The organism is Clostridium sp. E02 (assembly GCF_003833015.1).
Taxonomy (GTDB): Bacteria; Bacillota; Clostridia; order Lachnospirales; family Lachnospiraceae; genus Lacrimispora.
Genome location: NZ_RJLQ01000006.1, coordinates 1 through 115343, shown reverse-complemented (window position 1 = coordinate 115343; position 115343 = coordinate 1). Strand labels below are relative to the sequence as shown.

Sequence of the window (115343 nt, the reverse complement as noted above, 5' to 3'; positions counted from 1 at the left end):
CAATTCAGACCTTCATATGTGGGGGCTGGTATCGAATGGTGGGGTACACAGTCACAATGAACACATTTATGGACTTCTTAAATTGGCTAAGATGAATGGACTTAAGAATGTCTATGTTCACTGCTTCTTAGATGGACGTGATACTCCTCCCGCATCGGGAAAAGGGTTTGTAGAGAAACTGGAAGCGAAGATGAAAGAGATCGGAGTCGGAAAGGTGGCTTCTGTTTCCGGACGTTACTATGCCATGGACCGGGATAACCGTTGGGATCGTGTGGAACGTGCATATCATGTTCTGACTAAGGGAGAAGGCAATCATGCAGATTCAGCTTCCGCTGGAATTCAGGCATCCTACGATCAGAAAAAATTTGATGAATTTGTAGAGCCATTTGCAGTTATGGAAGGTGGAAAACCAGTAGCAACTGTAAAAGATGAAGATTCTGTTATATTCTTTAACTTCCGACCAGATCGGGCAAGAGAGATGACAAGAGCCTTCTGTGATGATGATTTTTCTGGGTTTGAGAGAGAAAAACGCCTGAGCCTTACTTTTGTTTGCTTTACCAATTATGATGAAACCATTGAAAATAAACTGGTTGCATTTAAAAAACAGACAATTACCAATACCTTTGGTGAATTTCTTGGAAAGAACAAGAAAACACAGGCAAGAATTGCAGAAACAGAAAAATATGCTCATGTCACATTTTTTTTCAATGGTGGTGTGGAAGAACCAAATCAGGGAGAAGAGCGGATTCTGGTTTCCTCTCCGAAAGTTGCAACTTATGATCTGCAGCCAGAGATGAGTGCCCCCGCTGTTTGTGAGAAGTTGGTGGCGGCAATTAAGTCTGACAAATTTGATGTAATTATTATCAACTTTGCAAATGCAGATATGGTGGGACACACTGGAATTGAAGAGGCGGCTATCAAGGCGATTGAAACCGTAGATTCCTGTGTAGGTGAAACAGTGGATGCGATAAAGGAAGTGAATGGTACGTTATTTATCTGTGCGGATCATGGAAATGCAGAACAGCTCCTGGATTATAAGACGGGAGAACCATTTACTGCCCATACTACGAATCCGGTTCCTTTTGTTTTAGTCAATGCAGATCCTTCCTATAAATTGAGAGAGGGTGGCAATCTTGCTGACATTGCGCCTACCTTAATCGAGCTGTTGGGAATGGAACAACCAAAAGAAATGACAGGTAAATCATTGCTTATAAAGTAATTGATTGCATAAAAGAGGGCTTTCCATAGATATCATGGAGGAGTCCTCTTTTTAATTGTATGGCAGTCTTTTAATAAACCACCTGCTATGCAGGTGTGACCACAGCAGCTTTAGCTTCAGGTAAAAAACCTCCAGTGATATAATAGTGTTGGTTCGCAGCCACACAAGCACATCAAAGGAGGTTATCCAAATGGATATAAGTAGTTTATCACATTCAAAATGGAATTGTAAGTATCACATAGTTTTTGCGCCAAAATATCGCAGAAAGGTAGCGTACGGAGAATTAAAGCAGGATATAGCAAATGTTCTAAGCATGTTATGTAAACGAAAAGGTGTGGAAATAGTAGAAGCAGAAATATGTCCAGATCATGTTCATATGTTAGTGAGAATACCACCAAATATCAGCGTATCAAGTTTTATGGGATATTTAAAAGGGAAGAGTACGCTTATGATATTTGAGAGACATGCAAATTTGAAATACAAATATGGAAACAGACATTTTTGGTGTCGTGGATATTATGTAGATACAGTGGGAAAGAATGCAAAGAAGATACAAGAATATATTCTAAATCAATTAAAAGAAGATTTAGAATATGATCAAATGACGTTAAAAGAATACATAGACCCGTTCACGGGTGAGCCGGTAAAACAAAGCAAATAAAATGAGCCCTGTTGGGCTCAGTAGATAAATGTTTGTGCGGCTGTGGATTTTTTTCAAAGAGCCTTTAGGCTCCAACGTCGGTAATAACCCCTTATAGGGGTAGAGCAAACCACCCGTTCAACGGGTGGTTATGATTTGGAGAAAATTTGTTCGTCCTAATTCGTTTTCTGCTTCCATTTCTAACAGAAATACGATAGAATAGAGAAAGATATGTTAGGAAGGGTTTCAGATGAGTATAAGAATCAGGTTTTCTTTGGAGCCAAAGAAAAAAATGTTTTCCAAAATCACATGGAATTTACAGTCGGCAGAACAAATGATTAAAAGTCTTGCCAAGCATTTGGGATATCACTGTTTTAGGATTGAAGGCTTTTTTCTGGTTCAGTTATGCCCAGAAGGTTATGTCTGGTTTAACTGGAACAAACGAAAATTACATGGGGAGAGTCAGACCAACATTGCAGGTCCTGGATTTCATGCAGCAGTCATAGACTTCCTTGAAAAACTTGCCATAAATGAAAAATTAAAACTAAAGGTTGAGGATAGAACCGGCTATTTTATAAAACGGGATTTTTTAGTGATGCGGCAAAAGTATTTTTACCAGTGGTTTGTAAACCTGATTGATCTGGTATCTGGTTGGGGGGAGAGCGGGGAATACATGTTTTGTTGGCCTGCGGTCTTTTATATACCGGCTCAGCAGGAAGGAAAACTGATCACTCATATCCGTTCTTATTCATGGAAAGAATTAAACGGTATGATTCATTCAGGATTGACAGTAGCATTTGCTAAGGACTTTTTTGTGTGGAACGAGCAGGAAACCGATGCATGGTTTTATCGAAATAGCGCTTTGGTTCTTCTAAACCAGTCCTGTTATTTTATGCCCTCCAAACGAAGCATGCAGGATCTATATATCAATCGTAGGATCATTGAACTACTTGAGACGGCTTATACGATGGACGCTAAGATGCCTTTTCCCCAAAAAGCTTATTTAGAGTTATGCTTTCTCCATGAACATGCGCCTATGGTTATGGAAGAGGTAGTTGCCTTACAGGGAGAAGAGAACATTGGTTGCAGAAAGCATATGGTTTACCGTAAGATTGGTAACATGAGCTTTGGGATACCTGGTAATTTCCTCTATGATGAAACAGATCGTACCATGGATCATTATTATGACGGGATTCATTATGGAGGTCATGATTATTATATATATGCAGCAGTTTTCGAAGGACGCGAGGCAGAATTTAAGGAGCGTTGGTTTGAACAGGGGAAGGTAGAAGAGATTTTTGATTTTGATATAGAAAAAGCCAAGGCAAGGTTGGCATTTTATGAACCGGAAGAGAAGAATGGCGAGATGCATTATGGGGTGTCAGCTCAGGTTCTTTATAAAGACCAGCGTATGAATATTAATATTACATGCAGAAAGCCTGGAGAGAAAAATTGGGCTTTAAGTCTGGTTAAGAGCATAAAAATCACAGAGTAGAGGACGTATAAAGGAGAAAAAGATGAAAACAGGTACATTGTTAAAGCGGTTTGTGCCTTATTATAGGAAATACACGAAGGTTATGATGATGGATTTATTTTGCGCATCATTAACTACGGTTTGCGAGATGGCACTTCCCCTAATTTTAAGATATATCACCAATCAGGGTTTAAAAGATTTGTCTCAGCTTACGGTAAAGACGATCGTTACGATTGGTATGCTTTATTTTGGATTTCGTATCATAGACGGAGTTGCTAGTTTTTATATGGCTTATACTGGGCATGTAATGGGAGCTGCGATTGAAACAGACATGCGGGAAGATGCATTTGCACATTTGCAGAAGCTGTCTGATAATTATTTTAACAATACAAAGGTCGGGCAGATTATGTCCCGTATCACCAGTGATTTATTTGATGTGACGGAGTTTGCACACCATTGTCCAGAGGAGTTTTTCATCGCTTTTTTAAAAACAGTGGTATCTTTTATTATTTTGCTGGGAATCAATGTTCCCTTGACTCTGCTAATCTTTTTTCTCATACCGGTCATGGCTGCTTCTTGCACCTATTTTAATATACAGGTCAAAAAAGCATTTAAGCAGCAGAGAAATCACATTGGTGAATTGAATTCCAGGATCGAAGACAGTCTTTTGGGGAACCGGGTGGTTCGGGCATTCGCCAATGAGAAGATTGAGATTGAAAAATTCAACCGGGATAATGTAGCGTTTCTTGAGATTAAGAGAAAGACATACAAATACATGGCAGCTTTCCAGAATACCATTCGCATGTTTGATGGTTTGATGTACGTTGTAGTTATTGTTGCAGGTGGTATTTTTATGGTGAAAGGGTTGATTAAGCCAGGGGATCTGGTTGCCTATACCTTATATGTCTCCACATTATTGACCACCATCCGCCGTATCATTGAATTTGCAGAACAGTTTCAAAGAGGAATGACTGGAATTGAGCGTTTCACAGAACTTATGGATGCCAATATAGATATTTTTGATACTGAAGGGGCAAAGCCCATTGAGAATGTAAAGGGGCAAATCGATTTTGAGAATGTTTCCTTTGAATACCCAGATGATCATAATTCAGTTCTTCGTAAGATTAATCTCTCTGTCAGACCAGGAGAAAAGCTGGCGTTGGTGGGCCCTTCTGGAGGTGGAAAGACCACGCTCTGCAACCTGATTCCTCGTTTTTATGATCCTACGAAAGGGAATATCCGGATCGATGGATACGATATTAAAGAAATTACTCTGGAGAGTTTAAGGAGTACAGTTGGAGTGGTTCAGCAGGATGTATATCTATTTTCTGGAACTGTTATGGATAACATTGAATATGGACATCCAGGTGCTTCTAAAGAGGATGTAATAGAGGCAGCTAAGATGGCAGGAGCCCATGAATTTATTATGGGACTCAAGGATGGATATGATACATATGTGGGAGAGCGTGGCGTAAAACTGTCTGGAGGACAGAAGCAGCGGATTAGTATTGCCCGGGTATTTTTAAAAAATCCACCAGTATTGCTTCTTGATGAGGCGACCTCAGCCCTGGATAATGAAAGCGAGCAGCTGGTTTCCCAGTCACTGGAACGGCTTTCTAAGGGACGGACTACGGTCACCATTGCCCATCGTCTCACGACCATCCAGAATGCGGACCGGATTCTGGTGTTGTCTGATAGTAGAATTATGGAAGAAGGGAATCATGAGGAACTGCTCTTAAAGAAGGGAATGTATTATCAGCTTTATACCTCTGCAGGAGAGGCAGAGCAGAAAACTCAGATTGAGGATAAGGAGAACCGAGATGAAAGTAGCAATTGTAACAGACAGTAACAGTGGAATCACCCAAAAAGAGGGGAAAGAAGCTGGAATATATGTAGTTCCGATGCCATTTATGATGGGAGGAGAGACTTTTTATGAAGATATCAGTCTTTCCCAAGATGATTTTTATCAAAAATTGGCAGATGGAGTTGATATATCCACGTCACAGCCTTCTCCTGGTGATATTATGGATCTCTGGAACCGTTTGTTAGAAGAGCATGAGGCTGTGATACATATTCCAATGTCAAGTGGACTCAGCAGTTCTTGCCAGACGGCTATGGTGCTGGCAGAAGAGTATGATAACAAGGTTTTTGTTGTAAATAATCAGAGGATTTCAATTACGCAGAGACAATCGGTTCTAGATGCCAAAGAGATGGCAAAAGCCGGGTTAAGTGCCATGGAGATCAGGGATAGACTTGAGGAGACAAAGATGGAGGCCTCAATCTATATCACTCTGGATACATTGGAGTTTTTAAAAAAGGGTGGAAGAATTACACCTGCTGCAGCCATGTTAGGAAGCTTTCTACGGATTAAACCGGTTCTTACCATACAAGGTGAAAAACTGGATGCCTTTGCGAAAGCGAGAACCATGAAGCAGGCGAAAACCATGATGATAGCTGCAGTGAAAAAGGATATAGAAGCAAGATTTCATGATTCTGAAGGAGCAAACACTTCTATTTCAGTTGCACATACCAATAACGAGGGTGCTGCCTTGGAATTTAAAAAGGAACTGGAAGAAATATTTCCCAAAACAGCAGAAATTTTTGTGGGTCCACTTTCTTTAAGTGTATCTTGTCATATAGGTCCAGGTTCTCTTGCCATAACCTGTACTAAGAAGTTGGATTTAGAATCGTGAGAAATTTGAAGGGGTGTAATTATGTTTCAGGGAAGAATATATGTTAAAAAACACACCGTCAGCCTTCAGGCGATACTGATTATTTGCTTTTTCCTGTTGGGGATTATACCGGTTATGATCCAAAGTTCGGTGCTGCTAGGGGCCTATCGGCAGAATCTCATTGATTCTAGAGTCAAGGAGATACAAAATCAGTGTTGGATATTAAGCAATAAGATGACAAGAGTCGGGTATCTGACCATGGAACCCAGAGAGTCTTTGTTAGACAATGAAATGTCTGTAAAGGCAGATATCTTTAATTGCAGAATCGTAGTGGTAAACCGAAGCTTTCGGATCGTTAATGATACCTTTAATCTGTCTATGGGAAAAATCAATGTTTCGGAAGAAGTGATCCGTTGCTTTAATGGAGAGAACAGCAGTAAATACAACTCAGAAAAACGCTATTCCTCTCAGACCATTCCTATTTATTCCAATAGTCAGGAAAAAGAAATCGATGGAGTTATGATCGTAACGGCTTCTACAGAAGATCTATTGAATCGGATCGTTACAGTTTCCGATAAGGGGACATTCCTTCACTTTATGATTCTTTCTCTTTTGGGGATTTTTGTGGTTTTATTGAGTAAGCTGTTAATGAAACCATTTAAAGAATTGCAGCGTATGTTAAACCGTGCGGCAGAAGGGAATCTGGAGGAAACCATTAGTTCTCATGCATATAAAGAGACCGAGCAGATCACAGAATCGATCAATGCTACATTAAAGAAACTTAAGGCAGTGGATCAGTCACGGGAGGAGTTCGTATCAAACGTATCCCATGAACTGAAAACTCCCATTACCTCCATTCGGGTTCTAGCCGATTCTTTAATTGGGATGGAGGATGCTCCCATGGAATTATACCGTGAGTTTTTAAGCGATATTTCGGATGAAATTGAGCGGGAGAGTAAAATTATTGACGATCTTCTTGCCCTAGTCCGGATGGACAAGATGGCAGGAGCGAATTTAAATATAGCCCAAGTAAAAATCAATGGTCTTTTGGAACTGATTTTAAAAAGGCTGCGCCCAATTGCAGGCAGAAGAGATATCGAGCTGACATTTGAAAGCATCCGGGAAGTGACCGCCGATGTGGATGAGATGAAGCTGTCTCTGGCACTAAGTAATCTGGTAGAGAATGCCATTAAATATAATGTGGAAGGCGGCTGGGTGCGGGTTACGCTAGATGCAGATCATAAGTTCTTTTATGTGAAGGTTTCTGATTCCGGAATCGGAATACCAGAAGAATATCAAGAGCAGGTCTTTGAACGATTTTACCGGGTGGACAAGGCTCGGTCAAGAGAAACCGGAGGAACTGGTTTGGGACTTTCTATTACGAAAAAAATCATTCTTATGCATCAGGCAGCGATTAAACTTCAAAGCAAAGAAGGGGAGGGAACCACATTTACGGTTCGCATACCTCTCACATATATTTCTTAGGAACCGGAGGACTTTGATATGAGACAATTAAAGGGCATTCTGATCCTTCTGGTATGCGTTGCTATCCTTGCAGGCTGTGAACGAAAACCAGAAACTGAAACAAAGGGAAGCAGGGAAGAATTTCAGATTTATTATCTGAATTCTGCGATGACAACGATGGAACCTGTTGCGTATACCATACCGGAACAATCACAAGAATCGCAAAAAGACCAGATAGACTGGGAGATTGATCACTTGATGCATCAGCTTAAGACCGTGCCGAAAGATTTAGACCGTCAGGCAGCGGTTCCGGATAAGGTGGGATTTGATTATTATAAATTAGAAGATTCCTTTCTTTATTTGTATTTCGATAATAATTATACGATGATGAATTCCACAAGAGAAATTTTATGCCGGGCATCTTTGGTCAGAACCCTGACACAAATTAACGGGGTGGATCATATAGTGATTTACACGGCAGAACAGCCGTTGATGGATAGTATGGGTAGTCTGGTAGGACCAATGGCAGGCGCAGATTTTATTGATAACATTAGCAATGTCAATTCCTATGAGAAAACAGACCTTACTCTCTATTTTGCAGATGTATCTGGTGACAAACTGGAGAAAGAGACGAGAGAAGTAGTGCATAATGTTAATTCATCCCTGGAAAAACTGGTAATCGAACAGTTGATTGCAGGACCTGGAAAGCCAGGGATAAATCCGACACTTCCAAGAGATACTCAATTATTGAATGTCTCGGTGAACGAAAATGTCTGTTATATAAATTTTGATTCCTCATTTTTAAACAACACATTGGAGGTCAAGGAATATATTCCAATCTATTCGATTGTTAATTCACTGGCTGCCATGTCTTCCATTAATAAGGTGCAGATAACAATCAATGGATCCCAGGAAGTAATGTTTCGTGATTCCATCTCTTTGAATCAGTTGTTTGAGCGAAATTTGGATTATAACCTGGAGAGTGAGGATCCAACAAATAAGGAGGAAAAGAATAATTAAACGTCCGCTATGTCTAATTGCAGTGGGATTTGTACTTGGAGAGACTGCCGTACTGCTTACTCAGACATCATGGATGATGATTCCGGCTGCATTGGCAGTGGGGATGGTTTTGTATGGAATTTTGAGAGGCAGAAACCTTTTGTGGGTTCTTTTGCCTCTTGTTTTTTTCTGTTTGGGAGGGATTCGAGCGAATGAGGAGAATAAGCGCTGGGAACATAGAGATCAGATCGTAGAGGAATATTCCGGTTCCTACGTGGAGGTTTTGGGAACAATCGCATCTTTGGAGGAAAAGAACGGAGCCTTACAATTAATCTTAAAAAAGAACCAGATATGGAAACGAAGAAAAGGAAAGAGAGTGGAGGAAACGGATCAGGTAACTCTCCCCAAATTGCAAGTTATTATGGATTCCTCTGGTTCTCATTTAAAAGATAATATACGTCTTGGTCAGACTGTTACTGTATTGGGAGAGATTCATGAAATCCCACCTGCTAAAAATCCGGGGGAATTTGATTCCGTAACTTATTCAAAGAGTCGGGGAATATGCGCTCGAATCTTTGGAGAAGAGATTCGTGTGGTGAACTTCAAATACAACAAGATTACCGAGACCCTAAGAAGAGGAAAAGAATGGGGGAATCGGCATCTAATTCGTGATGCAGGAGAGGAGGATGGAGCAATATTTTCCGCTGCTTTGTTAGGAGAAAAAAGTGGAGTTCCAAAGGAAGTCAAATCATTATATCAGAAAAATGGAATCGCTCATCTTTTGGCAATCAGTGGACTTCATCTATCTTTTGCTGGACTACTTTTATACCGAGTCCTGCGAAGGTGCGGTTTAAGTTATGGACTCTGTGGTTTGTGTGGAACCGTTGCGATTCTACTGTATGGCATCTTGACTGGTGGATCTCCGTCGGTAATTCGATCGGTAATTATGATGAGCGCCGGTTTTTTGGCAGCTTATTTGGGAAGAACCTACGATTTGTTATCAGCGGCCTCCCTTTCGTTATTTGCATTGTCATTTCATTCTCCATTCTTGTTGACGCAGGGCGGAGTTCAGTTATCCTTCGGAGCCATATTTGCAATTGGTACCGGTATGCCACGAATTCATGACTGGCTGGGAAGACAGAAACCCCTTGCAGGAGCTCTTTCCGCATCTTTTTCCATTCAAATGGCGACTCTGCCAATTATTCTTACTCATTACTATCAAACGCCTCTTTATGGCATCTTGTTAAATGCAATTGTCGTTCCACTAATGGGAGGTGTCTTATGTTCTGGTCTTGGGATACTTTTACTAGGAAGTATATCTTCGTTTGGTGGTAGGGCTGCCTCTGGAACCGGTCACTATATTTTGAAGTTCTATCATTTCCTTTGTACGAATATCAGCAGTCTCCCATATGCGTCTCTCACATTGGGAAGACCAGAGGCAGGGACTCTTGCGATCTATGGATTTTATCTAGCAATTTTGTTTTTTTGTTTCTGGTTGGGAGGCAGGGGAGAAAAGAGGAAATTAGACAGAGAAGTTACAACGGAAACGGAAAGAATGATCCGAACTATCAAAAAGCTGATTATACTAGCCTTGATCTATGGAATGGGGCTCTTTCTCGTACTGCCAAAACCGGTAAAAGGATTGGAAGTTTTATTTTTAGATGTGGGACAGGGGGATGGAATTTTATTAAGAACAAAAAAGAATGTCGTATTGGTTGATGGAGGGAGTTCTTCGAAATCTTCCTTGGGAGAATTTACCTTAGCCCCTTGTCTGAAATATTATGGGATTAAAAAGGTGAACTATGCATTTGTCAGCCATGGAGATAAAGATCATTTAAGTGGGATTCGTTATCTGCTTGAGTATGAAAAGGACATTACAATAGAGACATTAGTGCTTCCAGATCTGGGAAGAGAGGATGAAGCTCTTATAACATTAGCGAAACTGGCAGAAGAAAGAGATATGAAGGTTCATTATCTGACGGAAGGAGATCAGGTGTCCTTGGGGTCACTTAAATTCACCTGTCTTTATCCAGGTCAGACTGACTCTGCGGAAAATCCCAATGAGGAATCTGAAGTTTTGAAAGCGGATTATGGAGACCTCCATATCTTGTTTACTGGAGACATTGGCAATAAAGAAGAAAAACTGCTGCTGGAACGAAAACAGTCAATGGACCAGCTAAAGGAGATTAATCTGTTGAAAACAGCTCATCATGGTTCTAAATTTTCTTCGGATGAAACTTTTCTTGATGCAGTAAAGCCTAGATGGGCAGTTATTTCCTATGGAGATAAAAATTCCTATGGTCATCCTCATAAAGAAGTTTTGGATCGTTTTCGGAAAAGAAAGATTCCAGTATTTAAAACAGCAAAACAAGGAGCCATTATGTTCTCGACAGATGGGAAAAGAGTGAGGGTAAGAACTTTCGTTGACGGAGACGAAACTTCCCGTTATAATAAGTAGAAGGAAGAAGAGAGGACGGGCTGTATGCAGACGCTGAATCAGGATATTAAAAATCATAGCTTTAAACAGATTTATCTCCTATATGGTGAGGAATCTTATTTGAAAAATAATTACAAAAATCAGCTGAAGACAGCGATCACACAAGGGGATACCATGAATTTCAATCTATTTTCTGGCAAGGGAATTGATGTGAAAGAAGTGATCAGTCTTGCAGATACGATTCCTTTTTTCGGAGACAGACGACTGATTCTAATAGAGGATAGTGGTTTTTTCAAACGTGCGGTGGATGAGCTGGTAACTTATCTCTCTGGTCTGCCAGATACGACTTATCTGGTATTTGTAGAATCAGAAGTGGACAAAAGAAGCAAGATGTTTAAGAAAGTGAAAGAACTAGGGTATGCAGCCGAAATGGGGCGCCAGGACTTTAGCCAGCTTGCCAGATGGTCTGGGACCATTCTTACGAGAGAAGGGAAAAAAATCACAGGTCATACCATGGAACGACTCCTTGGTATGGTAGGGGATGATATGGAGAATATCCGTATGGAACTTGAAAAACTGATCAGTTATACTCTGGGGAGAGAAATTATAACGGATGAAGATGTGGATGCAGTCTGTACGGTTCGTATCACCAATAAAATATTTGATATGGTAACAGCGATTGTTAATCGCCAAACCAAAAAAGCTATGGATTTATACGAAGATCTTCTTGCGCTGAAGGAGCCTCCCATGAGAATCTTGTTTTTAATCGGAAGGCAATTTAATCAGATTCTACAGGTGAAGGAACTGATGGGGAAAGGGATGGAAAAAAGTGGAATTGCATCAAAACTAAAAATCCCTCCTTTTGCAGCAGGTAAGTTGATGCCACAAGCCAGGTCATTTCAAAGAGATCAGATTATATCCTATGTAAATCTGTGCGTTGATATGGAAGAATCGGTCAAAACAGGGAGGCTGGGAGATCGTTTGGCGGTGGAACTTTTGCTTACCTTGAATTATTCTTCGTAATGTCCTAAAGTGGCTTGTCTGAATCTAAAAATGAGAGAAAAAGGAGTAAATGTCCTTTATTCTCTCATTTTTTCTTTTAATGGTAGTGTTTTTTTCTTAGTTACGGAAAAGATTGATTTCCTCGTCGCCGTCATTGCAGCAAATTGCATCAAAAGCGGCTATTGTTGCAAGCGTATCTCCTAGTTGATTAAAAACACTGCTTAGGAGAGCGATTTCATCCGCAGAACGGTCTTGAGCAATGCAACAAGCGATGGAAGACACAATAGCCACAAGTTCACAGGATTGCATGTGACATCACCTCTGAATAATATATGTGTAGTCTAACTATTATACCATAAGAATTCTCAATCCACTAATTGATAGATATTAAAAGGGTCAAAAAGAATCAGATAATTCTCCTTTTGAAATCCTTTTCCATATTTGGTTTGATAGCAATGCAGCGCTTCTAAAAGAAATTCTTCCGTAACACTTAGGTATTCAGCAATCTCAAAGCTGTTTCGGCATCCGGATTTTTTGGCAGCGATCAGCTTGTCCAGTGTAATCATCTTGTGATAAGCCCATAGCCTGGCTGTCCGTTCCTGCTTTCGGTTGGAGACAAGAGTTTGGTCTAGAATGTCACCTGTGGTCGTATAATAATGCCCAAGTTCTTCCGCTAATACGCATGCTTTTTGACTAAGGGGCATGTTCTGGCGGATCAGAATCTGAGTTCCTTTGATTCTTCCGTCATTGGCCATTAACGGTTTTTCCTTAATTTGGATTCCGTTAGAGTCTGCTTCTTCTAATAATGAATCATAGTTCAAATACATCACCTCAATGAGTTGTTTTATTCATCGAAAAAGGCATCATCAAACGCTATCATCTCATCCGTCACTTCAATATCCGTCCGTTCATGCGCTGCCACTGGCTCCAAACCGGAAGAAATGATGTTATTTAGAAGCTTCATTGGTTTCTGAGCTTTCATGTATACCGGTATGTGTACCATTTCTTTGATCCGCTTTAATGCTTCGGTCTGTCCTTTTTCATTTAGTTGTTCAATGTTATCAAGAATCTCTCCTGCTTTTTGCCCATAGCAATTGTTAATGAATTCTCTGGCCGATGAGATGTCTTGCTCCCATCCAAGCAAAAGGGCAGGTGTTGTCTGCAATGCTTTAGCAATTGCAAGTATCTTTGACTGAGGAAGTCCTCTTCCGTCAACTTCTATCTTATTAATAGAAGAACGGGACTTGTATCCGGCTTTTAATGCCAGCTCTTCTTGGGACATGCCAAGTTCTTCCCGTCTTTTTTTAATGATCTGTCCTATTTCCACAGAATCACCTCCATGAACCTATGGTACCATATTGTAGAAAATAATTCAACAAAATTTTGGAATACTGTTGACAACAAGGAAACAACCGTGTATGATAGTGAATGTAGACAAAACGACTACAAAAAGGAGGCAGGTATGACAGACACGGTACGCTTAGAAGAGTCAATTCAAAGCTGGAGAAATCAAAATGTTATGCTACCTGCTAAAGATTACGTCATTGGAGAAAATGAAACATATTTTTTTTATGATGATGTAGACAAAAAGACTACAACAGGAAAGAGAAGGAGGAAAAGACAAGTGATTAAAAGTTAGAAAGGAGGAAAGCAATGTATCAGACAGTGGTGGATGGAGTTATAAAAAAGTTAAACGAACAGTTCCCCAAGATCCAGACTGTGATTGCCCCCTGTAAATATGAATTAGAAACTCCATATTTTGAAGTAGGTATCTCTGAGGCAATCGAGAAGCCTGTGAATGGACCGCGTTACCTAAGGATCATGAATGTGTTTGTAAACTATCACTTAAATACAGGACAGTCCTCTCTCAGTTATTACCAGGTATTAAGTGATCTTATGAATCATCTAGAACTCCTATCCCTTGATGATGGAACCTTACTTAAGGGGAGCAGTAGGATGGGAACCTTGGAGAAAGAGTGTTTTAAGTTTCTAGTTGTTTACCAGAAGTATTTCATAAAAGATCAAAAGAAAGAGGATCTTATGGAAGAAATAAAATTTTAGTGAAAGAGGTGTAGATATGGCAAGAAGTGGATCAAAAAATACAGGAACAAAAGCGGCAGCACGTTTTACGAAACAACAGCTCTTGCTTTCAGAAATGTATTGCAGCCAAAGTGACTTGTTGTGTGCCCTGCTAGAAGATGAAAAAAAATATACACTGGCAGAAGCAGAAGAATTAATGAATCAATTTAAGAAAGGAAAGGTGAACGTATGTTAGGCGGAGGTAATTTTACGATTCAGAACAAGGTGTTTCCAGGAACCTATATTAACTTTGTTAACCGTACAGCAGCAGGAGCTTCCATGGGAAGCCGTGGAGTAGCAGCAATCCCTATGATTTTAAAATGGGGGCCAGAAAATGAAACTTTTGAGGTCACAGCTGAGGAATTCCAGAAGAAAAGTAGAGAAATTTTTGGATATTCCTTTGATGATGACGAAATGCTCCCAGTCAGAGAATTGTTCTGTAATTTAAAGAAAGGTATTTTTTACCGTTTAAATGCGGGTGTTCAGGCATCTTGTGAATATGGCACGGCCAGACACTCTGGGGAATGCGGTAATAAAATAAAGCTGGTAATCTCGAAAAATGTTGACAGTGAGACGAAATTTGATGTAACCACACTGTTTGATGGGAATGAAGTAAATGTTCAGACCGTGACTCATGCGGCGGAACTTAAGGACAATCAATACGTAATATTTAAAAAGGATGCAACACTGGCAGAAACAGCTGGACTTAATTTGGAAAATGGAACCAGTGAGCGTGAAGCAACCGGGGAAGATTATACAAAGTTTCTTGAAAAAATGGAAGGTTGTTCATTTCAGATTTTATGTTGCCCTTCTACAGACGATAAAGTCAAGGCACTCTTTTCTGCATATACAAAACGTATGCGCGACGAATCAGGCGTAAAATTTCAGACGGTTGTTCATCAGTATGCAAAGGCGGATTATGAAGGGGTAATTTCTGTTGAGAATGAAGCAGAAGAATCCGTACCAGGCCTCGTCTACTGGGTTGCTGGCGCAGAAGCTGCCTGTGAAATCAATCGAACCAATGAGAACAAAATTTACAATGGGGAATATACGGTAAAAGTCCCTTATACACAGTTACAGCTTGCAAGTGCCATGGAAGCAGGTAAATTATTGTTACATAAAGTGGGGAAAGACATCCGGATTCTAACCGATATTAATACACTGGTAACGGTTACTGAAGAAAAAGGAAAAGATATTTCCAATAACCAGACCGTACGTGTCCTGGATCAGATTGGAAACGACATCGCCTCTCTTTTTAACTCTCGCTATCTTGGGAAAATTTCCAATGATGCGGCTGGACGTGTCAGTCTTTGGAATGACATTGTTACCTATGGAAAGCAGTTAGCGGTTTTAAGAGCAATTGAAACGTTGGATGCAAAAGAAATCACGGTGGATCAAGGAGAGGGAAAACGATCGGTAGTGGTAAATTTCCCTGTTCAGCCGATCAATTGCATGAGTATTTTATACATGACAATAGTTGTATCATAAGAAAGGAGTAATGAATAATGAGTAATATTACAATGAATGCGTGGGATGCGATCAGCGCAACAAAAGCAGAGTGTTATATCACCATCGAAAACGAACGGTATCAATTTATGCAGGCGTTAAATCTGGAAGCAAAAATTGAAAAGGTGAAATCAGAGATTCCGATCCTTGGACGAACCATGAAGGGAAATAAGACAGTCGGGATGAAGGGGAGCGGATCTGCAACCTTCCATTATAACACCAGTATCTTTCGGGATATTTTATACCGCTATCAGCAGACCGGTAAGGATGTGTATTTTGATATTCAGGTAACAAATGAAGATCCGACATCCGAAGTAGGAAGACAGACTGTAATTTTAAAAGATTGTAACTTAAACGGTGGGATTCTTACGAAATTCGATGCATCTGGTGAATATTTAGAAGATGAATTTGAATTCACATTTGAAAGCTTTGAGATGCCGGAACGATTTACAAATCCAACCGGAATGCAGTCATAGAAGAAGAGGAGAATTAGAATGGGAGATTTAAGCTGTTTTTTAAGTCAAAATGCTGTTAAATCAGGAAATGAAACCTATGTGGTATCCAAGCGGTATATCGGGCAGGATAAAAAGCCGGTTCAGTGGGAAATTAAGGCAATTACATCAAAAGAAGATGAAGCTTTGAGAAAAGAAAGCACAAAAAGAGTGCAGACTCCTGGGAAAAAAGGACAGTATACTCAGGAAACGGATTACAATCTTTATCTTGGAAAGCTGGCAGCAGAATGCACCGTTTATCCGAATTTAAATGATAAAGGTCTTCAGGATTCCTATCATGTCATGGGTGCTGATACCTTGTTAAAGGCGATGTTGACTGCAGGGGAATACGCAGGATATTTAGAGCGGATTCAACAGGTCAATGGATTTGATACGACCTTAGAAGAACAGGTTGAAGAAGCAAAAAACTAATAGAGGGAGGCGATATGGAGGCAAACATAGCCTACTATTGTCTCCACAAGCTTCACAAATGGCCTCATGAGTTTTTAAATCTGGATCGATATGAACGTGCATTTATTATGGCAGCCGTTCAAATCAAGCTGGAACATGATAAGAAACAGGCGCAAAAGGCAAAAACGGCCAGGTAGAAATAAATGGGAAGAACGCAAATTGGCGTCTTCCCAAATAAAAAAGAAAGGAGGAAAACGTATGGCAACAGTAGAAAACGCCTTGCAGATTGTACAACAAATGCCTCCCACACTCAGTATTTTGGATCGTTCCATTCAGCAAACGACTAGCCGAATCAATCAGCTGCAGGCATTAGCAGGAAATTCGCTTGCATTTCCAGGAATTCAAATGTGGCAATCATCCCTTAACAGGACGGCAACTCGTTATGAAGAAGTAGTTGATGTAATTGAAGTAACAAATGAGCAACAGGAAAGATTAGAAGACAGCACTGAGAATAACACAAAAAAAGTGGCAAAACTAAAAGACCTATGGGAAAAAGTATCCTCGGTTATGGGTTCGATTGGAATTGCAACCAGTCCAATGGAAATTTTTCAGAATGCAAATAGTATCAAAGCGGCAGGGAATGTCATTCAAGCACAGACGGGAATGCAAGGAGCAGATTTAGAAGCGGCCAAAGATAGTTCCAAAAATTTATATGTGGGTAACATAAGCTCCAGTCCAGAGGAAGCCGCTAAGAGTTTAGCTATGGTAAACCAATTAACGGGGCAGACAGGGAATAAACTGGAACAGGTAACAAGAGCCAGTTTGCTTTTACAGGACTCCTTTGGCTATGAATTACCACAAAGCATCAAATCCGCATCTATGTTGCAGCAGCAGTTTGGGGTCACTGGAGCAGAAGCCTTTGACTTAATTGTCCAGGGGACACAGGCGGGGCTTAATAAGAATGGGGAACTGCTTGACAGCATCAATCAATACTCGTCCAATTTCAAAAGTCTGGGGCTTGGTGGAGAAGAGATGTTTCAGGCATTTGTAAATGGAGCACAAAATAGTGGCATATCGGTCGATTCTCTTGGTGAAGCAGTGAATGAATTTTCAAAACGGGCCGTTAGTGGATCTCAAGAAGCCAATCAGGGATTTACTTCCCTGGGACTTGATGCGGGGAAGATGACAGAGTCGTTTCAAGCAGGAGGAGATACCGCCAAACAGGCGTTTTCCCAGACCATTGCAGCTTTGAGTGGTATGGAAGACCCCGTTGCTAGAAATATGGCAGGGGTGCAATTATTTGGAGATGCATGGGGAGAAATTGGAGGCAATGGCATAAAGGCACTCTCGGAGTTAGATGGTTCCGTGGAATTAACGTCTGATAACTTAGAAAAACTGAATCAGTTGAAATATAACGATGCGTCCAGTGCTCTTGATTCTCTTGCAAAAACTATAAATATGGGATTGGCCGGGCCAATGAGCAGTCTGGTTGACAATGTCACAAATATACTGAATGCATTCACTGCTGGACTACAAGGAAATGTAGGAGAGATCAATGGATTGTTTGGTATGCTAGGCTATGGAGCGGGTGTAGTAGGAGGTTTTATTTCGGACAACTGGTCCATCATTGAACCCATTCTCTTTGGAATCATAGCAGCGCTCAATGTAAAAAAAGCCTGTGAAGTGGCTGGGGCAGCAGCAACTATGATTCTGAAACAAGCGCAGAACAGTTTTAATTTGTCTTTAAAAGCATGTCCTGCTATGTGGATCGTTATGATAATCATGGTATTGATTGGTGTGTTTTATGCCTGTGTTGCAGCAATCAATAAATTCTCTGGAACGTCTTATAGTGCCACTGGTATCATATGTGGAGCGTTTGCAACCGTTTTGGCTTTTGTAAAAAATACATTGATGGCACTTGTTGAAGTGCTTTTTGGAATAGTGGAATATCTTGTTAGCCCCTGGATTGCATTTGCTAATTTCTTTGGAAATTTGTTCAATGATCCCATTGGTTCAGTGGTTCATCTGTTTGCGGACTTAGGAGATTCTGTACTTAAAATTATACAGAAAATTGCAAAGGGATTTGACATGATCGCAGGTACCAAATTTGAAGATAAGGTCAAGGATATGAGAGATGGACTGTCTAAGGTTGCAGATGATTTTGCAAAAGAACATGGGAATGGTACCTACGAGGTAAAAGTAGATGATCTGGATCTGGATGAGATTGCAGCCAAATTTGGATACGATCCAAAACGCTCAGGCTATAAGGATACGTTTGAAAGTACATACGATGATACAAAGAATCTAACAAGTGGTTTTGGGGATATGTTTAATGGTACGGATGATCTTTTTAATCCCCAAGATGATCCTTTTAATTCTAAAAATGATCCATTACTAAATGGAGATTCAGACATTACAAAATATACTGGGGATACAGCAATGAATACAGCAGCGATGTCAGATAGTATGGATGGATTTGATGAAGAATTAAAATATATGAGAGATGCGGCGGAACAGGAGATTATCAACCGGTTCACTCTAGCGGAATTAAAGATAGATGTTAACAATCAAAATACCCTAAAAAATGTAACGGATATTGATGAAATGAACCGGAGACTAGGGGATGTCACAGGCGAGGTGCTTGCATCTTATGCGGAAGGGGTGATTTAAATTGGCTTATGAAATTTACATTGATGATATGCTGCTTCCTCTTCCACCGGAGAAAATCCCAGTAAAATATGGGGGACAAAATAAAACCATTCATTTAATCAGTGGCGAAGAAATCAACTTAATTAAGCCAGGAAGCTTAGCGGAAATCAGTCTGGATGTGATCATTCCTCAGATGGATTATCCAGGTGCTGTGTGGGATGGAAGTGTGGACGATGCAGAAGTGTTTCTAAACCGGCTAAGTGAATTAAAGAAACGAAACGGTCCATTTGAGTTTATTGTGATTCGACAGAAGCCAAATGGGAAAAGCCTGTTTGATACCAATTTAGATGTGACTCTAGAGGATTATAAAGTGTCTGATGATGTCAGTGAGGGATTTGATCTTTGTGTCACGTTATCTTTGAAGGAATATAAAAAGTATGGAACAAAGATTATGAATTTCACCATTATTGACAAGGAAACAACGGTAGAAGACACACAAACAGACAATCAAAGACAGGGAGCACCTACCGCAGAAAAGAATTATACAGTAGGAAAAGGAGATTGCCTTTGGTCGATTGCGAAAAAGCAATTAGGAAATGGCAGCCGCTATCGGGAAATCTATGATTTAAATCAAGACAAGGTAAAAAATCCGAATCTTATTTATCCAGGACAGGTACTAGTCATGCCTTAGGGGAGGGAAGAATGGAAGTACATTTATACATACAAAATGATCAGACGGTCTATGAACCAGTGGTAAAAGGAAACATTACGTGGGAAAACAATCAAAGAGGTCAGCCTGGAAAGTGCACATTTACGCTAATCCCAGATCGGACGCTAAAGATTGAGGAGGGCAATGCTCTCCGTCTGGATGTGGAAGGAAAATCAGTTTTTTTTGGATTTATTTTTGAAAGAAACTGGAACAGTGATGGTCAGGTGAAAATTACGGCTTATGATCAGCTGCGGTATTTGAAAAATAAAGATACTTATAATTATACAGACTTAACTGCAGGGGAATTGATTCAGATGATTGCGAGTGATTATCATCTGGAAGTAGGAGAACTAGAGGATACGAAAGAAAAGCTATCTAGAAATGAGAAGGATAAGACGTTATTTGATATCATTCAAAATAATTTAGATCTTACCATGATCCACAAAAAAGAGAAATATATTTTCTACGATGAAGTAGGAAAACTGACTTTAAAAAACATGGGAAATATGAAGTTAGATCTTTTGATTGACCCGACTACGGCACAGGATTATGACTATAAGGTTAGTATTGACAGCAATACTTACAATCAGATTAAGCTGTACTATGACGATACCAATACCAAGAAAAGGGAACTATATATAACAAAAAATTCGGAAAACATCAATCGATGGGGCGTCTTGCAAAAGGATGAGACCATAGACCAGGGGGCGGATGGGCAGGCAATTGCTGAAATGAAATTGGAACAATATAACAAGCCAACCAGAACGTTAACTATTAAAGATGCATTTGGTGATGTTTATGTTCGTTCTGGGTGCTTGATTCCAGTTTCGTTAGGCACCGGGGATAGAAACTTAAAAAATTATCTGATCATCGATTCCGTTACCCATAAGATTAATGAGGGAATTCATACCATGGACTTAATTCTGAAAGGGGAAATGATCAATGGCTGATACGGCTTGGATTGAGAATATAAAACGAATTGTCTATCAAGCAGTGGAGGCATCGGATCCCTGTGATGTGCTCTCAGGAACGGTAGTAAAAGAGGCGCCTTTGGAAATTCAGGTAGGGCAGAAACTAGTCCTTTATGATCGGCAGATTATACGAACAGAGCAGTTTACCGATCATGAAGAGACCATGAACATCCCGGGAATTGGAGCGGTATCGGTCATTGTTAAAGGTGCCTTAAAAATGGGAGAAAAGGTCCTATTAATACAAAAAAGAGGTGGACAGCAGTTTGTTGTCATTGGTAGATGGTAAGAAAGGAGTGATGAGGTGCTTCCAAAAACAGGCGAGTTATTGGTACAGGAGTTTAAGGTACGAAAACAACAATCAAAGACATATCGAATGGATTTTGACCGAAATTGCATTACAGGTATGACAGATGGTTTGGATGCGGTGAAGCAGGCAGTGATCTGTATTCTCAATACGGAACGGTTTGAGTGGTTGATTTACAGTTGGAATTATGGAACCGAGCTTACCAATTTGTTTGGAAAACCCATGGGGCTTATAAAAGCAAAAGTAAAAAAGAGAATAAAAGAGGCGTTGTTACAAGACGACAGAATAAAAGATGTTACTCATTTTACGTTTGAAGAAAACGGGCGGACATTGAATGTGAAGTTTACAGTTCAAACTTTAATAGGGAAAATAGAGGCAGAAAAGGAGGTGAGTATTTAATGTATGAAGAGATGACATATGAAGTAATATTAAAACGGATGTTGGACCGGGTGCCTGTGGAGCTCGATAAAAGGGAAGGTTCCCTTATTTTTACGGCGTTGACAGCCGCAGCAGCAGAGATGCAAATCATGTACATCGAGTTTGATACGATATTAAAGGAAACGTTTGCAGAAACCGCATCCAGAGAAAATTTAATTCAAAGGGCAGCAGAACGTGGACTGGAGCCTTCAAAAGCCACAAGAGCTGTTCTTAAGGCGATGGCTTCTCCGGATACTGTTCGAATAGAACTGGGGAGTCGGTTTCGATTGGGTTCACACTATTATGTTGTAACAGGAGAAATGGATGATGGGAGCTATCAGGTAAGCTGTGAGACATCTGGATCAGTTGGGAATGCACAGTTTGGCCGGTTGATTCCAATCTCAACTATTTCAGGTCTTCAATCAATGGAACTCATTGAGTTATTGATTCCAGGAGAGGATGAAGTTGAGACAGAAGTGTTTCGAAGGGAATATTTTAATTCCTTTCATGAAAAATCATTTGGAGGAAATCGTCAGGATTACATAAATAAAGTCAACGGTATTTCTGGAGTGGGTGCGACTAAAGTTACAAGAGCGTGGAACGGGGGGTCTACAGTCAAACTAACCATTTTAGACTCTGACTTTAATCGAGCCTCGGATTTGTTAATTCGTACCGTCCAAACGATCATTGATCCGCTGAAAAGTGGGGAGGGAGATGGTCTTGCCCCGATTGATCATATGGTCACCGTTGATACGGCGATTGAATGTAAGATAGAACTATTAAGCAAGATAGAATATGACGATAGTTATACCGCGGAAGCGGTCAAAGAAAAAATTACGAAAACGGTAAAAGACTATCTTAGACAGCTTCGCAGCTCTTGGCAAAGTCTAGGGGAACAGGGGTGTATCATAAGAATTTCACAACTGGAATCAAAAATATTGTCCATTGACGGGGTCTATGATATAGGGGAAACAGAAATCAATGGACAGAGAGAGAATCTAATTCTAACGAAATACCAGATACCAGTTTATGGAGGGATTGAAATTGATTCGTAATGTTGATTTATTAAACTATATTCCCTATTTTTTAAGAGAGTTTAGAGAAATGAAAATGATTCAAAATGTGATTCAGCCAGAGATACAACAGATGGAAGATGAGACAGAGGTACTTTTTAAGAATCAATTTATACAGAGTTCGGATATTCAGAATATCAAACGGTATGAAAAAATGTTGGATATGTATCCTCTTCCCAATGACACATTAAAAGATAGACAATTTAAGGTGTTGTCAAAGTGGAATCGAATGATTCCTTATACGAAAGTAACATTAAATCAGAAACTGGCTGTTTTATGCGGTCAGGATGGTTACACCCTAGATCTTGATCCCGATAAAGTGGTTACGGTGCGAGTTGCTCTAAAAAGCAAAAAGAATTTTAATGAAGTAAAAAGACTTTTGGAAGAGTTTGTTCCATGTAACATGGGGATTGATTTGGATTTATTGTATAACCAGCATGGTTTGCTGAAACAGTTTACCCACAAACAATTAAGTGCCTGGACGTATGGGCAAATAAGAAATGAGGTGCTTCCATATGGAGAATGAAACGACAAAATATAAACTCCCGAAGCCGGGAGAAGAAGATTTTTATGATATAAACCAGTTTAATAAGGCGATGGATCTTGTGGATGGTGCATTAAGTGATTTGGATGAAAAAAAGCTGGACCAAAACGGGGATGCATCGAATGCGGTAACTGAATTTAAACAGGAGATTCTGAGAGAAAATTTAGAATCAGGAGAAAAAATAGCTAAGACCCATGGAAAAATAAAAAAATGGTTTTCTGAAATGAAGGAGGTTGCCTTCTCCGGTCGTGCATCGGATATCGAACAGGATGGTGTAAATCGCTTTGTAACGGATTTAGAAAAGAAGAGCTGGAACACCAAGGTTTCGGCATCTGGTGGTGATATATCGGAAACAAAGATTGAATCACTTGATGGGACCGATACTACGTTTCCAGTTCCGGTAAAAGGCGAAACTTCAAAGGTGTTCTTTGGAAAGGTAAAGAAGTTTATTGAGGATTTCAATGATTTCAAATCTGGAATTATAACGGTTGGTAAATTGGTCAATCACGGTAAGACGACTGACGAAGGGTATGCGTTAGATGCAAGATTTGGGAAAACACTGTTTGATTTGTATGGTAAGTTAGATAGTGATTTACAAAAACAGAGCTTGCATTCAAATGTAACTTATTACGTTGCCACCACTGGAAGTGATACTACGGGGAATGGCAGCGAGTTAAACCCATTTAGAACAATTCAACATGCGATTGATGTATTGCCTAAAGATTTGGGAGGATATGATGCAAATATTACAGTTTTTAATGGGACATATGATGAAGATGTAGTAATTAATGGATATTGTAATGGCTATATTAGTTTAAAAAGTACTAAAATTAATGAGATATCGTCGGTGTGTTCTGTTTCAAGTTTTCTTATTGTCTATTGTTCTTCACTTGTAGTAATAAATGGTTTCGATATTACAACGATAACAAGACATGGAATAGAAGCAAAAATAAGTAAGTTTGTTATTATTTATTTTTGCAGATGTGTAGGTTCTAATAATAAATTAATGGGAATGTATTTTGATCAGACTAGATTCGAAGTTAAAGGAAATTTAGTTGCAAACAAAAATGCAGCACTAAATGCACATGGTAGTGATGGACAATCGATGTTTTGGGATAATAAATCTATAAATAATTATATAGGTTTGTATATAGAATATGGCAGTATTATAAAAAAGATTGGTACACAACCCATAGGGGAATTAAACGAAATGCAAAGTTATGGTGGCCTATTTATTCATCAAAATGGAACACAGATTTCTGATCTGATTTCCTCTGGACTAACTTGTACTTGGGCTAAATTACAAGGTGGTTATATTAGGCATGGAAATATGACAGGTACTGCAATGGTAACTGTACAAATAACTATAGTTACTAAAACAAGTCTTACAACTGGAGAATCATACTCAATAAAAGGATTTCCATTGCAAGGAATAGAAATTATGCCTATTGCAGTAAGTTGCCATTATCCAAGCCTAATAGATTACTGTCAAATATATAATGGAGAATTGGTTTTAAAACCTCGCATCCCAATTGGATCTGGGACTATATTATGTTTAAATTGTACTTATTTAACGACATAAACAAGGAGCCATGAATACAAAACAATAAGTATCCTTGATGAGATGAAAGCTGATAGTGAAATCATCATTTGAAAAAGAATTATTTAAAATGAAAAGGATATAACAGCCTAACTCCACATATAATTTAATATAGGAAACCACATTAAACCATACAGAATAAACCTTTGTTTGGAGGTGATAAATTGAAACAAATGTTATGTACCATAGCGGGTATAACCGGCAGCATTATAACAACCTTATTTGGCGGTTGGGATACAGGAATTGGAACCTTGGTTCTTTTCATGATTATTGATTTTATATCAGGGCTAGCCGTAGCCGGTGTCTTCCATAATAGCAAAAAGACCAATACCGGAACGTTGGAATCCAATGCTGGTTGGAAGGGATTGTGTCGAAAATCAATGACGTTGCTGTTTGTCTTAATCGCACATAGACTTGATTTGTCCATTGGGACAAGCTACATAAGAGATACCGTAACTATTGGATTTATGGCAAATGAATTACTCTCTATTGTGGAGAATGCCGGGCTTATGGGAATTCCCCTGCCAAGTGTACTTTTAAAATCAATTGATATATTAAATCAGAAATCAGAACAAACCAACAAATCTACCAGTTAATATTGTAATCATTCATAGGAAGAGAAAAATCAACTGGCAGGCGGTACACACCCGGTCATCCATTCATATGATATAGAAAAGGACAAGGGGACTAGTATGGTAAAAAGCGAAGCAACCCACCACTTAACCAATGTCGAATTGATGGAAATACAGGAAAATCTTAATAAATCCGATGAGGTGGAACTCAGGCGGTTCCGGTTATCATTTGATCCAGATGAAATGGGATTTTACGGAGAAAGGGAGGGGATATAGATGGAGATACACAAGCGATTAACCCCGTATAATTATAGCGATGGGAAATCAGACCGGATTCAGTACCTTGTCATTCATTATGTAGGGGCACTGGGAGGCGCAGAAGCGAATTGCAAGTATTATGCCTCTAAGTATATAGGTGCCAGTGCTCACTACTTCGTAGGATTTGAGGGGGAAATCTGGCAATCAGTTGAAGATAATGACATTGCATGGCACTGTGGAGCCAAAGCCTACAAGCACCCAGAATGCCGCAATCGTAATAGTCTTGGGATCGAACTTTGTGTTAGAAATAAAGGAAGCCAGTCTGATACCAGTAGAGATTGGTACTTTGAAGATGCGACGGTGAAGTCAGCCGTTGAATTGACCAAAAAACTCATGAAGCAGTATCATGTACCAAAAGATCATGTCATTCGGCACTATGACGTAACCGGCAAGATCTGCCCCAACCCATATGTTTATAATCACTCAAACCATACTTGGGAAAACTTTAAAAACTCCTTAGAAAAAACAAATAACCTTTCTGGTTGGATAAAAGATGAGGAGGGATGGAGATTTTACTTAGGAAACACAGGAGATTATGTCAAAAATGACTGGTATCAGGATGATGGTCACTGGTATTGGTTTGATGGTTCGGGGGATAGGGTGGAAAACACCTGGAAGCGGGGAGAAGATGGAACTTGGTATTTCTTGAATCATAATGGCATTATGGCACAAGATCAGTGGATCATTTGGAAAGGGAAATTATACCGCGCCGGTGAGGACGGAGGTATGTTTCGGGGAGAGATGCACTTAAAGACGGACGATCAGGGCGCTTTCATGTAATACGAATATTAGGCGGGAATCGAATAAGATTTAGAACAATAAAAATCCCATTCAGCGGGTTGGACTGAATGGGATAAAAGTTATTCTATAAATTAAGCCATAGCGTTAACAGCTTTTGTGATTCGGGATACTTTTCTGGAAGCGGTATTCTTATGATATACGCCTTTTGTAGTAGCCTTGTCAATATCTGTTATAGCGCTGATTAATGTTGTCTGAGCAGCAGCCTTGTCACCAGCAACAATAGCAGCGTCCAATTTCTTAACGGTTGTTTTTACTTTGGATCTGATCGCTTTGTTTCTAGCAGCCTTTGTTTCGTTTACTAAGATTCTTTTTTTTGCAGATTTAATGTTAGCCAATCTGTACACCTCCAATAAGTTGATATATGATTATTTTTCTTTGTTTTGCATCAAAGCCTGGACACGGACAGTTCAATGTAAACATACTTTTATATTCTAACTAATTTATCCCTATATGTCAATACATAATTCCTGCTTTTTTGCAGAAAATAGATAGGAAATGGTGGAAAGGAGGAAGATATGGATAACACATTTGAAGTGCGTACAGACCTTGCGGTAGAAGAGAAGGAAAGTTTTCCAGGTGATGGTGGTGAAATAGCAGGAGTGTCCTTGCGGGAATGGCAACGAGCAAGCAGCCGAATAAAGATGACAGAGGTGAAAATACTGGATAAAAAAGGAGAAAAGGCAATGGGAAAACCCATTGGAACCTATATAACCTTAGAAGCAGATCAGCTCTCTTTAAAAGACGAAGACTATCACAGAGAAGTCTCCCAAGAATTGTCAGGACAGATTATTAAACTGTTAAAAGGGAAAGCATTCCGCAAATCAGATTTTCACGTTCTAGTAGTAGGACTCGGGAATTCTTCTGTAACGCCAGATTCCTTAGGTCCTAGAGTGTTAAATAACTTACAAGTGACAAGACACTTGAAAGTTCAATATGGGGACGAATTTTTCAAGGGAAAGAGTATGCCTGTAATCAGCGGCATTATTCCCGGGGTAATGGCACAGACCGGAATGGAAAGTGCTGAAATTTTAAAAGGGATCATAAACGAGACAAAACCAGATCTGGTTATTGCCATTGATGCACTTGCAGCAAGAAGTGTAAAAAGACTTGGTACCACCATACAGCTAACCGATACAGGAATTCATCCGGGATCTGGTGTTGGAAATCATAGACATAGTCTCACGGAAGAAAGTCTTGGCGTACCCGTGATGGCGATTGGAGTTCCAACCGTTGTAGGGGCAGCCGCTATCGTCCATGATACGGTCTCAGCCATGATCGGTACCCTAAAAAACAGCATGGAAACAAAAGGAATGGGAGAGTTTATGGGAAATTTAAGTTCCGATGAACAGTATGATCTCATTCGTGAACTTTTGGAGCCAGAATTTGGACCTTTGTATGTGACACCACCAGATATTGATGAAACTGTAAAGGAACTAAGTTTTACAATATCAGAAGGGATTCATCTGACCTTTTTGGGACAGGAAGAATCGTAGTAAAAAACACGTCTTCTGCATAGAATGTTGGAGGGACCGGAAATGGTTCCAAAACATACCCTCTATAAGAACGGAAGGCGGTTATGAGACAGCAGAACGGTTTGAACCAGATAATAAAAAAAACAATGATTGTAATGAGCCTGATCCTGGCCGTTTTTTTAAGTGTAAAAGAGGCTGGAAAAACAGCTGGGAGGGTGGAGCTAAAACATGTGAAAGAGTGGGCAAGGCAAGGGGCAGGAACCGGCCTTGCTTACATCTGGAGCCGGCAGTATCCGGCAGCAGTATGGGAAGAAGAAGGAAGAGAGAAAGAGGTGGATCATTCCCTTGGAAGTCTCTTGTGCAGCTTGCTTTTTACCAATGTAGCCCTAGACAGGTTTCAGAATGAAACTTCATCCCCGATTACCGATGAGGAACTAGATCCTGCATACCAAGGTTATTTGGAGAGTGGAAAATTCTATGAAGAACACAGCTTTCTTTTATACGATGGGGGAGAAGAAACAGGAGAAGAAGTGCAAGCACCTGTGACCATAGAGAATCAAAAGCAGCCGGAAGAGGTTCCCCCCACAAAACAAAAAACAGAATCCATGACCTGTGCTTCAAGCAATGTGTGGCCGATTATCGGGAACACGTATCGGATAGAACAATTGGCTGATTATGATTACATGATCAAGCATTTTTATAGCATCCACACATCAACGACAGTCGGGAGGGATTTAATGAATGCGGATAAATTTCTCTCAGAAGATTTCACCTTGAAAGGCGGAAATGAGAAACCACAGATTCTTATTTACCACACCCATTCCCAAGAGGAATTCTCAGATTTTGGCCCTGCCAACAAAGATGCCACGGTTGTGGGGATCGGCAGCCATCTAACAGAATTATTACAAGCAAAGGGATATCATGTCATCCATGATACATCTGTATACGATTTAAAGAATGGGAAGTTAGATAGAAACAAAGCATATACCTATGCATTAGAAGGGGTAACCCGAAATCTACAGGAAAATCCTTCCATTGAAGTGGTTCTTGATATTCATCGGGACGGAGTGAGTGAGAAATTACATATGGTAAATAAGATCAATGGAAAGATGACAGCCCCTATTATGTTTTTTAACGGGGTCAGTCAGACCCCAGAGGGCCCGATAGAATATCTGCCAAATCCATACAAAGAAAAAAATTTGGCTTTCAGCTTTCAGATGCAGCTTGATTGTGCCGCATATTTCCCTGGGCTTACCCGCAAAATATACATAAAAGGTCTTCGGTATAATCAACACTTAAGGCCGCGCTCTACCTTAATTGAGGTGGGAGCACAGACCAACACCTATGAGGAAGCATTAAATGCCATGGAACCGCTTTCCGAGGTTCTTGATATGGTACTGCAGGGAAATTAAATGTTTTAAACGGATTTACTAGGAAATTCAACGCTTTCACGGTGGACAATCGGTAAGTTTAATGGTATATTTTTAGGGATATCATAGGATTCTAGAAGATTGAAGAAACATTAGAAAAGAGGAATAAACTATATGGCAGCTGCCCAGCAGAATAAGATACGTAATTTTTGTATTATCGCTCATATTGATCACGGGAAGTCGACCCTGGCGGATCGAATTATAGAAAAGACAGGGCTGTTAACCAGCAGGGAAATGCAGTCACAAGTGCTTGACAATATGGATTTGGAACGGGAACGGGGAATTACCATTAAGGCACAGACTGTCCGTACCGTCTATAAGGCAAAAGACGGTGAGGAATATGTTTTTAATATGATCGATACCCCAGGTCATGTGGATTTTAATTATGAAGTATCCCGAAGTCTGGCTGCCTGTGATGGAGCCTTATTGGTGGTAGATGCATCTCAGGGAATCGAGGCACAGACACTTGCTAATGTTTATTTGGCATTGGACCATAATCTTGATGTGTTTCCCGTTTTAAATAAAATTGATTTACCAAGTGCAGAACCCGATCGTGTTGTAGAAGAGATTGAAGATGTGATTGGAATTGAAGCACAGGATGCACCAAGAATCTCTGCGAAGACTGGAGTAAATATAGAAGCAGTTTTAGAAGCCATCGTGGAAAAAATACCGGCTCCCGAAGGAGATCCAGATGCACCTTTTCAGGCTCTTATATTTGACTCACTCTATGATTCCTATAAGGGAGTGATTGTATTCTTCCGCGTGAAAGAAGGAAGAGTAAAAAAAGGAGATAAGATTCTTATGATGGCCACCAAATCAGTAGAAGAGGTGGTGGAAGTAGGATATTTTGGTGCGGGCAAGTTTTTGCCTTGTGATGAGCTGAGTGCAGGTATGGTAGGGTATTTGACCGCTGCCATTAAGAATGTCAAAGACACGGCAGTAGGAGATACCATTACCCATGTGGACAGGCCTTGTAAGGCACCTCTTGTAGGTTATAAAAAAGTAACTCCTATGGTTTATTGTGGACTTTACCCAGCCGACGGTGCTCATTATAATGATTTGAGGGAAGCACTAGAAAAGCTTCAGTTAAACGATGCATCTTTGTTTTTTGAACCAGAGACCTCCCTTGCACTTGGGTTTGGATTCCGGTGTGGATTTCTAGGCTTATTACATCTAGAAGTGATTCAAGAACGATTAGAAAGAGAATACAATCTAGATCTGGTTACCACCGCACCAAGTGTTGTGTATCGGGTTTATAAAAAGAATGGAGATATGCTGGAACTGACCAATCCCTCCAATTTGCCTGATCCGTCCATAATTGAATACATGGAAGAACCGATTGTACATGCTGAGATTATGGTTACCACTGAATTTGTAGGTGCCATTATGAAGTTATGCCAGGAACGTCGTGGCGTATACCTTGGTATGGAATATATGGAAGAGACGAGAGCTCTATTAAAATATGAACTGCCTTTAAACGAAATTATATATGATTTCTTTGATGCCCTTAAATCCCGTTCCAGAGGGTATGCTTCTTTTGATTATGAATTGAAAGGGTACGAAAAATCAGAACTAGTAAAGCTTGACATTTTGGTGAATAAAGAAGAAGTAGATGCCTTGTCTTTTATTGTGCATGAAGAATCTTCCTATGAAAGAGGAAGAAAAATGTGTGATAAGTTAAAAGAAGAGATTCCAAGGCAGCTTTTTGAAATCCCCATTCAGGCAGCGATCGGAGGTAAGATCATCTCACGTGCTACCGTAAAAGCTATGAGAAAAGACGTTCTTGCCAAATGTTATGGTGGAGATATTTCACGTAAGAAAAAACTTCTTGAAAAACAGAAAGAAGGTAAAAAACGTATGCGTCAGGTCGGTAATGTAGAGATACCACAAAAGGCATTTATGAGCGTACTGAAATTAGACGATGAATAGAAAACAATTAGAAATTTACGTACATGTCCCGTTTTGTGTGTGTAAATGTGCTTACTGCGATTTTCTTTCCTTTCCAGGAAGTGATGAGATGCAGAAGGAATATACAAAGAAATTGTTAGAAGAGATTCGATGCCAGAGTTCCTATGCCAAAGGGTATCAAGTGGCAAGTGTATTTATAGGCGGAGGTACTCCTTCTATATTAGAGATAAAAGATATGGTTTCAATCCTTGAAGCATTAAAAGAACAGTATGAGATCCTTCCAGAGGCGGAGATTACCATTGAGGCAAACCCCGGGACCGTTACGTTAGAGGGACTTACAGCCTACCAAAAGGCAGGGGTGAACCGCATTAGCATGGGGCTGCAGTCGGCAGATGACAAGGAACTTTGTTACTTAGGGAGAATCCATACGTATGATGAATTTCTAAAAAGCTATCAGAGAGTTCGTATGGCTGGATTTGACAATGTAAATGTGGATTTGATTTCGGCCATACCTGGTCAGTCACTGGAATCCTGGAAAAACACATTAAAGAAAGTAACCATGTTAAAACCGGAGCATATATCTGCCTACAGTCTGATCGTAGAAGAGGGAACCCCCTTTTATGATCGGTACGGGGGACATGTAGAACTGGATAACAATTCTATGACAGTGGGTGAGCGTCATGATCTTATGGCGTTGCCAGATCTGCCAGATGAAGATTCGGAACGGGAGATGTATTATCTCACACAAGAATTTTTGAAGGACCAGGGATATGAACGGTATGAGATATCCAATTATGCAAAGAAGGGATATGAATGTAAGCATAATGTAGGGTATTGGACGGGGATAGAGTACTTAGGGTTGGGATTGGGAGCATCTTCCTATATGAATGGATGTAGATTTCATAACACCATAGATTACAAGGAATACTTGAATGCTTCGTTGATACAGTCAGATACATTTAACCAGGTTTTAAGGCAGGATCAGGAACGTCTGAGCATAGAAGAAAAGATGGAAGAGTATATGTTTCTTGGGTTAAGGTTGACGACAGGTGTATCCGCACAGGGATTTGTCAGCCGATTTGGTCAGAATATGAATCATGTCTACGGAACCGTTCTAGCTACTTTAGAACAACAAGGACTGATGGAATTTCATAACGGAAACTACCGTCTTACCACTAGAGGGGTTGACTTAAGCAATTACGTTATGAGTCAGTTCCTCATCTAATGGAAAAGGTACCAGGTGCTGTGGCAGTCCTGGTACTTTTTAAATAAAATCAGTTACGGAACCAGATACACCTCAATAGTTTGGGTTCCATAAGCTCTGGTCTCGGCATGAGTGGGAAAGAAAATATCAATATGGTTTCCTTTTACACCGCCTCCGCAGTCTTCAGCTGTGTACGTCACACCGTTAATCATGATGTGGCTTCCGTAAGGAATGACTCTTGGATCTACTGAGATGGTATGTTCTGGGGCCGCAATTGTACCAGTGCTGGTCCGGCCACCCCATTTCCCAGAGCATTTCCGACAGGGACAATAAGCGGTGGTTTTAAAATTGCCTAGTGGGATAAGCCTGGCAGCAGGTTCAACAGTACCGATACCATATACTTTTGTGCCAGTGAGTTTCTGACCATTGGTGTATGCTTCAACCAGATAGGAACCATCTCCATAACTATGAAAAGGAACGGAGACTTCAAATCCATAATTGCCTGTCCCCTGTGAGGTTAAATCATCTCGGTGTTTTGAAGCTGTAGTGTGAAACTCACCAGCGATGGCTCCATTTGACTGATTGGTGATAACAACCTTAACATCCACAGGCTGATCTTTATTTGTACTGTCCCAAGCCCAACCCCTTACACTGGTTTCATCTGCGCAGTCAATAATTCCAACGGTCTGATTAGCCCATGCGTTTACCGTGTACAGAAAGAAAAAAGATAATAATAATAGGAAGGTTCCAAGGAACCATTGCATACGATTCGATTTTTTCATGTTACAGATACTTCCTTTCTTTTTCTACAAAATGTAATATATTTTAATACAATATAAATATATGTAACACTTTCGTAATATATGAGGTATAAGTAAATATTTTACACTTTTTTCCAATTTTGTCAAGGAAAGGAAGAGAAAACAATCATAACCACCCGTTGAACGGGTGGTTTGCTCTACCCCTATAAGGGGTTATTACCGACGTTGGAGCCTAAAGGCTCTTTGAAAAAAATCCACAGCCGCACAAACATTTATCTACTGAGCCCAACAGGGCTCATTTTATTTGCTTTGTTTTACCGGCTCACCCGTGAACGGGTCTATGTATTCTTTTAACGTCATTTGATCATATTCTAAATCTTCTTTTAATTGATTTAGAATATATTCTTGTATCTTCTTTGCATTCTTTCCCACTGTATCTACATAATATCCACGACACCAAAAATGTCTGTTTCCATATTTGTATTTCAAATTTGCATGTCTCTCAAATATCATAAGCGTACTCTTCCCTTTTAAATATCCCATAAAACTTGATACGCTGATATTTGGTGGTATTCTCACTAACATATGAACATGATCTGGACATATTTCTGCTTCTACTATTTCCACACCTTTTCGTTTACATAACATGCTTAGAACATTTGCTATATCCTGCTTTAATTCTCCGTACGCTACCTTTCTGCGATATTTTGGCGCAAAAACTATGTGATACTTACAATTCCATTTTGAATGTGATAAACTACTTATATCCATTTGGATAACCTCCTTTGATGTGCTTGTGTGGCTGCGAACCAACACTATTATATCACTGGAGGTTTTTTACCTGAAGCTAAAGCTGCTGTGGTCACACCTGCATAGCAGGTGGTTTATTAAAAGACTGCCATACAAAAAAAGCTGCAGGAAAACGAATTCGTTTTCCTGCAGCTTATATGGAAATATTATTCTTCTACGACCGCAAACAGTTCTTTTGTCTGTCTTCCAAACGCAAGAGCCTCTGACCGGCTTCCAAAGAAAATATCGATTTTGTTCCCTTTTACACTACTTCCTATGTCTTCCACCGTATAAACGATGCCATCAATCATGACTTTTGATCCAAGAGGAAGAATACTGATATCAGCTGAAAGAGTATGCATTGGTTTTGGTATGGTACCAGAATAGGTACGGGACTGTCTTCCAGATCGTCCATTGGGGCAATAAGCAGTCGCTGTAAATAATCCCAGTGATTGACCTTGGTTGTATACAGGTCCTGTCTCCTTCGGTGCGGGAGGTTCTTTCTTTTCAATACCTGGTCCAATTTCATCTGTAACTTTCATCGCGTCACTTGCTGTAGCAACGTTCTCTGTATGATTTATTGTATTGTTCTTCGTTCCGACGCTTTCAGTCTGCATGCTGTCTGCATTCTGGTTGCTTCCTGTAGATTCGGCCGCCATTGCATTCGTAGATAAAAGCAGAATACAAAAGAGCGTCAGGAATCCAGTAATATGCTTTCGTCCTGAAATTTGTTTCATGATATACCTCGCAATCGTGTTGTTTTGGTGTGTCATTTACCATTATATTACAAAAGTGTTAAAAGTCAAGCAAAAATTGTCAATGGCTTTGTAATATTTGATAGAAAAAAGCAAAAAATGGACATGTAACTTATTTCATTTCAATTTAAAAAATTTCACGAATCTATTGACAAATGTAGAAAAAAAGAATATATTATGAAATGAAGATGTTAGCACTCCTGAACGTTGAGTGCTAACAAAGAGTCAGAAAGGGGCGTGGTAATTTGGATGATAAGGATCAATTAGATGAGCGAAAAGTAACGATACTTAAGGCTATTATCAAAACTTATCTGGAAACGGGTGAACCGGTTGGTTCCCGCACCATATCCAAATATACTGATCTGCATTTAAGCTCCGCCACTATCCGGAATGAGATGTCTGATCTGGAAGAACTGGGGTATATCGTACAACCTCATACATCAGCCGGAAGGATTCCATCTGACAGAGGATATCGTTTCTACGTGGATCAGATCATGCAGGAAAAGGAAGAGGAAGTTACTGAGATTAAGGATATGATGTTAAAGAGAGTGGATCGAGTCGAACTGTTGTTAAAGCAGATGGCAAAGGTTCTTGCTCAAAACACCAATTATGCGGCTATGATCAGCGCACCTCAGTATCACCGTAATAAGCTAAAGTTTATTCAGTTATCAAAGGTGGACGAAGAAAAACTTCTTGTAGTGATTGTGGTAGAAGGGAACATTATAAAGAATACCATGATTCCAATCCACACAGAACTAAAAGACGATGGACTTTTAAACCTTAATATTCTTCTTAACAATGCTTTGAATGGATTGTCGATAGAAGAAATCAATCTTGAAGTGATTAGCAGGCTCAAAGATCAGGCAGGTATTCACAGTGATGTGGTAGACCGGGTCCTTACCGAGGTGGCAGCAGCCATAAGAGCCGATGATGATGATCTTCAGATTTACACCAGCGGTGCCACCAATATATTCAAATATCCGGAATTAAGCGTTGGTGAAAAAGCAAGCCAATTGATTGATACATTGGAACAAAAGGAACTCTTACAGGGACTTGTGGATAATGTTAACGACGCGGAGAACGGTTCCATGATTCAGGTATATATCGGAGATGAATCACCTGTCCAGTCCATGCGGGATTGCAGCGTGGTTACTGCCAACTATGAACTTGGCGAAGGACTGCGGGGAACCATTGGTATCATAGGACCCAAACGAATGGATTATGAAAAGGTATTAAACACACTGCGGAATTTAATGACCCAGCTGGATACCATTTTAAAAAAAGATGAAAGGTGAAGGGAAGAACATTGAGCATGGAAGACTTGAAAACAGACGAGAAACTGGTAGACGAGACGGTTGATACAGAGAAAACCGTTTCGGATGAGATTAATATAGAGAAAGCCGTTTCGGATGAGGCAAAAGATGAATCGAATCCAGTAGAAGACAAAGATCAAGAGAGTCAGAAAGATTCCAACAAGGAATCTGAAAAAAAAGGGTTCTTTGGAAAAAAGAAGAAAGATCCAAAAGATGAGAAGATCGAAGAATTAACAGACCGTTTACAGAGAAATATGGCTGAATTCGATAACTTTAGAAAAAGGACGGAAAAAGAAAAATCCGGCATGTATGAGATCGGAGCCAAGGATATCGTAGAACGGATTCTTCCGGTTGTAGATAACTTTGAACGAGGTCTGGCAGCGGTTCCAGAAGAAGAAAAAGATTCTCCTTTTGCGGATGGAATGGAAAAAATCTACAAACAATTTTTAACCACATTAGAAGAAGCTGGTGTGAAGCCAATTGAAGCAGTGGGAAAACCATTTGATCCCAATTACCATAATGCAGTTATGCATGTAGAGGATGAGTCACTGGGTGAGAATGTGGTTGCACAAGAATTATTAAAAGGTTATACCTACCGTGACACTGTGGTAAGACATTCCATGGTTCAGGTAGCTAATTAGTAATTATATAAATAAGCAGAAAACAAACAATATTTGTTTCATTAATAGGAGGAAAATACTATGGGCAAGATTATTGGAATTGACTTAGGAACAACAAACAGCTGTGTTGCTGTTATGGAAGGTGGAAAACCAGTTGTTATCCCAAACAGCGAAGGAGTAAGAACTACGCCATCCATCGTTGCATTTACAAAAAATGGAGAAAGATTAGTTGGTGAACCTGCAAAACGTCAGGCTGTAACAAATGCAGACCGTACAATCTCTTCCATTAAGAGACATATGGGAACAGATTATAAAGTTACCATTGATGGTAAGAATTACAGTCCTCAGGAAATCTCAGCTATGATTCTTCAGAAGTTAAAAGCAGATGCAGAAGCTTACTTAGGAGAAAAAGTAACCGAAGCAGTTATTACCGTTCCTGCTTATTTTAATGATGCACAGCGTCAGGCAACCAAAGATGCAGGTAAGATTGCTGGACTTGATGTGAAACGTATCATCAATGAACCAACTGCAGCAGCTCTGGCTTATGGACTTGATAATGAAAAAGAACAAAAGATCATGGTTTACGATTTGGGAGGCGGTACGTTTGATGTTTCCGTCATTGAAATCGGCGATGGTGTCATTGAAGTACTTTCTACGAACGGCGATACGCATCTAGGCGGTGATGACTTTGATAACCGAATTACTCAGTGGTTCGTAGACGAGTTCAAAAAAGCAGAAGGTGTTGATTTATCTGCAGATAAGATGGCAATGCAGAGATTGAAAGAGGCGGCTGAGAAAGCGAAGAAAGAATTGTCTTCCTCCACCACCACTAATATCAACCTGCCATTTATTACTGCAACTGCAGAAGGACCAAAACATATGGATATGAATCTGTCCAGAGCTAAATTTGACGAGCTGACGATAGATTTAATTGAGCGTACTGCAGTTCCAGTTCAAAGCGCATTAAAGGATGCAGGCATAACATCAGCAGAACTTGGTAAAGTACTGTTAGTTGGTGGATCCACTCGTATGTTAGCATCACAGGAAAAAGTAAAACAGCTGACAGGAAAAGAACCTTCCAAGACTTTAAATCCGGATGAATGTGTTGCCATTGGTGCAAGTGTTCAGGGTGGAAAGCTTGCTGGTGATGAAGGCGCTGGAGATATTCTTCTTCTTGATGTAACACCTCTTTCCTTGTCTATTGAGACAATGGGAGGCGTAGCGACTAGACTGATCGAGAGAAATACAACCATTCCAACAAAGAAAAGCCAGACTTTCTCCACTGCAGCTGATAATCAGACAGCAGTTGATATTAATGTAGTACAGGGAGAAAGACAGTTTGCAAGAGATAACAAGACACTGGGTCAGTTCCGTCTTGATGGGATTCCACCAGCAAGAAGAGGAGTTCCACAGATTGAAGTTACCTTTGACATTGATGCCAATGGTATCGTGAATGTTTCTGCAAAAGATATGGGAACCGGTAAAGAACAGCATATCACCATCACATCTGGATCGAATATGTCAGATGGGGATATTGATAAGGCAGTAAAAGAAGCTGCAGAATACGAAGCACAGGATAAGAAGCGCAAAGAAGGCATTGATGCCAGAAATGATGCAGACTCTATGGTATTCCAGACTGAAAAAGCGCTACAAGAAGTAGGAGATAAAATTGATGCGAACGAGAAAGCTGGCGTAGAAGCAGATTTAAGTACGCTTAAGGAAGCAATTGGCCGTGCACCAGTAGAAGAAATGACAGACGCACAGGTTGAGGATATCATGGCTGGCAAAGAGAAACTGATGAATAGCGCACAGGCACTGTTTGCGAAAGTATATGAGCAGGCACAGTCTGATGCAGGGGCACAGGGCGCAGGTCCTGATGCAGGAGCAGGAGCAGGCACAGAGGGTGCGGCTTATCAGGATAGCGATGTAGTTGACGGAGATTATAAAGAAGTGTAAATCATATGGTCGGTTATCAGGGCTTTGGAAAAAGTGTTGTAGGGATACAGCACTTTTTCCGCAGGCATGAATTGAAATGTGGATTCTTGCCTGCGTTGTCCGAACCTTCCCCACTTTTTTAGTTTATGAAAGGTAGACCTAAGATGGCAGAAAAAAAAGATTATTATGAAATCCTGGGCATTTCAAAAGATGCAGATGATGCAGCGATAAAAAAGGCTTACAGGTTATTAGCAAAAAAATACCATCCGGATACGAACCAGGGAGATGCTACGGCTGCCGAGAAATTTAAGCAAGCATCTGAGGCCTACAGCGTTCTAAGTGATCCTGATAAGAGACGTCAGTATGACCAGTTTGGTTCCGCGGCTTTTGATGGAAGTGGTGGAGCTGGTGGATTTGATGGATTCGACTTTAACGGAGCAGATATGGGTGATATTTTCGGAGATATCTTTGGAGATATCTTTGGAGGTGGAAGAAGAAGTGCCCAGTATAATGGCCCGTCAAGAGGTGCCAATTTAAGAACCAGCGTTAGAATCACCTTTGAAGAAGCGATTTTTGGCTGCGAAAGAGAACTTGAGATTAATTTTAAAGAAGAGTGTAAATCTTGTCATGGAAGCGGTGCGAAAGCAGGTACTTCCCCTGTTACTTGTCCAAAATGCAATGGAAAAGGTAAGATTATGTACACCCAGCAGTCTTTCTTTGGTCAGGTACAGAATGTACAAACCTGTCCAGACTGCGATGGGACTGGCAAAATTGTAAAGGAAAAATGTTCGGATTGTTATGGAACCGGATATAAGACAAGAAGAAAGAAATTTAAAATCACCATTCCGGCTGGAATTGACAACGGACAGTCTGTTCGTCTTGCTGGAGCTGGGGAACCAGGAACCAATGGCGGAGAAAGAGGAGATTTATTGGTGGAAGCAGTGGTATCCAATCATCCAATTTTTAAACGCCAGGATACCAGCATCTTTTCTACTGTACCGATTTCATTTGCCAAAGCGGCACTTGGAGGTACTATACGCATCAAGACGGTTGATGGTGAAGTAGAATATGAAGTAAAATCCGGGACTCAGACCGATACAAAAGTTCGGTTAAAGGGGAAAGGAGTTCCATCCTTACGTAGCCGCGCCATCCGTGGCGATCATTTTGTCACTCTGGTTGTTCAAGTGCCAGAGCGACTAACAGAAGCTCAAAAAGAAGCATTAAATCACTTTGATGAGGTGATGAATGGTGTGGAGCAGGAAAAACATAAAAAGAAAGGGCTTTTTAAATAGCAACCCGTAGATACTGATTTAAAAGAGAGGGAAGGCATGGGAAGATTTAAGAAAAAACTATTAATGATCACATCGATCCTTTGGATCGCGGGAATGTTCTCTACCAATGTTTTGGCTGACAACGGGCAGACGGTCCGGGATTTCCCGGGCTGGAACGGCTCCGGAACGAAACAAGTTGAATCTGTTGATGGAAGTGTCGATTGCTGGGAAGATGATGACTTTGACGATGACGAACCATATTATCAGAGAGGGTGGCGTTACAGCCCTGCCGGATGGTGGTTTCAGTACAGCGATGGGATGTGGCCTAATAACACCTGGAAGAATTTCGATGGCAGGTGGTATCGGTTTGATTCTGGAGGTCATTTGATAACTGGTTGGTATACAGGTCAAAACGGATCTCAATTTTATTTGAATCCAGTAGATGATGGGACACTTGGTGCCATGAGAATCGGCTGGCAGATCATTAATGGAAAAGCGTATTACTTTAACACCATGTCTGACGGGTCTATGGGTAAGCTTTTAGTCAATACCGTGACGCCTGATGGGTATCAGGTAGGGGCAGACGGAGCCTTATTATTAAAATAAATACATTTAATTGGTACAGAAAAAACAGGAAACACATTGGAGGATGGTTTAGATCCTTTATCCAATGTGTTTCCTGTTCTTTGTTGCCTGTTAATTTTGTGAAAATAAATTCTGCTCCGGAACCAAAAACTCAGGCGGGTGTGATGGGGTGTAATGCATCAAGGAATTTCGTTTACTTGATATTTTTTTGCCCTTATTTTTGGCACGGAACAAAAGTCGTTTTCATCCGTTCATATAGTTAATGCGTCATCATTCGTTTTTATTGCATCTTTTTAAAAAAAAATTAAATAAAATATTTTGGCTCTTTTATCTCCTGATTTCTGGTCTGTTCTGCGCTTGCAACGATATTCATTGTATGTTATGATATCTTGAGATTTAGGAAGACGTTCATAAGAAAGGAAACAACGTATGTACCAGTATTTAATCGTATGTCCGCTGGTTTTTCTGGCAGGCCTCATAGACTCTATAGCCGGAGGCGGAGGATTGATATCACTTCCAGCCTATCTGGCAGCGGGAATTCCGCCTCATCTGGCAATTGGAACCAACAAATTGGGATCTGCCATGGGAACGGTTGTTTCTACGGCTCGATTTGCAAAAAACGGTTACATTAAAATAAAACTTTCCCTTTTTGCTGCTTTGTGCGCGGTGATCGGTTCCGTGATTGGAGCCCATTTGTCCTTGCTTGCAAGTGAAAAGATTTTAAAAGGAATGTTACTTGTTATACTTCCCATCGTTGCTTTTTATACGTTAAAGAAAAAGGATAGGAATGAACCGGTAAAGGCAGAAATACGATCAGAAAAAAAGATGTTTGCAGTCAGTATGGGGGCAGCACTTGTAATAGGAGGTTACGATGGTTTTTATGGTCCGGGGACTGGAACCTTTCTACTTCTATTGTTAACAGGATTGGCAAAGATGGATGTAAGGAGTGCTTCCGGAACAACCAAAGTTATTAACTTATCATCGAATATTGCAGCACTTGTTACATTTTTGATCAATGGAAAGGTTATGATTCCACTGGGGATTGCCGCAGGAGTCTTTTGCATTGCCGGTCATTATATTGGATCAGGACTCGTCGTGAAAAACGGTATGAAAATTGTGCGTCCAGTGATTTTAGTGGTGCTGGTCTGCTTATTTGTAAAAATTATAAAAGGGTAGGAATGTATTATGAAATGGAAAAAATTTACACTTACGACGAACACGGAAGCTGTGGACCTTATCAGCAGCATGTTTGATGAAATTGGAATTGAGGGAATCGAGATTGAAGACAACATTCCGCTAACGGAAGCAGAAACCAAAGGGATGTTTATCGATATTTTACCAGAACTTCCTCCAGATGAAGGGATAGCAAAAGTCAGCTTTTATTTACAACCGGATTCTGATATTGATGAAATGCTAAGACGGGTAAAGGAAGGACTGGAAGAATTGTCTATGTTTACAGATCTTGGTGATTGTACCCTCGTATCAGGAGAAACAGAAGACAAAGACTGGATTAATAACTGGAAGCAATATTTTAAGCCATTTACTGTCGATGATATCTTGATAAAGCCTACCTGGGAAGAAGTTCCGGACGAACACAAGGACAAGCTGTTAATTGAAATTGATCCAGGAACGGCATTTGGTACCGGACAGCATGAGACCACCCAGTTATGCATTCGCCAGTTGAAAAAATACGTAACTTCTGACACGAAACTGTTAGATGTAGGAACTGGAAGCGGGATTCTTGGAATTACAGCACTAAAATTAGGCGCGTCTAACGCATTCGGAACCGATCTAGATGAGAATGCCCTTACAGCGGTCAGAGAGAATATGATGGCCAATGATATTCCCGCCCATCAATTTACCATATTACAGGGAAATATTATTGATGACAAAACAGTGAAGGAAGCGGCAGGTTTTGAACAATATGATGTGGTGGTTGCCAATATACTGGCAGACATTATCATACTGCTTCAAAAAGAAATTCCTGCGCATCTAAAAAAAGGCGGTATTTTTATCACTTCTGGTATTATTAATATGAAAGAAGAGGCAGTAAGGAAAGCGTTTGCTGAGAATGAAGCATTCGAACTGGTAGAGATTACGCACCAGGGAGAATGGGTTTCCGTTACTGTTAGAAAAAAATAGGAAGAGGCAGAGAATGTATCATTTTTTTGTTCAACAGGATCAGATTTCAAAAGAGCAGATAACGATTACTGGGACGGACGTGAATCATATAAAAAATGTACTGCGTATGGGAGCGGGAGAGACTGTTTTAATCAGTAATGGAGTGGATAAAGACTATTACTGTAAGATAATAAGCGTCTCTTCCAATGAGGTTATAACTCAGATCCTGTCTGTGAAGGAAGAGAGTACAGAACTCCCTGCCAGACTTATCCTCTTTCAGGGATTACCTAAAAGTGATAAGATGGAGCTTATCATACAGAAAGCAGTTGAGCTGGGGGTGTATGAAGTTATACCCGTAGAGACAAAACGCACGGTTGTAAAATTAGACAAAAAAAAGGAAGAATCAAAGCGAAGACGATGGCAGGCAGTTTCGGAAAGTGCAGCCAAGCAGTCTGGTCGTATTATGATACCGAATGTGAATGCAGTTCTTTCCTTTCGGGAAGCCATTGCCTACTCCAAAGAACTAGACATGGTTTTGATACCCTTTGAACATGCAAAGGGCATGGTTGAGACAAAAGAGGTCCTCTCTCACATAAAACCAGGTATGCGTGTTGGGATTTTTATAGGACCAGAAGGTGGATTCGAGGATTCTGAAGTTTTATTTGCACAGGATAATGGCGTGAAAGAAATTACACTGGGGAAGCGGATTTTACGAACAGAAACAGCTGGTATGGCTATCTTATCCGTTCTTGCATTCCAGTTAGAAAGCGTTTAAAGAGAGGATTTAGATGGAAGCTTATTTTGACAACTCGGCAACGACTAAAGTGTTGGAGCCTGTAAAAGACATTGTAATTAAAACGATGATGGAAGATTATGGAAACCCATCTGCCAAACATAAAAAAGGGCTGATTGCTGAACGATATATCAAAGAAGCCGCAGAGGTAATCGCAGGAACCTTAAAGGTGGAACCCAAAGAGATTATTTTTACATCTGGTGGTTCGGAATCCAATAATATGGCTTTAATTGAGACGGCTATGGCAAACAAAAGAGCAGGCAATCATATCATCAGTACTGGAATCGAACATCCTTCTGTATATAATACCCTTACATTTTTGGAGGAACAGGGTTTTCGGGTTACCTATCTATCCGTTGATAAGCTTGGTCACGTCGATTTAGAGGAATTAAAAGAGGCAATCTGTTCGGAAACCATACTGGTTTCCACTATGTATGTAAACAACGAAATCGGAGCAGTGGAACCGATTGCGGAGATTGCTAAGATTATCAAAGAAAAAAATAAAGAAATACTTCTCCACGTAGACGCCATTCAAGCATATGGGAAATTTATCATACGTCCCAAAAGACAAGGGATTGATCTTTTATCTGTAAGTGCTCATAAGATTCATGGACCCAAAGGGGTTGGTTTCCTATATGTGGACAAACGGGTTAAAATCAGACCGTTGATCTACGGCGGTGGTCAGCAGAGAGGAATGCGTTCCGGTACGGAGAACGTTCCTGGCATTGCGGGACTTATGATTGCAGCAAAAATTATGTATCAGGATCATAGCTCAAAGATAGAAGCATTGATTGAATTAAAAGATTATTTAATTACCAGACTTTCAGAGTTGGAAGGCGTGACGATTAATAGTCTGAAAGGAAATCTTTCTGCCCCTCAGATCGTCAGTGCCAGCTTTGCAGGAACCCGCAGCGAAGTTCTGTTGCATGCGCTAGAGGAAAAAGGAGTATATGTATCTTCCGGTTCTGCTTGCTCGTCTAGACACCCTATGGTTAGCGGAACGCTACGGGGGATTGGCATCAAACCGGAACTACTAGATTCCACACTCCGTTTCAGTTTTGGAATCTACAATACCAGAGAAGAGATCGATTACTGCATTGATATGTTAAAAGAACTATTGCCTGTACTTAGGCGGTATCAAAGAGGATAGTAGTCTGCTTTATAATAGAAAGGATAACAGATGCAATATAAATCATTTTTAATTAAATACGCAGAGATTGGTGTAAAAGGGAAAAACCGTTATATTTTTGAGGATGCGCTGGTGAGACAGATAAGACATTCCTTAAAAAGAGTGGATGGTAATTTTGTTGTAGTCAAAGAATCAGGGAGAATTTATGCAACTGCAGGATCCGATTATGATTTTGACGAAGTAATAAAAGCATTAAAATGTATTTTTGGAATCGCAGCCATTTGCCCTATGGTACAGATTGAAGATCAGGGATATGAAGATCTAAAAAAACAAGTGATAACCTATGTGGATGAAGTGTATGAAGACAAAAACTTTACGTTTAAGGTAAACACCAGACGTGGAAACAAACAGTATCCTATCACCTCCGATCAAATCAATCGGGACTTGGGAGAAATAATTTTACACACGTATAAAGATACCAAGGTAGATGTTCATCATCCAGAAGTAATGCTTCATGTAGAAGTACGCAATAAGATTAATATATATTCCCAGATTATTCCAGGACCAGGCGGTATGCCAGTAGGAACCAACGGAAAAGCCATGCTTCTTTTGTCTGGTGGCATCGACAGCCCGGTGGCGGGTTATATGGTAGCCAAACGTGGAGTCAATCTTGACGCTGTTTATTTTCATGCACCGCCTTATACAAGCGAACGTGCAAAAGATAAAGTCGTTGATTTAGCAAAGCTGGTTTCTAAATATTCCGGTCCCATTCATCTGCATATTGTGAATTTTACAGACATTCAGTTATACATTTATGAAACATGTCCTCATGAGGAACTTACCATCATTATGAGAAGGTATATGATGCGAATTGCAGAACGATTATCTGCTGACAGCGGTGCGTTGGCGTTGGTAACTGGGGAAAGTATTGGACAAGTGGCCTCTCAGACGATGCAGTCACTTGCGGCAACAGATGCTTCTTGTGAGATGCCTGTTTTCCGTCCGGTAATCGGATTTGATAAGCAGGAAATTATTGGGGTATCAGAAAAAATTGGAACGTATGAGACTTCCATACTTCCCTTTGAAGACTGCTGCACGATATTTGTTGCAAAGCATCCGGTAACAAAACCAAGCATCAAGATGATTGTAAAATCCGAAGAGAAATTAAAGGAAAAGATCGACGATTTGATGGAAACTGCCATCAGTACGGTAGAAAAAGTTTGGTGTTAAAAAAACGGGGTCCAGCTTCTTGTAAGAAGGCCGGACCCCATTTTCAACATTGAAAAATTATGGTCTAGATTAATCTACAATGTATGGAGATAGAATGGTAACGATCTCTTCAACATTGCTTTCGGAATGGATATTTAAATCGATGGGTTTGGATAAATCCAGACTGAAAATACCCATAATGGACTTAGCATCAATGACATATCTACCGGAAACAAGATCAAAATCAGTATCAAATTTTGTTAGATCGTTTACAAAAGATTTTACTTTGTCAATAGAATTTAAAGATATACGAACTGTTTTCATGTGAAAAACCTCCTTGCGTGAGCTCTTTTATTAAATCAGGGTAAACGCCCCTTTTTCCCTTCAATATTACTGACAAATTGTATAAAAGTCAATGGTAATTTTACATGAAAATACTGAAAATAAACTGATTATTTAGATAGGAGAAAATAAAATGAGAAAGGCAGCCCTGCATAACCTTGGATGTAAGGTGAATTCATATGAAACAGAGGCGATGCAGCAGTTACTGGAAAAAGCTGGATATGAAATTGTTCCCTTTGCGGAAGGAGCCGATGTCTATATTATTAACACCTGTTCTGTAACTAATATTGCGGACCGCAAATCCAGACAAATGCTGCATCGTGCGAAAAAAATGAATCCAGATGCCGTTGTCGTAGCGGTTGGGTGTTACGTTCAGGCGGCTGGAGAAGAATTAAAAAAAGATGACGCTGTGGATCTTGTCATTGGAAATAATAAAAAGACAGAGCTGGTTTCTATCCTAGATGAATTTTTATCAGATAAAGCTGATTTATATGAGGAAACCATCATCGACATCGGAGCCACCAGAGAATATGAGAATCTATCCATAGAACGCATCGCAGACCATGCGAGAGCGTTTATCAAAGTACAAGATGGCTGCAACCAGTTTTGCAGTTATTGCATCATTCCATATACAAGAGGGCGTGTCAGAAGCAGAAAACTTAGAGAAGTGTTAGAAGAAGTCAGGCGATTGGCAGAACTTGGTTATCAGGAAGTGGTCTTGACTGGAATCCATTTAAGTTCTTACGGATTGGATCTTAAAGACAGCGAAGATGTGGGACTTTTGAGCTTGATATTAAAAGTACATGAAGTATCCGGGATAAAACGGATCCGTCTAGGTTCTTTGGAACCACGAATTGTGACAGAAACGTTTGCAAAAACACTGTCAGGTTTGGAAAAAATATGTCCTCATTTTCACCTGTCTTTGCAGAGTGGGTGCGATACCACTTTAAAACGGATGAATCGTCGGTATACGGTTGATGAGTATTTAAAAGGCTGTGAGATTTTAAGAAATACGTTTCCAAATCCAGCAATTACTACAGATGTGATTGTAGGATTTCCGGGAGAAACAGAAGAAGAGTTTGCAGTTACCAGGGAATACTTAAAAAAGATCCATTTTTATGAGATGCACGTATTTAAATATTCCAAAAGAAATGGAACCAAAGCATCTCAGATGCCAGATCAGATTAAAGAGACCGTGAAAACAAAACGGAGCAGTGATCTTTTATTGCTAGAGGAGAAGATGTCTTTTGAATACCGGAAGTCACTGATTGGCAGTGAGGCTGAGGTTTTAATGGAAGAAGAGTATGAGCGAGACGGGATTCGTTATATGATTGGTTATACCAGAGAATATGTAAAAGCAGTGGTTCCGTTTGAGAAAGAGTTAAAGGGGACCATTATAACAGGAAAGCTAACCAAAATGCTGGATGATCAGATCTTATTTTTGCATCATTCGTGACAAAATTAATTTTTATCTTGCCGAAACTGCAATTATGGTTTAGAATATAGTAGAACAGTAAAAGGACGTGAGAAACATGGGTGATATTCATAACACACAATTTTTCAAAGCAGTGCAGGAAAATAAGTTAAACGTAAGCCAGGTACTGGAACAGGTTTATATTGCCCTAACAGAAAAGGGATATAATCCGATTAACCAGATCGTAGGCTATATCATGTCAGGGGACCCTACCTACATTACCAGTCATAAGAATGCCAGAAGTCTTATTATGAAAGTAGAGCGGGACGAGATTTTGGAAGAACTTATGCGCGTATATATTGGCACTAAGTTTATGGAATAAGATAAATCGTTATAAAACAGGTGCTCATTGTATTGTTTCCCAGGCACAGTGACAAATAATTATGGACAAGAGGGAAACGTGATGTACCAGTAGTTTACAAGGGATTCCTGTATAAGAAGCACAGCTGTCAGATGAAGTGGAGAAGACGGAGTCTGGCAGTTAATTTTTATCTTTTTATATGTTAGTCCCATCACAAAAAGCACAAATGGACTCTTACTTGAGTTGGCTGTGGACCAGCTTTGTTTTGTTGCATAATTTTAACATGGAGAATAAGAATATGAGAATCATGGGACTTGATTACGGTTCAAAAACGGTAGGCGTAGCAGTTTCTGACTTACTGGGTATAACGGCTCAGGGTGTGGAGACAATTACGAGAGAAGAAGAAAATAAATTGAGAAAAACATGTGCTCGGATTGAAGAATTGATCCGTGAATATGAGATTGAAACGATTGTTTTGGGTTATCCTAAGAATATGAATAATACAGAGGGTGACCGTGCACAAAAAACGTTACTGTTTAAAGATATGCTCATTCGACGTACCGGTCTTTCGGTAATACTTTGGGATGAGAGACTGACGACTGCTGCCTCTGAAAGAATTTTAAAGGAGAGCGGTGTAAGACGAGAAAATCGGAAAGCGGTTATTGATAAAGTAGCAGCAGGGCTTATCCTTCAGGGATATTTGGACCGTTTGATGATAGGAGATAAGAATGATGAATCAGGAAAAAATCATTACACTGACAACTGATTCAGGTGAAAATCTGGATTTTTATGTTCTGGAAGAGACCAGAATAAATAATAGGAGTTATCTGCTGGTAACAGATTCAGCAGAAGAAGAGCAAGAAGGTGAATGTTACATCTTAAAGGATTTATCATCGCAAAGTGAAGAAGAAGCTTTGTATGAGTTCGTAGAAGATGATAACGAGATAGATTATTTATATAAAATATTTTCCGAACTGCTTGACGGAGCGGACGTGGATATCGAGAAATGATGGAGATGATTTGAGGGACTGTTTATGGAACAGGAAAAATTTAAACATATACTTCGAACGAAAGGACTCAAGGTGACCAACCAGCGTATGCTTATCTTGAATCTCATGGCAAAGCACCCCGGAGAACATCTGACGGCAGAAGAACTTTATGATCTGGCTAAGCAGGAGTGTCCGGAGATCGGGCTTGCCACGATATATAGAACAGTGCAGGTACTGGTGGATTTATCAGTGATTGATAAAGTTCGCTTTAATGATGGATTTGCTCGCTATGAACTAGGGGGCTTAACACGTGAGTCTGGACACCATCACCACCACGCGATATGCAGCCGATGCGGGAAAGTATACTCCTTTCGAGGGGATCTTTTGGATACACTAGAGCAGGCGCTTTATGACCGGGAAGGATTTATTGTAACCGATCATGAAGTAAAGCTCTACGGGTATTGCAGGGAATGCAGGGAAGCAACGAAAAGAGGACAGGACGGAAACGACAAAATGGAGGTAAAAGATTGAAGAAACAAGACATTAACGCAAAAGTAAAGATCATTCCTTTAGGAGGAATGGAGCAGATTGGTATGAATATCACTGCCATTGAATATGAGGACAGCATCATTGTGGTGGACTGCGGACTGGCATTCCCTACCGATGATATGCTTGGAATTGATCTGGTAATACCAGATGTTTCCTATTTGAAACAAAATATAAGTAAGGTAAAAGGATTTGTCATTACGCATGGCCATGAGGATCATATTGGTGCTCTTCCTTATATCTTAAAAGAAATCAACGTGCCTGTATATGGAACGAAACTTACCATAGGACTAATTGATAACAAATTAAAAGAGCATAATCTGTTAAAGAATACCAAACGAAAAGTGATCCGTCACGGCCAATCCATTAATTTAGGATGTTTTCGGATTGAATTTATAAAGACAAACCACAGCATTGCAGATGCGTCTGCACTTGCGATCTTCTCCCCTGCCGGTGTGATTCTTCACACAGGAGATTTTAAAATTGACTATACGCCAGTTTTTGGAGAGCCTGCGGATTTGGAGCGCTTTGCTGAATTAGGGAAAAAAGGTGTGCTGGCACTTCTGTGTGATAGCACCAATGCCATTAGACCGGGATTTACTCCGTCAGAGAAAACCGTAGGAAAGACCTTTGATAATATTTTTGCAGATCATAAAAATAATCGAATTTTTGTTGCTACGTTTGCATCCAATGTAGACCGGGTGCAGCAGGTCATTAATTCTGCTTCTAAGTATGGTAGAAAAGTAGTAGTAGAAGGACGAAGCATGGTCAATGTAATCGGTACGGCCAGTGAACTGGGGTATATCAGTATTCCCGAGGGAACTTTAATCGATATTGACCAGCTGAAAAATTATCCCGATGAACAAACCGTACTTATTACCACAGGAAGTCAGGGAGAATCTATGGCAGCTCTTTCCCGTATGGCTGGAAGTACCCATAAAAAAGTATCCATCAAACCGAATGATGTAGTAATATTAAGCTCCAGTCCGATTCCAGGGAATGAAAAAGCAGTTTCCAAGGTAATCAATGAACTTTCTATGAAAGGGGCCGAGGTAATCTGCGAGGATACCCATGTATCCGGTCATGCTTGTCAGGAAGAGATCAAGCTTATGTATGCACTAGTTCGTCCTAAATATGCGATTCCAGTCCATGGAGAGTATCGCCATTTGATGGCACAGAAGAGCCTGGTAAAAGCCATGGGTTATTCAAATGAGAATATCATCATCATGTCATCTGGAGATGTAGTAGAATTAGGACAAGAATCCTGGGGAATTGTAAACCATGTACAGTCAGGTGGAATATTGGTAGATGGTCTTGGAGTCGGAGATGTAGGTAACATTGTGTTACGAGACAGACAGAATCTGGCGCAGAACGGAATTATCGTTGTTGTCTTAACGTTAGAGAAATACTCCAATCAGCTTTTGGCAGGTCCGGATATTGTATCCAGAGGATTTGTATATGTAAGAGAGTCAGAGGATTTAATGGAAGAAGCCAGAGCCATTGTAAGTGATGCAGTACAGGATTGTCTAGAACGGAAGATCAATGACTGGGGCAAGATCAAAAACATTGTACGGGACAGCTTAAGCGATTTCCTTTGGAAACGTATGAAGCGGAATCCGATGATTCTGCCGATTATCATGGAAGTATAAACAGAACTAAGATAACCGTACCTTTAAGGCGAAAGGAATGGAAGATTTATGAGCCGGACAACGAGAGAGATAAACCGAATCACAGGGGCAGTCATTGCTATTTCCATTAGACTTATTGTACTTGCACTGGTCGTTCTGCTTTTGTACCAGGGAGTTACAAAAGGATATGCGTTCGGCCATGAAATATTTTATGCCTCTTCTGTGGCGGAAAAACCGGGCACAGATAAAGAGGTTGCAGTGGAGGAAAATGATTCTGCCTTACAGGTAGCAAGACAGTTAAAAGACAGTGGACTGATTACCAATGAATACTCTTTTATCATTCAGGCAAAATTTTTTGATTATAAAGTGAACCCAGGAGCCTATACCATCAACACTTCCATGACCTCTAGAGAGATACTTCAGATGATGAACGAGAATACCGGAGAGAAGGAAGAGGAAAAATGATAGGGAATCAAAGGATCACAGATTATATAAAATCATTAGAGCCGGACCGTAGTTCTCTTCTTACTGAAATTGGTTTGAAAGCAAGAAAGGAAGGCGTTCCAGTTATAAAAGAAGAAACGGCTGCTTTTTTACAAACCATGACGGCAGCTATGCAGCCACATGCTATACTCGAGATTGGAACCGCGGTGGGGTACTCTACGCTTTTGATGGCAGGAATCATGCCGGTGGACTGTCACATCTCAACCATAGAAAAATATGAAAAAAGGATTCCTGAGGCGAAAAGAAATTTTGAAAGAGCTGGGGAGTCAGAACGTATTACCTTATATGAGGGAGATGCAGAGGCGATATTAAAGGGGCTTAAAGGCCCCTTTGATCTTGTCTTTTTAGATGCAGCCAAAGGTCAGTATTTAATCTGGCTGCCACAAATCATTAAACTGTTAAGACCAGGTGGAATGCTGATTTCCGACAATGTTCTGCAAGATGGGGATATTGTCGAGTCTCGCTATGCGGTGGAACGTCGAAATCGAACCATACATGCACGAATGCGAGAATATTTACACGAACTAAAACATAGAAAAGAACTAACAACCACCATCGTTCCCATAGGAGATGGGGTGACTGTTAGTATTTTAAATTAGAGCATACGAGAGAGGAGTTTTATGAGAGAGACTGAACTTTTGATTCCGGCAGGCAGCCTTGAAGTATTAAAAACCGCAGTTATTTACGGCGCTGATGCGGTCTATATCGGAGGCGAAGCTTTTGGCCTACGTGCAAAGGCGAAGAATTTCACAAAAGAAGAAATAGAGGAAGGAATTGCATTTGCCCATGAAAATGGAGTAAAAGTCTACATCACTGCCAATATATTGGCTCATAATGATGATCTTCCTGGTGTGGAACTATATTTTAAAGAACTGAATGAAGTAAAACCCGATGCAATCATTATATCCGATCCAGGCGTGTTTGCCATAGCGAAGCGGATTCTGCCAGAGATGGAAATCCATATCAGTACGCAGGCAAATAATACCAACTATGGGACCTATTTATTCTGGCATCAGCTTGGGGCAAAGCGGGTTGTTTCAGCCAGAGAGCTGTCCCTTGCTGAAATTAAAGAGATCCGAGAGAAGATTCCGGAAGATATGGACATAGAAAGCTTTATTCACGGAGCCATGTGCATCTCATATTCTGGACGTTGCCTTTTAAGTAATTACATGGTGGGCAGAGATGCCAATCAGGGAGCCTGTACTCATCCTTGCCGCTGGAAATATTCCATTGTAGAAGAAACACGTCCAGGTGAGTATATGCCAGTTTATGAAAATGAACGTGGGACTTATATCTTTAATTCCAAGGATTTATGCATGATTGAGCATATACCGGAGTTGATGGATGCGGGAATTGACAGTCTTAAGATAGAGGGGCGGATGAAGACCGCTCTTTATGTGGCAACTGTGGCAAGAACTTATCGCAAAGCAATTGACGATTTTAAGAAAGATCCGGCACTATATCAGGAGAATTTAGACTGGTATCGTTCAGAAATCGGTAAGTGCACATATCGAGAGTTTACGACAGGTTTTTATTTTGGGAAGCCTGATTCAACGACACAGATTTATAATAATAACACTTATGTTAAAAACTATACCTACTTAGGTACCATTGAATCCATGGATCCCAGGGGATTTGCTAAAATACAACAGAAAAACAAATTTTCCATTGGTGAAACCATAGAAGTCATGAAGCCGAATGGGCTTAACCTAAAGGCAGTTGTAAAAGCGATCTATAATGAGGATGGAGAAATGCAGGAAAGCGCACCGCATTCCAAACAGATTCTTTTTATCGACCTAGATGTGGAGATGGAAGCATATGACATTCTCCGTAGAAGTGAGATGGAGTAAGACTTTAAAGACTTACTAGGAAGCAAACCGGATTCCCTAATTTGTGGAACCGGTTTGCTTTTTATCTGGTTTTGGTATCAGTTGTAGAATCTACGTTCTTGTGGTATGCTATAAAGGTATGATGCCCAGAATTTACCTGGGATTAGAACGTGAAGATCGGAGGCTTTTGAATGATGTGGATCTTATGGCTTACCGCTGTTATATGTGTGATCTACTACACAATAATTGCTATTTATTCCGGAATTACCACGTCTTTTTCTTTATTCTGGCTGGTTACTGCCTTAGCATGTGTTTTATTGGCCTTGGGTTTTAATGGATATGAAAAACACAAAGATAAGGTGCCGCTGTGGATTCCAGTATCCGTTGTAACTGTATGTTGCACTGGAATTCTTATATTTACAGTCGTTGAGATTTTGATTTTTACTGGAGTTGCTGCCAGAGACACATCAAACCTTGATTACGTGATTGTCTTAGGCGCCAGAGTAAACGAAAATGGGATTAGTAAATCACTGAAAAAACGGTTGGACAGGGCCATTTTATATTTGGATGAAAATCCGGGTACCATATTGGTATTATCCGGTGCCAAGGGAGAAGATGAACCAGTTAGTGAAGCAGAGGCAATGCAGGAGTATTTGATTTACAATGGAATAAAGAAGGAACAGTTCATACGAGAGGAACGATCATACAGTACCGTAGAAAATATTGCCTATAGCCGGGTCGCGATTGAAGAGGACCAGGCGAAGAAGAAAGAATACAGTCAGAATAAACCGACTATTAAGGTTCCTGGGGCTTTTGTAGAGGTACCAGATAAGCCAATTAAAATTGGAATATTGACCAGTGACTTCCATGTGTTTCGTGCACAGCAGATCGCAAAAAAATGGGGGATTCCAGATAGTTATGGAATATCGAGTGGTTCCGATCCCATACTTTTTGTACACTTTTGCGTTCGAGAGTGTGTTGCTATATTAAAAGACAAATTAGTGGGCAATATGTAATTAATACAGTAAATAGCAGGAGGAAAAATGATAGAATGAATCAATTGAAAAATCTCACATCCTATGAAATGGTAGAAGAAAAAGAAATAAAAGAGATCCATGGCACCGGTTATGTTCTTCGTCACAAAAAAAGTGGTGCCAGAATCTTTTTGGTATCCTGTGAGGATGAGAACAAGGTGTTTTCCATCGGTTTTCGGACGCCACCTGAGGACAGCACTGGAGTCGCTCATATCCTGGAGCATAGTGTTCTATGTGGTTCCGATAAATTCCCAGTTAAGGATCCATTTGTAGAACTGGTGAAAGGGTCTTTGAATACGTTTTTAAATGCGATGACATATCCAGATAAAACTGTTTATCCCATAGCAAGCTGTAACGAAAAGGATTTCCAGAATCTTATGAATGTCTATATGGATGCCGTATTCCATCCCAATATTTACAAAGAACCAAAGATTTTTATGCAGGAAGGCTGGCACTATGAGCTTGAGAGTATGGAGTCAGATATGATCTATAATGGAGTGGTATACAATGAAATGAAAGGTGCCTTTTCTTCTCCAGATGAAGTGATGGACCGCTATTCCAGAAAGATTCTTTTTCCAGAAAACAGTTATGGACAGGAATCCGGTGGAGATCCCAATTTTATTCCTGATTTAACATATGAAGAGTTTCTTGAATTTCACAAAAGATATTATCATCCGTCAAACAGCTATCTCTATCTTTATGGAGATATGGATATGGTGGAGAAGCTTACCTGGCTGGATCAAGAGTATCTAAGCCATTACGAGGCGACTCAAATAGATTCCAGAATCGAAAGACAGAAACCATTTGAAAGCCCGGTAGAAGAGGAGACCTATTATTCTATTACAGAAGGAGAAAGTGAAGACAATGCCACCTATCTTTCCATTCATACCGTTGTTGACTCAAGCTTAGATCCCAAATTGTATGTGGCGTTCCAAATCTTAGAATACACGTTGTTGGATGCACCAGGTGCTCCATTAAAACAGGCACTCATAGATGCAGGAATCGGTCAGGATATACTGGGAGGGTATAACAACGGCATATTGCAGCCTTATTTTTCTATTGTAGCCAAGAATGCAAACAGGGAGCAAAAAGGAGAATTTCTTGCAGTTGTAAAAGGTACCCTCAGGAAACTGGTTGATGAAGGGATCAACAAAAAGAGTCTGAGAGCTGGTATGAATTATTATGAGTTTCGTTATCGGGAAGCGGATTATGGTTCTGCACCAAAGGGCCTGATGTATGGACTGCAGTGTATGGACAGTTGGCTTTATGATGGGGATCCTATGATGTATCTGGAATATCAGGAAACCTTTGATTATCTAAAAAAAGTAGTAGAAGATGGCTACTTTGAACAGCTCATCCGAGAAAATCTTTTGGATAATCCATTCGAGGTTGTTTTAGTCGTTCGTCCCAGTAAGAATTTAGCAGCCAAAGAAGAGGCAAAGACTGCAGAAAAACTAGCAGACTATAAAGCTTCTTTATCAAAAGAGGAACTGGCTCAGTTGGTTCAGCAGACAAAGGATTTAAAATCATATCAGGAAACTCCATCGGAGCAGAAAGAGTTAGAGAAAATCCCTATGCTTTCCAGAGAAGATATCAGCCGGGAACCGGAAGAAATAATCTGGGAGGAAAAAGAAGCACACGGTGTGAAGGTAATTCATCATGAGATGTTTAGTTCCGGAATTGGATATTTAAAAGTACTGTTTGATACTTCGGTGCTTCCCATAGAGGATTTACCCTATGTCGGATTTTTAAAATCGTTGATGGGTTACGTAAATACAGAAAACTTCTCATACGGAGACTTAACCAGTGAGATTCATTTAAACAGTGGTGGAGTCAGCTTTAGTGTTACTTCATACCCGGATTTAAGAGAGAATGGTCAATTTAAAGGATATTTCATGGCGAGTGCCAGAGTTCTCTATGAGAAACTTGATTTTGGATTTTCTATCATAGGAGAAATTCTTACCCGCTCACTTCTTGACGATGAGAAACGGGTCGGAGAAGTGATTAGTGAAACCCGGTCCAGGGCAAGAATGAAATTAGAAAATTCCTGCCATTCTGCAGCAGTCACCCGTGCTACGTCCTACTATTCGGAGACCGCCTACTATAATGATTTAACAGGCGGTATTGGATACTATCAATTTTTAGAAGAACTGGAAAAAGAGTATCCTACCCATAAAAAAGAGATCATTGAACGATTAAAATCAATTGTAAAACAGTTGTTTACCACCAATAATATGCTGGTTAGCTATACTTCTGACCAGGATGGATATCAATATTTGCCAGGGGCAATGAAGAAACTGATTGATTTGCTTCCAGCTGGAACGTCTACCCGTTATCCATTTACACGAAAAAAAGACAACTTAAACGAAGGATTTATCACGTCATCTAAAGTCAATTATGTGGCAAGGTGCGGAAGTTATGGAGAGAGCGGATTTGAATATACCGGGGCATTAAAGATCCTGAAAGTAATATTAAGCTATGATTATCTTTGGATTAATTTACGTGTCAAAGGTGGAGCCTACGGCTGTATGAGCGGATTTGGCCGTTCTGGAGAAAGCTACTTTGTATCTTATCGGGACCCGAATTTAAAAGAATCAAACCGAATCTATGAGGGAGTGATTGATTATTTAAAACAGTTCAACATCGAAGATCGGGACATGACAAAATATGTCATTGGAACCATTAGCGATATGGATGTTCCATTCAATCCTTCGACCAAAGGGAATCGGGGACTTTCCGCTTATCTTTCCGGTGTAGACTCAAAGATGATGAAAAAGGAACGGGAAGAAGTATTAAATGCCACACAAGAAGATATCCGGAATCTGTCTGGAATTGTAAAAGCAATGCTTAATACAGGAAGTTTCTGTGTCATCGGCAATGAAGAGAAAATTAGAGCGGAACAAGAACTGTTTAATGAGATTAAACACCTATTCCACTCATAGAACAAAGGAGAATTTACATGGAAAACAAATACAAATCGGGGTTTGTAACTCTGATTGGACGTCCAAACGTAGGAAAGTCCACCCTCATGAATCATCTGATCGGTCAAAAGATTGCAATCACATCGGACAAACCGCAGACAACAAGAAATCGAATCCAGACCGTTTTCACAGATGAGAGAGGGCAGATCATATTCTTAGATACGCCGGGAATTCACAAGGCAAAAAACAAGCTTGGTGAATATATGGTCAATGTGGCAGAACGTACGTTAAAAGAGGTGGATGTGATTCTTTGGCTGGTTGAACCTACCACCTACATTGGTGCAGGGGAACAGCACATTGCGGAGCAGTTAAGACAGGTGAAAACACCAGTGATACTAGTCATCAATAAGATTGATACGATAAAGAATCAAGAAGAAATCTTGACCTTCATGAATGCATATAAAGATGTTTGTTCCTTTACAGAAATCGTACCCGTTTCTGCGTTAAAAGAAAAGAATACGGATCTAATGTTAGAACTGATTTACAAATATCTTCCAGATGGTCCCCAGTATTATGATGAAGATACCGTGACGGATCAGCCAATGCGTCAGATCACTTCAGAGCTGATTCGGGAGAAAGCACTTCGTCTTTTAAAAGACGAGATCCCCCATGGCATTGCAGTGACCATAGAAACAATGAAAGAGCGAAAGAACGGGATTACAGACATTGAGGCAACCATTGTCTGTGAACGCGAATCCCATAAGGGAATTGTAATCGGTAAGGCTGGCGCCATGTTAAAGAAGATTGGAACCTCAGCACGAAGAGAGATTGAAGATCTTTTAGATACTAAAGTGAATCTGCAGCTTTGGGTAAAAGTGCGGAAAGAATGGCGTGACAGTGACCTGTATATGAAGAATTATGGATATAACCAGAGGGATATCTAAGACGGTGATGGAAATTGAGGGATGTTGAAAAACTGACGGGAATGGTAATAAAAGTTTCTCCAGTAGGAGAAATGGATAAACGCCTTGTGATTTTAACGAAAGAAAGAGGAAAGATCACAGCGTTTGCCAGAGGGGCGAGAAGACCGGGAAATCTTTTAATGGCTGTGGGAAGACCCTTTGCCTTTGGAGTGTTTACACTTTACGAAGGCAGGGATTCCTACACATTAAAATCAGCGGAGATAACTAATTATTTTGAAGAACTGTCTTTGGATATGGTAGGATCCTGTTATGGTATGTATTTCCTTGAGCTGACGGATTACTATGCCAGAGAAAATATGGATGGAACTGGTTTGCTTAAGTTATTGTATCAGTCAATCAGGGCTTTGTTAAAACCGGCATTAAAGAATGAATTGGTTCAGAGGGTGTTTGAATTAAAGGCAATGGTACTAAACGGAGAATATACACAAGATCCCCCTCGTCCTGTCAGTGATTCTGCAAACTATACCTGGGAATATGTTATTGCTTCTCCTATGGAGCATTTATATACCTTTACATTGACGGATGAAGTACTGTTTGAGTTTGCCCGTTGTGTGGAAGTGAATATGAAACGGTATGTGGATCGGGAATTTCATTCTCTTGTGATTTTAGGTACAATGATGGGAAGTAAAGGATTGAAATGAGTGGCAGTATTTGGTATAATGTTCTCCGGATTCAAGGCAGGAGGAAAAAAGATGAGAAAAAGAAAAGCGGTTCTGGCGGTTTGTCTGGGAGCTGTATTTTTAACTGGCTGTCTGGGCATAGGTGGAAGCAGTGCATTGAAAACAGATAGCAGTAGAATTTACGTGACGGATGAGAGCGGATTTCAGACCGCTACGGTAAAGCCCTATGAAGTAAAGGAATATTATAATCTGGATGAATTGAAATCATATTTAAATAAGGCAGTCGGTGCATTCAATGAAACCTATGGGCAAAATGGTGTAACACTTCAATCATGTACCATGGAGAAGGGGATAGCCAGTGCGATATTTGCTTATGGATCCGGAGAGGCTCTTTGTGATTTTACAGCAAAAAATAATGATAATGAGAATCATGTGGATTCCATTGCTATAGTGCCCCTGTCTCAGGTAATCGGAGAAAGCGAATCCGAGGGAGTGACTTTTATAAAGGCCGATGGAAAAGCAGCAGATAAAAAAGCATTATTGAACAAGAGCGATTGCAATACAGTTGTGGTTACGGGGAATAAACCGGTGACCATACAAACACAAAAAAGGCTTTTGTTTGTTTCTGATAATGTGGTAGTGAAAGATCAACATACGGTAGAGATAACACAGGGAAAAAGCTACATTATATATAAATAAGAGAGGTTAAGTATATGGAAAAGACAATGGAAAAGATTGTAGGACTGGCGAAATCAAGAGGATTTGTATACCCGGGATCTGAAATATACGGAGGACTGGCAAATACCTGGGATTACGGTAATTTGGGAGTGGAACTGAAAAACAATGTAAAAAAAGCCTGGTGGCAGAAGTTTGTTCAAGAAAACCCTTATAATGTAGGGGTCGATTGTGCGATTTTGATGAATTCTCAGACCTGGATTGCTTCTGGTCATCTTGGAGGGTTTTCCGATCCTCTTATGGATTGTAAATCATGTAAGGAACGGTTTCGTGCGGATAAGATAATTGAGGATTACATGAGTGAACACAATATGACCATTGAAGGGTCTGTTGATGCATGGTCACAGGAAGAGATGAAATCTTTTATTGACGAAAAGAACATTTGCTGCCCGAGCTGTGGCAAGCATGATTTTACCGATATCCGTCAGTTTAACTTAATGTTTAAAACATTCCAGGGAGTAACCGAGGATGCAAAGAATACAGTATACCTAAGACCGGAGACTGCTCAGGGAATTTTTGTAAACTTTAAGAATGTACAGAGAACCTCTAGGAAGAAAATACCATTTGGCATTGGTCAGATTGGGAAATCATTCCGAAACGAGATTACACCAGGTAACTTTACTTTCCGTACCAGAGAGTTTGAACAGATGGAACTTGAATTTTTCTGTGAACCGGATACAGATCTTGAATGGTTCTCTTACTGGAGAGAAACCTGCGTTAACTGGTTAAAAAGTCTTGGAATCAAAGAGGATGAGATGCGGGTTAGAGATCACGAAAAAGAGGAACTTTCTTTTTACAGCAAAGCTACGTCTGATATCGAATTCTTATTCCCATTTGGCTGGGGAGAATTATGGGGAATTGCGGACAGGACAGATTATGATTTGACCCAACACCAGAATACATCTGGGCAGGATCTTACTTATTTTGATGATGAGAAAAAAGAACGTTATATTCCTTACGTAATTGAGCCTTCTCTGGGGGCAGACCGTGTGACACTTGCGTTCCTTTGTGCGGCTTATGATGAAGAAGAGATTGCAGAGGGTGATATTCGTACAGTTCTTCATTTCCATCCAGCAATTGCACCTGTTAAAATTGGTATCCTACCTCTTTCCAAGAAGTTAAACGAAGGTGCAGAGAAGGTATTTGGAGAAATGTGTAAATATTATAACTGTGAATTTGATGACAGAGGAAACATCGGAAAACGCTATCGGAGACAGGATGAGATCGGAACTCCGTTCTGTATTACTTACGATTTTGATTCAGAGGAAGATCATGCAGTAACAGTTCGTGATCGCGATACAATGGAACAGGTGAGGGTTCCAATTACAGAACTTAGAAGTTATTTTGAGGATAAATTTTGTTTCTAAGGTAAAAAAGGAATGCTTTTGTAAGGGATTGATTTGGAGGTAAGGCATGATTTTAGAACGTTTAAAAGATATGAGTCATTTCACCCATCAGGAGCAGGCCGTAGCTGCATATATTCTGGATAATTTGGAAACAATCCTTCTGGTGGTATAAAGATGTGATTGCTACAAATGGAGATTGTTTGTAGAGATAGGAAGGCTGTTTCTCTGACGTACGAATGGCAGAGAAGCAGCTTTTTTGGATAAAAAATGGGATGATTTTTTATTAAGTTTACATTGACAAAATATTTAAGTTAAAATATACTTATATTAACTTAAATTACAGGGGGATATTATGTCGAAAACGGTCACATTGTCTGATATTGCTAAAAAAGTTGGTGTCAGTACTGTTACAGTATCCAAAGCGCTGTCTGATAAAACAGGAGTCAGTGAGGATATGAGAAAGAAAATTAAAGGAGTTGCGTTCGAGATTGGATACCAGATGGCTTCCCCGGTCAAGAAAAAACTTGCTGGTGGGACGGGCAATCTGGGGATTTTAATACCTGCTGGTTTTTTAGATACGGTAAATTCCTTTTATTGGAATATCTATCAGTTTGTAGTGACTTCCGCATCAAAGCGGGGGTATTATTGCATTCTTGAGATCGTCAGCCAGGAAGAAGAAATGGGATTAAGTATGCCTAAAATGATTCTAGACGGTAAAGTAGACGGAGCCATTCTCATAGGCCAGACGGATAAAGCTTACTCGGATTTTTTATGGAACAATCAGGTGGTACCTGTTATTTATATGGACTTTTATGAAGCGAATGAGGAATATGATACTGTAATATCCGATGGGTTTTATGGCATGTATCTGTTAACGGATTATCTCATTAAAAACGGGCATGAACGGATTGCGTTTGTGGGAACTCCCTTGTCCACCAGCAGCATTACCGACCGATATTTTGGCTATATGAAGGCTCTTTTAGAACATCATATTGCATTTAGACAGGACTGGGTGATTCATGATAGAAATTTATCGGAGGGGCACAAGGCCTTTTTACGTATTTCTTTGCCAGAGGAAATGCCCACAGCTTTTGCATGCAGCAGTGATTATACGGCTGATGTGCTGATGAATGGATTGGAGGAGGCTGGCTACCGGATACCAGAGGATATTTCGGTTGTGGGGTTTGACAATTGTGAATGGGATAAGGTGGTTAAGGTTCCTATCACAACATATGATGTCAAAAAAGACCGGTTGGCTGAGCTGGCTGTCAAAAATTTGGTTCGAAAAATAAGAAAAGAACCTTTTGACAGGGGAATCCAGATTGTAGCAGGCAGACTGGTGAAGAAGAAAAGCGTAGCAGGACGTTAGGATTGTAAAGAGCTTCTATAATTAGCTGGAGTCGTTCCCGCATATTTCCGAAAGAGGCGGATAAAGTGAGTGGTATTGTCGATGCCCACTAATCGTCCGGCTTCATATACGGTTATGGCAGGATCTTGCAGCAGCTTTTTCGATTCTTCAATTCTGCGTCGATTTAAATACTGCAAAGGCGGTAGCTCATATAAATTATGAAATTCTCTGGACAGCCGGTATCTGCTGATTCCCAGAATCATCTCAAATTGAGTGAGACTCTGGGGAGAGGCATACTGGGTGTCCATTATTTTTTTCATTTTTCTTAAATATGGGGGAGCAAAATCATCTCTGTATGCGGAGGGGGTTAGTATCGCAGCGGTCAGGATTTCCGTAAGAAGCCGATGATTATTAAATAAAAGATCTCTGTTTAAAGTGAAAGGTTCTGCCGTCAGACGGCTAAAAAGAGAAATGATGTATGGGCATTGGGGAATTGTGGTGATGCTTCCGTATTTTATAGTAAATTGTTTATAGAAAAATAGGCATTGCGTTTTATACAAAAACAGCTGATAAAAATCCCAGCTGTTTTTTTCCGCATAAATTTTGTGCTTTTTTTCGCAGTCTACGAAAAGAAAAGTTCCGGGAAGCAGACAATATTTTTTTTGTCCCACTTCATACATTCCGCTGCCTTTTATCGTATAAAGGATGCAAAAAAAAGGAAGATCCATGATTTCGTAACGGTATGGATAACAGCTTTTTATGTACCCGGCGGCAGTAAGAGAGAGCAGGCATTCTGGTTCGTCAGGCTGAAGCGGATAAGTGGTTGGGAGAAATTGACTAACGGTCAAAGCAGAAGTTAGTTTATCACCACTTAATAATTTGGCTAAAAAAATATTTTGAAAGTTCAATTCGTACCTCGACTCGTACTATTTTTGTTTATTTTAACATAAAAAAGCATAAAAATAAAGCGAATATTATAAATAAAATAAATTTCCACATAATAAATAAAGCATTTAAAAAGTGAATCTTAAAAGAATATGTACAAAAAAACTATGAATGAAAGCATAAATTATAATAAATGCATAATAAAAAGCAAGAACGAATGATAAAAAGCAAGAATAATAGATGACATTAAGTTAGGTTTAAAATATACTTAAATTAAGTTAAATATTGATGCGATATAAACAAAAAAAGAATGTAAGGAGGAAGGCATTATGAAAGTTATGAAAAGATTTGGGGCATTTGGATTAGCAGCAGTTCTGGCAGTTTCTTTAACCGCATGTGGAGGGGCAAAGAGTTCTGGTTCGGTTAAGGGACAACAGACAGTTTCTGATATTCCCAAGTTTAATAATTTAAAAGTAGGAGAAGATTATACGGATATTAAAGCAGATTTGAAATTCATTACCCATAAGACGGATGCGGTTGACACTACGTTTAAGGATTATATCAAACAGTTTCAAAAAATGTATCCCAATGTGACCATTACATACGAAGGAGTCACCAATTACGCAGATGACATGATTACAAGACTGACCACAGGGGATTGGGGAGACATCTGTATGATTCCGGTACAGGTGGATAAGGACGAACTGGAAAATTATTTTCTCTGTTTGGGAGATAAGCCGGAATTAGAAAAAAAATACATCATGCTTAATAATTTTTCCTTTAAAAATAAAGTTTATGGAATGCCATCTGATGGAAATGCCCAGGGAATTGTATACAATAAAAAGGTTTTTGAGGAAGCCGGAATTACGGAATTGCCAAAGACGCCCGACGAATTTTTAGATGCGTTACTAAAAATCAAAGAGAATACAGATGCCATTCCCCTATATACGAATTTTGCTGCCGGCTGGACCATGACAGCGTGGGATTCTTATATTACTGGTTCCGCAACAGGAAATCCGGATTATGTCAATGAAATTTTAGTACACCAGAAAAATCCATTTGCAAAACAGAAAGATATGACCGGGCCTTATGCGGTTTACTATACCCTTTATGAGGCGGTTAAAAGAGGGCTGATAGAGGACGATCCGACTACCACAGATTGGGAAGGCAGCAAAGGGATTATGAACAATGGGAAAATTGGAACCATGGTTTTGGGATCTTGGGCAGTAACCCAGATGCAAGCGGCCGGAGATCATCCCGATGATATCGGATATATGGCATTTCCGATTACGGTAAATGGCAAACAGTATGCCACAGCAGGTCCAGATTATAATTATGGAATAAACATCAACAGCTCTGCGGATAATCAAATCGCTTCTATGCTCTATGTCAAATGGCTGACAGAAGATTCTAATTTTGCTTATGATGAGGGCTGCATCCCCATTTGCGTAGATTCCAAATATCCAGATATATATAAGACGTTTGATCATGTGGAACTTGTCATTGACAATCCAGCTCCCGAAGGAGAAGAGTCTCTTTATAATGATATCAACAATGATTCGGAGGTTGGAATCAACACATCACCAGATGGCCCTTCTAAGATTCTGGAAGCTGCTGTTGCCGGATCCCCAAGCCTTGATGAAATCATGGATGACTGGAATAAAAGATGGATGGCTTCCCAGAAAAAATATGGAGCGATTCAGTAAAGAGAAGCATGAGTACGATTGCGTTAAACACTTAGATTGGAGAAGCATATGGGCGAGAAAACTATAAAACGGGTCCAGCTGTTAAAATGGCTTAAAACGGGAAAAGTAAATCGCTGGCTGGTCATCATTACATTTATGTTTGTTCCAGTTTTTCTACTGCTGATTTTTACCTATATCCCCTTTGTGAAGATGATAGGATTTAGTTTTTATGATATGAAATATATTGGAAAAAGAGAGTTTGTAGGATTCGAAAACTATTTGGACGTTTTTCAAAGAGATGATTGCTTTAAAGCCTTACGACTTAGTTTTTACTATATAGGGGCATCCTTTATCCAATTGGCCATTGCTTTATATTTTGCCACGGTTCTTAGTACAAAGCTTAGAGGGGGGGATTTTTTTAAGGGATTTCTATTCTTCCCCTATTTGATTGGTGGTATAGCGGTTGGCTTTATCTTTAAATTCTTCTATACCAGAGGATTTGTTTTGGATACGATCCTGACATGGTGTGGATTCACACAGGAAACCCTGCCCTACTGGCTAAAAGACACAAAGATTAATAACATTTCTGTGGCAGCTACTTCCATATGGAGGTACATGGGGCAAAACATGGTTTTATTTATTGGGGCAATTATGTCTGTAGACGGAACCATGTACGAAGCAGCAGCCATTGACGGAGCAAATGAGTGGCAGAAATTTCGTTACATCGTTCTACCAAGCATCAAGACGATAATCGTATTAAATATGATTTTATCAATCACTGGTTCTTTAAGTGCGTTCGAACCGCCTTATGTCATTACCAATGGTAATTTTGGAACGGCAACCTATTTTGTCGTAATGAACAAACTGGCCCATGAAAGTCAAAAGGTAGGTCTGGCTTCTGCAATGGCTATCATTCTTCTGGTTATCATTTTATTTGCCACGATCCTGCAAAAAGTGATATTTAAATATTTCTTTGGGGAAGGAGAGGAGGATTCCATACGTGATCAAAGAAGGAGAAGAAAGAGACAGAAACTGGCAGAAAGCAGGGGGCTAAAGGAGGCAGGGGTGTGAATGATTCAAAATTAATAAAATATTTATGGAATTTTATAAAATACGCAACTTTAGTCTTTGGCTCTTTGGTCTCTGTAACTCCTGTTGTGGTATGTGTAATCACTGCATTTAAGACAAAAAAAGAGTATGCATCTACCAGCGTCATGACACTTCCGCAAAACTGGTTGTTTTTTGATAATTTCATACAGGCATGGAAGCAGGCGAATATGGCAACCGCATTTTTTAATTCTTTTATTATTCTGGTATTTGTATTGTTTGGCTCTATTATGACAGGTTCTATGCTTGCATACATATTAAACCGTTTTCATTTTCCGGGAAATGGTTTGGTCAGGAATCTGTTTCTGTTTGCCGCTCTTCTTCCGGGAATCGCCATGCAGGTATCCGTCTACCAGATTATGTATCAAATGCACCTGATCAACAGTCTGATTGGCTATATCATTCTAATGATGGGTACCGATGTAATCTCAATTTATATCTTTATACAGTTTTTTGAGAACATTCCGACTTCATTGGATGAATCAGCACTTATGGACGGGTGCACGTATTTCGGTATCTTTTTCCGGATTTTGCTTCCCCTTTTAAAACCTGCTATGATAACCGTCATGATTTTAAAAGGGGTGGGGACCTATAATGAATATTATATGTCCAATCTATATTTACAGGATAAGAACAGGCTGGTGACGGTAGCTACCTCTTTGTATAAATTTACAGGACCTTTGGGGAGCCAGTACAACTATATCTGTGCAGGTGTCATTATTACCTTGTTACCGGCGTTACTTATATTTATATTCTGTCAAAGACAGATATACAGCGGACTGACTCAGGGAGCTGTAAAAGGTTAGGAGGAAAGCATGAAATTATATACATCTGAATTAAAGACTATGCCCTGGCAGGAACCGTCGGGAGAATATTTGGGAGCACCCATTTGGCGTTATAGTGAAAATCCCATCATTGGAAGAAATCCGATTCGTCATGTAGCGAGAATTTTTAATTCTGCGGTAATTGCTTATGAGGATGGTTTTATTGGCGTATTCCGGGGAGAGCAAAATAACGGGATTCCCTATATTTATCTAGGGAGAAGCGACGATGGGATCAAATGGATGTTTGAAAAGGATAAGATCCGGTTTGTAGATGAAGACGGCAATAATTTTATGCCGAAGTATGCCTATGATCCTCGTCTTGTTCAAGTAGAAGATACGTATTACATTATTTGGTGTCAGGATTTTTACGGAGCTGCCATTGGCATAGCAAGAACACAGGATTTTAAGGCCTTTGTGAGGCTGGAAAATCCATTTCTTCCATTTAACAGAAATGCCGTATTGTTCCCCCGAAAAATAGATGGAAAATACATGATGCTTTCCAGACCCAGTGACAGTGGTCATACGCCTTTTGGAGACATATTTTTAAGTGAAAGTCCGGATCTGGTTTACTGGGGAAGACACCGCCATGTGATGGGAAAAGGAAAGGAGTGGTGGGAATCCTTAAAAATTGGGGGAGGATCTGCCCCCATTGAAACAGAGGAAGGATGGCTTTTGTTTTACCATGGAGTAACCGGGACCTGCAATGGGTATGTCTACAGCATTGGAGGTGCAATTTTAGATCTACATAACCCTTCTATTGTAAAATACCGATGTGAAAATTTCCTGCTTACACCAGAGACATGGTATGAGGAACGGGGCTTTGTTCCCAATGTATGCTTCCCATGCTCTGCTATTTGTGATCCAAAGGATGGTAGAATCGTCATTTATTATGGAGCGGCAGACAGTTACGTGGCTCTGGCATTTACCAGAGCGGATGAGATTATATCTTACATGAAGCAACACAGTGTTTTGACAAAAACCGATGAAGAAATAGGAATGCGCTAGAGAATTACATACGGTGAGGGAGGAAGACATGAAAGAAATAATGGCAGAAGAAATGAGGCATCATCTGGAGGAAAAGCTGCTGCCTTTCTGGGAAGGGTTAATGGATGAGGAATACGGTGGTTTCTATGGTTATGTGGACCACAATCTAAATGTTGATAAAAAGGCGGATAAGGGTGTGATCCTAAATAGCAGGATTCTCTGGTTTTTTTCCAATGCTTTTTTAACCTTACGACAGGATGAGATTTTAGAATATGCCCATCATGGCTATGTATTTTTAAAAGATTACTGCCTTGATCAAAAAGCTGGGGGTGTTTACTGGTCTGTCTCTTTTGATGGAAGACCGGTTGACCAGACGAAGCACACCTATAATCAAGCCTTTGCAGTATATTCCTTATCTGCCTATTATGAGGCCTCCGGTGACAAAGAAGCTCTGACACTGGCATATGATTTATTTGACCGGATCGAAGATACCTGTCGGGATGAAGTAGGCTATGGAGAGGCATATGACCGCCATTTTACTCCTGTATTCAACGAAAAGCTTTCTGAACATGGAGTCAATGCAAAAAGAACGATGAATACGCTGCTTCATGTTATGGAAGCATATACGTCGCTTTACCAGGCAGATCATGGAGAAAAGGTGAAAGACCAGTTAAAGCATATTCTGGATGAATTTGCAGAGCATGTATTTAATCCGGAAAAAAAACGTCAGGAGGTATTCTTTGATACAGACTGGAATTCTCTTTTGGATCTCCATTCCTATGGCCATGATATTGAGACTTCCTGGTTGATCGACCGCTGTGTGCATGTGCTAGAGGACAAAGAATATGAAAGAAAGATGGCACCCATTACCAGAATTCTGGCAGAGGAAGTCTATGAAAAAGCATACCGAAATCATAGTTTGTTAAATGAATGTAAGCAAGGAGTGGATGATAAGGACAGAATTTGGTGGATTCAGGCAGAAGCAGTGGTGGGATTTTTAAATGCTTGGGAGAAAGAGCCAGAAAAGGAGTGCTTTCTCTTGGCAGCAAGGGATATATGGGAATACATAAGGGTTCGCATGGTGGATTCAAGACCAGGCTCAGAGTGGTTTTTAAGACTTTGCAATGGGGAAATACCGGATAAAGAGGATCCGATTGTGGAACCGTGGAAATGTCCGTACCACAATGGAAGAATGTGCATGGAGGTCATAAAAAGAATGGGTGTCACAAGCATTTTAAAGCTGACGGATTATGTGTTCCATACACCAGAAGATCCATTAAGAAGTTGGGATTGTGTAAAGCAGAGACTCCAGCTTATCCATAAGAATAAGGAGCTGCTGGAATATGGAAGAGTCTAAGATCGAAACAGATCATTCCTATCTTCAGTACTGCGGGAGGGTCGGAACGGATGACAGAGGAAGACCTGAATTTGTTTATCCCTGCAGCTTCGTTAAGCTGTATTTTATGGGCGAGCGTATATCCGTTAGACTGGAGAATCATTCTATATACTGGGATAATTATATTGGCTGGATCTTAGATGGGACACAAAAGAAGGCAAAGCTGCCAAAGACAGGAGCCACTCGTGTTTTATTAGGAGATCACTTAGGAGAAGGAATCCATAGCCTACTGCTGTTTAAGCGGCAGGATTCCTGTCATACCGTATCTCTGGAGGGATTTTTGCTTTCTAAGGGTGGAAGGCTTCTAAAGCCGGAGCCGCTTCCGGATTATAGAATCGAAGTCTATGGAGACTCCGTCAGTGCTGGAGAGGTATCAGAGGCAATTAATGATGTGGGGAAGGAAGATCCTGTTCATCAGGGGGAATATTCCAACAGCTGGTATTCCTATGCATGGCTGACAGCAAGAAAGTTAAATGCCAGAATCCATAACATTTCCCAAGGGGGGATTGCCCTTATGGATGGAACAGGTTGGTTTGAGCCTCCCAGATGTATTGGTATGCAGTCCGTCTATGATAAGATCCAGTACCACCCAGCCCTTTTAAGAACGAGACAATGGGATTTTGAAAAATACCGCCCAAACGTGGTGATTGTGGCTCTTGGACAAAATGATAGTCATCCGATAGATTTCATGAAAGAGGATTATACCGGTTTACAGGCACAGCAATGGAAAGAACATTATATGGGATTTGTAAGAAAGCTTCGAACGCTCTATCCAGAGGCGATTATCATTCTGACTACTACAATTTTGTACCACCATGAAAATTGGGATAGAGCCATAGAAGAGGTCTGTCAGGTTCTTGAGGATAAACAGGTTTCCCATTTTCTTTACCGAAGAAATGGGGTTGGAACACCGGGGCATATCAGGATTCCAGAAGCAGAAGAAATGGCGGAAGAATTAACCGCTTTTATCAAGAGAGTGAGAGAAGTGAGGGCATCATGAATTATATGGAGCAATACATACAGTGGAGCACCAGCCCCTTGTTTTCCAGGGAAACGAGGGAAGAGCTTAAGCAGCTGGAACATCAGGAAGAAGAAATAAAGGACCGCTTTTACAAGGAACTGGAATTTGGGACCGGAGGCTTAAGAGGAGTGATGGGAGCCGGAACCAACCGGATGAATATCTATACCGTAAGGAGAGCAACACAGGGACTTTCTGATTACATCAAAGAGAAAGGAGGCAGTGCCAGAGGGGTTGCAATTGCCTATGATTCCAGGCACCAGTCTATGGAATTTGCCCGTCAGGCTGCTATGTGCCTATGTGGAAACGGGATTTTCGTCCATCTCTTTCATCAGTTGGCCCCTACCCCTTTGCTTTCGTTTGCCGTCAGACATCTATCTCTGATTGCAGGTATTGTTATTACAGCCAGTCATAATCCACCCGAATACAACGGCTATAAGGTTTACTGGGAAGACGGTGCTCAGATAACCTCTCAAAAGGATGAGGAAATCACCCAATGCATCCGTCAGGTAAGGGATTATGACTTAGTCCGCTATATGGAAGAGAAAGAGGCAGAGAAGAAGGGGCTGCTCCAGTGGATTGGACCGGATATGGAAGAAGCATATCTGGAAGAAATACAAAAATATGTGCTGTCTCCCGATGCTTTAAAAAAGTCGGCAAAGGAATTAACCATAGTCTATACTCCTCTTCATGGTGCAGGAAATCTTCCGGTGCGCCATCTGCTGTCCCGGTTGGGATTTTCTAATGTTTATGTAGTAAAGGAACAAGAGGAGCCAGACGGTAACTTTTCTACTGTGAAGGATCCAAATCCAGAGGAAGCAAAGGTTTTTGAGCTGGCACTAAAGCTGGCAGGAAAGACTAAGGCAGATCTTGTATTTGCCACTGATCCCGACGGGGATCGGATGGGAGTCTTCGTAAAAGAGGAACAAACAGGAGAATACCGAAGGTTAAACGGAAATATGTCTGGAATACTGATTTGCAGCTATTTGCTTTTCAGAAGAAAAGAGCTGGGACTTTTACCTCAAAACGGTGTTGTCATAAAAACCATTGTAACAACACAGATGGCAAAGCCTTTGGCAGAAAAATATGGGATGAAGTTAGAGGAAGTGTTGACAGGCTTTAAATACATCGGAGCGTTGATGCGACTACTAGAGGATGGGGATAAACCAGATTATCAGTTCGGATTCGAGGAAAGTTTTGGCTGTCTGGTGGAAACAAGCGTAAGAGATAAGGACGCAGTATCCGCCATTATGACTCTGTGTGAGGCGGCTGCCTTTTATAAATCAAGGGGAAGCTCTATTTTAGAAGAATTAAAGAAACTCTATGAAGAGTTTGGATATTACGAAGAGTGTCTGGAAACGGTAACGTTAAAACGAGAGGATGGAATAGCCAGAATGAAACATATTATGGAATCCTTTCGAAGCAATCCGCCTCAAAGGGCTGGTGGGTTTTTGGTAATTGGCATGGAGGACTATGAAACCGGTAAGGGAATAAAAAAGAAGCTTCCAAAGTCCAATGTTTTACGTTTTCTCATGTCAGGGGATTCCTGGTTTTGCATCCGTCCCTCAGGCACAGAGCCGAAGATGAAGTTTTACTTCGGAGTAAAAGGCCAATCCTTTGAAGATGCGCAAGAAAAGCTTGAGGGACTTAAAAACGATATCTTAAATCGGATAGGAAGGAGGAACCAATGGAGAAACGAGGCATTCACTTGGGAAATCACCAAAGAATGAAAAAAGTAATAGAAAAGGCAGAACAGGGAAAACCGGTGGTTCTTGCTTTTCTTGGGGGGTCCATAACTCAGGGTTCTCTATCCTCAGATTCCTCATCCTGTTATGTCCACCTGGTATATCAATGGTGGAAAAAAAGCTTTCCCAATGCTTTTTTTACCTATATCAATGCTGGGATCGGGGGCACCACCTCATTGTTTGGTGTATCTAGGGTGGAGGAGGTTCTTACGTATAATCCGGATTTTATTATCTTAGATTTTACCGTAAATGATGAGAATACAGATTTTTTTATGGAAACCTACGAAAGTCTTGTGAGGAGGTTGATTTTCAGTGCGAACCAACCGGCAGTTATGGCCCTTTGCAATGTATATTATGAGGATGGAAGGTCGGCAATTGAAAAGCACAAAAGAATATTAGAACACTATCAGATTCCTTATGTATCTATGAAAGAGACACTCTATCAGGATATCTTTAAAGGTCGGGTGAGTTTAGCCGAAGTGACTCCTGATGGGCTTCATCCCAATGATAAAGGACATGAGAGAATCGCAAATTTAATTGTCAGTTGTATGGAAGACGTTAAGGACATTGTTTCTAATAAATCGGAGGTTTTAAAGGACGAAGTGTGTCCGAAGCCGATAACAAAATGTAGTTATGAAAGAGCCAGGCGAATTCAGAATCAATCAGGCGTTTACCAGTGTAATGGTTTTTTACCGGACGATACCAGAAAGAACGGAGTGACTGATGTATTCAAAGGAGGGTTTATAGGGGTTCATAAAGGAGATCGCATCACGTTTCATGCACAAGGCAGCTGTTTGGGGATTCAGTATAGAAAAACGGTGAACAAACCGGCACCGGTAGCGGTAGCCTATGTGGATGGAAATCTGGATCAGAGGGTACTTCTTGATGGGAATTTTGATGAAGACTGGGGAGATTGCTTAGCGATAACTCCTTTGCTTCATCATGGAAGACTGGGAAACCATGAGGTCGTAATAGAACTTATAACTGGGGTGGAGGAAAAAGAAACGCCTTTTTATCTGGTTTCTCTTATCCAATCAGAAGAAATGTAATATTAATATCAGGCAGCTTTAAAAAGCGAAATTTGCTTTTAAAAGCTGCCTATTTAAATAAGTTGTTATTTTTCATAGTCGGAATCTCTCTTTGTCCAGTGAACGGTGCCAGGTTGATGAAGGACTGGGGAATAGATGCAATAAACCTTTAACGGCTCTTTCCCAGTATTGATTAGATTATGCCAGGTGTTTGAGGGAATAAGAACGGCACAGTCTATGGTTACCGTACTAGAAATAGAAAGGTTATAAGGACTTTCTCCGATTAAAACCAAACCTACTCCACTGATTACGCAAAAAAATTGATCTTCGTTGGGGTGATTTTCAATCCCGATTTCATGATGAACAGGAATACTCATATAAGTAAGCTGCATATGTTTTCCCGTCCATCTAGTGGTTCGAAAGGATGGATTTCTTATGGTATCCTGCTTTATATTGAAGATTAAGGTTTCGGGGCCATAGTCCTCTGGATCCCAGGAGTAAAAGGAATCATCTTTTATATGAGTAGATTGGCAAATTGGTTCGCGTATTGGTGCCATAGGATCACTCTTTTCAAACATTGTAGTTTATTATATGAGAGAAATTCACCCTATGTGAAGGGAATGAATATGGAAAACGCCTTGCATCCAATGAGAATGCAAGGCGTTTTCTTATCTTTGACCTTTATCGTATGGAATTCCCTCTGCTTTCGGAGCTTGTGAGTTTCTGGAGGTGAAAATCAATACGATTAACGTTATGATATAAGGAATCATCTTATAGAAATAGCTTGGGATTCCAAAAGCACTTAAAAATGGGATTCCGGAATAGGAAGCAGCGATAGCTTTCATCAATCCGAAAAACAGAGAAGCCATCATAATATTGAGTGGTTTCCACTGACCGAATATTAAAACTGCCAATGCCAGGAAACCATAGCCGGCCACATCAGCGTTAAAGTTAGTGGAGGTGGGAACGATAAAAACCAAACCTCCAAGTCCTCCCAGTGCACCTGAAATCATAACCCCTGCGTATTGCATCCGATATACGTTAATTCCGGCAGAATCTGCTGCGTGAGGATGCTCTCCGCAGGAACGTAGTCTGAGACCAAATCTGGTTTTATAAAGAACCAGGAGAGAGAGCAATAAGATGGCAAATCCAATATAAGTGGTGATGTAAGCGTTCTGGAACAGAAGAGGACCTAGGAAAGGAATCTTTCCAAGAACCGGAACGGAATTAATCCGAAACGTGTTATTAAAGGTAACCTGCTGTACTCCCTGGATTACACGGGCAACAAAGACTGCAAATGCGGGGGCGAACATGTTAAGTGCCGTACCACTGATTACCTGATCTGCTTTCATATTGATAGATGCATAAGCATGGAACAAAGAGAAAATCAGACCAGTTGCCATGGAAATCAATACGGCAAGGATAAGCTGAAGTTGTCCACTCATAGAGTTTCCAGTAAAATTTAGAAACAAGATTCCGGTAAATGCTCCCATCGTCATGATACCTTCTAGAGCTATGTTTATGATACCACTTCGTTCAGAAAACATGGCACCTAACGCTACGATCATAAGAGGGATCATGAAATACATGGTTTGTTGAACGATAAAATAAATTACATTCATGATGTTTTTCCTCCCTTTTCGCTTTTCACAGAACGTTCTTTTTTATGCCGAATGATTTTAGCAATTAAAAGTTTTACCATCAGTGCAAATGCACTGAAATAGATGATGACTGCGACAATGATATCAATGATTTCTTTTGAAAAATCAAAAAGCTGTAAGTAAAAACCGCCGGCTGTCAAAAATGCGATAAAGATTCCAGAGAACAGGACACCAATTGGATTGCTTAATCCAAGTAAAGCGACTGAAATCCCAGTAAAGCCTTCTGGTGCCAGCACATCTTTAATTTCGATATGTTTCCCAGTACCAGCAAGGTATAATAAACCTCCGGCAAGTCCGGCAATCGCGCCTGCAATCATCATAGAAAAAATAATACCATTTTTTTCATCGATTCCCGCATATTTACTGGCATCCCGGTTAAAGCCGACGGCACGTAATTCATAACCAAACGTTGTTTTATTTAAAACAAACCAGATTATTATAACAACTAGGATAGCAATCAGTATTCCGCCGTTTACACTAGAGCCTGGGAACAACTTGTCCAGCCCCATCTTAGGGATAACTGCAGTATCCGCTACATTACGGGATTCGTTCCTCATATTGTTAAACAAAGGTTTATTGCTTTTTACGATCCAGTTAACCAGATACATTCCGATATAATTCATCATAATGGAAGAGATCACTTCATTTACATTAAAAATGGCTTTTAATATCCCAGGAACAAGTCCCCAGATAGCTCCCATTAAAATACTTGCAAAAAGTGCGGCGATCCATTGGGTCTTTCCAAGTGATGTAAAGAGAATCCCTACATAAACCGAACCAAAGGCACCCATGATGAACTGACCTGGTGTACCGATATTAAATAGTCCGGTTTTAAATGCAAAGCCAACGGACAAACCGGTTAATATGATAGGAGTTGCATAGTAAAAAACCTGTCCGATTCCCTTGAGTCCATGTGTAAACGGTCCAGATAATATGGTGAAAAATCCTGGAAGTGCCTGTTCATAATTACATGAGAATAAAATAATGAGTCCGACGATCAGTCCCAGTATAATGGCAAATACGGAAGAGAAGATGCCGGAATAATCCTTTGTCCGTTTCTGATTCATGATTTGCCTCCTTTTTTCTTGGCACCGGCCATATAAAGCCCCAATTCCTGGACTGTAATGTCGTTTGGATCCAAGTCAGCTACAATTTCACCTTCGTACAGAACAAGGATTCGATCGCTTAAATTCATTACTTCATCTAGTTCTAAAGAAACTAAAAGTATGGCTGATCCGGAATCTCGTTGTAAGATCAATTGTTTGTGAATATATTCGATGGCACCAACATCAAGTCCTCTTGTAGGTTGTACAGCCAAAAGAATATCAGGAGATTTAGAGAGCTCTCTGGCGACGATGGCTTTTTGCTGGTTTCCTCCTGACATACTGCGCACAACCGTAAAAGGCCCTTCTCCGCTTCGGATATCATAATCTTCAATCAACTGATTGGCATATTCATAGATCCGGTCGTTCTTTAGGAACGAAGCTCTTTGAAATTCCTTCTCAAAATACTGCTGAAGGACCAGATTGTATGCCAAACTATATTCAAGAACCAGACCATGCTTGTGGCGGTCTTCTGGAATATGGGACAGTCCGTGGGTATTCTTATACCGGATGCTTTTTTTTGTCATATCGGTTCCGTTAATGAATACTTGACCATTGCTTGCATCGGATATTCCAGTAATCGCATGGATGAGTTCGGTTTGTCCGTTGCCATCGATTCCAGCGATGCATACGATCTCTCCCCGTTTTACTTGAAAAGAAACATTGTTTACCAGTTTCTTTGTATGGCCTTCTTTTTTTGCCTGAACCGTTAAATCCTTTACTTCAAGAACAAGTTCTTTTGGCGTGGCTGGTTTTTTATCAACGGTTAAATTGACTTTTCTACCTACCATCATCTCAGACATCTCTTCTGGAGTCGTATCGGCGACGGCCACAGTACCTATATATTTTCCCCGGCGCAGAACGGAACAGCGGTCTGCTACCGACTTGATTTCGTTTAGTTTGTGTGTGATGAATAGAATGGATTTTCCTTCTTTTACCAGATATCTCATGATCTGCATCAATTCATCAATTTCCTGAGGAGTCAAAACTGCAGTGGGCTCATCAAATATCATGATCTCGTTGTCACGATAAAGCATTTTTAGTATCTCGACACGTTGCTGCATTCCAACTGTAATATCAGAAACCAAGGCATCTGGATTTACAAATAATTTATATTTTTCACTTAATTCCATTACCTTTTTGCGCGCGGCATCCATTTTCAAAAAGCCGAACTTCGTACTTTCCATTCCCAGAACAATATTTTGAAGTACTGTAAAATTTTCCACCAACTTAAAATGTTGATGTACCATACCGATCCCAAGCGTATTGGCATCTAGAGGACCTGTGATTTGTACCTCTTTTTGTCGAACTCGAATGACGCCTTTTTCCGGTTGGTATAAACCGAATAAGACACTCATAAGAGTGGATTTCCCAGCTCCGTTTTCACCAAGAAGAGCATGTATCTCCCCTTTTTTTAACTGGATTGTAATATCATCATTGGCAATGATACCGGGAAATTCTTTTGTGATGTGAAGCATCTCAATAATATAGTCCATAAAATCCCCCTTCTATTAGTACCTATCATGGACTTGGTACCTGATTCGTTAAACAGTTTCGATTTAATTATCTATGAGACTAAAAAAGATGCCGTAAGGGACCAGATCGGTTTAGACTGGTGAACATACGGCATCTCCTTTCTTTTGTAGACTATTCTACAAAGTTAATTTTAGTTTTTTCTAGTTTTAAATCAACGGTAGGATTGTTGTTTTCTTGTGAGGGTTGAATCAGGGTGATTTTTCCTTCCTTTAAATCCTTATAAATCTTATCATAATCATCAGAAGTAAACTTAGTAAATTTGGAAGTTTCCATAGGAAGACCGATTCCATCATTTTTTGCAGAGAATATACTTGTCTCTCCACCAGGGAATTCATCTTTATAGAAAGCAGTTACACCGTCGTACACGGATATCGAAAGTTGCTTCATCGCAGATGTAACAACGGTCTCAGATTCAAAACTCTGGTCAACGTCTACTCCGATTACCTTTGCGTTTTTCTCTTCAGCTGCCGCCATAGCAGAGTTTCCAACTGCTCCACCGCAGGAGAAGATAACTTCAGTGCCGTTTTGATACCAAGAAGCAGCCATAGACTGTGCTTCTGGAGTGGCAGCAAATGCACCGGTATAGTTATACATGAGATCGATATTGTCGATGCCCATCTCTTTGGCAGCGTAATCAGCACCTTCTGCAAATCCATATCCGTAACGGATAACTGCAGGAACAGCCATACCACCTAAGAAGCCGAGTTTCGTGTAGCCATCTTTTACAGCCGCATAACCTGCTAAAAATCCAGGCTCGTCCTCTTGGAAGAGAATCGGCATTGTGTTCGATTCAGTTTTGTAATCAGTATAATCACCATTGTGAGGTTCCCCGTCAAGAAGAATAAAGTGAACATCTTTGAACTGATCCTGAGCAAGGTATACAGGTTCTTCAAACAGATATCCTGGACAAACGACCAGCTTCGCACCGCCTTCAATCGCCAAACCAATGGTTTCAAGATAAGAATCGGTGGTGCCTTCTTGCGGCTGATAGTATTTGTAAGAGATTCCGTTCTCTTCTGCATACTTTTTCATGCCTTCCCAAGCTCCTTGGTTAAAAGACTTATCATCAATAGTTCCTAAGTCTGTAACCAGTGCAAGCTCATACCCATCTGATGAATCCGATTTTACCGATGTGGCACCGGTTGTTTCTGCAGTGGTAGTCTCAGAAGTATCGGCTGCTTTTGTAGCATCTCCGGATTTGGATGCTCCACACCCACTTAATGCGGCAGTCATCATAACTGCCATCGCTAATGCGAGAACTCTCTTTTTCATAATTCTATTTCCTCCTATGGTTGATTCATTTACAGTGATAAGAATAATGTATCATATTTCTGCTTGTGAGACAATCTTAATTGTTGTTATTCTGGAAAAAAAATAAAATAAAGGTTTCTCTTCTTGTTAATAAAATTCATGGCTTGAAAATTAGATGTGTTTCCTACTTGCCATTTAATAAAATAATGTTAAACTAGTACGAGAATAAAAGTGAGGTAACAGTATGAAAAAACTAAATATATTAGAAGATTCGGTCAATAAATTATTTTTGCGATATTTAATTCCTTCGATCAGTGCTACGTTGGTTACTTCTATTTATATACTAGCAGACACTTTAATGATTGGTCGAGGAGTTGGTGCCATTGGGATAGGAGCCTTAAACATACTTCTTCCTTTATTTAGCCTGTATTTTGCGACAGGATTGCTCTTTGGTACAGGTGGAGGGGTACTTATGTCTATCTCAAAAGGTAGAAAAGATGAAAAAGGAGCAGAGGAGTACTTTACCATTTCCTTTCTTTTGGCCACGCTGTTCAGTGTGTTTTATGTGACTTCAGGTCAGCTTTTTTTTGATCCTTTTACAAAATTTTTGGGCAGAAATGAAGCCATGGATTCGATGGTGAGGGAATATGGAAGGATCCTGATCTTTGGGGCTCCGTTGTTTCTTTTTTCTGCATTTTTTCAGACCTTTCTCCGCAATGATAAGGCACCAAAACTGGCGATGATTGGAGTGATTGCAGGAGGTGTTTTCAATATTATACTGGATTATATCTTGATATTTCCTCTTGGCATGGGAATGGCAGGTGCGGCAACTGCGACGCTTCTTGGAACATCATTGACGCTTCTTATATTACTGACTCATCTGTTTTCAAAGGACAATTCATTAAAATTTGTCCCGATTACAGCATGGAACAAAGCAAAGGAGGTGTTTGTAAATGGATTTTCTAGTTTTTTACTGGAGGTCTGCAATGGAATCGTAACTTTCTTATTTAACAGACAGCTTCTTACCTACGTGGGCGATATAGGAGTGGTCGTCTATGGAATCATTTCAAACAGTGCTCTTATCGTTTCATCTGTCAATAGTGGAGTAGCTCAGACTGTACAGCCTTTGGTTGCTATGAATTTTGGAGCGAATAAGAAAGAACGAATCAAACAAATCCGTCATCTGGGCGAAAGAACGGTCTGCCTATTGGGGATATTATTTGTGGGAATTGGGCTATGCTTCCCGTCTCTGGTCACAAAGGCTTTTGTAAACCCTACGGAAGAGATATTATCCATGTCAATCCCAGCAATTAGGATTTATTTTTTATCTTTTGCAGTTATGGGATTTAATATACTATACAGTACCTGGTTCCAATCCACCATGAAGTCAGGCTATGCCATGGCGATCTGTCTGCTTCGCGGTATTATTTTAAGCAGCATTCTGGTTTTTGTGATGCCCTTATATTTTGGGGTAATTGGCATCTGGTCGGTGATGCCAGTAGCAGAGGCGTTTACGTTTGTGGTTTGTCGAATTTTGATGAATAAAAGTGAAAAAAGTAGAACGCAAATCGCATATACGAACAATAATCGCATATCGGAAATAGACTGACATTGTAAGGGCTTTCAACATAATTGTATCTAAAAAAGAGAAAAATACACAGAATAATCTAAGAAAAGATCTTTACTAGTCCTTTAATTGTGCTATAATATTTTCAGGGCTTATCTGCTATGGAAACCAGCGGAGAAGCAGCAAAATTAACACATTTTGAGGAGGATATTTACTTATGGCAAGAAAATGGGTTTATTTGTTTACCGAAGGGAATGCAGACATGAAAAATTTGTTGGGTGGCAAAGGTGCAAACCTGGCAGAGATGACGAATCTGGGACTTCCGGTTCCACAGGGGTTTACAATCACAACGGAAGCATGTACTCAGTATTACGAAGACAGGCAGAAAATTAATGACGAGATTATGGGGCAGATCATGGGGCACATTACAAAGATGGAGAAAGTCACTGGCAAAAAGTTTGGTGATAATGAAAATCCTCTTCTGGTTTCCGTGCGTTCTGGTGCCAGGGCATCTATGCCTGGTATGATGGATACGATCTTAAATCTTGGATTAAATGAAGAAGTTGTTGAAATATTGTCTTCTAAGTCTGGCAATCCACGCTGGGCATGGGACTGCTACCGAAGATTTATTCAGATGTTTTCCGATGTAGTTATGGAAGTAGGAAAAAAACATTTTGAAGTACTGATTGACCAGATGAAAGACAGGAATGGGGTCACTCAGGATGTGGATTTGACTGCAGAGGATTTAAAGGAACTTGCCAACCAATTTAAAGAAGAGTACCGAAAAAAAATTGGTTCCAATTTCCCAGATGATCCCAAAGAACAGCTAATAGATGCCATCGAAGCAGTTTTCCGGTCTTGGGATAATCCAAGAGCGAATGTATACCGTCGGGATAACGACATTCCATATTCCTGGGGAACAGCGGTTAATGTTCAAATGATGGTATTTGGGAACATGGGGGATACTTCCGGTACTGGAGTTGCATTTACACGTGATCCTGGGACAGGTGAAAAATGCCTGATGGGTGAGTTCTTGATGAATGCCCAGGGAGAAGATGTGGTTGCTGGAGTGCGTACCCCTCAAAAGATTCAGGATCTGGAAGAGGTAATGCCGAAGGTATATCATAAGTTTGTTGGAATCTGCAGCATATTAGAAGATCATTACAAAGACATGCAGGATATGGAGTTTACCATTGAAGATAAGAAATTATATATGCTTCAGACCCGGAATGGAAAAAGAACGGCAAAGGCTGCATTAAAAATTGCATGTGATCTGGTGGATGAATATATGATCTCAGAGGAGAAGGCAATTCGGATGATTGATCCGAGAAATTTAGACACACTTCTTCACCCACAGTTTGACACAGCAGAACTTTTGAAAGCAGAACCGATTGGAAAAGCATTGGCGGCTTCTCCAGGTGCGGCTTGCGGAAAGATCGTGTTTACAGCTGAAACAGCGAAGGCATGGAAAGAAAAAGGGGAAAAGGTGATTCTGGTTCGTTTGGAAACTTCTCCTGAAGATATTGAAGGAATGAAAGCGGCACAAGGGATTTTAACGGTAAGAGGGGGTATGACTTCCCATGCAGCAGTGGTTGCGCGTGGTATGGGAACTTGCTGTGTATCTGGCTGTTCCGATATTATGATGAACGAAGCTGATAAGAAATTTGTTCTACATGGAAAAGAATATCACGAAGGTGACTGGTTATCGATTAATGGATCTACAGGTAAAATATATGATGGCATTATCGGAACCATGGCTGCAACGATTGATGGTGAATTTGGAAGAATTATGGAATGGGCAGATAAGTTTAGAAAACTGAGAGTCAGAACCAATGCTGACACACCAACGGATGCGAAGAAGGCAAGAGAACTGGGTGCAGAAGGAATCGGTCTTTGCCGGACGGAGCATATGTTCTTTGAAGGGGACAGAATTGATGCTTTCCGTGAGATGATTTGTTCGGATACAGTAAGTGAGAGAGAAGCAGCTCTTGAAAAAATCCTACCAGTACAACAGGCAGATTTTGAAAAACTATATGAAGCTTTGGAGGGGAATCCGGTAACCATTCGTTTTCTAGACCCACCCCTTCATGAGTTTGTTCCTACGGATGAAGCAGATATTAAGAGATTGGCAGATTCACAGGGGAAAACAGTGGAACAGATTAAGAACATCATTAATTCACTCCATGAGTTTAATCCTATGATGGGTCACAGAGGATGCCGTCTTGCTGTTACATATCCAGAAATTGCTAGAATGCAGACGAAGGCTGTCATTCGTGCGGCGATCAAGGTTCAAAAAGATCATCCAGATTGGAAGGTATGTCCAGAGATTATGATTCCTCTGATTTGTGATAAGCAGGAATTGAAATTTGTGAAAAAGATTGTGGTTGAGACGGCAGATGAAGAGATTGCCTCTGTTGGAAGCAGTTTAAAGTATGAAGTGGGAACCATGATCGAGATTCCAAGAGCGGCTCTGACTGCAGATGAGATTGCTAAGGATGCAGAATTCTTCTGTTTTGGAACCAATGATCTAACCCAGATGACGTATGGATTCTCCCGTGATGATGCAGGAAAGTTCCTGGATTCGTATTACGATACCAAGATTTTTGAGAACGATCCGTTTACAAAGTTGGATCAAATCGGAGTTGGAAAGCTCATGGAGACAGCCATCAAACTGGGAAAGAGTGTACGTCCTGATATGCATGTGGGGATCTGTGGGGAGCATGGAGGAGATCCAACCTCCGTTGAGTTTTGTCATAAAATCGGACTCGATTATGTATCTTGTTCTCCGTTCCGAGTACCGATTGCAAAATTGGCAGCAGCACAGGCAGCATTGAATAATAGATAACTTTTGAGATTGATACTATTTAGCGTAAGAATTGAATAAGTGGCTTGAAATCGGAAGATTTTGAGTGTGGAGGGGTTCACTGGGTTGACTGGTGAACCTCTTTTTGTATTGTAGAACCTTATAGTTAGATGGTTGTGATACGTTAATGTGAACAATTAAGCTTTGAATAAATATTTAATTCACTTTATTTATTAAATGAACCTCATAATATTCGATGTTTATCTAAGAGAAGTATTGACAAACGTCGAATTAATGATAAACTTTATAAAAAGATATGCATATTAATTAGTAAATAAATGTATATTTTAATTTATGTATTGAGTAGAGAAGAGGAAGGAACTTTCATATGAAATTAGAATATACCGTAATAGAAGAGATTGATTATTATAGGGAAAGCATAGAATTGCTTTTTCGAATTGTGAATAATCATTCATATAATCACTTAAAAAATGACATGCTAAAACGCTTAGATATAAAAGAACATGTGAAGATCAGCAACCAATTAGACCAATTAAGTCGTATTGAAGAGGATGTAAAAAAACATGTGGATTTTGCAGATCAGGATATCAAGTTCTATTTTAAACGTTTTGTATTTGATGATCTTTGTATTGCTAAAATATTATATCAAAGTATTAAACACTCTGTTTTTTCAAGTGATAAGAAAGAAATGAAACGCTTTATAAAGCAATCCTTTGATAATTTGAAGAATGACAACACAATGGAACTTACATTAGCAAATACTGAGATAGAGACATCCGTATATGAAAAAAATCAATCGGTATCATTTACCGAACGGATCGGGAATCTAGAATGTGAACCAGCACAGAAGTGGCAGCTATTAGAATTAATGGAACACTCAGGAAAACACTTAGATAAGCTTTTTGAAATTCTGGATCAAATGATTGCAAGAATGAAGAAGCATGAAAAAATATTAGAAGAATTAAAGAAAGAATCATCCGATTATTGGATAGAATATTTTAAAGAAAATGATTTTTTGAAGTTAATTAGCAGCTTCTATAATATAAAAGAAGATAGTTTTCCAAGAAAACCTGCTTTTATCCGAACGCAGATTATGTGCTGTGACAGAGTTATTTTCAATGGGAATGATGAAAATGCAGGAGATTACCACATATTAGATGTAGGTATTACCTTTGACTGCGAGTTCAGAGCGACCAAAAAGCGATTGACGAATGAAGAATTGTACAATGGGTTAAAGTTATTATCAGACCCAAGTAAATTTGAGATTTTACGATTCATTCGGGATAAGAAAGCGTATGGACAAGAAATTGCCACGGAATTGAAGCTCACAACGGCTACGATATCCCATCATATGAGTTCTCTTATGATTATGGGACTCATTAATATAGAAAAGGTAGATAATAAAGTATATTATCAAATGAACAAAGAGGCCACTCGTAACTTGTTAGTAGAAGCAAAAGACGTACTTTTATTGGAGGAGCAAAATGAAATTTAAAGAAATGCCATATCAAAGAATTGATCTTGAGGAAAAACAGGTACAGTTTAATCAGATCATGAAGGAATTTGCGGATGCAAAAAGTGGAGAAGCACAGTTTGAGGTTCACAAAAAATATTACGCATTCATAAACGAAATAGAGACAATGACAACCATCGCTCAAATCAGACATGACATTGATACCAAAGATGAATTCTATGATCAGGAACAAGCATACTATGATCAGATTATGCCAGAACTTTCTAATATGGAAGTGATGTATGCCAGGCAGATGTATGAATCCCCATACCGTGCTTTTTTAGAAGAAAAGATTGGAAACGTTGCATTTAAAAATATTGAAATCACCATGAAAGCGTTTGATAAAAAAATCATTCCTTTGATGCAAGAAGAAAACGCATTGACCACGGCCTACGATAAGAGGATCGCCGGTGCTGAAATTGACTGGGAAGGGGAAATTCTTAATCTTTCTCTGCTTCGAAAATATTTGAGTCATGAGGACAGAAACGTAAGACAAAAAGCTTATGACAAGTACAGTGCTTACTTTGAAACCAATGGGGCAGAACTGGATGCGATCTATGATAAATTAGTGAAGAATCGTACCAAACAGGCAAAAGAACTGGGATACGATAATTACTTGGGGTTAGGGTATTATCGAATGAAGAGAAACTGTTACGATAAGGCCATGGTAGAAAACTTTCGGAATCAGATAAAAAAATACTTCGTACCATTTGCGGAACAGCTTCATGAAAGAAGACGGATTCGTCTTGGGCTTGAAAAATTATCTTATATCGATGAAGGGGTTTATTTTTTAAATGGAAATCCAGCCCCCATTGGAACACCGGAAGAGATCATGGTGGAAGGTCAAAACATGTATGCTGATCTTTCGAAAGAAACCAAAGAATTTTTTGATTTTATGACAGAAAATCAGTTGTTTGATGTTCTGGGAAGAAAGACAAAAAAAGCAGGTGGATATATGACCTACCTTCCTGTTTACCGCTCTCCTTTTATCTTTGCTAATTTTAATGGAACAAGTGGTGATGTAGACGTGATTACACACGAATGTGGGCATGCGTTCCAAGGGTATCTTTCCGGAATGGATCCCATCAAAGAACATGCAGATATTACAATGGAAACAGCAGAAATTCATTCTATGTCTATGGAATTTTTTACAGAACCTTGGATGAATAAATTCTTCGGTGAGAGAACGAATGATTACCTCTCCATGCATCTCGAAGCAGCAGCTGCGTTCATTCCATATGGATGTATGGTGGATGAATTTCAACACATCGTATATGAAAATCCAGAAATGACTCCAGAAGAAAGGCATGGCGCATGGAAAGAACTTGAAAAGGTTTATCGGCCACATATGGATTACACGGGGTGTCCGTACTTTGAAAAAGGCGGGTTTTGGCAGAAACAGCTGCACATCTATGATTATCCATTGTACTACATTGATTATTGCATCGCACAGACTTGCGCATTCCAGTATAAAGTTAAAATGGATGAGAATTATAAAGAAGCCTGGGACAGTTATCTTAAGCTTTGTCGTTTATCTGCCAGTGATTTCTTTACGAATATGGTAAAAGAAGTTGGTTTAGACAATCCTTTTGAGGATGGATGTATAGAGGGGATTGTAAAAAAGCTGGAACAAAAGATTCACTAGTTGGTGTAAGAGAATAAGGAGGAGCTGGTGAATAAGTATAGGAAAGACTATAAGGGGATCGATGAAATCTGTTATATAGGGGATTATTACAAATTTCATTTAACCAATGCAGAGTACAAAAAGATGCGAATCGTGATTTTTGCTGCCATAATCGCTTTGGTATTGATTTTTGCAGCAGCAGGATTCTTAAACAATAAAGGGAGTTTTTGCATTTATGTATTGTTCCCCTATCTATGCATCTTTTTGCCTCTGACCTTTTTGATCCGGGGATATAGAAGAATACCAAAACAATCACAGCCAATGGAATATGCCATTTACGATAAATGTTACAACCGAGTGAAGTTTTCTATCGTTGGAATCATGATGGCAAGTATGGCAGCGGGAATTGGGGACGTTGTCTTTCTCATAAAATATGCTCAAGAAATTGATTTGATAAAGGAAGGAAGCTTTTGTATTGCCAATATATTAATAGCAGGAATTTCTATCTTTCTCTTACGTTATCATAATCGTATCGTATGCGGAAGGCTCTAAGCCGGCCGCTTGCTTTATAAAAAAATAAAGGAGGATTTTAAGATGAAAAAAAGTTTAGCTCTTTTTCTAGTCGCTGCAATGACGGTTACTTCATTGACTGCATGCGGTTTAAAGGATTCTGCATCAAAGGATGCGGACAAAGGAAGCAAAGAGGTTTTAGCAGGAACAACAGAGGAGGTACCACTGGTGGTTGGTATGTCTCATTTTAGTGAAAAATTCAGTCCATTTTTCCGTAACTCGGATTATGACAAACAGGCTGAGATCATAACACAAGTAAGGATTGGAACGTTTGACCGTTCCGGTGCTTTAGTCGCAAATGCGAAAGACGGAGAGACAATCCCTTATAATGGAACCGATTATACATATAATGGTCTATCAAATATTACCACCAATTATGATAAAGCCACTGATATCACAACCTATGATGTTAAGATTCGAGATGACGTGAAATTTAGTGATGGCAAACCTTTAACAGCAGATGATATTATCTTTACCCTATATGTTTTATCCGATCCCGCTTACGATGGTGGAGAAAATTTTGGTTCCAAGCCAGTTATCGGTATGAAGAACTACCGTGCAAACAGTACAGCGGCAGACTCCATTACAAAAGAAGAAGTTCAGGCAGCAATTGATGCGATGCCGGATGAGTTGGCTGCTAAAATAAAAGAGACAATTATCGTTCCTACGTTAACAAGTGAACTGGATTGGGCAGCGTCACTTTATGGAAACGAAGCGTATGCCACCTATACAGAAAAGTACCCCAAAACAAAAGATCTATTTGCATTCTTTTATTCGAAAGATGAAACTTATGATTCTACAAAAGCCACGGATGAAAAGCAGGTGCTTCAGGATCTGATTGCTATGTACGGAACCGACTATAAAGCGTTGGGAAAAGCCTTTGCTCAGGATGAAAACAATTTTGATGCAGATGTAAATGCCTTGGCTGAAACCTATGTAGTAGAACAAAAGAGAAGTGGTGGGGAAGGGAAGGAAGTTCCAAACATCGAGGGAATTAAAAAAATCAGTGATACCGAAGTACAGGTTCAAACAAATGGGTATGATGCAACCGTGCTCTATAACTTTGATGTTGAATGTGCTCCCATGCATTACTACGGGGATCCATCTTTGTATGATTATGACAACAATAAATTTGGATTTAAGCGGGGGGATTTATCCGTAGTAAAAGAAAAAACAACAACTCCTATGGGAGCAGGACCATACAAATTTGTAAAATATGAAAACAAAGTTATTTACTATGAAGCAAACGAGAATTATTACTTAGGTGCTCCTAAGATTAAATATCTTCAATATAAAGAATCTTCCGATGCAGATAAAGTAACAGGGATATTACAAGGAACCATTGATATATCCGATCCAGCAGGAAGTAAATCCATCTTTAATCAAATCAAAGGAGAAAACAGCAATGGGGAACTATCAGGAGACAAAGTGTATGTAAGTACAGTGGATAATTTAGGTTACGGTTATATTGGGCTCAATGCCAATACGGTAAACGTAGCAGGCGATCCAGGTTCCGACGCTTCAAAGAATTTAAGAAAAGCACTTGCAACCATTCTTTCCGTGTATCGGGATGTAGCCATTGACTCCTACTATGGAGATGCAGCAAGTGTAATCCAGTATCCGATTTCCAATACCTCATGGGCAGCGCCACAGAAAACGGACTCGGATTACAAGATTGCATATTCCACAGATGTAGAAGGAAATAAAATTTACACAGACTCCATGTCTGCAGATGATAAATATGAAGCAGCTAAAAAAGCAGCTCTTGGGTATTTAGAAGCAGCTGGTTATACCGTAGCAGATGGGAAGGTAACAAAAGCACCGGAAGGTGGAGCGTTAGAATATGAAATTCTTATTGGTGCAGATGGAACAGGAGATCATCCATCCTTTGCCGTATTAACAGACAGCAAAGCAGCATTAGAAGAAATCGGAATTACATTAGATATTAATGACTTTGCAGATAGCAGCCAGTTGTGGACCACCTTAGATGCAGGGACCCAGAATCTATGGTGTGCAGCATGGCAGGCAACTCCAGACCCAGATATGTATCAAGTATATCACAGTAATAATGTACTTGGTAAAGGTGGTTCCGATGACAACCATTATGCACTCAATGACCCGGAATTAGACCAATTAATTCTAGCAGCCAGAACAAGTGATGACCAGACATATAGAAAAGCGATTTATAAACAGTGCTTTGATATCATCCTTGATTGGTCTGTGGAAATACCAATCTATCAGAGACAAAATTGTATTATCTTTAGCCCGGAACGAGTAAATGTTGATACCATTACTCCAGATATATCAACCTACTACCGGTGGTGGGAAGAGATCCAGAATATAGAAATGAAATAAAATACAGGAGAGCTTTCCATGAGGAAATTTATAACAAGAAGACTTTTACAAAGTATTGTGATTTTATTTTTTGTTTCATTTATTATCTATGGAATTATGAGATGTATGCCAACGAGCTACGTGGAAACACAGGCAAGGCAATTATCCACACAACCTGGCGCGAAGAGTTATACAGAATGGTTGGAGCAGCTAAATGCATCCTATGGACTTGATACTGGAGTCATTCGAGGCTATGGCAAGTGGTTAAGGAAAGCCATCGTTGGTGATTTTGGGGATTCCTGGTATTTTAATGTACCAGTTATGGAGAAATTCAGCAAGGTAATCTGGCATTCGTTTGCACTGGGGCTAACCTCCTTTATCCTGGAAATCGTAATTGCCATTCCACTTGGGATCCTTTCTGCGAAGAAACAATATAGTAAAACAGATTACGCAGTCACGGTATTTGCATTGGTGGGGATCTCCATCCCAAGTTTCTTCCTCGCCACTTTATTAAAATGGATCTTTTCGATTAAACTCGGTTGGTTTGATTTGTTTGGAGTTGTTGGCCGAATGCATGAGCAGCTAAGTCCCTTTGGACAATTCTTAGATATTGCAAAACATTACGTCTTGCCAGTGATTACCTTAACCATTATTAATGTAGGAAGTTTAATGAGATATACCAGAACCAATATGCTAGAAGTTCTTAATTCTGATTTTATTCGAACCGCAAGGGCGAAGGGACTCTCAGAGCACAAGGTGGTAAATTATCATGCATTTCGTAATACGCTGATCCCAATTGTAACAATACTTGGAAGTTCAATTCCGAGCCTCTTTGCAGGTGCTATGGTAACGGAGACGATATTTCAAATACCTGGAATCGGGTATACCTCTTATCAGGGTATGATACAAGGCGACATCCCTTTTACGATGTTTTACATGATATTTATGGCATTTTTAACGCTGTTGGGTACAATCACCGCAGATGTATTATATGCGGTTGTTGATCCCCGTGTAAGAATCAATTAGGAGGGAGAATACGATGGCTGATATCAAAGAAAAGAATCAGATAGAAAATAGGGAAATCAAAACACTAGATGATGAACAAAGAGTCAAGGTATTATCTCCTGGAATGCTTGTTGCAAAACGTTTTTTTCGAAATCGTCTGGCATTAATTGGACTTATCATTATTGTTGCGATGTTTGTTTTTTCATTCATCGGTGGAGTGGTTTCCCCCTATGGGGAAAGAGAAGTGTTTCGTACTTATGAAATAGCACAAAAAGACTTTGCTGGTGTAAACGTTAATAAAGATTACCAGTATACAGACCGAGAGGGGGCTAGGTTTCCTGCTTTGGCAAAAGCAGATATGATTCTAGCTATTAATCAGGGAGAAACTTCCTTTCAATCTGGAGGGGAAAATTATAGTCTAATCAACGAGGCAGAGGGTTTTTACCAAGTAGTGAAGCGAAATGACATTGCAACGGTTATGACCGTTAAGGGAATCAGCTCTTTTAATCAGGTAGGAGAAACGGTTATTACAGATGCAGTAAAAGATGCGTATGCAGATGCTTTTTCCAACGATAAAGATTCTTTTCGAATCAATGGAACCACGTATGTCATCACACAAAACGGGAAGCTAAATGTAATATCAGAAGCGGAAGTAATCTCAAACGTAACGACCCTCATATTTAATACATATAAAAAGGATACGCAATTAAGCGGGGAATTTAAGCTAGAGGCTCAAAGAGCGATGATTGCAGAGAAAACTTCCTTTCATGCGGATAATCAAAACTATACCTGTGAACGAAAAAAGGGCTCTATGTCTGCATTGTTTCTGGTAGATGGCGAGGAATATGCAAGCGCCTCTCATTTTAATGTCAGAGCCATCTCTTCTGATCTGTTTCTTCCCATTGACTTTAAAAAGGAAGTAGAAAATGCAGTTGAGCAAAATCAAACGAAACTTGAATATCAGAATGAGAACGGGGAAACAGAAGTATATACGATTGAACGAAACAATGAACAATATACGGTGAAGAAAGAGATGAGCACTCAGGTAAATAAAACATATGAAGCACCTTCCTTAAACCATTGGCTTGGAACCGATGGGAATGGAATGGATGTAATAACAAGACTGATGTATGGCGGCCGTATTTCCCTATTAATTGGATTTGTCGTTGTGATACTAGAAATAGTACTGGGAATCGCCATCGGTGGAATTGCAGGATATTTTGGTGGCTGGCTGGATAGTCTTTTGATGAGAGTTGTAGATATATTTAACTGCATTCCCGGAATGCCTTTATATATTATTTTAGGTGCGGTTATGGACTTTTTGAAGATTAATCCCAGTATTCGTATTTATTTCTTATGTCTTATATTGGGAATTCTAAGCTGGCCTCAAGTAGCCAGAATGGTACGGGGGCAGATTTTATCCCTCCGGGAACAAGAATTTATGATTGCAACAGAGGCCACTGGAATTCGTATTTCAAGAAGGATTTTCAAACATTTAATTCCCAATGTAATTCCCCAGCTCATTGTAATGGCAACCATGGGGCTAGGTAATGTAATATTAATGGAGGCAACTTTAAGTTTCTTTGGCTTAGGGGTGAAATATCCATTTGCTTCCTGGGGGAATATTGTTAACGCAGTGAACGATATCTATGTTATGACCAATTTCTGGTTTATATGGATACCGGCGGGATTCTTAATATTAATTACCGTATTAGGATTTAATTTTATTGGTGATGGTCTTCGGGATGCATTTGATCCGAAGATGAAGCGGTAAGAATATCCGTGCGTTGGCAAATCGTATAAATGGAGGAAATTATGGCTTTATTTCAGAAAAATAGCGCAAAAGCTGCGAATTATATATCTGCAAAGGAATCAAGGAGAATCTCAAAAGAAAATCGAAGAATTACAGATGAATTTGAAAAGAAAAGGAATCGGAACGTGATACCGAGAGAAGAATACGTTACGGAAATGAAAAATTCCGAAAACGTGGTTGAATTTGATAACCTTCATACTTATTTCTTTTCTGATGTAGGGATTGTTAAATCCGTAAATGGGGTAACCTTTGATGTACCAAAGGGGAAAACAGTAGGAGTTGTGGGAGAATCGGGCTGTGGAAAGTCAGTCACAAGCCTTTCCCTTATGCAGTTGGTGCAAAGACCTCAAGGGCAAGTTGTAGAAGGTGCCATACGGTTTCATACAGGAAAAGAAGTCGTGGATGTTACGAAAATGCCTGCGAGAGAGATGCAAAAGCTTCGGGGAAATAAGATTTCCATGATATTTCAGGAACCAATGACGAGTCTTAACCCAGTCTTTCGCATCGGTTTACAGGTAGATGAAGTAATCAAACTTCATTTTCCCGATATGAAAAAGGAAGAGGTTAGGAAACGTACGATAGAAATGCTTGAGCTTGTTGGGATTGCCAATAGTGAGGGGGTATATAAAATGTTCCCTCATGAGCTTTCTGGTGGTATGCGTCAGCGTGTCATGATTGCCATGGGACTTGCATGTGATCCGGAACTGATTATTGCAGATGAACCCACAACCGCCCTTGACGTTACCATACAAGCACAAATTCTTGATATTCTAAGGGATTTAAAGAAGCGGATCAATAGTAGTATCATGCTGATCACCCATGATTTGGGGGTAATTGCAGAGATGGCGGATCTAGTTGTGGTTATGTATGCGGGTCGTGTAATTGAGAAGGGAACTGCAGAGGAAATATTTGCTAAGCCCAGTCATCCTTATACCATTGGACTTATGAAAAGTAAACCGGCGGTAGGCAGAAAGATGGATCGGTTATATAGTATTCCAGGAAAAGTACCCAATCCAATTAATATGCCGGATTATTGCTATTTCAAAGATCGATGTGAACAGTGCATAGAGGCTTGTGAAGGAAAATATCCAGATCAGGTTCAGCTTTCTCCCACGCATTTCGTAAGCTGTTATCGTTATGATCACCCGACGGGAAAGGGGGAAAGTTAAGTATGGCAGACAATATATTAGAAGTAAAACATTTGAAAAAATACTTTCCCATTAAAAGCGGTGCTCTGGGAAAGGGGAAAGGAGCATTAAAAGCAGTCGATGATGTTAGTTTCTCCATTGAAAAAGGGACTACCATGGGACTCGTGGGAGAGTCTGGATGCGGAAAGTCCACAACCGGAAGAACTATTTTAAGACTTATGGAGAAAACCGATGGAGAAGTATTGTTTCATGGGATTCCAGTTCATAGTTTGAACAAAAAAGAATTACGAGATTTGCGTACGAAAATGCAGATAATCTTTCAGGATCCATATTCCAGCCTCTCCCCAAGACTTCCGGTAGGAGAAATCATTGGTGAGGCAGTCAAAGAACATCATTTAGTCTCAAAAGAAGCGTATGAGGGACATTTAAATAAAATTATGGCCTCCTGTGGATTGCAGCCTTATCATAAGGATCGCTATCCCCATGAATTTTCAGGTGGACAGCGTCAGAGAATCTGTATTGCAAGAGCATTGGCGCTAAATCCTGAATTTATTGTGTGCGATGAACCAGTTTCAGCCTTAGATGTATCAATCCAGGCACAGATCATTAATCTGTTAGAAGATTTACAAAAGGAATATGGGTTGACTTATTTATTCATCTCTCATGACCTTTCCGTTGTGGAACATATCTGTGATACAGTAGGAGTCATGTACTTAGGGGGATTGGTTGAGACGGGAACAACAGAGGAGATTTTTACAAATCCCCTTCATCCATATACCCAGGCTTTGTTTAGTGCAATCCCAATTCCAGATCCAACCGCCAATGTTGACCGCATTATTTTACAGGGGAATCTCCCATCCCCAGCGAATCCCCCAAAGGGCTGTAAATTCCATACAAGATGCAGTAAATGTATGGAGATATGTAAGGATATTGTGCCAGAGGCAAAAGATGTAGGTGCTGGACATGTGGTCAGATGCCACTTGTATGATTCATAAAAGTCAGGTACGACTTCCATGTGTTCTAAAAGATATCCAATGGGGTACAAATGTATATAATTGTTAACATTAAAAATATAATGTCATTTAGAAAAGAAAAATTAATACTTACAATTAGCGGTTTTGAGTGTTTCGGAGCCGCTTTTATTATGGGCAGTTATCTGTGTTTTTGTGTAAAAGTCTTGACAGTATCAAAAGATGAGACTACAGTATAATATAAATAAAGACAAATTATTGAAAAAATAAAAGTTCCTAAATAAGATTGCAAAAGACAGATTGCTAGAAGAGGAGGAGCACAAGAAAGATGAGAGAAATCCTAAGTGTAAACCACTTGAAGAAAAAGTATGGTTGTGACGATAATACTTTGTTAGTAATTCAAGATATTAGTTTCAAGGTAATAGAGGGAGAATTTATTAGCATAATGGGTTCTTCCGGTTCAGGGAAAACCACCCTATTAAACTGTATCTCTACAATTGATGATGCAACAGAGGGGAATGTATTAATTGAAGAAACTGATTTAACAATGCTTAATGAAAGTCAAAAAGCAAAATTTAGAAGGGAAAATCTTGGGTTTATTTTTCAAGAGTATAATCTTTTAGATACGTTGACTGTGGAAGAAAATATCTCATTGGCACTTACTTTAAATCATTTGTCAGTAGCTAAAATAAAGGAAAAAGTAAGTGAGATAGCAGAACAATTAAGTATAAAACATATACTTACAAAATATCCATATGAAATTTCGGGTGGCGAAAAGCAGAGGTGTGCGTGTGGAAGAGCTGTTATTCATTCACCAAAGCTTGTGTTAGCAGATGAGCCAACAGGAGCTTTAGATAGTGGGAATTCAAGAACATTGATGGAAACAATTGATTTTATGAATAAAAAAATGGGAACTACTGTTATGGTTGTTACACACGATAGTGTTGTTTCTTCTTATGCGCAACGAGTTATATTTATAAAAGATGGTAAAATTTATAACGATATAGTATTAAAGAAAATTTCATTAGAGGAAAAGCGGAGAAAGATAATGGAGATAGAAGAGGAAATGAGGAGGCAGAGTTAATGTATGTAAAACTGGCCATAAGAAATATAAAACGAAGCATAGTAAATTATATTACATATTATATTACAATTATAATTGCAATAACATTGATGTATTCTTTTACTGCATTGGCCTCTTCAAAAGATATTATGTCTCTTAGCGATACCATGCCTGTATTTAAAAACAGTATTATACTATTAACATTTTTTGCTTCAATAATTATTGCATTTGTAATTGGATATGCAGCTGATTTTATGATTGGACAGCGCGAAAAAGAATTTTCTGTCTACAAAATTATGGGAATGGAACAGAAAAATATTAACAGATTATTTTACTTGGAAAATATTATGCTGTTTATTTTGGCTATGAGTATAGGGGTAGTTTTAGGCGCATTATTTGCAGGAGGTATGACTTCCTATGTAATGAGTATATTTCATAGTACACATCAATATAGTGTAAATTTGTCCGGGTTCCCAATTTTTTATACAATTATTTTTAGTATACTAATGCAGATAATTTCTACCATCCGTATCATCCGGAATCTAACCAGAAAAAAGATAATAGATTTAATGTATGGTTCTCAGAAAAATGAAGAGGCATCAAAAAAATACTTAATTAAGCAAAAAAAGATGTTTTTTATTGCTTTGGTGTTGTTTCCATTGGGTATATGGTTTGTATGGTATGGACTTGTCTGTAGTTCACAAATGGCTTGGATTTATTTAGCTATAGCTACTATATGTATCTTGTTTAGTATTCTTCAGGTATACAGATATTTCCCTGTTGTGCTTACAGCATCATTAAATAAAGTAGAGAAATGGAAATTCAAAGGAACCAACTTATTTCTAGTGAGGCAATTTAGTTCAAGATTTAATTCGACAGGAAAAATAATGGCTGTTATTGCAGTTTTATTAACGTTAGCAATGAGTACGATAGCTGGCGGATTGTTTATGGGAGCAAGTTATACTGTAAATATTGAGAATTTTGCTCCTTATGATATTGCAATAAAAATAGATGCAGATATAGAAAGTTTTGAAAAGGAATTAACCTATATTAAAAAGCAAGTTGACGTTAAAGATTATGTGGACTATAAGCTTTATGAGACAGCAGAGTTACCTGAATTACCAATACTTGCAATATCTGATTATAATCATATAAGAAAACAATTAAATTTAAAGCCGGTGAATCTAAAAGATAACGAATATATAGTCCATTGTGAAGAAATATATACCAAAGAAATGCTAGATAAGATCAATGAACAGCCAACGATTCGTATTGTAAATAATAATCTTTTACCAGCAGTTACTGCAGTATACACCGAAGGAATTGAGCAATATTGGATGGTAGGTTCCAATGGCTATGCATTAGTAGTACCGGATAAGGTGGTTAAAGGATTGTCAACACAAAAATCAAGATTAATTGTATCAACGAACCCTGCGGCACCAAAAGAAATGAAAAAAGAATTGTATACTGTAGTTAGCGAGCATTTAAAGCCTTATATTATTGAGGGAACTTTATCGCAGCATACTACGATTGGCGTATTAGTTAAGACATGGACGGTTGCAAATTCTTTGACCGGATACACGATTACCTCTTTTTGTTGTCTATATTTGGGAATTATCTTTACTATATTAGTAGGAGCTTTGCTAGCATTTCAACAGATGGCTGTAGCGGAAAGTAACAACAAAAAATATACAATTCTCTATAAATTTGGAGTTCCTTGGAAACAGATTAGTTGGCTAGCATTTAAAGAAATGTTATTATTTTTTTTGACTCCCATTCTTATGCCTTTTATTGTTATATTTTCTCTCGCTGGTATATTAAATAGGATTCTGAGAGAGCAGATGCTAGATATTAATATTATTTTAAAATATACTGGGTTAGCAGTTGCTATATTTATGGTGATTTACATATTTTATTTTGTCATTACTTTTTACACCTATAAAAGAATTGCATTGCAACAACATAGGAGATAAGGAATTATAGTCATGACAGTATAAAAAAATATTGTATAGGATTAATTGTACAAAATATGTTAAGAGCAATAAAATATGGGAATAATATGGTAGGACTTCCCGTGAGTGGGAAAAGAATGGAGGGAATGCCATGAGAATTCCAAAGCATATCGGAATTATACCCGATGGAAACCGACGTTGGGCGGTACAGAAAGGAATGAAGAAAGAGGATGGGTATGACAATGGGATCTTTCCTGGAATGACTCTTTATCGTATGTGCCGTGAATTGGGTATTGAGGAGATGACCTTCTATGGGTTTACCGCAGATAATACCAAACGTCCTACTATACAAAGAGAAGCGTTTTCCAAGGCATGTGTAAAGGCAGTGGATGTATTGTCGAAAGAAGATGCAGAGCTTTTAGTACTTGGTAAGACGACATCCCATGTGTTTCCAGAAGAATTAAAACCTTATACTGACAGAGTTCGGTTTGGAAAAGGCGGAATGAAAATTAATTTTTTGATTAATTACAGTTGGGAGTGGGACTTAGGGCTTAAAGATAAAGTTATTGGTCCAGAACTAAAGACCTCTAAGGTATCTAGAATTGACTTGATTATTCGATGGGGTGGAAGAAGGAGACTGTCTGGCTTTTTACCGGTTCAGTCTGTTTATTCCGATCTCTACGTTGTAGATGATTACTGGCCAGATTTTAGGATCGAGCATGTGAATGATGCTTTGGAATGGTATTCTAGACAAGATGTAACATTAGGTGGATAGAAAAACAGGGTTTGGTCGGTTAAAAAAATATTGTATTTGAAAAAAAATTGTTGTATACTGCTCACAGCATAGAGTCAATTACAGCAGGAGACAGACCAATGATAATTCAGAGTAATAGAAGAAAGCCCATGCATAGAACACTTGCATATTTGTTATGCGTCGCATGGTTTTTTGCTCAACTGAATGGAAATTATGACTCAGATCAGGGGAAAGGGGTGTTTACTTTTTCCGGGTCTGTTTCTTGCGGAGATTTTTATCATAAAAGAAGCAATTGGGACGCAGAGATCCCAGAAGTATTTGAGGAAGAAACGGATCAAATTTCTTTGACTCATTCCATCCATTCCGATATTAGTTTTCCTACTTTCTTTTTCTTCTTCCCCCTACTGTTTGGGCTGGTAGAAACCACAACTCTCCCCAAAGATTTGATTGGCAGGCTGTTTTTGATCCAATATATCCACGATTCAGATGGTGAAAAAGGATCTGCAGGCATTTAAAATGCAGATAGAAGATCAATCAGAAAAGAGGATAATTTATGAAACCAGGAAAGAAATTATTTGCTGCAATTTTGCTTGTTATTGCAGCGTTTGTTTCTATTGCAATTTTTGGGGCAGGAGATAGCATCAAAGGTGCCTTTGACATGCGTTTAGGAATTGATATCAGAGGTGGCGTAGAAGCAATATTTGAGCCTCAGGGAATGGACCGAAAACCAACCGTGCAGGAGCTTGATTCTGCCAGGGAAGTAATTGAAACCCGAATGGATAATCAAAACATAACAGATCGTGAAGTAACGGTTGATAAAAAAGCCGGATACATCATTGTTCAATTTCCATGGAAATCACAGGAGACAGATTTTAATCCAGAAGATGCCATAACAGAACTTGGTGCAATGGCAGAGCTTACATTTCAAGACCCCGATGGAACGGTATTAATTCAAGGGAAAAATGTGAAAAATGCAACACCAGAGATGAAAAATGCCAATGGAGCGAAACAATATCAGGTGGCTCTGACGTTTGATTCGGAAGGGGCAAAGCTGTTTGAAAATGCAACAAAATCGTTGATTGGGAAACGATTGGGAATCTATATGGACAAAGATCAAATCTCCAATCCTACGGTAAAAGCAAAAATTTCAGGAGGTCAGGCCGTTATCACCGGAATGGAATCCTATCAGGCGGCAAAAGATCTGGCAGAGAAAATCAATGCAGGAGCCCTTCCATTTTCTTTAAAAACAACGAACTTTTCTACCATCAGTCCTTCCCTTGGAAGCAATGCTTTGACCATCATGGTATATGCCGGCATGGTTGCATTTTTAATCATATGTCTGTTTATGATTTTATGTTACCGGCTTCCAGGTGTGATTGCTTGTGTGACTTTGGTGCTGCAGATGAGTTTACAAATGCTCTCTGTTTCCATTCCACAGTACACACTGACATTGCCGGGAATTGCGGGTATGATTTTGACCTTGGGAATGGCGGTGGATGCCAATATCATTATTTCTGAACGTATCTCCGATGAACTGAAAAAGGGCAGTTTTATAAAAGCTGCCATACAGACCGGTTATAAAAATGCGTTTTCTTCTGTTTTAGATGGGAATGTGACCACCGCAATTATAGCAGTGATCTTAATGTTTTTAGGTTCAGGAACTATGCTAAGTTTCGGTTACACTCTGCTTATGGGTATGATCGTAAACCTGTTGGTTGGAGTAACGGTATCCAAACAGTTGATTCTGTCTTTGGTATCGTTTGATTTCTTTCGAAATACAGCATGGTTCAAGATTCGAAAAGACAAAAAAATCTTACCGTTTTATCAAAAGAAATATATATTTGCTTTTGTTTCCGGATTCGTGCTTCTATCTGGTATTTTGGGGTGTTTCTTTTTTGGAGTGAAACTGGATACCAAATTCACCGGAGGTGCGGTATTAACGTATCAGATATCCGAGGGTGCAGATACCAGTAAGATCCAGGGGGCTGTGGAAAAAGAAACCAATCGACCGGTTACGGTTCAGATAAAGGAAGATCCCATGTCTGGTCAGAAACGTCTTTCTGTAACGCTTGCAGGCAGTTTAGGAATGTCTCCCAATGAGCAGAAACAAATAACGGCGGTGATCAACAAGATCACAGGAAATGGCGAAGGCAAGGTCTCTGAATCTTATGTGGTAGAACCTTATATAGGGGCCAAGGCTCTTCGAAATGGGGCAACAGCCATTGCCTTATCTATGCTTTTTATAGTTGGGTACGTGTGGGTCCGTTTCTCTGTTATCTCAGGACTCCCTGCAGGAATTACAGCCATGATAGCCTTGTTCCATGATGTACTGGTGGTGTTTTTTGTATTTGTCCTGTTTCGGATTCCACTCAATGACGCTTTTGTTGCAGTGGTATTGACAATCATCGGTTACTCCATCAATGACACCATAGTTATCTACGACAGGATAAGGGAGAATCGCAAACAGAATTTAAAGATGCCAGTAGAGGACCTGACTAATATTAGTATTTCACAAACTTTAAAACGCTCGGTTAATACTTCGTTTACAACTGGGATTTGTGTATTTATATTACTGGCTGCTTCGTATCATTTTCAGATTCAATCAATCATGGAGTTTTCATTACCCATGTTTTTTGGAGTTTTGACGGGTTGTTATTCCTCGATTTGTGTTGCCAGTCCTCTCTGGGCCATGTGGGAAGTAAGAAAAATGAAATTGTCTGACGTTAAGAAAAAATGATATTTTTTGGTATGCTATTGAATAATTATGATAAAAATGTTAGAATATAAGAACAAGTAATTTGAAAATATGCCCAAGAATAAGGAGGACATTACGATGCTAAATAAAGAAATTGTTAATATGTTAAATAAACAGGTTAATTTTGAATTCTATTCGGCTTATGCCTATCTGGATATTTGCAATTATTATGCCGATTGTAATTTAAATGGATTTGCAAATTGGTTCAAGATACAAACCCAGGAAGAACGGGATCATGCTACATTATTCATGGATTATTTGCTTCATAATGGAGATAAAATCGTATTGGATGATATTAAGGCTCCTTCCTATGAGTTTAAAGACTTCCGCCAGCCCATTGTGGAGGCGTATGAGCATGAGATGAAAGTTACAAAAGCCATACATGACATATACGGAGCTGCTTATGAGCTGAAAGATTTCCGTACGATGCAGTTCCTTGACTGGTTTGTAAAGGAACAGGGGGAAGAAGAGAAGAATACAGATGAGATCATTAAGAGATATGACTTATTTGGGTCTGATTCCAAAGGATTGTATATGCTGGATTCTGAACTATCCTCTAGAGTTTATACTTCGCCAACGTTGGTGATCTGATTGTAGATGGATGATTCAATCGTTTGATAAAAAGCAGACCCTGCCGGGTTCTAGGATCCGGTGGGGAATGCTTTTTCTATTTTTAGAGAAGGAGCTAAGGAATGAAAGTTCAGATAGATATTATATCCGAAGTAGAAGAGGAAGTGGTTCATTTTCAGGTTCACAGTGTGGAAAAAAACATAAACCGGGCCATTCAGATCTTAAATTCGGCAGAAAAAGATGCAGGCAGCCTTCTTTGCAAAAAAGACGAAACATTTTATAAAATAAAAAAAGACGATATCTTTTATCTGGAAACGATGGATCGGAAAGTTTTTGTCTATACGGAAAAAGATACATTTGAAATTGCAGAAAAACTGTATGTACTAGAGGAACAGCTTTATCCCTATGGATTTATTCGAATCAGTAAATCTATGCTTTTAAATTTTAATCAAATTTATTCGTTCTATCCAAAACTAAGTGGGAATTTAGAAGCGTTACTTTTGAATCAGGAAAAAGTCATCATATCAAGGCGGTATGTGGCTGGTCTAAAAAGAAAATTAGGAATGGGGGAGAACGAATGATAGTTCATAAAATAAATAAAATAACCCAGTTAACAGCAATGATTTTTACTGGGGTCGTATTAATTGAGTTGCTAACCGGAAAGCAATTAAATAATCAGTTCCTATATGAGATTTTACTTAGTGCCTTTGGAGCTGCAGTGATCAAACGCAGTCTTTTTCAGGGAATCTTATTTGACTCTTCTTTTTTTAAGCAAGCAGTTTATTTGATCGCTGTTTGGGTGTATTGTATTCTGTGTAATTACCTGTTTAACTGGGGACTGACAATAGAAGGGATTGCTTCTATACTTGCCATAGTTATCATTCTTTATATTGCCATCCGTTTGCTAACGTATCAATTTGATAAAGCAGAGGTAAAGAAGATGAATGAAAGATTAGAAAAGAAAGAAGATAAAAAAATTCATTCGAAGTCACCCAAATAATAAAACCGCTTAAGAAGAAGGAATGACCGCTTGCGTATTGAGACCTTGTTAAATCTTTTGGATGATTGTAATGTGGGATCATAAAAAAGAAAGAAGGAAATTATTATGTTTATCATTGAAGTCTTAACGCAGACACCAATTATTGTATGGGTGTTATTGGTAATATTAATCAAGAGAGGGCAAGCGGCCACTCAGGATGCCAGAATTTCATTTTCAAAAATGTTATTGGTTCCAACCATATTTATTATTTGGGGTCTGATGAAGCTTTTTACAAAGTTTGCTTATTTTGGAGAATCGGTTTGTGTCTATGTAGTACTGGCAGCGATTGGATCTATGGTCGGTTATTCGTTGTATTCCCGGTTTCGTAAGGTTTATAAAAAGGAAAATGATTTCTATCGTACGGGAACCTATCTTCCGCTAATGATCATACTAGTTAACTTTTCTGTGAAATATTGTTTGAATGTTGCAGTCAGCATTCAGCCTTTCCTTTACAATAACTTCGAATTCAATCTGCTTTACTCCATTGCTTGTGGATTTTCTGTAGGGTTATTTATTGGTGGGCTGTTACAGGCATATGTAGCATGCAGCAGATATGAGGTAGAGGTAAACTTTATATCATAAATGAAACCATTCTTCCCCCTTTTTCCCTTGCATTTGTCATAAAGTGGATTATAAAATATAAATATCATATTTTCAAAAAATATGAAAACTAAAAACTGTATAATTATCGGGGGATAAGAGTTATGTCAAAACAGAGAGAGAAGGTGGAATTTCGCTATTATGAGATTCCAAACGGGGAACCAGTACTGGCTTTATTTGGGGAAGGTTGGATCAGGGAGTATGGAAGGCACGTCAAATACCTTCATTTTCATAATTTAATGGAGATAGGCTATTGCCATTTTGGCACTGGGGAAGTTGTGTTGGGTCAGGAACGCATTCCCTTTTCTCCTAAATCTATTATGATCGTACCTCCAAGGCTTCCTCATACCACCAACAGCGAGGAAGGGACACAAGGATATTGGGAATGGCTGTATGTGGATATGGAGCAAGTTCTCTGCAACTGGTTTGTAAAGGATCCGCTGAGTAAAAAAAATATACTAAAACAGATCCAAAGAACTGGTTATTTATTGTCAGGGGATGAGCATCCTTCTTTATTTCGAGTGATAATTGGGATTATAGAAGAAGCACGCATGAAAAAGCCATATTATAAAGATAACATCAGGGGACTTTTACAGGCATGGCTGACTGAATTATTACGGCTCTCCGATGCCGAAGTGAATGTGATGCGTAGAAGACCCCACACAGCATTGATTTCCGATGCGCTTAATTACATATCAGAACAATATTTAAAAGAAATTAAAATAAAAGATTTGGCAGTTCAATGCAATATGAGTGAAAGTCATTTTCGTCGTGTCTTTGAAGATGGAATGAAAATGAAGCCATTGGAGTATATAAATTTAATCCGAATTCAACAATCATGTGAATTTTTAAAGAACACGGAAAAATCCATGGATGAGGTAGCAGAATCCTCTGGTTTTGCATCAGTTTCTGCATTTAACCGAAACTTTAAGAAAGTGATGAGCTGCTCCCCATATCAGTGGAAAAAATCGAAGGAAAAGGATGAGAATCGACTGGATCATTGTCAGATCAGTACACACAAAGGCTGGCAATGATCTGAATGGTTGAATTTGCGCTTTTTTTAATTAAATATAGATGCTTTCAAATTTGAAAAATTGGTATAATGTTGTTATCCGTTTCATGAAATAGATAACAGTAGGATACCTTTTTTTTATGGAGAGAGCTGCATGTTTTATCTGCAATTTTTATGAAAAAAGTTAGAGATTCTCAAAATAACGAAAAAATAAGGAGGAAATTTGTTATGAAAAGAAAAATAGGATCAATTTTACTGGCTGGTGTTATGGTATTATCCTTAGCTGCCTGTAGTAGCACAACGACACCACAAAAAAATGGTGGGGAAAAGAGTGGGAATGCTAAGACGGACAATGAACTGACTGTTTGGTGTTGGGATCCGGCCTTTAACGTATATGCGATGGAAGAAGCAGCAAAAATTTACCAGAAAGATCATCCGGATTTTAAATTAAATGTTGTAGAGACCCCTTGGGCAGATGTCCAGACCAAGCTGACCACAGCAGCAACGTCTGGGAACTTAGATTCCCTACCAGATATTATGCTTTTACAGGATAACGCATTTTTAAAAAACGTAATCAGTTATCCAGATGTATTTAATAATATGACGGATAGCGGAATCGATTTTACTAAGTTTGCGAAGGCCAAAACTGCATACTCAGTGGTAGAGGGGAAAAATTATGGAGTTCCGTTTGATAATGGAGCCGTGGTTGCCTGTTACCGTACCGATATCTTAGAAGAAGCAGGGTATACGGTGGATGAATTTAAGGATATTACCTGGGGCCAGTATCAAAAAATGGGGGAAGATATCCTTAAAAAGACGGGGAAACCGTTGTTATCTTGTCAGGCAGGAGAGTCGGATCTGATCATGATGATGTTACAGTCTGCCGGAGGAAGTCTATTTGATCAAGACGGAAATCCAGCCATGATTGGGAATGAAAAACTAAAAAAAGTGATGGAAACGTATGCGGCTTTGGTAAAAAGCGGAGTGTTAATAGAAGTCAATGACTGGGATCAATATATAGGTACATTAACAAATAGTACCGTAGGTGGAACCGTCAACGGCTGCTGGATTCTGGCAAGCATTCAAACCGCAGAGGATCAGTCTGGAAAGTGGGGGCTTACTAATATGCCAAAACTGGAAGAGGTTGATGGGGCAACCAATTATTCCAACAATGGAGGTTCGAGCTGGGCGGTGACAACAGCATGTAAAAATCCGGAACTGGCGTATGATTTTCTGGCAAAAACATTTGCAGGAAGCACTTCTTTTTTTGAAACCATTCTTCCAAAATCCGGCGCACTTTCTACTTATCTTCCGGTAGCAGATAGTAAAGTATACAAAGAACCACAGGAATTTTTCGGCAATGATCCAATCTATGCCATGATCACAGAGTTTGCATCAAAAACGCCGTCAAATAATACTGGTGTCTATTATTATGAGGCAAGAGATGCGGTTGCCACTGCCATTACAAGAGTCGTTGCAGGTTCAGATATTGATTCTGAGATAAAAACTGCAGAGGATACGGTGAATTTTGCAATGGGAAAATAAGGTAGAATCAGGAATAAGAGAGGTGGTATCATCGTGGTAAGATTAAAGAAAAACCGAACGTTAGGACAGAAGCAGAGCCGGGCAGGCTGGATCTTTTTGGCACCTGCAGTTCTACTACTAGTAATTATGAGTTTTGTTCCTATGATTCAGGCTTTGTTTTTATCCTTCCGTACCGGGCTCGGTGCGGCTATGAAATGGACTGGGGCAGGAAACTATATCCGTATGTTTCAGGATCCGATTTTTGTCCAGGCGCTTACCAATAATTTTACATATCTGTTAATACAAGTACCAGTTATGTTGATTCTTGCTCTGATCCTAGCTTCGTTACTAAATAAGAAAGAACTTCGGTTCAAGGGACTGTTTCGTACTGCCATATTCCTCCCATGTGCCACCTCTTTGGTTTCCTACGCAGTCATATTCCGTTCTTTATTTGCCATAGATGGACTGGTGAATACTGTGCTCATCAAACTGGGGTTCTTCACAACGGGATATAACTTTCTGGGGCATCCAAACAGTGCCAGAGTTGTGATTATACTGGCACTGATCTGGAGGTGGACCGGATATAACATGGTGTTTTATCTAGCTGGACTTCAAAACATTGAATATTCTGTTTACGAAGCAGCTAAAATTGACGGAGCATCTCCTCTTCAATGTCTGCTTCGTATTACCATACCTTTGTTGAAGCCAATGATACTGCTAACCGCCATCATGTCGACCAATGGAACTTTGCAGTTATTTGATGAATCTGTGAACTTAACATATGGAGGTCCTGCAAATGCAACCATTACCATGTCCCATTATATTTATAATGTATCCTTTAAATATGTTCCAAACTTCGGATATGCGGCGGCCATGTCGTATGTGATTCTTATTCTGGTAGCATTACTGGCCTATATACAGTTGAAGGTAGGTGATAAACGTGACTAAAGGGAAAAAAATACTTTCTTATGGTTTTTTGATCCTGGTTTCTGTCCTATCGGTATTCCCTCTTTACTGGATGGTGATAGCGGCAACCAATAAAAGTGTGGATGTATCGAGAGGTACCTTGATGGTGGGAACGGCGTTATTTGAGAATTGGAAGAATCTTTTTGCTTCCCAGAATGTTGCCCGTGCCTTGTTTAATTCCTTTCGGTATTCCATTCTTATGACCCTGATTTCCTTGCTTGTCTGTTCTTTGGCAGGTTATGGTTTTGAAGTATTTCATGATAAGGCAAAAGATCGGGTGATGAGTGTAATTTTGCTTGCAATGATGGTTCCGTTTGCAGCAACCATGATACCTCTTTATCAGATGTTTTCAAAGGCAAGACTGCTCAACAGCACCTTGGGCTTTATTTTGCCTACCATATCAACTCCGTTTTTAATCATGATGTTTCGTCAGAGTGCAAGATCTTTTCCCTCTGATATTATGGAAGCAGCAAGACTGGATGGTTTGACTGAATTTCAGATCTTTTATCGAATGTTTCTTCCTACCATGCGGTCTACTTATGCAGCGGCCATGACCATCACCTTTATGAATGCATGGAATAGTTATTTATGGCCGAAGGTAATACTTTCCGATGTTAATAGTATTACCATGCCCATGATGGTAGCAAATTTAACGGAAGGATATGTGACAGATTACGGTGTTTTAATGCTATCCGTGTTTATCTGTACGATGCCAACGGTCATCATATTCTTTTTATTACAAAAAAGCTTTGCAGAAGGAATTACAGGTGCGATTAAGTAAAAATAAGCAGGAAGGTGATATTATGAAACACACTGGTTTGTGGTATGGAGGGGATTATTATCCGGAACAGTGGCTTTCTAAGCCGGAGATTTTAAAGACAGATATAAACTATATGAAGAAGGCTGGTATTAATACGGTTACAATGGGAATTTTTTCTTGGTCTTTTCTAGAACCAGAAGAAGGAACGTATTGTTTTGACTGGCTAATAAAACGGGTGGATGAACTGTATGAAAATGGAATCAATACCATTCTGGCAACTCCTTCTGGTGCTCGTCCCAAATGGATGTCAGATCAGTATCCGGAGGTTTTAAGAGTGGATGAAGCCAGGCGGCGGCATTTGTTCGGAGGACGTCATAATCACTGCTATACCTCTCCAGTATATAGAGAGAAGGTAAGACAGATAAACAAACGCCTAGCCGAAACGTTTGGATCTCACCCAGGCATATTGATGTGGCATATATCAAACGAATATGGGGGAGAATGCCATTGCCAATTGTGTCAGAACGAGTTTCAGCGTTGGTTAAAAAAAAGGTACCAATCTATAACACGACTTAATGAATGCTGGTATACTGCATTCTGGAGCCATATCTATTCCTCTTTTGAGCAGATAGAGAGTCCTTCTTCCATGGGAGAGTCGGAGATCCATGGGCTGAATCTGGACTGGAGACGTTTTGTAACAGAACAGACTACAGATTTTGCGACATGGGAAGTGAAAGCATTGAGAGAGGGAGGGGCCTTTCAACCGACTACCACCAATTTGATGTATGATTTTACCGGACTTAATTATGACAGACTCACCGATGCCGTGGATGTGGTATCCTGGGATACCTATCCATTGTGGCATAAAAAGGAGGAAATACTGACTGCAAGAGAGAATGGGTTGCAGCATGATTATATGAGAAGTTTGAAGAAGTCTCCTTTTTTACTTATGGAATCCAGTCCAAGCAGTACCAACTGGCAGGGAGTCAGCAAATTAAAACGTCCCGGTCTTTTAAAGCTGGCATCTCTTCAGGCGATTGCCCATGGTTCGGATAGTGTGCTTTTTTTTCAGATTCGGCAAAGCTGTGGAAGTTCCGAAAAATTTCACGGGGCTGTGATCGATCATTATGGGGGAGAGGATACAAGAATTTTAAAAGAAGTTAGCCAGATAGGAGAAGACCTTTTAAGCCTTGGGGAGCTGGCGAATACCAGCGTTCATTCAAAGATGGCACTGATCTGTGATATGGAAAGCCGTTGGGCCATGGAAGATGCACAGGGACCTAGAAACAAAGGTCTTTTCTATCATGAAACCTGCGTTAAAATCTATCGTGGGATGAGAAAACTGGGGTTTGATGTCGATGTCATATCTATGGAACAAAGTCTGGCTGGATATGAGCTGGTAGCAGCCCCTATGCTGTATATGTTTCGGAACGGAATAGAAGAGAAGTTAAGTCGATTCGTGGAAGCAGGAGGACAGTTGATAACGACTTACTGGTCTGGGATTGTCGATGAGTTTGACCGTTGCTTTATGGGAGCAGTTCCTCATGGATTAAACCAGGTTCTTGGTCTTCGCAGTATGGAGATCGATGGACTCTATGATGAGGAGCGTAATGGTATGATACCTTCCAACGACAGTAAAAAGAAAGGAAGATATGAATGTAGAAATCTCTGTGATTTGGTAAGTCTTAATGGTGCAAAAGCACTTTTCGTATATGAAGAAGATTTTTATAAGGGATATCCAGCACTAACGAAAAACCATTGGGGAAAGGGGACTGCTTACTATGTTTGTGCGGATGCAAGTCAGGAATTTTATGATGATTTGTTCCAGGAGGTAACCGTTACCGCTGGTATTGCCCCTGAGTTTCCCGGAACAATACCAGAAGAACTTGAAGTGACAACGAGAGAATCAGAAGACTTTCACTATGTGTTTTTGCAGAATTTTTCAAATAATAAAATTAAACTATGTCAGGAGTTTTATATGGCGGTAAAAAAAGGCAGCTTGGTCTATGGCACATTTACAGAAAATGGTGGAATGAATGGATATGAAACGATCATCGTAAAATTCGCCCGTTCCTCTCAAAAACAGACTTGATCGCCATCCTATCTATGTAGATTTCCTTGCTTTATTAAAAATAAAAGTAGTATATGTAATAAAACATTAAAAAAAAAATTACTTTTTGTAATATTGTCTGTTTTATACACATATATTATAATATACAAGTGTACTTTGACAAATGGTATCTTCATGAAACAGTGAAAGAAATAAGCCAAAGAAGGAGGGGAAAGAGAAAAAGGCAGAGCTTTCGTTTGGAGTGCAGATACGATTTGTTATAAGATAAATAATAAGGGGGTAATGAAATGAGAAGGTTATTGAAAAAAATAGCAGCAACATGTTTGACACTGACACTTGCACTATCGTCCTTTGGGATATCCATGGCAGCCACTAGTGGCCAGAACTTATTGAATACATATGGGGAAAAATTCGAACGAGTGGGAACCTGCGTGACATTGAGACAATTACAAGATCAGGGAACTTTAAATATCATCAAGCAAAGGTATAATAGTATAACCCTTGAAAATGAGATGAAGCCAGATGCATTGCTTGGACAATCTCCCAATCTGATTTCTGTTTCACAGGCGAAATCTATGGGGTATTATATTCCGGATGGATATCACGAATCCACGGTTCCACGAATTAATTTTTCGACTGTGGACAAGGTATTGGAGATTTGTGATAACAACGGACTGGGGGTAAGGGCTCATACGTTGGTTTGGCATGGGCAGACTCCGAACTGGCTGTTTCGGTCAGGCTACCAGGGCAATGCTGGTTTTGTGAGTCAGGCAGTCATGAACGCACGTATGGAATATTATATTAAAAACGTCATGAACCACGTTTATACAAACGAACATGGGAAAGTGGTTTATGCTTGGGATGTGGTGAACGAATATCTTCACTCTTCAAATGAATCCGGATGGCTTAAAATCTATGGGAATATTTCAACCAGTCCTCAATTTTTAAAAGATGCCTTCCGTTATGCCCATGAAACATTAAGCTATTTCAACCTGACCGATCGTGTCAGTCTGTTTTATAATGATTACAATGAATACATGGAAGTTTCAAAAATCCTCAAGTTGGTTCAGTTTATCAATTCAGGAACCAAATACTGCAATGGCGTGGGTGGACAGTCTCACCTAAGTACTTCATTCCCAAGTGCTTCTTATTACAAAGATGCATACACAGCCTTTAAGAATGCTGGTTTGGAGATGCAGATTACAGAACTGGATGCAGGTGCGAATTCAGAATCAAGTCAGGCTTCTTATGTGTATGATGTGATGAAGGGAATTTGTGAAGTGAAGAAGGCAGGAGGCAACATTACCGGAATTACCTGGTGGGGACTTTCCGATGATGTGTCATGGAGAAAAGAAAACAGTCCATTGCTTTTCTCAAACATAAACACACCAAAAGCATCTTATTATAGAACAATTGATGCCTTTAATGACGTATTTGGCACTCAGACAGGTACTACTTTATCCGATGGCTGGTATTATGTTAAAAATATTAATTCCCAAAAATATTTAACCGTAGCAGGCAATTCCGGTGCAAATGGATCGAATGTGGAGATTAGAACCGGCAATGGTTCCAATGGACAGAAGTGGAATTTAAAAAATCTTGACAATGGGAACATTACCTTGACTTCCAAACTAGGGAATTTTTCTCTGGATGTAGCCAATGGGGAAAATGCAGATAAAGTCAATGTTCAGATTTATAGTGCCTATGGCGGAACTTCTCAGCAGTTTAAACTGGCTCCAGGTAATACAGCTGGACAGTATGGAATCTTAACAAATGCAAGTAATGGGACAAAGTCACTGGATGTGTATAATCTTGGGAAAGAGGATGGTACCAATGTATGTCAATATACATATCGTTCTCAGAACAATCAGCTTTGGATCTTTGAACCCATAAGATAATTTACGAAACCAAAAAAAGCTGCCGTATCACAGAGATTTGTTTTACTCATGTGATGTGGCGGCTTTTTTGATCGAATTAGAATCCGTTCTTATAAAATCATGATTAATTAAAATGATCGGTGGTAATTGTTAAAGGCTGATCGTTTGAAAGAGATACACGAATTTCCCGGTCCTTAAGTTTGAGGGTGATTTGCTGTGCCTTTTTGGAATGGATTTTTGCATAATCCAACTGATTGTCTTTGAAATAGAGATCTACAGCCAGATTTCCCCGGCAGCACAACCCTTTGATCGATCCGTCCCGAAAGGCAGAAGGGAGTGCTGGCAAAAGGTGAAGAAAACCGGGTTCACTTTGTACAAACATCTCTGCGATACCAGCCGATGCACCGAAATTCCCATCAATCTGGAAAGGGGGATGGGCATCAAACATATTGATATAAAGCCCAGATCCATCTGAGTGGCTTTTGTTATTTAAATCAGCGGGACGCATGATTTGTTTTAGCATTTCATAGCATTTATCCCCATCATAAAGTCTCGCCCATAAGCAGACCTTCCATGCCTGTCCCCAACCAGTACCCATGGAACCACGGCAAAGCAGAGCTTCTTTGCAGGCTTTGGATAGCTCTGGATCCTTTCGGGGAGTGATCTCCATAGAAGGATATAGACAGTACAAATGGGAGGAATGTCGGTGCAGTGGTTCTGTCTCTTTATAATCCTGGCTCCATTCCAATAACTGTCCTTTTGATCCGATTTGATAGTCAGGTAGTTTGGAAAGAATGTGCTGAAATGTTTGTTTGTTGTCAGTTCCCATTCCAGTTATGTCAATCCCTTTAAGCGTGGAAGAAAATAATTCTTTTAAAATGGCAATATCAACGGCAGGCATTACATCAAGGTGATAGCGTTCTCCTTCATATTCGTATTCATTCTCAGGAGAGATGGACAGTCCAGTCACCAGGTGTCCATTCTTATCCTCAATTAAATAATCCACATAAAAGCGACAGGATTCAAGGAGAACAGGCATAGCTTTCTCTCTTAGAAATGCTTCATCTCCTGTATAAAGGTAATGATCCCATAAATGCCTGCAAAGCCATCCGGAGGATAAGGGCCATACAGAATAGCTTGTGCAATCCATAGCCTCCTTTCCTGGAGGACCAACGGGTGCTGTCTGTGCCCAGATGTCTGTATTGTGGTGGGAAACCCAGCCCTCGCATCCATAGTGAAGTTTTGCTGTTTTTTGCCCGTTCTTTGAAAGGTTTAAAATCAACTCAAACAGCGGATTGGTATATTCCGATAGATTGCAGGTTTCCGATAACCAGTAATTCATTTCCGTATTGATATTAATGGTATAGTTGCTGCTCCATGGCGGACGGATCTCCTGATTCCAGATCCCTTGTAAATTGGCGGCCAAAGAGCCAGGGGCAGAACTAGAGATTAATAAATATCTGTTATACTGAAAAAATAAGGCACATAACCCTGGATCGTTCACTCCTTGGTTAAAATCCAGGATTCGTATATCCGTGGGAATATGGCTTCGATTTTCGCCAAAATAAAGTTCCATTCGATCAAAAACTGGGCAGTAGTAGGTCAAATGCCTGTTAAGTAATGCTTCATAAGACTGTTTTGAGGCCATGCTGAAATAGGATTTGCACCTTAGTTTGGCATCTGCATCTGGAAGCTGATCAAAGGAGACAAAACTTGTTGCCAGTGAAACGAAAATAACGGCCTCAGAAGCGTTGGTTAATGCAATGGAATCACTTCCATAAGTTACGGTACCATCTGTAGTTAGGATCTTAACTCTGCCCTCAAAAGAAACCGTAGTCTTCGTATTGTCATATTGGACTGGCTCATCGGAATCATAGTAGATTGGCATATCCACGGCTGGTGCTTTTCCTTGTAAGATCAAATGGTTTTCATTTACAGAAGAAGAACTTGTTAACAAGCTATCCATCTGAATATCCAAAGATAAAACTTTTAAAGATGCCCGTAATCGAATGACCAAAAGCTGATCTGGATTGGAACAGAACATCTCCCGATGATAATGGACCTTTTGGCAGGTGTATTGAACCGTAGTGACAGCTTTATTTAGATTGAGTTCTCTCCGGTAGTCCGTAAAAGGCCCGGTATGATGAAAATGAAACCGGAGGGTACCAAAAGGCAAGTAAGATTCGGTCCATTGACCGAGCATATGCTCGTTGGTAAGGGTATGTGCTTTTTTTAGATCGCCTTGCAGCATAGCGTTGCGTATAGGGTCTAGATAATCTTTGGCATCTGGATTGTTCTTTTCTTTGGGATATCCTGACCATAGAGTCTCTTCATTTAATTGTATGCACTCTTCGTTGACCCCTCCATATACCATAGCGCCAATCCGTCCGTTACCAATGGGAAGTGCTTCCACCCATAACTTTGACGGTTTTGTGTACCAGAGTGTTTGGGATTGTGTCATGTGTTTCCTCCTTCGGCGTGATAGATCTATTCTATACGATTGATTTGGCTTGAATCAATCTAAATATTTTGATACTATATGAATATATTGAACAGGGGAGGGGCAAAGATGAACAAAGAAAATGCATTTCCAGTTATTATGGATAAAGACAGACAATTGCCATTTTATGTTATGGGGATTGGCTGTGAAGAATATCAAAATCATATTCGACGCAAGGCAGGACTTCCTTCGAATCAAATTGCTATTTGCACCAGTGGTTCGGGCATGTTCCTGGTTGATGGAAACGTGTTTCCGATCCATACTGGAATGGCATTTTTTTTGAAGCCAGATATGGCCCATGAGTATTATCCGGTGAAGGAACCGTGGACGATCTTATGGATTTTGTTTGACGGGTTTGGAGCCAATGCATTGTATCAAGCGATGAATTTTGATCAGTATGGAGTGAGTAAGGTAAAGAATGTAGAAGAGATCATTGCGGATTATAATCATCTGTATCAGCTTATATCAGGAAAAGGCAGTAACTATATGTTGGAAGCATCCGGGATTCTCTATAATCTTCTGATCCAAATTGGCTGCGATTTGACAACTCCAATGACTGGTAAAATCACGAAAATCAACGAAAAGCTGGATCGGGTGATTGATTACATCAAAGAAAACTTCAATAAAGAAATAACGCTTTTGGATCTGGCAGACATTGCTGGAGTTTCTTCCTCTTATTTATGCAGAATTTTTAAACAAACCTACCAGGTCACTCCATTTACCTATACGATTCAGTACCGGATTTGCGCTGCAAAGGAAAGAATAATCAGTGACCCAGAAAAAAGCATTAAAAGCATTGCCTATGAGACCGGTTTTAGTGACTGCAGTTATTTTGGAGCTTTGTTTCGGGATAGTGTAGGGTGCTCTCCTGGTGAATTTCGAATGCTTTATACGAAAAACAGATAGAAATAGTTAAAATAGGAGTAAATTATTAAGTCCCATAAATAAATGGAAAGATGGAAATTATATGGAAAGTATTAAAGAAATAGCGCAAATGTCAGGTGTTGCAAAAAGTACGGTTTCCCGTTATTTAAACCAGGGATCAGTCAGTGAAAAAACGGCTGAAAAGATAGAAAAGGTGATTAAGGATACGGGCTACACCCCCAATCAGTTTGCTCAGAGTTTAAAAGCAAAAAAAACAAAAATCATAGGTGTAATTATCCCAAGGCTGAATTCCAATGCAATGTCAGAAACTTTGCTTGGGATTGATGATGTTTTACAGGAACAGGGGTTTCAGATGATTATATCCAACACCAATCAAAGCATTGAACGAGAAATCGAGAGTATTGAATCTCTGGCCAAACAGAAAGTGTCGGGGATTGTACTGGCAGCGACCCAGATTACCGATGCACACAAGCGTGTGTTCCAGACAATCAATATTCCCATGATTCTGATCGGGCAGCAGGCCAAGGGGGTCCCCAGTGTAATTCACGATGATTTTCATGTTGGTTATTGCATTGGATCGTATCTGTTTGAGAGGGGGCACCGAAAAGTTACCTATCTGGGGGTTCCAGAGACAGATGTGGCGGTAGGGCAAATAAGAAAGCAGGGAGTCATTGAGGCTTCTAAAAAATATAAAGATGTCGATTTACAGATAGAAGAGACCTCTTTCTCGTTTCAAGATGCCATAAAGGCAGCTCAAACGGTTTTGAAAGAGCAAAAACCCACCGCCATCCTGGCAGCTACGGATACAATTGCCGCAGGTGTATTAAAAGCCTGTTATTTGCAGAAGATAAAAGTACCGGATAAATTATCCATTGCAGGAGTGGGAGGAGATAAAATTACGGACTTGGTTTATCCTGGGATTACAACGGTCCAGTTGTTTTTTCGCAAGGCGGGGCAGAGTGCAGCGGTTAATCTTTTGAAATTATTGGAGCATCAAAAAATAGAAGAGGTACTGGTCTCTCCTTATCGTTTGATTGAACGTTTTAGTGTGTCAACCGTTTTTGAAAATGTCCCGAAAAAGTTTTAACATAAGCACCAGTTTTCTGGTGCTTGATTTAACCAGGTACTATTAGTTTTTGGGTAACTTTAATAAAACTACAGTTACCTGCTTGTAAA

Annotated in this window: 107 protein-coding genes (1 of these 107 running past the window's edge); 92 read left to right on the top strand and 15 right to left on the bottom strand. The window is 39.7% G+C overall.

Features of this window, described 5'->3' with window-relative positions; genetic code table 11:
- The 9 genes from gpmI to holA form a co-directional block, all read left to right on the top strand.
- A protein-coding gene (gene gpmI / locus EFT72_RS06005; RefSeq protein ID WP_124066007.1) for a 2,3-bisphosphoglycerate-independent phosphoglycerate mutase crosses the window boundary here: on the top strand, positions 1 to 1219 show its 3' portion. It extends 320 nt beyond the left edge of the window; 1219 of the gene's 1539 nt are visible here — the last part of the coding sequence; its start codon lies off the left edge, out of view; it ends in the stop codon at positions 1217 to 1219.
- 190 nt (positions 1220 to 1409) lie between these two features.
- Entirely contained in the window at positions 1410 to 1880 is a 471-nt protein-coding gene (tnpA, locus tag EFT72_RS06000) for an IS200/IS605 family transposase (protein ID WP_124065644.1), read from the top strand.
- Between the two features lie 229 nt (positions 1881 to 2109).
- Positions 2110 to 3354, top strand: a complete 1245-nt coding sequence (locus EFT72_RS05995; RefSeq protein ID WP_124066006.1) for a hypothetical protein — start codon at positions 2110 to 2112, stop codon at positions 3352 to 3354.
- 22 nt (positions 3355 to 3376) lie between these two features.
- Positions 3377 to 5182 carry an ABC transporter ATP-binding protein gene (locus EFT72_RS05990; protein WP_124066005.1) on the top strand — a complete coding sequence of 602 codons (1806 nt, stop codon included), beginning with the start codon at positions 3377 to 3379 and terminating at the stop codon, positions 5180 to 5182.
- Positions 5154 to 6026: a DegV family protein gene (locus tag EFT72_RS05985; RefSeq protein ID WP_124066004.1), complete on the top strand. Its 873-nt coding sequence runs from the start codon at positions 5154 to 5156 to the stop codon at positions 6024 to 6026. The genes EFT72_RS05990 and EFT72_RS05985 overlap by 29 nt, the downstream gene beginning before the upstream one ends.
- Before the next feature lie 21 nt (positions 6027 to 6047).
- The gene (locus EFT72_RS05980; protein ID WP_124066003.1) at positions 6048 to 7490 is read left to right on the top strand and encodes an ATP-binding protein; all 1443 of its coding nucleotides are present in this window, start codon (positions 6048 to 6050) and stop codon (positions 7488 to 7490) included.
- An 18-nt stretch (positions 7491 to 7508) separates the two neighbouring features.
- Positions 7509 to 8489, top strand: a complete 981-nt coding sequence (locus EFT72_RS05975; RefSeq protein ID WP_124066002.1) for a GerMN domain-containing protein — start codon at positions 7509 to 7511, stop codon at positions 8487 to 8489.
- Positions 8452 to 10926 carry a DNA internalization-related competence protein ComEC/Rec2 gene (locus EFT72_RS05970; RefSeq protein WP_243109956.1) on the top strand — a complete coding sequence of 825 codons (2475 nt, stop codon included), beginning with the start codon at positions 8452 to 8454 and terminating at the stop codon, positions 10924 to 10926. Before EFT72_RS05975 ends, EFT72_RS05970 begins: the two co-directional genes overlap by 38 nt.
- 24 nt (positions 10927 to 10950) lie before the next feature.
- Positions 10951 to 11928, top strand: coding sequence for a DNA polymerase III subunit delta (holA, locus tag EFT72_RS05965; RefSeq protein ID WP_124066001.1), 978 nt, complete (start codon positions 10951 to 10953; stop codon positions 11926 to 11928).
- A gap of 96 nt (positions 11929 to 12024) precedes the next feature.
- Here the strand turns inward: holA and EFT72_RS05960 are convergent, their stop codons facing one another.
- From EFT72_RS05960 to EFT72_RS05950, 3 genes are read right to left on the bottom strand one after another with little or no spacing between them, the layout of a single operon-like run.
- Positions 12025 to 12216: a DUF6774 domain-containing protein gene (locus EFT72_RS05960; RefSeq protein WP_124066000.1), complete on the bottom strand. Its 192-nt coding sequence runs from the start codon at positions 12214 to 12216 to the stop codon at positions 12025 to 12027.
- Positions 12217 to 12272: 56 nt separating this feature from the next.
- Positions 12273 to 12728: an ImmA/IrrE family metallo-endopeptidase gene (locus tag EFT72_RS05955; protein WP_124065999.1), complete on the bottom strand. Its 456-nt coding sequence runs from the start codon at positions 12726 to 12728 to the stop codon at positions 12273 to 12275.
- A gap of 23 nt (positions 12729 to 12751) precedes the next feature.
- Positions 12752 to 13234: a helix-turn-helix transcriptional regulator gene (locus tag EFT72_RS05950; RefSeq protein WP_124065998.1), complete on the bottom strand. Its 483-nt coding sequence runs from the start codon at positions 13232 to 13234 to the stop codon at positions 12752 to 12754.
- A 135-nt stretch (positions 13235 to 13369) separates the two neighbouring features.
- Between EFT72_RS05950 and EFT72_RS19190 the strand changes: the two genes are divergently transcribed.
- The 18 genes from EFT72_RS19190 (at position 13370) to EFT72_RS05875 (ending at position 26331) form a co-directional block, all read left to right on the top strand.
- A complete protein-coding gene (locus EFT72_RS19190) occupies positions 13370 to 13546 on the top strand; it encodes a hypothetical protein (protein ID WP_164473092.1) in 177 nt (58 codons plus the stop codon).
- A 14-nt stretch (positions 13547 to 13560) separates the two neighbouring features.
- The gene (locus tag EFT72_RS05945) at positions 13561 to 13968 is read left to right on the top strand and encodes a DUF6838 family protein (protein ID WP_124065997.1); all 408 of its coding nucleotides are present in this window, start codon (positions 13561 to 13563) and stop codon (positions 13966 to 13968) included.
- Positions 13969 to 13984: 16 nt separating this feature from the next.
- A complete protein-coding gene (locus EFT72_RS05940; RefSeq protein ID WP_124065996.1) occupies positions 13985 to 14182 on the top strand; it encodes a hypothetical protein in 198 nt (65 codons plus the stop codon).
- Positions 14176 to 15474: a phage tail sheath family protein gene (locus tag EFT72_RS05935; protein WP_124065995.1), complete on the top strand. Its 1299-nt coding sequence runs from the start codon at positions 14176 to 14178 to the stop codon at positions 15472 to 15474. Before EFT72_RS05940 ends, EFT72_RS05935 begins: the two co-directional genes overlap by 7 nt.
- A 17-nt stretch (positions 15475 to 15491) precedes the next feature.
- A complete protein-coding gene (locus tag EFT72_RS05930; protein WP_124065994.1) occupies positions 15492 to 15968 on the top strand; it encodes a phage tail tube protein in 477 nt (158 codons plus the stop codon).
- An 18-nt stretch (positions 15969 to 15986) separates the two neighbouring features.
- A complete protein-coding gene (locus EFT72_RS05925) occupies positions 15987 to 16415 on the top strand; it encodes a phage portal protein (RefSeq protein ID WP_124065993.1) in 429 nt (142 codons plus the stop codon).
- 14 nt (positions 16416 to 16429) lie between these two features.
- On the top strand, positions 16430 to 16591 hold the full coding sequence (locus EFT72_RS19185; protein ID WP_164473091.1) for a hypothetical protein: 162 nt from the start codon (positions 16430 to 16432) through the stop codon (positions 16589 to 16591).
- A 61-nt stretch (positions 16592 to 16652) separates the two neighbouring features.
- Positions 16653 to 19064 (top strand): phage tail tape measure protein, encoded by a 2412-nt coding sequence (locus EFT72_RS05920; RefSeq protein WP_164473090.1) that lies wholly within the window; start codon positions 16653 to 16655, stop codon positions 19062 to 19064.
- Position 19065: 1 nt separating this feature from the next.
- Positions 19066 to 19734 carry a LysM peptidoglycan-binding domain-containing protein gene (locus EFT72_RS05915; RefSeq protein WP_124065991.1) on the top strand — a complete coding sequence of 223 codons (669 nt, stop codon included), beginning with the start codon at positions 19066 to 19068 and terminating at the stop codon, positions 19732 to 19734.
- Between the two features lie 11 nt (positions 19735 to 19745).
- Entirely contained in the window at positions 19746 to 20702 is a 957-nt protein-coding gene (locus EFT72_RS05910) for a hydrolase (RefSeq protein ID WP_124065990.1), read from the top strand.
- Complete coding sequence (locus tag EFT72_RS05905; protein WP_124065989.1) at positions 20695 to 21009, top strand: DUF2577 domain-containing protein; 315 nt, start codon at positions 20695 to 20697, stop codon at positions 21007 to 21009. Before EFT72_RS05910 ends, EFT72_RS05905 begins: the two co-directional genes overlap by 8 nt.
- 15 nt (positions 21010 to 21024) lie before the next feature.
- Positions 21025 to 21426, top strand: coding sequence for a DUF2634 domain-containing protein (locus EFT72_RS05900; protein ID WP_124065988.1), 402 nt, complete (start codon positions 21025 to 21027; stop codon positions 21424 to 21426).
- Positions 21426 to 22499 carry a baseplate J/gp47 family protein gene (locus tag EFT72_RS05895; protein ID WP_124065987.1) on the top strand — a complete coding sequence of 358 codons (1074 nt, stop codon included), beginning with the start codon at positions 21426 to 21428 and terminating at the stop codon, positions 22497 to 22499. The genes EFT72_RS05900 and EFT72_RS05895 overlap by 1 nt, the downstream gene beginning before the upstream one ends.
- Complete coding sequence (locus EFT72_RS05890; protein WP_164473089.1) at positions 22489 to 23043, top strand: putative phage tail protein; 555 nt, start codon at positions 22489 to 22491, stop codon at positions 23041 to 23043. Before EFT72_RS05895 ends, EFT72_RS05890 begins: the two co-directional genes overlap by 11 nt.
- Positions 23033 to 24643, top strand: coding sequence for a hypothetical protein (locus EFT72_RS05885; RefSeq protein WP_124065985.1), 1611 nt, complete (start codon positions 23033 to 23035; stop codon positions 24641 to 24643). The genes EFT72_RS05890 and EFT72_RS05885 overlap by 11 nt, the downstream gene beginning before the upstream one ends.
- 191 nt (positions 24644 to 24834) lie before the next feature.
- Entirely contained in the window at positions 24835 to 25257 is a 423-nt protein-coding gene (locus tag EFT72_RS05880; RefSeq protein ID WP_347561849.1) for a phage holin family protein, read from the top strand.
- Positions 25258 to 25353: 96 nt separating this feature from the next.
- Entirely contained in the window at positions 25354 to 25509 is a 156-nt protein-coding gene (locus EFT72_RS19180; protein ID WP_164473088.1) for a hypothetical protein, read from the top strand.
- A complete protein-coding gene (locus EFT72_RS05875) occupies positions 25510 to 26331 on the top strand; it encodes a peptidoglycan recognition family protein (protein ID WP_124065983.1) in 822 nt (273 codons plus the stop codon).
- Between the two features lie 92 nt (positions 26332 to 26423).
- On the opposite strand, the gene rpsT is transcribed toward EFT72_RS05875, so the two are convergent.
- Positions 26424 to 26687, bottom strand: coding sequence for a 30S ribosomal protein S20 (gene rpsT, locus EFT72_RS05870; RefSeq protein ID WP_124065982.1), 264 nt, complete (start codon positions 26685 to 26687; stop codon positions 26424 to 26426).
- A gap of 180 nt (positions 26688 to 26867) precedes the next feature.
- On the opposite strand from rpsT, the gene gpr reads away from it, so the two are divergent.
- The 4 genes from gpr to hemW all read left to right on the top strand — a co-directional run bounded on the left by gpr (position 26868) and on the right by hemW (position 32387).
- On the top strand, positions 26868 to 27845 hold the full coding sequence (gene gpr / locus EFT72_RS05865) for a GPR endopeptidase (RefSeq protein WP_124065981.1): 978 nt from the start codon (positions 26868 to 26870) through the stop codon (positions 27843 to 27845).
- Between the two features lie 83 nt (positions 27846 to 27928).
- Complete coding sequence (gene spoIIP, locus EFT72_RS05860) at positions 27929 to 29236, top strand: stage II sporulation protein P (RefSeq protein WP_124065980.1); 1308 nt, start codon at positions 27929 to 27931, stop codon at positions 29234 to 29236.
- A 132-nt stretch (positions 29237 to 29368) separates the two neighbouring features.
- Positions 29369 to 31183, top strand: coding sequence for a translation elongation factor 4 (gene lepA / locus EFT72_RS05855; RefSeq protein WP_124065979.1), 1815 nt, complete (start codon positions 29369 to 29371; stop codon positions 31181 to 31183).
- Positions 31176 to 32387 carry a radical SAM family heme chaperone HemW gene (gene hemW / locus EFT72_RS05850; protein ID WP_124065978.1) on the top strand — a complete coding sequence of 404 codons (1212 nt, stop codon included), beginning with the start codon at positions 31176 to 31178 and terminating at the stop codon, positions 32385 to 32387. Before lepA ends, hemW begins: the two co-directional genes overlap by 8 nt.
- 53 nt (positions 32388 to 32440) lie before the next feature.
- Here the strand turns inward: hemW and EFT72_RS05845 are convergent, their stop codons facing one another.
- The 3 genes from EFT72_RS05845 to EFT72_RS05835 form a co-directional block, all read right to left on the bottom strand.
- Positions 32441 to 33148, bottom strand: a complete 708-nt coding sequence (locus EFT72_RS05845) for a 3D domain-containing protein (protein ID WP_124065977.1) — start codon at positions 33146 to 33148, stop codon at positions 32441 to 32443.
- A 279-nt stretch (positions 33149 to 33427) separates the two neighbouring features.
- Positions 33428 to 33898 carry an IS200/IS605 family transposase gene (gene tnpA / locus EFT72_RS05840; RefSeq protein ID WP_124065644.1) on the bottom strand — a complete coding sequence of 157 codons (471 nt, stop codon included), beginning with the start codon at positions 33896 to 33898 and terminating at the stop codon, positions 33428 to 33430.
- A gap of 185 nt (positions 33899 to 34083) precedes the next feature.
- A complete protein-coding gene (locus EFT72_RS05835) occupies positions 34084 to 34653 on the bottom strand; it encodes a 3D domain-containing protein (protein WP_164473087.1) in 570 nt (189 codons plus the stop codon).
- Positions 34654 to 34916: 263 nt separating this feature from the next.
- Here EFT72_RS05835 and hrcA point away from each other — a divergent pair, with 263 nt between their 5' ends.
- The 10 genes from hrcA (at position 34917) to thiI (ending at position 45668) form a co-directional block, all read left to right on the top strand.
- Positions 34917 to 35966 carry a heat-inducible transcriptional repressor HrcA gene (gene hrcA / locus EFT72_RS05830; protein ID WP_124065975.1) on the top strand — a complete coding sequence of 350 codons (1050 nt, stop codon included), beginning with the start codon at positions 34917 to 34919 and terminating at the stop codon, positions 35964 to 35966.
- A gap of 17 nt (positions 35967 to 35983) precedes the next feature.
- Complete coding sequence (grpE, locus tag EFT72_RS05825) at positions 35984 to 36625, top strand: nucleotide exchange factor GrpE (RefSeq protein ID WP_124065974.1); 642 nt, start codon at positions 35984 to 35986, stop codon at positions 36623 to 36625.
- A gap of 60 nt (positions 36626 to 36685) precedes the next feature.
- Positions 36686 to 38560 (top strand): molecular chaperone DnaK, encoded by a 1875-nt coding sequence (gene dnaK, locus EFT72_RS05820; RefSeq protein WP_124065973.1) that lies wholly within the window; start codon positions 36686 to 36688, stop codon positions 38558 to 38560.
- A 143-nt stretch (positions 38561 to 38703) separates the two neighbouring features.
- Positions 38704 to 39831 carry a molecular chaperone DnaJ gene (dnaJ, locus tag EFT72_RS05815; protein WP_124065972.1) on the top strand — a complete coding sequence of 376 codons (1128 nt, stop codon included), beginning with the start codon at positions 38704 to 38706 and terminating at the stop codon, positions 39829 to 39831.
- A 36-nt stretch (positions 39832 to 39867) separates the two neighbouring features.
- Positions 39868 to 40416: a glucan-binding protein gene (locus tag EFT72_RS05810; protein WP_124065971.1), complete on the top strand. Its 549-nt coding sequence runs from the start codon at positions 39868 to 39870 to the stop codon at positions 40414 to 40416.
- Positions 40417 to 40824: 408 nt separating this feature from the next.
- Entirely contained in the window at positions 40825 to 41571 is a 747-nt protein-coding gene (locus EFT72_RS05805; RefSeq protein ID WP_124065970.1) for a TSUP family transporter, read from the top strand.
- Positions 41572 to 41580: 9 nt separating this feature from the next.
- Positions 41581 to 42537, top strand: a complete 957-nt coding sequence (prmA, locus tag EFT72_RS05800; RefSeq protein WP_124065969.1) for a 50S ribosomal protein L11 methyltransferase — start codon at positions 41581 to 41583, stop codon at positions 42535 to 42537.
- Positions 42538 to 42550: 13 nt separating this feature from the next.
- On the top strand, positions 42551 to 43291 hold the full coding sequence (locus EFT72_RS05795; protein ID WP_124065968.1) for a 16S rRNA (uracil(1498)-N(3))-methyltransferase: 741 nt from the start codon (positions 42551 to 42553) through the stop codon (positions 43289 to 43291).
- Between the two features lie 13 nt (positions 43292 to 43304).
- On the top strand, positions 43305 to 44459 hold the full coding sequence (locus EFT72_RS05790; protein ID WP_124065967.1) for a cysteine desulfurase family protein: 1155 nt from the start codon (positions 43305 to 43307) through the stop codon (positions 44457 to 44459).
- A 30-nt stretch (positions 44460 to 44489) separates the two neighbouring features.
- The gene (thiI, locus tag EFT72_RS05785; RefSeq protein WP_124065966.1) at positions 44490 to 45668 is read left to right on the top strand and encodes a tRNA uracil 4-sulfurtransferase ThiI; all 1179 of its coding nucleotides are present in this window, start codon (positions 44490 to 44492) and stop codon (positions 45666 to 45668) included.
- Between the two features lie 69 nt (positions 45669 to 45737).
- On the opposite strand, the gene EFT72_RS05780 is transcribed toward thiI, so the two are convergent.
- Positions 45738 to 45971 (bottom strand): HPr family phosphocarrier protein, encoded by a 234-nt coding sequence (locus tag EFT72_RS05780; protein WP_124065965.1) that lies wholly within the window; start codon positions 45969 to 45971, stop codon positions 45738 to 45740.
- Between the two features lie 151 nt (positions 45972 to 46122).
- Between EFT72_RS05780 and mtaB the strand changes: the two genes are divergently transcribed.
- The 16 genes from mtaB (at position 46123) to EFT72_RS05695 (ending at position 62268) form a co-directional block, all read left to right on the top strand.
- Positions 46123 to 47445, top strand: a complete 1323-nt coding sequence (gene mtaB / locus EFT72_RS05775; RefSeq protein WP_124065964.1) for a tRNA (N(6)-L-threonylcarbamoyladenosine(37)-C(2))-methylthiotransferase MtaB — start codon at positions 46123 to 46125, stop codon at positions 47443 to 47445.
- A 76-nt stretch (positions 47446 to 47521) separates the two neighbouring features.
- Positions 47522 to 47785 carry an IreB family regulatory phosphoprotein gene (locus EFT72_RS05770; RefSeq protein ID WP_124065963.1) on the top strand — a complete coding sequence of 88 codons (264 nt, stop codon included), beginning with the start codon at positions 47522 to 47524 and terminating at the stop codon, positions 47783 to 47785.
- Positions 47786 to 48062: 277 nt separating this feature from the next.
- Positions 48063 to 48530, top strand: coding sequence for a Holliday junction resolvase RuvX (ruvX, locus tag EFT72_RS05765; RefSeq protein WP_124065962.1), 468 nt, complete (start codon positions 48063 to 48065; stop codon positions 48528 to 48530).
- On the top strand, positions 48493 to 48774 hold the full coding sequence (locus tag EFT72_RS05760; RefSeq protein ID WP_124065961.1) for a DUF1292 domain-containing protein: 282 nt from the start codon (positions 48493 to 48495) through the stop codon (positions 48772 to 48774). The genes ruvX and EFT72_RS05760 overlap by 38 nt, the downstream gene beginning before the upstream one ends.
- A 24-nt stretch (positions 48775 to 48798) precedes the next feature.
- Positions 48799 to 49284, top strand: coding sequence for a Fur family transcriptional regulator (locus tag EFT72_RS05755; protein WP_206426609.1), 486 nt, complete (start codon positions 48799 to 48801; stop codon positions 49282 to 49284).
- Positions 49281 to 50948, top strand: a complete 1668-nt coding sequence (locus EFT72_RS05750; protein ID WP_124065959.1) for a ribonuclease J — start codon at positions 49281 to 49283, stop codon at positions 50946 to 50948. Before EFT72_RS05755 ends, EFT72_RS05750 begins: the two co-directional genes overlap by 4 nt.
- Before the next feature lie 48 nt (positions 50949 to 50996).
- The gene (locus EFT72_RS05745) at positions 50997 to 51392 is read left to right on the top strand and encodes an endolytic transglycosylase MltG (RefSeq protein ID WP_124065958.1); all 396 of its coding nucleotides are present in this window, start codon (positions 50997 to 50999) and stop codon (positions 51390 to 51392) included.
- Positions 51389 to 52030, top strand: coding sequence for an O-methyltransferase (locus EFT72_RS05740; protein WP_124065957.1), 642 nt, complete (start codon positions 51389 to 51391; stop codon positions 52028 to 52030). The genes EFT72_RS05745 and EFT72_RS05740 overlap by 4 nt, the downstream gene beginning before the upstream one ends.
- Positions 52031 to 52051: 21 nt before the next feature.
- Positions 52052 to 53281 carry a U32 family peptidase gene (locus EFT72_RS05735; RefSeq protein ID WP_124065956.1) on the top strand — a complete coding sequence of 410 codons (1230 nt, stop codon included), beginning with the start codon at positions 52052 to 52054 and terminating at the stop codon, positions 53279 to 53281.
- Between the two features lie 170 nt (positions 53282 to 53451).
- A complete protein-coding gene (locus tag EFT72_RS05730) occupies positions 53452 to 54276 on the top strand; it encodes a YdcF family protein (protein ID WP_124065955.1) in 825 nt (274 codons plus the stop codon).
- A 35-nt stretch (positions 54277 to 54311) separates the two neighbouring features.
- Complete coding sequence (locus tag EFT72_RS05725) at positions 54312 to 57236, top strand: insulinase family protein (RefSeq protein ID WP_124065954.1); 2925 nt, start codon at positions 54312 to 54314, stop codon at positions 57234 to 57236.
- Positions 57237 to 57253: 17 nt separating this feature from the next.
- Positions 57254 to 58159 carry a GTPase Era gene (era, locus tag EFT72_RS05720; RefSeq protein ID WP_124065953.1) on the top strand — a complete coding sequence of 302 codons (906 nt, stop codon included), beginning with the start codon at positions 57254 to 57256 and terminating at the stop codon, positions 58157 to 58159.
- A gap of 14 nt (positions 58160 to 58173) precedes the next feature.
- Positions 58174 to 58839: a DNA repair protein RecO gene (recO, locus tag EFT72_RS05715; protein WP_124065952.1), complete on the top strand. Its 666-nt coding sequence runs from the start codon at positions 58174 to 58176 to the stop codon at positions 58837 to 58839.
- Between the two features lie 51 nt (positions 58840 to 58890).
- The gene (locus EFT72_RS05710; RefSeq protein ID WP_124065951.1) at positions 58891 to 59517 is read left to right on the top strand and encodes a hypothetical protein; all 627 of its coding nucleotides are present in this window, start codon (positions 58891 to 58893) and stop codon (positions 59515 to 59517) included.
- 14 nt (positions 59518 to 59531) lie between these two features.
- Complete coding sequence (locus EFT72_RS05705) at positions 59532 to 60920, top strand: glycine--tRNA ligase (RefSeq protein ID WP_124065950.1); 1389 nt, start codon at positions 59532 to 59534, stop codon at positions 60918 to 60920.
- Between the two features lie 331 nt (positions 60921 to 61251).
- On the top strand, positions 61252 to 62268 hold the full coding sequence (locus EFT72_RS05695; protein ID WP_124065949.1) for a LacI family DNA-binding transcriptional regulator: 1017 nt from the start codon (positions 61252 to 61254) through the stop codon (positions 62266 to 62268).
- Here the strand turns inward: EFT72_RS05695 and EFT72_RS05690 are convergent.
- The gene (locus EFT72_RS05690) at positions 62265 to 63155 is read right to left on the bottom strand and encodes an AraC family transcriptional regulator (protein WP_124065948.1); all 891 of its coding nucleotides are present in this window, start codon (positions 63153 to 63155) and stop codon (positions 62265 to 62267) included. The two genes, EFT72_RS05695 and EFT72_RS05690, sit on opposite strands and share 4 nt — an antisense overlap.
- Positions 63156 to 63461: 306 nt before the next feature.
- On the opposite strand from EFT72_RS05690, the gene EFT72_RS05685 reads away from it, so the two are divergent.
- The 8 genes from EFT72_RS05685 to EFT72_RS05650 are packed head-to-tail and all read left to right on the top strand — an operon-like array spanning position 63462 to position 72940.
- Entirely contained in the window at positions 63462 to 64838 is a 1377-nt protein-coding gene (locus EFT72_RS05685; RefSeq protein WP_124065947.1) for an ABC transporter substrate-binding protein, read from the top strand.
- A gap of 48 nt (positions 64839 to 64886) precedes the next feature.
- Positions 64887 to 65888, top strand: a complete 1002-nt coding sequence (locus EFT72_RS05680; protein WP_124065946.1) for a sugar ABC transporter permease — start codon at positions 64887 to 64889, stop codon at positions 65886 to 65888.
- A complete protein-coding gene (locus tag EFT72_RS05675) occupies positions 65885 to 66730 on the top strand; it encodes a carbohydrate ABC transporter permease (protein WP_124065945.1) in 846 nt (281 codons plus the stop codon). The genes EFT72_RS05680 and EFT72_RS05675 overlap by 4 nt, the downstream gene beginning before the upstream one ends.
- Before the next feature lie 9 nt (positions 66731 to 66739).
- Positions 66740 to 67753 carry a glycoside hydrolase family 130 protein gene (locus EFT72_RS05670; RefSeq protein WP_124065944.1) on the top strand — a complete coding sequence of 338 codons (1014 nt, stop codon included), beginning with the start codon at positions 66740 to 66742 and terminating at the stop codon, positions 67751 to 67753.
- Positions 67754 to 67781: 28 nt separating this feature from the next.
- Positions 67782 to 69089 (top strand): AGE family epimerase/isomerase, encoded by a 1308-nt coding sequence (locus EFT72_RS05665; RefSeq protein ID WP_124065943.1) that lies wholly within the window; start codon positions 67782 to 67784, stop codon positions 69087 to 69089.
- Positions 69076 to 70128 (top strand): GDSL-type esterase/lipase family protein, encoded by a 1053-nt coding sequence (locus EFT72_RS05660; protein WP_124065942.1) that lies wholly within the window; start codon positions 69076 to 69078, stop codon positions 70126 to 70128. Before EFT72_RS05665 ends, EFT72_RS05660 begins: the two co-directional genes overlap by 14 nt.
- Positions 70125 to 71876 carry a phospho-sugar mutase gene (locus EFT72_RS05655; RefSeq protein WP_124065941.1) on the top strand — a complete coding sequence of 584 codons (1752 nt, stop codon included), beginning with the start codon at positions 70125 to 70127 and terminating at the stop codon, positions 71874 to 71876. Before EFT72_RS05660 ends, EFT72_RS05655 begins: the two co-directional genes overlap by 4 nt.
- The gene (locus tag EFT72_RS05650; RefSeq protein WP_124065940.1) at positions 71834 to 72940 is read left to right on the top strand and encodes an SGNH/GDSL hydrolase family protein; all 1107 of its coding nucleotides are present in this window, start codon (positions 71834 to 71836) and stop codon (positions 72938 to 72940) included. The genes EFT72_RS05655 and EFT72_RS05650 overlap by 43 nt, the downstream gene beginning before the upstream one ends.
- A gap of 65 nt (positions 72941 to 73005) precedes the next feature.
- Here the strand turns inward: EFT72_RS05650 and EFT72_RS05645 are convergent, their stop codons facing one another.
- The 5 genes from EFT72_RS05645 to EFT72_RS05625 form a co-directional block, all read right to left on the bottom strand.
- Entirely contained in the window at positions 73006 to 73476 is a 471-nt protein-coding gene (locus EFT72_RS05645) for a cupin domain-containing protein (protein ID WP_124065939.1), read from the bottom strand.
- A 111-nt stretch (positions 73477 to 73587) separates the two neighbouring features.
- Positions 73588 to 74541 (bottom strand): ABC transporter permease, encoded by a 954-nt coding sequence (locus EFT72_RS05640; RefSeq protein WP_124065938.1) that lies wholly within the window; start codon positions 74539 to 74541, stop codon positions 73588 to 73590.
- Entirely contained in the window at positions 74538 to 75647 is a 1110-nt protein-coding gene (locus EFT72_RS05635) for an ABC transporter permease (RefSeq protein WP_124065937.1), read from the bottom strand. Before EFT72_RS05635 ends, EFT72_RS05640 begins: the two co-directional genes overlap by 4 nt.
- Positions 75644 to 77179: an ABC transporter ATP-binding protein gene (locus EFT72_RS05630; protein WP_124065936.1), complete on the bottom strand. Its 1536-nt coding sequence runs from the start codon at positions 77177 to 77179 to the stop codon at positions 75644 to 75646. Before EFT72_RS05630 ends, EFT72_RS05635 begins: the two co-directional genes overlap by 4 nt.
- 151 nt (positions 77180 to 77330) lie before the next feature.
- Positions 77331 to 78491, bottom strand: coding sequence for a BMP family ABC transporter substrate-binding protein (locus tag EFT72_RS05625; protein WP_124065935.1), 1161 nt, complete (start codon positions 78489 to 78491; stop codon positions 77331 to 77333).
- Positions 78492 to 78714: 223 nt separating this feature from the next.
- On the opposite strand from EFT72_RS05625, the gene EFT72_RS05620 reads away from it, so the two are divergent.
- From EFT72_RS05620 to EFT72_RS05495, 25 genes are all read left to right on the top strand, one after another.
- The gene (locus EFT72_RS05620; protein ID WP_124065934.1) at positions 78715 to 80079 is read left to right on the top strand and encodes an MATE family efflux transporter; all 1365 of its coding nucleotides are present in this window, start codon (positions 78715 to 78717) and stop codon (positions 80077 to 80079) included.
- A gap of 175 nt (positions 80080 to 80254) precedes the next feature.
- Complete coding sequence (gene ppdK / locus EFT72_RS05615; protein ID WP_124065933.1) at positions 80255 to 82882, top strand: pyruvate, phosphate dikinase; 2628 nt, start codon at positions 80255 to 80257, stop codon at positions 82880 to 82882.
- 346 nt (positions 82883 to 83228) lie between these two features.
- A complete protein-coding gene (locus tag EFT72_RS05610) occupies positions 83229 to 84356 on the top strand; it encodes an ArsR family transcriptional regulator (protein WP_124065932.1) in 1128 nt (375 codons plus the stop codon).
- A complete protein-coding gene (locus tag EFT72_RS05605; RefSeq protein ID WP_124065931.1) occupies positions 84346 to 86019 on the top strand; it encodes a M3 family oligoendopeptidase in 1674 nt (557 codons plus the stop codon). The genes EFT72_RS05610 and EFT72_RS05605 overlap by 11 nt, the downstream gene beginning before the upstream one ends.
- Positions 86020 to 86046: 27 nt before the next feature.
- On the top strand, positions 86047 to 86550 hold the full coding sequence (locus tag EFT72_RS05600; RefSeq protein ID WP_124065930.1) for a hypothetical protein: 504 nt from the start codon (positions 86047 to 86049) through the stop codon (positions 86548 to 86550).
- Positions 86551 to 86592: 42 nt separating this feature from the next.
- On the top strand, positions 86593 to 88923 hold the full coding sequence (locus EFT72_RS05595; protein ID WP_124065929.1) for an ABC transporter substrate-binding protein: 2331 nt from the start codon (positions 86593 to 86595) through the stop codon (positions 88921 to 88923).
- An 18-nt stretch (positions 88924 to 88941) separates the two neighbouring features.
- Entirely contained in the window at positions 88942 to 89928 is a 987-nt protein-coding gene (locus EFT72_RS05590; RefSeq protein ID WP_124065928.1) for an ABC transporter permease, read from the top strand.
- A gap of 13 nt (positions 89929 to 89941) precedes the next feature.
- Entirely contained in the window at positions 89942 to 91681 is a 1740-nt protein-coding gene (locus tag EFT72_RS19630) for an ABC transporter permease (protein ID WP_243109955.1), read from the top strand.
- Positions 91682 to 91875: 194 nt separating this feature from the next.
- Positions 91876 to 92889 (top strand): ABC transporter ATP-binding protein, encoded by a 1014-nt coding sequence (locus EFT72_RS05575; protein WP_347561848.1) that lies wholly within the window; start codon positions 91876 to 91878, stop codon positions 92887 to 92889.
- A gap of 2 nt (positions 92890 to 92891) precedes the next feature.
- Complete coding sequence (locus EFT72_RS05570; RefSeq protein WP_124065926.1) at positions 92892 to 93863, top strand: oligopeptide/dipeptide ABC transporter ATP-binding protein; 972 nt, start codon at positions 92892 to 92894, stop codon at positions 93861 to 93863.
- A 304-nt stretch (positions 93864 to 94167) separates the two neighbouring features.
- Positions 94168 to 94923, top strand: a complete 756-nt coding sequence (locus tag EFT72_RS05565) for an ABC transporter ATP-binding protein (protein WP_124065925.1) — start codon at positions 94168 to 94170, stop codon at positions 94921 to 94923.
- Positions 94923 to 96875: an ABC transporter permease gene (locus tag EFT72_RS05560; RefSeq protein WP_124065924.1), complete on the top strand. Its 1953-nt coding sequence runs from the start codon at positions 94923 to 94925 to the stop codon at positions 96873 to 96875. Before EFT72_RS05565 ends, EFT72_RS05560 begins: the two co-directional genes overlap by 1 nt.
- 130 nt (positions 96876 to 97005) lie before the next feature.
- A complete protein-coding gene (locus EFT72_RS05555; RefSeq protein WP_124065923.1) occupies positions 97006 to 97629 on the top strand; it encodes an undecaprenyl diphosphate synthase family protein in 624 nt (207 codons plus the stop codon).
- A gap of 98 nt (positions 97630 to 97727) precedes the next feature.
- Positions 97728 to 98123, top strand: a complete 396-nt coding sequence (locus EFT72_RS05550) for a hypothetical protein (RefSeq protein WP_124065922.1) — start codon at positions 97728 to 97730, stop codon at positions 98121 to 98123.
- A 38-nt stretch (positions 98124 to 98161) separates the two neighbouring features.
- On the top strand, positions 98162 to 100345 hold the full coding sequence (gene secD, locus EFT72_RS05545; RefSeq protein ID WP_124065921.1) for a protein translocase subunit SecD: 2184 nt from the start codon (positions 98162 to 98164) through the stop codon (positions 100343 to 100345).
- A gap of 96 nt (positions 100346 to 100441) precedes the next feature.
- Complete coding sequence (locus EFT72_RS05540) at positions 100442 to 100954, top strand: ferritin (RefSeq protein ID WP_124065920.1); 513 nt, start codon at positions 100442 to 100444, stop codon at positions 100952 to 100954.
- Positions 100955 to 101055: 101 nt separating this feature from the next.
- Positions 101056 to 101514: a LytTR family DNA-binding domain-containing protein gene (locus EFT72_RS05535; RefSeq protein ID WP_124065919.1), complete on the top strand. Its 459-nt coding sequence runs from the start codon at positions 101056 to 101058 to the stop codon at positions 101512 to 101514.
- Positions 101511 to 101933 carry a DUF3021 family protein gene (locus EFT72_RS05530; RefSeq protein ID WP_124065918.1) on the top strand — a complete coding sequence of 141 codons (423 nt, stop codon included), beginning with the start codon at positions 101511 to 101513 and terminating at the stop codon, positions 101931 to 101933. Before EFT72_RS05535 ends, EFT72_RS05530 begins: the two co-directional genes overlap by 4 nt.
- 105 nt (positions 101934 to 102038) lie before the next feature.
- Positions 102039 to 102554 (top strand): DUF6622 family protein, encoded by a 516-nt coding sequence (locus EFT72_RS05525; protein ID WP_124065917.1) that lies wholly within the window; start codon positions 102039 to 102041, stop codon positions 102552 to 102554.
- Between the two features lie 122 nt (positions 102555 to 102676).
- Entirely contained in the window at positions 102677 to 103606 is a 930-nt protein-coding gene (locus EFT72_RS05520) for an AraC family transcriptional regulator (protein WP_124065916.1), read from the top strand.
- Between the two features lie 206 nt (positions 103607 to 103812).
- Positions 103813 to 105129: an extracellular solute-binding protein gene (locus EFT72_RS05515; protein ID WP_124065915.1), complete on the top strand. Its 1317-nt coding sequence runs from the start codon at positions 103813 to 103815 to the stop codon at positions 105127 to 105129.
- A 33-nt stretch (positions 105130 to 105162) separates the two neighbouring features.
- Positions 105163 to 106056 (top strand): sugar ABC transporter permease, encoded by an 894-nt coding sequence (locus tag EFT72_RS05510; RefSeq protein ID WP_124065914.1) that lies wholly within the window; start codon positions 105163 to 105165, stop codon positions 106054 to 106056.
- The gene (locus tag EFT72_RS05505) at positions 106049 to 106855 is read left to right on the top strand and encodes a carbohydrate ABC transporter permease (protein ID WP_243109954.1); all 807 of its coding nucleotides are present in this window, start codon (positions 106049 to 106051) and stop codon (positions 106853 to 106855) included. Before EFT72_RS05510 ends, EFT72_RS05505 begins: the two co-directional genes overlap by 8 nt.
- Before the next feature lie 22 nt (positions 106856 to 106877).
- Complete coding sequence (locus EFT72_RS05500; RefSeq protein ID WP_124066063.1) at positions 106878 to 108926, top strand: beta-galactosidase; 2049 nt, start codon at positions 106878 to 106880, stop codon at positions 108924 to 108926.
- A 266-nt stretch (positions 108927 to 109192) separates the two neighbouring features.
- Positions 109193 to 110803: an endo-1,4-beta-xylanase gene (locus tag EFT72_RS05495; protein WP_124065913.1), complete on the top strand. Its 1611-nt coding sequence runs from the start codon at positions 109193 to 109195 to the stop codon at positions 110801 to 110803.
- 103 nt (positions 110804 to 110906) lie between these two features.
- Here the strand turns inward: EFT72_RS05495 and EFT72_RS05490 are convergent, their stop codons facing one another.
- A complete protein-coding gene (locus tag EFT72_RS05490) occupies positions 110907 to 113243 on the bottom strand; it encodes a glycoside hydrolase family 95 protein (RefSeq protein WP_124065912.1) in 2337 nt (778 codons plus the stop codon).
- Positions 113244 to 113351: 108 nt separating this feature from the next.
- Between EFT72_RS05490 and EFT72_RS05485 the strand changes: the two genes are divergently transcribed.
- Positions 113352 to 114188: an AraC family transcriptional regulator gene (locus EFT72_RS05485; protein WP_164473086.1), complete on the top strand. Its 837-nt coding sequence runs from the start codon at positions 113352 to 113354 to the stop codon at positions 114186 to 114188.
- Between the two features lie 61 nt (positions 114189 to 114249).
- The gene (locus tag EFT72_RS05480) at positions 114250 to 115254 is read left to right on the top strand and encodes a LacI family DNA-binding transcriptional regulator (protein ID WP_124065910.1); all 1005 of its coding nucleotides are present in this window, start codon (positions 114250 to 114252) and stop codon (positions 115252 to 115254) included.
- The last annotated feature ends 89 nt before the right edge of the window (positions 115255 to 115343 follow it).

Bases quoted from the DNA above. Each gene is read 5' to 3' on its own strand.
- tnpA (WP_124065644.1), top strand. From the start codon at position 1,410: ATGGATATAAGTAGTTTATCACATTCAAAATGGAATTGTAAGTATCAC.
- EFT72_RS05995 (WP_124066006.1), top strand. From the start codon at position 2,110: ATGAGTATAAGAATCAGGTTTTCTTTGGAGCCAAAGAAAAAAATGTTT.
- EFT72_RS05990 (WP_124066005.1), top strand. From the start codon at position 3,377: ATGAAAACAGGTACATTGTTAAAGCGGTTTGTGCCTTATTATAGGAAA.
- EFT72_RS05985 (WP_124066004.1), top strand. From the start codon at position 5,154: ATGAAAGTAGCAATTGTAACAGACAGTAACAGTGGAATCACCCAAAAA.
- EFT72_RS05980 (WP_124066003.1), top strand. From the start codon at position 6,048: ATGTTTCAGGGAAGAATATATGTTAAAAAACACACCGTCAGCCTTCAG.
- EFT72_RS05975 (WP_124066002.1), top strand. From the start codon at position 7,509: ATGAGACAATTAAAGGGCATTCTGATCCTTCTGGTATGCGTTGCTATC.
- holA (WP_124066001.1), top strand. From the start codon at position 10,951: ATGCAGACGCTGAATCAGGATATTAAAAATCATAGCTTTAAACAGATT.
- EFT72_RS05960 (WP_124066000.1), bottom strand. From the start codon at position 12,216: ATGCAATCCTGTGAACTTGTGGCTATTGTGTCTTCCATCGCTTGTTGC.
- EFT72_RS19190 (WP_164473092.1), top strand. From the start codon at position 13,370: ATGACAGACACGGTACGCTTAGAAGAGTCAATTCAAAGCTGGAGAAAT.
- EFT72_RS05945 (WP_124065997.1), top strand. From the start codon at position 13,561: ATGTATCAGACAGTGGTGGATGGAGTTATAAAAAAGTTAAACGAACAG.
- EFT72_RS05940 (WP_124065996.1), top strand. From the start codon at position 13,985: ATGGCAAGAAGTGGATCAAAAAATACAGGAACAAAAGCGGCAGCACGT.
- EFT72_RS05935 (WP_124065995.1), top strand. From the start codon at position 14,176: ATGTTAGGCGGAGGTAATTTTACGATTCAGAACAAGGTGTTTCCAGGA.
- EFT72_RS05930 (WP_124065994.1), top strand. From the start codon at position 15,492: ATGAGTAATATTACAATGAATGCGTGGGATGCGATCAGCGCAACAAAA.
- EFT72_RS05925 (WP_124065993.1), top strand. From the start codon at position 15,987: ATGGGAGATTTAAGCTGTTTTTTAAGTCAAAATGCTGTTAAATCAGGA.
- EFT72_RS19185 (WP_164473091.1), top strand. From the start codon at position 16,430: ATGGAGGCAAACATAGCCTACTATTGTCTCCACAAGCTTCACAAATGG.
- EFT72_RS05920 (WP_164473090.1), top strand. From the start codon at position 16,653: ATGGCAACAGTAGAAAACGCCTTGCAGATTGTACAACAAATGCCTCCC.
- EFT72_RS05910 (WP_124065990.1), top strand. From the start codon at position 19,746: ATGGAAGTACATTTATACATACAAAATGATCAGACGGTCTATGAACCA.
- EFT72_RS05905 (WP_124065989.1), top strand. From the start codon at position 20,695: ATGGCTGATACGGCTTGGATTGAGAATATAAAACGAATTGTCTATCAA.
- EFT72_RS05895 (WP_124065987.1), top strand. From the start codon at position 21,426: ATGTATGAAGAGATGACATATGAAGTAATATTAAAACGGATGTTGGAC.
- EFT72_RS05885 (WP_124065985.1), top strand. From the start codon at position 23,033: ATGGAGAATGAAACGACAAAATATAAACTCCCGAAGCCGGGAGAAGAA.
- EFT72_RS05880 (WP_347561849.1), top strand. From the start codon at position 24,835: ATGTTATGTACCATAGCGGGTATAACCGGCAGCATTATAACAACCTTA.
- EFT72_RS19180 (WP_164473088.1), top strand. From the start codon at position 25,354: ATGGTAAAAAGCGAAGCAACCCACCACTTAACCAATGTCGAATTGATG.
- EFT72_RS05875 (WP_124065983.1), top strand. From the start codon at position 25,510: ATGGAGATACACAAGCGATTAACCCCGTATAATTATAGCGATGGGAAA.
- gpr (WP_124065981.1), top strand. From the start codon at position 26,868: ATGGATAACACATTTGAAGTGCGTACAGACCTTGCGGTAGAAGAGAAG.
- spoIIP (WP_124065980.1), top strand. From the start codon at position 27,929: ATGAGACAGCAGAACGGTTTGAACCAGATAATAAAAAAAACAATGATT.
- lepA (WP_124065979.1), top strand. From the start codon at position 29,369: ATGGCAGCTGCCCAGCAGAATAAGATACGTAATTTTTGTATTATCGCT.
- hemW (WP_124065978.1), top strand. From the start codon at position 31,176: ATGAATAGAAAACAATTAGAAATTTACGTACATGTCCCGTTTTGTGTG.
- EFT72_RS05845 (WP_124065977.1), bottom strand. From the start codon at position 33,148: ATGAAAAAATCGAATCGTATGCAATGGTTCCTTGGAACCTTCCTATTA.
- tnpA (WP_124065644.1), bottom strand. From the start codon at position 33,898: ATGGATATAAGTAGTTTATCACATTCAAAATGGAATTGTAAGTATCAC.
- EFT72_RS05835 (WP_164473087.1), bottom strand. From the start codon at position 34,653: ATGAAACAAATTTCAGGACGAAAGCATATTACTGGATTCCTGACGCTC.
- grpE (WP_124065974.1), top strand. From the start codon at position 35,984: ATGGAAGACTTGAAAACAGACGAGAAACTGGTAGACGAGACGGTTGAT.
- dnaK (WP_124065973.1), top strand. From the start codon at position 36,686: ATGGGCAAGATTATTGGAATTGACTTAGGAACAACAAACAGCTGTGTT.
- dnaJ (WP_124065972.1), top strand. From the start codon at position 38,704: ATGGCAGAAAAAAAAGATTATTATGAAATCCTGGGCATTTCAAAAGAT.
- EFT72_RS05810 (WP_124065971.1), top strand. From the start codon at position 39,868: ATGGGAAGATTTAAGAAAAAACTATTAATGATCACATCGATCCTTTGG.
- EFT72_RS05805 (WP_124065970.1), top strand. From the start codon at position 40,825: ATGTACCAGTATTTAATCGTATGTCCGCTGGTTTTTCTGGCAGGCCTC.
- prmA (WP_124065969.1), top strand. From the start codon at position 41,581: ATGAAATGGAAAAAATTTACACTTACGACGAACACGGAAGCTGTGGAC.
- EFT72_RS05795 (WP_124065968.1), top strand. From the start codon at position 42,551: ATGTATCATTTTTTTGTTCAACAGGATCAGATTTCAAAAGAGCAGATA.
- EFT72_RS05790 (WP_124065967.1), top strand. From the start codon at position 43,305: ATGGAAGCTTATTTTGACAACTCGGCAACGACTAAAGTGTTGGAGCCT.
- thiI (WP_124065966.1), top strand. From the start codon at position 44,490: ATGCAATATAAATCATTTTTAATTAAATACGCAGAGATTGGTGTAAAA.
- EFT72_RS05780 (WP_124065965.1), bottom strand. From the start codon at position 45,971: ATGAAAACAGTTCGTATATCTTTAAATTCTATTGACAAAGTAAAATCT.
- mtaB (WP_124065964.1), top strand. From the start codon at position 46,123: ATGAGAAAGGCAGCCCTGCATAACCTTGGATGTAAGGTGAATTCATAT.
- EFT72_RS05770 (WP_124065963.1), top strand. From the start codon at position 47,522: ATGGGTGATATTCATAACACACAATTTTTCAAAGCAGTGCAGGAAAAT.
- ruvX (WP_124065962.1), top strand. From the start codon at position 48,063: ATGAGAATCATGGGACTTGATTACGGTTCAAAAACGGTAGGCGTAGCA.
- EFT72_RS05760 (WP_124065961.1), top strand. From the start codon at position 48,493: ATGATGAATCAGGAAAAAATCATTACACTGACAACTGATTCAGGTGAA.
- EFT72_RS05755 (WP_206426609.1), top strand. From the start codon at position 48,799: ATGGAACAGGAAAAATTTAAACATATACTTCGAACGAAAGGACTCAAG.
- EFT72_RS05745 (WP_124065958.1), top strand. From the start codon at position 50,997: ATGAGCCGGACAACGAGAGAGATAAACCGAATCACAGGGGCAGTCATT.
- EFT72_RS05740 (WP_124065957.1), top strand. From the start codon at position 51,389: ATGATAGGGAATCAAAGGATCACAGATTATATAAAATCATTAGAGCCG.
- EFT72_RS05735 (WP_124065956.1), top strand. From the start codon at position 52,052: ATGAGAGAGACTGAACTTTTGATTCCGGCAGGCAGCCTTGAAGTATTA.
- EFT72_RS05730 (WP_124065955.1), top strand. From the start codon at position 53,452: ATGATGTGGATCTTATGGCTTACCGCTGTTATATGTGTGATCTACTAC.
- EFT72_RS05725 (WP_124065954.1), top strand. From the start codon at position 54,312: ATGAATCAATTGAAAAATCTCACATCCTATGAAATGGTAGAAGAAAAA.
- era (WP_124065953.1), top strand. From the start codon at position 57,254: ATGGAAAACAAATACAAATCGGGGTTTGTAACTCTGATTGGACGTCCA.
- EFT72_RS05710 (WP_124065951.1), top strand. From the start codon at position 58,891: ATGAGAAAAAGAAAAGCGGTTCTGGCGGTTTGTCTGGGAGCTGTATTT.
- EFT72_RS05705 (WP_124065950.1), top strand. From the start codon at position 59,532: ATGGAAAAGACAATGGAAAAGATTGTAGGACTGGCGAAATCAAGAGGA.
- EFT72_RS05695 (WP_124065949.1), top strand. From the start codon at position 61,252: ATGTCGAAAACGGTCACATTGTCTGATATTGCTAAAAAAGTTGGTGTC.
- EFT72_RS05685 (WP_124065947.1), top strand. From the start codon at position 63,462: ATGAAAGTTATGAAAAGATTTGGGGCATTTGGATTAGCAGCAGTTCTG.
- EFT72_RS05680 (WP_124065946.1), top strand. From the start codon at position 64,887: ATGGGCGAGAAAACTATAAAACGGGTCCAGCTGTTAAAATGGCTTAAA.
- EFT72_RS05670 (WP_124065944.1), top strand. From the start codon at position 66,740: ATGAAATTATATACATCTGAATTAAAGACTATGCCCTGGCAGGAACCG.
- EFT72_RS05665 (WP_124065943.1), top strand. From the start codon at position 67,782: ATGAAAGAAATAATGGCAGAAGAAATGAGGCATCATCTGGAGGAAAAG.
- EFT72_RS05660 (WP_124065942.1), top strand. From the start codon at position 69,076: ATGGAAGAGTCTAAGATCGAAACAGATCATTCCTATCTTCAGTACTGC.
- EFT72_RS05655 (WP_124065941.1), top strand. From the start codon at position 70,125: ATGAATTATATGGAGCAATACATACAGTGGAGCACCAGCCCCTTGTTT.
- EFT72_RS05650 (WP_124065940.1), top strand. From the start codon at position 71,834: ATGGAGAAACGAGGCATTCACTTGGGAAATCACCAAAGAATGAAAAAA.
- EFT72_RS05645 (WP_124065939.1), bottom strand. From the start codon at position 73,476: ATGGCACCAATACGCGAACCAATTTGCCAATCTACTCATATAAAAGAT.
- EFT72_RS05640 (WP_124065938.1), bottom strand. From the start codon at position 74,541: ATGAATGTAATTTATTTTATCGTTCAACAAACCATGTATTTCATGATC.
- EFT72_RS05635 (WP_124065937.1), bottom strand. From the start codon at position 75,647: ATGAATCAGAAACGGACAAAGGATTATTCCGGCATCTTCTCTTCCGTA.
- EFT72_RS05630 (WP_124065936.1), bottom strand. From the start codon at position 77,179: ATGGACTATATTATTGAGATGCTTCACATCACAAAAGAATTTCCCGGT.
- EFT72_RS05625 (WP_124065935.1), bottom strand. From the start codon at position 78,491: ATGAAAAAGAGAGTTCTCGCATTAGCGATGGCAGTTATGATGACTGCC.
- EFT72_RS05620 (WP_124065934.1), top strand. From the start codon at position 78,715: ATGAAAAAACTAAATATATTAGAAGATTCGGTCAATAAATTATTTTTG.
- ppdK (WP_124065933.1), top strand. From the start codon at position 80,255: ATGGCAAGAAAATGGGTTTATTTGTTTACCGAAGGGAATGCAGACATG.
- EFT72_RS05610 (WP_124065932.1), top strand. From the start codon at position 83,229: ATGAAATTAGAATATACCGTAATAGAAGAGATTGATTATTATAGGGAA.
- EFT72_RS05605 (WP_124065931.1), top strand. From the start codon at position 84,346: ATGAAATTTAAAGAAATGCCATATCAAAGAATTGATCTTGAGGAAAAA.
- EFT72_RS05595 (WP_124065929.1), top strand. From the start codon at position 86,593: ATGAAAAAAAGTTTAGCTCTTTTTCTAGTCGCTGCAATGACGGTTACT.
- EFT72_RS05590 (WP_124065928.1), top strand. From the start codon at position 88,942: ATGAGGAAATTTATAACAAGAAGACTTTTACAAAGTATTGTGATTTTA.
- EFT72_RS19630 (WP_243109955.1), top strand. From the start codon at position 89,942: ATGGCTGATATCAAAGAAAAGAATCAGATAGAAAATAGGGAAATCAAA.
- EFT72_RS05575 (WP_347561848.1), top strand. From the start codon at position 91,876: ATGAAAAATTCCGAAAACGTGGTTGAATTTGATAACCTTCATACTTAT.
- EFT72_RS05570 (WP_124065926.1), top strand. From the start codon at position 92,892: ATGGCAGACAATATATTAGAAGTAAAACATTTGAAAAAATACTTTCCC.
- EFT72_RS05565 (WP_124065925.1), top strand. From the start codon at position 94,168: ATGAGAGAAATCCTAAGTGTAAACCACTTGAAGAAAAAGTATGGTTGT.
- EFT72_RS05560 (WP_124065924.1), top strand. From the start codon at position 94,923: ATGTATGTAAAACTGGCCATAAGAAATATAAAACGAAGCATAGTAAAT.
- EFT72_RS05555 (WP_124065923.1), top strand. From the start codon at position 97,006: ATGAGAATTCCAAAGCATATCGGAATTATACCCGATGGAAACCGACGT.
- EFT72_RS05550 (WP_124065922.1), top strand. From the start codon at position 97,728: ATGATAATTCAGAGTAATAGAAGAAAGCCCATGCATAGAACACTTGCA.
- secD (WP_124065921.1), top strand. From the start codon at position 98,162: ATGAAACCAGGAAAGAAATTATTTGCTGCAATTTTGCTTGTTATTGCA.
- EFT72_RS05540 (WP_124065920.1), top strand. From the start codon at position 100,442: ATGCTAAATAAAGAAATTGTTAATATGTTAAATAAACAGGTTAATTTT.
- EFT72_RS05535 (WP_124065919.1), top strand. From the start codon at position 101,056: ATGAAAGTTCAGATAGATATTATATCCGAAGTAGAAGAGGAAGTGGTT.
- EFT72_RS05530 (WP_124065918.1), top strand. From the start codon at position 101,511: ATGATAGTTCATAAAATAAATAAAATAACCCAGTTAACAGCAATGATT.
- EFT72_RS05525 (WP_124065917.1), top strand. From the start codon at position 102,039: ATGTTTATCATTGAAGTCTTAACGCAGACACCAATTATTGTATGGGTG.
- EFT72_RS05520 (WP_124065916.1), top strand. From the start codon at position 102,677: ATGTCAAAACAGAGAGAGAAGGTGGAATTTCGCTATTATGAGATTCCA.
- EFT72_RS05515 (WP_124065915.1), top strand. From the start codon at position 103,813: ATGAAAAGAAAAATAGGATCAATTTTACTGGCTGGTGTTATGGTATTA.
- EFT72_RS05500 (WP_124066063.1), top strand. From the start codon at position 106,878: ATGAAACACACTGGTTTGTGGTATGGAGGGGATTATTATCCGGAACAG.
- EFT72_RS05495 (WP_124065913.1), top strand. From the start codon at position 109,193: ATGAGAAGGTTATTGAAAAAAATAGCAGCAACATGTTTGACACTGACA.
- EFT72_RS05490 (WP_124065912.1), bottom strand. From the start codon at position 113,243: ATGACACAATCCCAAACACTCTGGTACACAAAACCGTCAAAGTTATGG.
- EFT72_RS05485 (WP_164473086.1), top strand. From the start codon at position 113,352: ATGAACAAAGAAAATGCATTTCCAGTTATTATGGATAAAGACAGACAA.
- EFT72_RS05480 (WP_124065910.1), top strand. From the start codon at position 114,250: ATGGAAAGTATTAAAGAAATAGCGCAAATGTCAGGTGTTGCAAAAAGT.